Origin of the sequence: Acinetobacter sp. CWB-G5 (assembly GCF_019209785.1) — a bacterium.
Taxonomy (GTDB): domain Bacteria; phylum Pseudomonadota; class Gammaproteobacteria; order Pseudomonadales; family Moraxellaceae; genus Acinetobacter; species Acinetobacter johnsonii.
On record NZ_JAHUTF010000010.1, the window covers coordinates 1 to 85,132 of the forward strand.

Below are 85,132 nucleotides of genomic sequence, written 5' to 3' on the forward strand. Positions count from 1 at the left end.
CCGAATTTCTTCGCACATACAGTTGCAATTGCAGCTGTTAAAGTTGTTTTACCATGGTCAACGTGACCGATTGTGCCCACGTTAACGTGTGGCTTATTACGTTCAAACTTAGCCTTAGCCATGTTCATCTTCCTCGTTTACGTCGAACACAGGTATAAACAACTCAGTATCGACACATCGCCTAAAAAATCAAACACCAAATACTTGAAAAGCAGACTAATAAGCCTGCTTCTTTAAAAAATTTGTAGAAATTCTACTAAACTGTAATCTGGAGCTCTTATCGAGATTTGAACTCGAGACCTCTCCCTTACCAAGGGAGTGCTCTACCACTGAGCTATAAGAGCAAATATAAAACTTCAAATGGAGCGGGAGACGAGGGTCGAACTCGCGACATGTAGCTTGGAAGGCTACCGCTCTACCAACTGAGCTACTCCCGCACGATGTTGGTACAAAGACCACTTTCTTGAAGTCTTAAAATTGGTGGTGAGGGAAGGATTCGAACCTTCGAAACTTTCGTAGCGGAGTTACAGTCCGCCCCCTTTGACCGCTCGGGAACCTCACCATTTTACACTTACTTCAGTGTCGCTCTTTACTCAACCCACTCAACTTTCTAAGATGGTGCCGGCACACGGATTCGAACTGTGGACCTACTGATTACAAGTCAGTTGCTCTACCAACTGAGCTATGCCGGCGTTTCTTAGTGTTTCGTACGTTTCGTATCGGAACGGTGTGCAGTTTAGCAAAACTCAAAATCCTTGCAAGTGTTTTTTCAAAAAAAACGTCAAAAACTCACAAAATCAATCCGTTTGACGATAATTCAACCGCTTTGATCACTGCGCGAGCTTTTATTTGGGTTTCATTCCACTCAGATTCAGGATTTGAGTCATAAACAAGCCCCGCTCCTGCCTGAACATACACCTTATTTTCACGAATAACGCAGGTACGAATTGCAATCGACATGTCCATTTCGCCATGCCAGCCTAAATAACCAACAGCACCACCAAAAATTCCACGTTTTACGGGCTCAACTTGGTCAATAATTTCCATCGCACGGATTTTTGGCGCACCTGAAAGTGTGCCTGCAGGGAAAGTTGCTTTAAAAACATCCAAGGCATCCACATCATCACGAACTTCGCCTTGCACATTGGAAACAATATGCATGACATGCGAATAACGTTCGATCACCATTTGATCAGTCACTTGCACTTTGCCAATTTTCGAGACACGACCGACATCATTTCGACCCAAGTCAATCAGCATTAAATGTTCAGCAATCTCTTTTTCATCCGACAGCAAGTCTTGTTCAAGCGCTAAATCTTCTTCTTTGGTTTTACCACGTGGACGCGTTCCTGCCAGCGGACGTACGGTTGCAATCCCATTTTCAAGACGTGACAAAATTTCAGGGGACGAACCGACAATATGAAAAGGTTGATTATTTTCCAAAGTTTGTCCTTGCACCAAGAACAAGTAAGGCGATGGATTCAAATGACGTAGCGCGCGATAGACTTGTAAAGGTTCACCATCAAAGTCAGAGACCATACGATGCCCTGGCACCACCTGCATCACATCTCCAGCACGAATATACTCTTTCACCTTTTCAATCGATTCTAAGAATTTTACTTTGCCCGTGAGTGACTCAAAATGCGGTGCAGTATGCGGCGTAGCTTTTAGACTAATTGGCCTTGCGAGTAAATCTTCCAATGCATCCAATTGCTGCTGGGCTTGGTTATATGCATCCGCGTCAACCACATCGGCATGCACGATCAGGAATAAAGTATCTTTTAAGTTATCAAACACAATCACTGTTTTAGACAGCATCATCCAAATATCAGGCAAACCCACTGGATCTGCTTCTGGCGCGTTGTTTAAACGCGGTTCAATATAACGTACCGCATCATAACCAAAGTAGCCCACCAAGCCCCCTGTAAAGCTTGGCAGAGCAGGTAAATCAGCTTGAGTAGGTACTTTATACCGCGACTGAAAATCCCGGATGAATTGGAACGGATCTGTACAGGGTTGCTTTTCTATAGTGCCGTCGGCTTGTTGAATGGTTAGATCACCCGCGTTGCATGAGAACACGGTAGATTCACCTAAACCAATAATAGAATAGCGTGCCCAGTTCTCCCCACCTTCCACAGATTCAAACAAATAGGCTTGCTTATGCTCTTTTAGGCGCGCAAAGACGGACAATGGTGTCTCAGTATCGGCTAAGCGCTGACGATAGACAGGAATCAGGTTATAACCTGCTGTTTTGAGTTGATCGAATTGAGTTTGCGTTGTCATGAGTGTTCTCTATTTTTTCAATATGGCGTGATCAGTTTTTAAAATTAGTGCTTGGAGTTTCGCCATCGAAAAGTCATATGTTTACTCATGTTCATTCCTTCGTTTGCAAAGTTACCCGATCAGTTCACACAGATTATCCACCACATGCTGTGGCTGACAGTCTAAAATATTTTCACCATGATTATAGCCGTAGCTGACCACAACACAATCAATACCCGCACGGCGTGCAGCCTCAACATCATTGGATGAGTCCCCAATCATTAAGACCTGATCTTTGCTTTGCGCATATTGCTCAACACAGTGTAACAATTGGCGCGGATGTGGCTTCCGTTCTTCGAAACGATCGCCGCCGATGACATCAGCAAAATAATGGGTCATGCCTAAGTGATCGACAATAGCACGTGCAGGCAATTCAGGTTTATTGGTCACACAAATCATGGTTTTCTTTTGTGCCAAGCCCCATTCTAAAAACTCAAGAATGCCATCGAAAGGCTGAGTTTCCACACATGGGTCGGCATTATAAATTTTTAAAAACGTATCCAACAATTGTTGTTGCTGGGCAGGATCAACTTTACCTGTTAAATGTTGCAAGGTACTTTGACAAAACAGCGCTGTTCCCTTCCCAACCCAGACCCGCACCTGCGCTTCAGTAACGGTAGGCAGCTGCAAAGCATTCAGGCTCATATTCATGGCACGATGTAAATCTGTTGCTGAATCCACCAAGGTTCCATCTAGATCGAAAAGTAAAACCTCTCGCTGCGCCACATTTGCAATATTCATTCACCCTCACCCATTTTTATCATGTACTGCCCAAAAACAATCAAGGCATGCTTGTGCATGCCTTGATTGTAGTGTGATCTGCGTTTTATTTGAACATCAGCCAAGCAATAATCGCTAAAATAATCAAGACAATAATCGAGATTAACCCCAGCGAGGCATTTTTCTGAGTTTCAGCCTCTTGTTCAACCTGTACTTTTGGAGCCTCGTTGTTCTCAACCTGAGGCACGCTAGGCGCAGTCAAATCCACCCCTGCAGGAATAGGAGCGGGTTTCGGAATACCGACATTTTGCGGCATACCGTCACGCGTTAAACTCACATTACCATCGCGTTCTTTTAGCTCAGGCATGCCCTGATCGTTCATATGCTGTGCTGCCGTTTTCGGCAGTTCTGGCTCAACAACAGGCGCATCAGCACTCACTTCCGCTTGAGCCGTTTCTGAAGCAGCTACTGCTTCAGATGGCTGGCTAATCGGTGTTTCAACCACAGCTGCGCCCAAAGTTGCAGCCTCTACCGATTCCACCACATCTTCTAACGCTTTAGCAGGCTCAAAGACCGAAAACTTTAAGCTTGCAAACTGGACGATATCACCCTGCTTCAACAACGTTTCTGCCGCAATTTGCACATCATTCACATACGTGCCATTTGAAGAACCCAAGTCTTGTAGCCATAAAGCCTGTTCTTTCAGTAAAAAGGCCGCATGTTTACGCGAAATTTCAGATTGTTGTAATACAATATCCGCTGCTTGATGACGACCGACCAACATATCACGGTCAATGCTAATTTCCTGACCCGTTAATTCGCCAGTAATTGCTTGTATTTTCCAAGTCATGACTTATCTCTCTATGTGCTGATTTATGATAACACAGAGAATATTCTTTACCATTTCACCTTCCCTCACAGACGAATGGCAGGACAGCTAGGCTGAACCTATCGAGACATTCTCAGTATATCGCTCAGGGATGGAATAGCTTGTCGATACCGCCTGAGCCATGTGTGCCACGCGAGCACCTTGAACATTTTCCATCATCAAGTTCAAGCCAATCTGGGGATGAACCCTTGGGTATAGCTGACGCGAGGTGGTATTTTTAGGAACACTCGCAATCGGCTGTTTACGAATCGCAGGCTCAATAGCCACAGGTGTTGTTTCAACCATCGGTTGCGTTGTGGTTGGACTGCTTGGCACTTGTTGATACGATTGTGGCAAGGCCGGTTTGGTTGATGTCACAGGCAAACGCTGTTGGAAAACATCATCGACATTTTCAGGCAACTTGGCAAAGCTACCATCTTTATCCATGGCCAACTGCAAACTATAAAGCTGACTGTAGCGCTGCTGAGAAAGGCGACGTGCAGACTCTCCATCTCCCACAATCGTCGGATGAATGAAAACCAGCAAATTGCGTTTCTGATCTGACTTGCCATCTGAGCGGAACAAACGCCCCAATCCCGGTATTGCACCAAGGCCTGGGATCGATTGGCGTGAATAAGATGTGTTATCTGAAATCAAGCCACCTAAAACGATGGTATTGCCATGTTCCGCCAAGACTGAGGTTTTAATCGCACGCTTACTGGTGACCAAATCCTGCGCCTGACCTTTATTGGCTTTGACATCCGAGACTTCTTGTTCAATCTCTAAGCGGATGGTTCCACCTTCACCAATATGCGGCACCACTTTAAGCGTTACACCTACATCTTTACGCTCGATGGTGGTGTAAGGGTTGGCTGTACCTGAAGAGGTGGTAGAAACTGAGCCTGTTACAAAGGGTACATTTTCACCCACGACAATATAGGCCTCTTCATTGTCCATGGTGACAATCGATGGTGTAGACAGCAAATTCGACTTGGTATTACTTTTTAATGCTTGGATCATCGCGCCATATAACTGACGCGAGCCATCACTGCCTTCTTTATAATCCCCAAGGATTAACGAACCACCCGCGCCAATTGCACTTGCAGCCCCCGCACCACCCCCCGTTAAATAGTTTGCAGCAATACTCTTGAGACTCGAACCAATATTGTCAAAATTGATAATCCCAACACCACTGCTTAAATCACCCATCGCCCATTGCACGCCCAACTGGTCGGCATCATTGCCTTCCACCTCGAGAATAGTCGCCTCAATCAGGACTTGCTGACGGCGGGTATCCAACTGTTGAATAGCGGACTCAATTTCACGCATCAACTGAGGGTCAGCCTTGACCACCAACGCATTTTGCGAACTATCGGCAATAATACTGACCCCATTACTGTTAAAGCTGGTGATGTTGTTCTGATTGCGATTGGACTGGCTATTTAAGTTAATACTTGGGGTAGAAATCTGTGAAGATGAACCTTCACTCGAGCTATTACTTTGGTTATAGCTCGAATTACTATTGTTATTGCTGTCGTTAGACTGGCTAGAATTAACAGCCTGCCCTGAGACCAAACCTTGTAAAATTTCGGATAAACTTTTGGCGCTGGCATATTTTAAGCGGAACACTTTCAATCCGCCTAGACGCTCCGCAGCAGGTACATCCAGCATCTCGATCATTTGGCGAATACGTTTACGCGTCGCGGTATCTCCTTTTAGAATAATCCGATTGGTCCGATTATCTGCAATGATTCGTATTCTGGAACCCTTTAAATCTTTGATTGAGCCCGTTCCGCTCATACTTTCCAACAACCCAATCATTTCCTCAGCCTGACTCGACTGCAACGACACCGCTTCGATGTCATTTTGTCCCGTCCCATCCAAGTTACGGATAATGGTCTCAAGCTGATAAATGTTGCTGGCACGATCTGACACAATCAGTGCATTGGTGCCATTCACCGCAGATAAATGCGCAAACTGCGGCATCAATGGACGCAGTGCAGGAATCAAGTCATTGGCATTGGTGTTTTCCAGCCAAATCACCCGCGTCACAACCTGATCGCCTGTGGCACGATGACGAACATCATAGGGAATGCCTGAGCTTTTGACATTACTGTCAGGCACAATTTTAATGGTCCGTCCAGAAGGAATCGCGACCACACCATTGACATTCAAGACCCCTAAGAACAAGTCGTAGACTTCTTGCTTATTCAACGCTTTGTTTGAAATCACCGTGACATTGCCGCGTACCCGTGGATCAACTGCAAAGTTTTTCCCAGTGATATCCGCAACTTCATTAATAAATGCAGTTAAGTCCGCATCACGCAGATTAATTTTCCATGTTTGTGCATAGCTGGCTGTACTCACCATAGCAAGCAAAGGCGCTGCGATTGTCAGTGCCCAAACAGGGCGGTGATTCAATAAAGCCATAAATCCAAGTCATTCCTAACTAATATTGGTGATGTTCGATCACTGAAAATTCTGTTGTACCGTAATGATACGATCACCACGTTTCACTTCTATTTTTACTTGTCCTTCACGGCGCGCACGTTCTAACAACTGCGCGTCGTTTTGTCCCTGTCCGATCGTTTGACCATTTAAAGACATAATCTGATCCCCTGCCTGCAAGCCTAAACGGCTTCGCAGTGCAGCTGGTGTTTGCTCCGTGACTTGATAACCTTGCCCTGTATTATTTGTATTTACACCCAAATCTTTTAAATATTGCTCACGATCTTGTTGTAAGTTCTGTACTGCTTGGCCTAATGCTTGCTGCTCTTGACTCACAGCAGGCGCTACAACGGGTGCTGTTGCTGGGGGCACAATTTGCTGATCTAAATTATCAATCCCTTGAAAGAATAATTCTCGGGTTTGCCCACTGTTATTTTTGAGAATCGCGCGATCCCAATACACCTCTGACAAATAATAAGCGCTGCCTTCGATGTTTTCCCCCACTCGATAACGCTCTGCCACATTATTTGCCTTAATCACGGCAGATGAGAACTGACTGGGTTGTCCAACCACCACCCCTTGTAGCTGTAAATTGAGCTGATCATCTGCGGGATTCTTACTTTGCTCTGCAAATAACGCAAAATTGGTAATATTCGGAACTTGAGGTTGCTGCGAACCCAATTCAACGCGTGGCATTTGCATGACTTGTGGTGGCGCCACCCAAACCCAAAATAAGCCAGCCAACTTCCAGCATAGTGCCAAGATCAAAAGCATTAAGCACAGTGGTGCTACGCGTTCAAACTGTTTGAGATTCAGTTCTGGTAATTTTTGCAGATCAAAACCCATTAAAAGCCCCCACTAAGTAAAGGCTGACGTGAACTCACCACATAACTATCTAGGCCTGCTTTGCCTTGATATGACGGGACATTCAACATGAGTCGCTGGGTTAATTGCACATCTAACATCAGACTTGGGTCGATGGTCAGGTTCATCAGTTTTTGTTGTCGTTGATCGCGTAAATCGACCATCAGCTTATTTTGCTCCTGCGACAAACGACCCGCTAACGATGGAATCTGCATTTGTTGTGGGCGCTGCGCAAAGATATACATGAGTTCGCCGCCTGCCCATTGTATCCCCCCATCCACTTGGTCAAATCCCTGCTCTTTTTTATAATTAAAATCAATTTCTTGTAACTGAATCGCATTACTCGGCCATTGCCAATTGGCCAACGACTTTAACGTTTCGGGTGCAATTTGTCCGTTTAAATCACGCACCATTATTTTTTTCCCAAACCCATAGGCCAAAACGCCTTCAAGCTTGGTATTGGCACTATAAATTTCGAGATTCGCACCTGCACGAAGCAGCAGTAAATCTAAAGGTCGGGTGGTCCAAAGAACAGTTCCACGCAATTTTCCAGTTTGCCAATCGGCCTGTCCATGCCAAATATTACCGCTGACGTTATGTAAAACTTGGTTGTTTTTATAAAATTTTGCAATGAGCCATGCCGCAGGAATTTGCAGCAAAACAAAAATTAAAAAGGCAACGACTGCAAACATCCACCACGTGATGTATTTAGGTTTTGTGATTCTCCCACCACGAACTTTCAATTATTCTTCCTTGCTTCATTTCTTGTCTTTCTTTGATAGACATTATGCATAATTTTACAACAACACCAAACTTTAACTATAAAAAAAACCAAGCAGATGATGCTTGGTTTTTTGAGCTTATGTCACATCTGTGACAAGGTGATGACTTAGATTAGAAAATCTTCAAGCTTCGCACCTTTTTCTAACTGAGCCACTAACCAACGTGGTTGCTTACCACGGCCAGTCCATGTCTCAGCAGCATTGCCTTTGTTACGGTAACGCGGTTCAACCGACTTACGTGTGCCTTTTTTACGCTTAGTCGCGCCAAACTCTAAAATTTGCTCAATGCTTAAACCTACATTTTCCGCAATCGCGTTAATTTGGGTATAAGCATCTTCAATTGCTTGATCTTTTTTAGATGCAATTAAAGCTTCCGCTTCGATTTGTAGACGCTTTAACTCTTCTACGGATAAATTACTAATATCTGGCATTACATTAACTCCATTAACCAACATTTTATTTACTGAGTCTATTTAATAATATTTTGATTAGACCAAAGACTCAACTCATCCATGACTTAAACAACAATACTTAGACAGTATTTATATAGTCTAGCGACTTTTAAAATAAATAAAAAGATATTTATATTTGGTGACCGACGGTTAACTCAAATTCTTTGAGTTTTTGACGCACCAGTTCAGGAATTAATGTTTTCTGCATATTGGTTTTATCGACACAAACAATGACCGCTTCTGCTTCCGCAACGAATGCTTGTTGCTGTTCACTCCATAATAAATAGTGCATACGAAATGCACTATTTCTGAGTTCTTCAATACGCGCACTAATTTTTAATTGATCTGGATAAAATACTGGTTTTAAATACTTGCACTGATTTGATGCAACAACAGTCAGCACATCAGCAGATAAAATACCCGTATGTTCAATATAAGCCAAACGCGCACTTTCAACATAACGATAATACATTACATTATTAACATGACCAAAGGCATCCATATCCCCCCAAGCCACGTGTTGAGTATAAACCAATGGGTAATCTAAAACGCTCTGCATTATGCACCTATATTTTCATTTCTACAAAATTTGCATTATTTTCAAAAATTAAATTTAACTGTTTAATTAAATCTTCATCACCATTTAAGGTCGATTTGATTCTTAAATAGTTCATTAATACATTATCTGGATATAAACTTAATAACGCATCTGCCTGCTCTTGCATGCCTAAAGCAGTATAAATATGCCACTTGGCAAAACTTAAAACCGGCACACTCGTATACTTCGCTTCCCATACTTCAATGTGTTGCTGCAAGTCCACATAATCGGGTTGCTGTTTCAAAAGTTGCTGCTGGAACCACAAATAAAATACTTCCGAATTAAACTGCTGATTGAGTAAATAAATCGACAAGTGTTCATGCTGTTCACTCATGTCTGGCATACGTGCTAATAACTTAAGCCACAGCAGTTGAACATCATAACTGCGGCTGAAAATCTGATCAGATAAGTCCAAATAACGTTGTTTTAAATCCTCTAAATTTTCATAATTGGCTTGATCAAATTTTATCAACAAACGCTTCAGCCATGCTTTTTTCACATCTTGATCTAAATGACCATATTGGGTTGAGCGTAAATACAGCCACGGAAACTGAATCGCAAAACGCCCCCATAGCTCTTTTAAACACGCTTCATAAGCGGTTTGCACATCTTTAAGCCAAGGTGACAGTTCATGTTGATTGAGAAACTCAAGATGAGTTAAAGCCTGTTCTGCATCTTCTTGTGCCAAAAACAGCTCAATGCGCTGCAGTTCAGCCAACTCAAAGGCCATAGCATTGCTTTGGCTCAAGGCGCTTAAGGCTTCAGGGAACTGCTCCTGCATCAAATACAAACGTGCATCAATAATACTTTTGAGCAAGCCCGACTGCGCGAAGGCATTTTGAATAAAGGCTTGTTGATCTCGGCCTGCATCCAATAACCAAATCACAGCCAGTTGTTCATAAGGATGCAAACTTTTAAAATCAAAAACAGTTTCCGCTTTGCGTTTTTCTCGACTGAGATAACGCTTTAGCCCCAACCAAACCAAATGCAAGCTAAAACTGAGCAACGCTAGCGCAATAAATACGATCCAGAGATTGGTTTGTAACTGCCAGTCATGCCAAAACACGTAGACATAACCTGCACCATGCCCATAACTCAAGACACTCAACGCAGCAATTGCAATTAAACTCACCAAACCATAAGCAATCAGTATTTGTTTCATTCCATTACCCCAACAACGCACGCGTACTTAAAATAGGCGTTGGGACAACCACCAATGTTTTCAGCTTATTCAGTTGTTTCAACAGCTCTTTGGCTTTAGGGTCTGGAAGTTGTTGGATCAACAGCATCACTTCGGTTAAGTCTTTTTGATATTCGGTATATTGCCCTGAAGCTAAGGCTTGGCGTGCCAACAATAAGCGTAACTGGGCTTCTTTAAGCACAATTTGTCGTTGCATTAACGCTGTTGCAGGTGCTTGTGCAGGTTCGAGCCTCAACCATTGCTTCCAAAAAGGTTCAGACGCATCACGTGTGGCACTTAACTGAGGTTGTTGTATTTCCCGACTCAAAGCCAGATCAATCTGTTGCAGCTGACGGTTAATCAGCGCTTGCTGCTCATTGCGCTCAGCCACAAACTTCTGAATGGTTTGCATATCTCGCGCTATCACCTGATGCAAACTTTGTTTCAACGCCACAGCCAAGTTATATTTTTCTAGCTGCATATCTAAAAAGGCCAGCTTATCGGTGGCCACCACATACTGCTGTTGCTTTAAGGCAAACTCAACCAAGTCCAGCTGTTGCTTGATAAACAAAATTGGATCAATGCCCTCAACCACCAATTCGGCGGGTTGGCTACTCGTCACATTCGCTGCTGCTGGGTCTTGTTTCAAAGTTTCTTTTTGACGCTGCATAGCCACGACTTGATCGTTCAAATTGGCGCTGCGCTGTTCGATTTGGTGCATTTCATTGAGCAAAGTAACTTGCTGTGTACTCAGCCCCCATACGTCATAACTTAGCTTCGCAATCCACGCCAATGCAGCCATCAATACAATTATAAGAATCTTCTTCATGCGTTCCCTTGCTCACTTTGTAACAACTGTACAATCGTGGCTGTCTTTAAATCTTTCAGTACACTCATTTTAAACAGCACATGCATTTGCTGTTGATACTGCTTCAAAATCTGTGCCAAACGCTCACCCAACACCAAAAAGTGTCCTTGTTGCAGGAGCTGAATATTTGAGTCCAGCAGAGCTAACCAATTCAGCCAACTGGCCTCACTGCTGATCAGTGCGACGTAGTGATTATGTTCTGATAAACATTGAATTAATTCAGCCTGTTGCTGCATCGTTTCACTTGGACAGCGACGCTCATACAAAACAAAGTTCAGTATAAGACGCCCGTGTTGCATTAAGGTGTCCATCATAAACTGACGCCCACCTTCTCCTCGCCAAAATGCAATACTCGCATCACTGGCTAAGTTCTGCAAAACAGGCAGTTGTAACATCCCTTCAGAGGTTTCCACCTCAGGCACCACACTGTCCACACCATATTCAGCCAAAGCCTGCGCTGTTTTTTGTCCAACCGCAATCCATTGAATATGCTGTAAATCGGACACCGTTAAACCGTTTTGCAGCAAATGTGCCATACCAAACTGCACAGCACTGGGGCTGACCACCACAATCACTTGGGTGTGCGCTAACTGTCGATACAAGCGTGCCAGATCATGATCCCATGCTCTAGGCAACAACTCCAGTAACGGCAATGGATAGACCTCAACAGCCTGTTGCTCTAGTGCCATCGTGAGGCTTGCCGCGCGATCAACAGGGCGCGTATTAATAAACAGCATCGTTAAGACATATTAGTGATAAAAGGCTTTGAGTAAATCACCTGCACCTTGAGCCAATAACTCTTGTGCAAGGACAACCCCCAAATGTTCGGCTTCAGCGGCATCACCCGCCACTTGTGCTTTGAGTAGCGTTTGCCCATCGACACTCCCCACACGCCCTTCGAGCTGAATGCGGTTGTCTGCTAAAGTGGCATAGCCTGCAATGGGTACCTGACATCCACCTTCAAGATAAGCATTGAAAGCACGTTCAGCGCGAACACAGGTATCGGTTTCTACATGCAGTAAAGGATGGATCAAATCCAATACCGCTTGATCATTTGCACGGCACTCTAACCCTAAAGCGCCCTGACCCACGGCAGGTAAACTCAACTCAGGTCGAATGGTATGACGGATACGTTCTGCCAACCCCAAGCGTTTTAATCCCGCACTGGCCAAAATAATGGCATCGTACTGACCCGCATCCAATTTAGATAAACGCGTTCCCACGTTGCCACGTAAATCGATAATCTCTAGGTCGGGTCGTTGTTTTAAAATTTGGCATTTACGGCGCAAACTCGAAGTGCCGACCTTTGCTCCTTGTGGCAATGCATCAAAACTCGCGTAACTATTCGACACAAAAGCATCTAAAGGATCTTCCCGTTCACAAATGACGGCCAGCGACAAGCCTTCAGGCAAAGCCATTGGAACATCTTTCATCGAATGCACTGCCAAATCAGCACGGCCATCCAACAAAGCGGCTTCAAGCTCTTTGACAAATAAACCTTTGCCACCAATTTTTGCCAATGGCGTATCTAAAATTTTGTCCCCTTGAGTAACAAAGGTCACCAACTCTACTGTGAGCCCCGCATGCAATGCTTCTAAACGAGCACGAATATGTTCAGCTTGCCAAAGAGCAAGCGGGCTTTGTCGAGTAGCGATCTTTAGGGTTTTCATAAATTTTAGTATGTGCCAATAAGAATGAAACTATCTTAAACTGAATTTCCCCCATTGGAAATGTATTCAGTCCGAAGTGCCCCGTCTCATCAGCAGCAGAGTCATTAAATTGGTGTGCTAAAGCTTATGTAAGCGCTCACGCAAGCCCGGCAAATGTCGTCGACTCACCGCTAGACGCTCATCTAACTCACGGCAACGCACTTGATACTGCCCAGAGTTGACCACTTCAAGTCCTTCTAAAAAATGAACAGAAACCAAAGCATTACGGTGGATACGAATAAAGGCATCCCCAAACTCATGCTCTAAGTCTTTTAAGGTTTCATCAATTAAGACACTGCCATTTTTATGGCGTACCGTGACATATTTTTGATCCGCCAAAAAATAATAAATATTTTCAATGGGCACCAATTCCACACCACGATAGGTTTTCGCTGCGATTTGATGTCGCTTTACGTTAAATTCATCCATATTTTCTTTTTGTTTTATCTCGCTCATTTGAGCTTGGGTTAATTTAGTGAGGTGACCAAGCACCTGTTGCAATTCCTGTTGCATCACTGGTTTTAATAAATAACCTTCAGCATGTGACTTAAATGCATCGAGCGCATGTTCATCATAAGCCGTACAAAACACCAAAGCAGGCATCGGCTCAAGCTGACGCAAATAATGCGCACAAGTCAAACCATCCATTTCTGGCATTTGAATATCTAAAAGTACCACATCTGGTTCATATTGTTGAGTTAATTCAATTGCTTGTTGACCATGTGAGGCTGTTGCCACCACTTGATGTCCGAGCTGACTCACCAATCTAGACAAACGTTCGATTGCTAAAGGCTCATCATCACAAATTAGGATGTCCATTTATCTCCTCCCCAACAGTCACCTTGTTTATTTTTATAGGTTCACTGCGGCTTATTTATATTGATACTGCACAACAGTGGTATACATTCCCTCCCCTGCATATGTTTGAAAGCTCACAGTTCGCCCAAAATATGCCTCTAGGCGCTGCTTCACATTTTCAATGGCAATACCATGTCCTTGTCGTTTATGAATTGTTTCCTTTGTAAATGGGTTGGTTATGACGATATTAACTTGATTTTGCAATATTTCAATCAGTACACTTATCGTACTCTTAGTTAAAAATTTTTCAACACCATGAAAAATACTATTTTCAAGTAAAGGTTGTAAAGTTAAGAGTGGAATTTGTACCTGCTTACACAATTCGGCATGTTCGATTTTCCATTCAACCTGTAAACGATCTCCCAAACGAATTTGCTCAATCGCCAAATAACGCTGACACAACTCAATTTCATCACTGAGCTTGACCAGTTTGAGTTCTTGGAAACTGGCTCTAAACAGACGCGATAGATTGAGCAACATCTGTTCGGCTTTATCTGGATCAATCGCGATCAAGCTAATCACATTATTTAAACTATTAAACAAAAAATGCGGGTGGATACGGGCTTGCATCGCCTGTACCCGTGCATTCAGCTCACTGTTTTGCTGCCTAAACCATTGCTCTCTTAGGTACAAATAACGAAAACAAAAGCTGCCTAACAACAAGCCATAACCCAAATGCAAAGCCACATCATTCCATAAGATGGCTGAAGTCAAACCTTTGAAACTAAAATTAGCTCCAAAGAAGATCAGTATATTAAGGCTGAGCGTGGTCACCAACACAATGATCTGCAATAGAAAAAAGCCTGACAATAAAGTCATACCCAGACCCAAATTCTGCAACTTTTTTTGTCCATATTGCATCAGCGCAGCAAAAGACAGTAAAACCCAATTAATGTAAAGCATATAGCCCAGCACATGCTCAAACACCAAGTTTGACCAAGACTGTGCCTCGGCCAAAGCCAACAGCATGGCCAACAAATTTCCCCCAACAAATAATTCCAACAAATGCGGCCATTGCACGATTTTGCTAAATAAATAAGAGATATTTGGCTTAGCCATACTGGAAGTTAAACTTTGCGCATCTTGAACTTCGGCAAGTTGTCTTGAATTTGTTATACTCATGCGAGTTCTACCGCTTTTTATCTTATTGAGCCGACATGACCACATCTTCTAATTCCTCAAATCCGTCACAAGCCCAAACTTCGGGTATGTGGGGCGGTCGTTTCTCTGAAGCTACTGATGCCTTTGTTGCTGAATTTACAGCATCTGTACAATTTGACCAACGCTTTTATAAACAAGATATTGCAGGTTCTATTGCTCATGCGACCATGCTTGCAAAAGTTGGCGTTCTGACTGAACAAGAACGCGATGACATCATCAATGGCTTAAACACCATTCAAGCTGAAATCGAAGCGGGTCAGTTCGAATGGCGTATTGACCTAGAAGATGTGCACATGAACATTGAGTCGCGTTTGACTCAACGGATTGGCATCACAGGTAAAAAGCTCCACACCGGTCGTAGCCGTAATGACCAAGTGGCAACCGACATTCGCCTCTATGTCCGCGATGAAATCGATGCCATTTTAGAATTACTGAAAAAATTACAAAAAGGTATTTTGAGTATTGCTGCTCAAAACACGCATACCATTATGCCGGGCTTCACCCACTTACAAACGGCACAGCCCGTGACTTTTGGTCACCACCTGTTGGCATGGTTTGAAATGTTAGTCCGTGACTCTGAGCGTCTCATTGACTGCCGTAAACGTACTAACCGTATGCCTTTAGGTTCAGCAGCACTTGCAGGTACCACTTACCCAATCGACCGCGCATTTACAGCAGAGTTACTGGGTTTTGAAGCCGTTTCTGAAAACTCACTCGATGCAGTATCTGACCGTGACTTTGGTATTGAATTCAATGCTGCGGCGTCTCTGATCATGATGCACTTATCACGCATGTCAGAAGAACTGATTCTTTGGACATCTGCACAGTTTAAGTTTGTAAACATTCCAGACCGTTTCTGTACTGGCTCTTCAATCATGCCACAAAAGAAAAATCCAGATGTTCCAGAGTTAGTGCGCGGTAAAACAGGCCGTGTCTATGGCGACCTGATGAGCTTGTTAACACTGATGAAAGGTCAACCGTTGGCGTATAACAAAGACAACCAAGAAGACAAAGAACCGTTGTTTGATGCGATTGATACCGTGCGTGGATCGCTCATGGCTTTTGCAGACATGATTCCTGCTTTGGTGCCAAACATTGAAATCATGCGTGAAGCAGCGCTGCGTGGTTTCTCAACCGCAACGGACTTGGCTGATTACCTTGTAAAAAATGGCGTAGCTTTCCGTGATGCACATGAAATTGTGGGTAAAGCCGTTGCTTTAGGTGTTCAAGAGTCAAAAGATCTTTCTGAATTGACTCTTGAACAACTTCAACAGTTCTCTGACTTAATTCAAGCGGATGTATTTGAAAAAGCACTAACCCTTGAAGCGTCAGTCAATGCACGTAACCACATTGGTGGAACTGCACCTGCGCAAGTAGAAGCTGCAATTGAACGTGCCCATGCGCGTTTAGAAAAACTTTATGCTCAATAAGGACGTCTAGATATGACTCGACAAGTTTTTTGCCGTAAATATCAAACAGAAATGGAAGGTTTAGACTTTGCACCGTTTCCTGGTGCAAAAGGCCAAGAACTTTTTGAAAGCATCTCCAAGCAAGCTTGGGGAGAATGGTTAAAGCACCAAACCACTTTAATCAATGAAAAACGCCTAAATGTGTTTGAACCTGATGCGAAAAAGTTTCTTGAAGAACAACGTGAGAAGTTCTTTAATAATGATGAAAGCTTAGAAAAAGCAGAAGGCTTAAAGCCTGAGGCGTGATAAAGCGTTGCACATTTGAAAAGCTCCGACATCGGGGCTTTTCTTTTTATTCATACAATGTTCTATCTAAGCACAGGTCTAACCAAACCCAAGATAGGTGACATCTTGATGACTCAATCAGACTATAGAACAGCTATTTGTATCTAAATAATTAAGTGTAAACATAGCGCTACACAACCCTTGCAAAACTCAACATTACACTACAAGAACCTACATGACGCAGAAAAACATCTTTCCTATAATGGCATTCAAGGATAGAGGGAAACCTCTTATCTATAACGATAAATATCCCCGATTTTAGTCTCAGATTTCCCCCAAAGTCTGAGATTTTTTTTATCTAAAAATTAAGCAACCATTAAAAAGCACAACCGAAGTTGTGCTTGAAAAATAAGATACGCTTTTTTATTTTTGGATATGTTTTTCAACTTCTTCAAAACTGGTATGACGCACATCCAAACCTTTCACCATGTAAATCACTTGCTCAGAAATGTTACGCGCATGATCGCCAATCCGTTCTAATGAACGCAATACCCACATCACATTAATCACACGGGCAATATGACGCGGGTCTTCAATCATATAAGTCATCAAAGTACGCGTTGCAGATTGATATTCACGGTCAATATCAGCATCGGCCATCATCACACGTAGCGCTTGTTCTGCATCTAAGCGTGCAAAAGCGTCTAGGGCATCATGAATCATGACACGGACTTGGTTACCAATATGACGCGTTTCCATATAACCGCGAGGGGATTCGCCGTCTTCACATAAGCTTTGCGCAATACGAGCAATTTTCGCCGCTTCATCACCGATACGTTCTAGGTCGGTATTGGCTTTCGACATCGCAATCACCATACGCAAATCAATCGCAGCAGGATGACGACGCGCCAAAATTAAGGTCAAAGCTTCATCAATTTCACGTTCGAGCTGATTCACCGCATTGTCTTTAAACTGAACATCGACCGCTAAGTTGGCATCGGTGTCGAGTAGCGCATGAATTGCATTTGCCACTTGTTGCTCTACCAAACCACCCATGGTCATAAATTTAGTGTTCACATCCTGCAAATCTTCATTGAACTGCGAAGAAATGTGATGGTTTAAAACAGGACTATTTGGCAAAGGACGCACTCCACAGCAACATCATGAGGGACTAAAGATTGAGCGATATTAAAGCATAGCAATTGTGAAGATTTGATGACAAGACCCTTTTATAAGCGTGCTTTGTCCACCAACCATGCATTCATTTCTTGAATATCTTGTTCAGTCAACTTACCCACAGATGCCTTTAAATGCAAGACATTGATCAGATAGTCATACTTGGTATTGACATAATCTTGCTTGGCCGAAAAGGCATTGCGCTGTGCCAGTAAAACATCGACCATGGTTTTTAAGCCCTCTTGATACTGCGCTTGGGAGGCACGAGAGACGAGGCTGGATGACTCCATAGCAGCTTTACGTGCTTGCAACTTGGCTTGGTCTGTTTCCACTTGCAAATAAGACTTTTTCACCTCGGTGTTGGCTTTACGGATAGCGGCATCCAATTCGGCTTCAGATTTTTTGACGTTGACGGCAGCTTTTTGAATCGACTTCTTGGTTCGCCCCCCCGTATAGACATTCCAATTCATCTCAATACCAATCTGATCAAAGTTGCCTTTGGCCGACATAATATTCTCAGGAGTCTGCTCACTATAACCATAGCTTCCCACAGCTTCAATTTGCGGATACAACGCAGCTTGTTCAACCCGTTTTTGATCTTCAGCATAGCGCTGTTGCAAGCGTGCCTGCTGAATGCCTAAGTTCTGTGCGAGAGCCAAATTAGTCCATGCCGAAAGCTCTGCTGGATAAGGCTTTTGAAACTGAAAGTCTTCTCGCAACACTGCCAAGTTTTCTTGATAAGGCCCGATCATTTGCGCCAGTTGTTCCTGCGCCAAGACCAGTTGTACATGCGTCGCAATGCGGTTAGCTTGTGCGCTTTGGTACTGTGCATTAGCTTCACTCACATCACTTTTTGCTACCAAACCCTCTCTGAGTTTGGCATTCATCATATTCAGTTGTTCAAGTAAGGCTTGTTCTTCTTGTAAATTGGCTGCGGTTAAACTTTGTTGGCGCAGTACATTAAAATAGGCTTCCGTCACCGCTAAAATGTGCTGCTGACGCTGTAGCTGTAAATTGACTTCACTTAAACTGAGGGAGGTCTTGACTTGTTTCAATCCTTCCCACGCATCCCAACGAAAAAGGGGTTGGCGCGCCGTAATCGCCACTTGTTTGGTGGTGGTCGTATCGGGCATGGAAAGAACCGAACTCACCTGCCCAATGGGTTGATTTTTTCGAGTCACATTGCCAGACAGACTAATAGTAGGTAGTAAGTTACCTTGAGCAATGCCTAAATTGAGTTGATCTGCTTCATATTGGAGTAAATTGGCTTGCCAGTTAGGATCATTGACTTTGGCGCGTTGTAATGCGTCGACCAAATCCAAGGCATGACTCCACGGCGCGAAAAACAACACACAGCTGGCCAGAACACATTTAATCTTCATTGTTTTTGGTCCACCTTTCCGCCTCACTGGCCTCGTTCTAAGCAACGCTATACTAAAACGAGTTGTCATTATTTTCGTATATTTTTTATTGCACTGGTTACAATAGCGCGCACTAATCTGTTCATTATGAAGTAAATATTGAATAGTGTCATAGCCCGTTCAACAAACTCATTCACAATACTACACATTAAAAATTCCATTCCCCCTATAAAATGAGCCACGGAGAAAAGGAGTTTCTCTACTGTGTTGTCGCTGAACTGAGTTTTTTGATCGAGTCGCTGTGAATCATTCTTCTTTATTTTCGCTTAAACCTTACGCACTGATTTTTATGTGTGCGCTGTTGGCTGCCTGTCAGAAACCTGAACCTGTCAGCTTTCAAGAGCCCGCACAAATAGAAGCATATTCGACTCAAACCTTGGACTTAACCGACTTGTGCCAAAAAATTGATAAAAACATGTCGGAAATAGATGCACAACGTACGACTTTTGCTCTAGAGCAAATCAATCAAGATCTTAAGCTGTGTTTACCTTTACTCGGCTTTCAACAACAAAAGCATTTATTGGGTTTATCCAATAAAATGTACCATGACTTTTTATCGGTTGAACGTACGCCGCAACAGCAGCGCGCTTTTGAAAGCTATGCCCTAGAAATGGCTCAACATCCGACCATTCAACAAAGTCTTTTTGAGCAACTCACCATTCGCGACCAATACCTCATCAAACACCAAGGGCAGTCTTATGTCGAGCTGTTTGATGCAGGCGAAGGACAAGTGCATTACCGCCGTAGCCCTGAATATTTAGCCAAAATTTTTGCGCCTTATCTCCCTGTCGCAGAGCAAGAGTTTATTGAACATCTGGCAACACAAAATCAATACCCTGCCGTGATTGGTAGTCAGGTCAAAATTGACGCCAAAGAAATTGCGGATCGTGCGCTGTATTGGGAAAGCTATTTACAGCAATATCCGAAAAGTAGCTACCACCAAGATGCACGTCATCTATTGAATCTATACTGCACCCTCTTGTTTATCGGACTCGATACTCAACGCGTTTACGATGGCTATACCGTGCAAAGCAACTATTTGGAAGAAATTAAACGCCTCGCTGAACTGAAAAATTCAATTGTGACAGATCAAGCGCGCTTATTTTTAAAGTTCGTGGCGCTCAGCCCTGAACAAAGAGCGGCTCAAATCATCTTGCCTGCTTCCGCTCATGCGCAGCGCCTCGGTGCAGATCAACTCTTACAAAGACAATTGGCACATTTTATCCAACTGCGTATGATCCAACCCGATCAAGGCAAAGACTGCTTAAGCGATGCCATTTGCTTAGAACGTTGAACAAATCTCCTTTCACACTTTGAATAAAAAGGTCGCTGTTTTTAACAACAGTGCATGTTAAGATGATGTATCGCTTGACGGAGCGCGAGTAATTGCTCGCTGAGATCAGCTAATACTTTTCAATAAAGTTTTGAAGCTGAGTACCGTTGAACCTGATCAGGTTAAGACCTGCGTAGGAATCAAGCCATCTAAAAACTGAACGCCTTTCATTGAACTATTTCCAGTAGAAATACATCCGTTGCATTTGTACCCGCAAATCAACAACACACAGAAATAGCTTCAATTGCCATCGTTTTTGGTCGTGCTTGATTCGTTGATGTCATTCATAAGGATCATTGCAATGAACCAGTTAACGAATCTTTCCGCTGAAATTTCAGCACAACATGAACAAGATGCCAAAGATCTGACCCGTATCTTGCCTGCCTCTAAAAAAGTTTATATCCAAGGTTCACGCCCAGACATTCAAGTCCCCATGCGTGAGATTGAACTGACCGAAACCCCAACAGGCTTAGGCGGTGAATACAATCCACCGGTGATGGTGTATGACACCTCTGGTGTGTATACCGACACCAATGTCAGTATTGATCTAAACAAAGGTCTACCGAATGTCCGCGAAAATTGGATTGAAGAGCGCAACGATACCGAAATGTTAGACAGCCTCAGTTCAAGCTTTGGTCAAGAGCGTTTACGGGATATTCGTACCGCTGATATTCGTTTTGCCCATATTCAAAAACCACGTCGTGCCAAAGCAGGCCACAATGTCACGCAGATGCATTATGCCAAACAAGGCATCATTACTCCTGAAATGGAATACATCGCTATTCGTGAAAATCAGCGTCAACGTGAAGGGGTCGATGCACGTCAGCACGCGGGGCAAAACTTTGGTGCGCATAACTTGATGGAGATCACGCCTGAATTTGTGCGCAAAGAAGTGGCTGAAGGGCGTGCGATTATCCCTGCCAATATTAACCACCCTGAAATTGAACCAATGATCATTGGCCGAAACTTCTTGGTAAAAATCAATGCCAATATTGGTAACTCGGCTCTCGGCTCTTCAATTGATGAAGAAGTCGCAAAAATGACGTGGGCAACCCGTTGGGGTGCAGACACTATCATGGATCTCTCCACAGGGAAGAACATCCATGAAACCCGTGAATGGATTATCCGTAATTCACCTGTTCCAATTGGTACGGTACCGATCTATCAAGCTTTAGAAAAAGTCGATGGGGTGGCGGAAGACCTGACGTGGGAAATCTTCAAAGACACGCTGATTGAGCAAGCGGAGCAAGGCGTAGACTATTTCACCATCCATGCAGGCGTCTTACTACGTTATGTACCGATGACAGCAAATCGTCTCACTGGTATCGTCTCTCGTGGCGGTTCGATCATGGCGCAGTGGTGTTTGGCTCATCATCAAGAGAACTTCCTCTATACGCATTTCGATGAAATCTGCGAAATCATGAAAGCCTATGATGTGTCATTCAGCTTAGGTGATGGCCTACGTCCGGGGTGTATCCAAGATGCGAATGACGAAGCTCAATTCTCTGAATTACGCACTTTAGGCGAGCTGACCCATCGCGCATGGAAACATGATGTGCAAGTGATGATTGAAGGTCCAGGGCATGTGCCTATGCATATGATCAAAGAAAATATGGATCTACAACTTGAAGTCTGCCAAGAAGCGCCCTTCTACACTTTAGGGCCATTGACAACCGATATTGCCCCAGGTTATGACCATATTACTTCTGCGATTGGTGCAGCGATGATTGGTTGGTATGGGACTGCCATGTTGTGCTATGTCACGCCAAAAGAACACTTGGGCCTGCCGAACAAAAAAGACGTCAAAGATGGCATCATCACCTATAAAATTGCCGCACATGCGGCAGATTTGGCCAAAGGTCATCCGGGTGCGCAAGTTCGTGACAATGCCCTGTCTAAAGCACGTTTTGAATTCCGCTGGGAAGATCAGTTTAATCTCAGCCTTGATCCAGACACGGCGCGTAGCATGCATGATGAAACCATGCCGAAGGAGGCGCACAAATCTGCGCACTTCTGTTCGATGTGCGGTCCTAAGTTTTGCTCGATGAAAATCACCCAAAACGTGCGTGATTATGCACAAAACCAGCAAAACGCTACACTGAATAAAATTCAGCAAGAAGAGGTCGAAACTGGTCTCGATAGCATGAAAAAACAATTCCATGCAAGCGGACAAAACTTGTACCAAAAAGTGTAAGCTGATAAAAAACCTTTTGTAATCATGCGATTCTCAGTTAGGATGAAATGATAAATTTCATCCTGATTGCGCTTTATGAACATAATTAAGCAAGCTACATATCACCGTGAAGATGTCCAAATTGTAGACAGAGCCTTTGTTTTTCAGGGTTTTGTTCAAGTAGAAAAAGTAAATTTACGTCATCGCCTGTTTAATCAAGCTGAGTACACCGCTGTGATTTCACGTGAGCTTATTCAGCGCCCTGAAGCGGCGGGTGTCTTAATTTATGATGATGCACAACAAAAATTTGCCTTGATTGAACAGTTTCGTATTGGTGCTATGGATGATCAAGATTCAGCTTGGCAGCTGGAGATTATTGCGGGAGTACTCGATGGTGATGAATCACCTGAAAGCTGTATTCGCCGTGAAGCATTAGAAGAATCAGGCTGTCAGATTGAACACTTACAACATCTGTTTAGCTTTTATCCTTCAGCAGGTGCCTGTGCGGAACTGTTTCATCTGTATAGTGCTGCGGCCGATTTACCCGAACAAAGTGGCGTATTTGGTATGCCCGATGAAGGTGAAAATATTTTATTACACCTGATTGATTATGCGCAGATCGATACATTACTTTCCAATGGTCGGCTCAGAAATGCGCCTGTCATAATGGCCTTGCAATGGCTACAACAACAGATTAAAACGACAAGGAATGTCTAAGGGGTCAGGCATGACTTTAAATAATGAGAAAAATTGGACCATTATCCAAATTTCAGATACGCACTTGATGGATCAAGATCATCTGGAGTTTGTACGTATGAATCCAGAGCAAAGCTTTCATCATGTGATGCAACATATTGTTGAGCGTCACCCACAGCTGAATGCCATCGTCCATACAGGTGACTTGGCACAAGTACCTGTGCCTCGAACCTATCAACGCTATTTAGACTTTATGCAGAGTTTAAAGACGCCGTTTTATCAGGTTCCGGGCAATCATGACAATGCCGAACACTTCCCTTTTCATCAGCAGCAAAACAAAGTTCATGTGATTCACTTCGGCCCTTGGAGCGTGGTTTTACTTAATAGTGCTGTCAAAGGTAAAATCGATGGCTGGGTCGATGAAGCACAATTGAACCAACTGGAACAAATCCTACAAGAATTTGCCCTGCAACACATTGTGATTGCCTGTCATCATCATCCTTTTGAAATGCAGTCAAAATGGATTGATCAACATAAACTCAAGAACACCCAAGACCTCACTGCGGTTCTTGCGAAATACCACAATGTCAAAATTGTGCTGTCGGGACATGTCCATCAAGAATCATGGCGTGAATGGCATGGTATTCAGTTTTACTCGACGCCGTCTACCAGTGTCCAATTTAAGCCTTTAAGCGATCATTTCGCCTTAGATGAGCAAGCACCAGGTTATCGTATTTTACAATTAAACGCAGATGGCAGCCATGAAACCCACGTAGAACGTGTCTTACATGCACAGCAAAAAATAAATGTTGAAATTTCAGGTTATTAACTTTTCATTTTTATCGTTTTCAATTACCTTAGTTGCTCTTACGAAAAAGTGATCAATTTAATCCAAACATCAAAGACTATCAAAATACTTAAAAAGTCTATATGATGACGACCCCCGAGGGTGAATCTCCTCGAGGGTGGATAAAAACACTTGCATATCACCATATTTTTTGCGTATTAAAGATACGTATATGATGAGGATTGCCCTAAATGGCGAATGACAACCAAAATACTGTCTTAGACGAACAAACTGATGTTGTAGATGAAAAATCTACAAAACGTGTGCGCAAAACTAAGCCTAAAGCGACTGACGGTGGTTCTACTGCAAGCTTATTTGGTATTGAACCTTATCAGCCGAAAAAAAATGAAGAATACATGTCTGAAGGTCAGCTTGAGCACTTCCGCCAAATTTTGTTGGCATGGAAAGCAGAGTTGATGTCAGAAGTTGACCGCACACTCAACACCATGCAAGACGAAAACACCGCTTTGCCTGATGTGAATGACCGCGCGACACAAGAAGAAGAGTTTGCAATTGAACTACGTACACGTGACCGTGAACGTAAGCTCATCCGCAAAATCGAACAATCAATTGAAGCGATTAAAAACGATGACTATGGTTTCTGTGAAACCTGTGGTATCGAAATTGGTCTGCGCCGTTTAGAGGCTCGTCCAACTGCGACTTTATGTATTGACTGCAAAACACTGGCAGAAATCAAAGAGAAGCAAAATAACGGTTAATCATGTTATTCAATAATCCTCCCCCAACCCCTCCTTTACATAAGGAGGGGGACAACAGGATGGCTTATGTGGGTCGGTTTGCGCCATCGCCAACCGGCCCTTTGCATTTTGGTTCACTCATCACCGCCGTTGCCAGTTACTGTGAAGCAAAAGCACATCAAGGCTCATGGTTGGTTCGTATCGAAGATACCGACATCCCGCGTATTTACCCTGGCAGTGAAAGCCATATCTTGCGTTGTATCGAGGCTTTCGGCTTTCAGCCCGATGCGGAGATCATTTTCCAAAAAGATCGTCTCGACCTATATGAAGACGTGATTCAACAACTGCATCAACTCAAACTGGTCTATGCTTGTCAGTGCACCCGCAAAATGCTCGGTTCTAACCACATTTATGCAGGCACCTGCCGTGACCTTGCTCTGCCTTTTGAGCAACAAGCCATTCGCGTCAAAGTGGAAGATGTCGAGATTTGTTTTGATGATGCTCTGCAAGGCAGACACTGCTCACAACTGGCACATGAGCTCGGTGACTTTGTACTGAAACGCCGGGATGGCATTATCAACTATCAATTAGCGGTCGTGGTAGATGACTACCTACAAGGCATCACCCATGTGGTTCGTGGTGCAGATCTATTGGATAATACCGAGCGCCAAATTTATTTAGGTCAACTACTAGATTACCCACGTCTTAGCTATATGCACCTGCCTTTAGCCATGAATGATCAAGGGCAAAAGTTGTCTAAACAAAATATGGCACAGGCACTGGATCTTAACCAAGCCCCCACACTACTCGCTCAAGCAATACGCGCTTTAAATCAGCCAGTTGTCGAACTAGACCACCCTGAACGAATGTTACAACAAGCCATCGCACAATGGGATGTTTCACTGATTCCGCACCGTACTACCCTGCATGGTATCTATTTATAGCAAAACGATTGCGACAGAAACTCAACTCTAGATATAGCGCGCAACGTTTGTAATTGAAAGAAATTCAAAAATTTAGGAAGGGCTCAAACGCTATCCGCATAAAACGAAAAGTACGTTTAGTCTGCGGAAAGCGTCATGAAAGAACAACCCGCTTAGAAGCTGGATTCTTCTTTGGTTGGATTGGCACTTTGTGTTGTTGCATCAATTTTCAAAATCAAACTGATCATCACTGCGCACATAATCAGTGATGAACCGCCATAACTAATGAAAGGTAGCGTCAGACCTTTGGTTGGCAGCATCCCCATATTCATACCTGCGTTTACCAAAATTTGCAGTAAGAAAATAATCGATACCCCATAAGCCAAATAACCCGCACGCAAGTACTGATTTTTCAAGGCACGATGACCGACTTTGATACAGCACAGCAACATGGTAAAGGACAGAATTAAGACCGTAGTGATCCCGAAAAAGCCAAACTCTTCGCCTAAAATGGCCAACATGAAGTCGGTATGCGCTTCAGGCAAGTAGGCCATTTTCTGTACACTGTGGCCAAGTCCTACACCAAACCATTCACCACGCCCAAAGGCCATCAAGGCATTGGAAAGCTGGTAACCAGTGCCTAGCGGATCTTCCCAAGGGTTTGAGAAAGACATTAGACGTTCAAAACGGTAAGGCTCAAATACAATCAGAAAGACAAAGGCCGCAAAAATTGCACCAAAAGCCATACCAAACTGAATCAACGGCGCGCCAGCAAGGAAGAAGATACCGAGCATCATCAAACTAATCACCACGGTTGCACCCAAGTCGGGCTCCGCAATAATCAAACCCACCGTCAAAAGCATAATGATGCCGAGACGGATCAAACCTTTGATGTTATTTCTTACTTCTTCGGCACGGCGTACCACATAGTCCGCTGTGAAGATCGCCATCATTACTTTGGCGACCTCAGAAGCCTGTAACGTAAAGCCCGCAACACGAATCCAGCGGGTCGAACCATTGACCTCTGTCCCGACAACAAGCACGGCAGCCAGCAGTAAGATAGTCAAAATCCACAGCGGAAAGGTATTATTGAACCAAACATTGAGCGGAACTCGGTATACCGCATAGGCCAAAACGCCAGCCACGGCAATTGAAATGCCGTGACGAAGGACATAGTGAAATGAATTCTCATGAAGGCGTTCAGCATAAGGCATAGACGCAGATGCGACCATGATCGAACCTAAACACAACAACGCAATGACGCAGAAGATCAACACATTACGTGGTGTCACTTCGCTGGGTACACGCGGCGCCCAACGGCTATAAAACTGGTTAATTTTATTGATCGTTGTCTGAGCAAACTCAGCCATCTCAATTTCCTTATTATTTTTAGTGGAGTTCTTGCACACAAGCGACAAACTGATGTCCGCGCTGTGGGTAACCACTGAACATATCAAAACTTGCACATGCAGGTGACAATAACACGACATCATGGGCTTGGGTATGGGCTTGGCAAAGTGCAACCGCCTGCTCTAAAGTCTCAGCATGCAGCAAGGTCGTTGTTCCTGCCACAGCTTGTTCAATCAACGCCGCATCTTCACCAATCAATACCGCCACTTTCACGTATTTGCTCAAAGCCTCACGTAAAGCGCTAAAGTCTTGCCCTTTGCCTTGACCACCTAAAATGATCGCGACCTTACCACCTTTGGCTTCAATCGCAGCGCCTAGACCATCAATCGCAGCCAGTGTTGCGCCGACGTTGGTACCCTTAGAGTCATTATAGTAACGGACACCCTCAACTTCTTTCACAAACTCACAGCGATGTTCTAAGCCTTTAAAGCTTTTCAACGTTTCCAACATAGACTCCAGTGGCAAGTTGATTGCCTCACCCAAAGCCAAACAGGCCAAAGCATTGGCCACATTGTGTGTGCCTTGAATATACATCTCTGCACTGTTCAATAAACGTGTGCGACCACGAGCCAACCAGATCGTACCGTCGTCATCTCTTAATACACCGTACTGATTCATATCAGGCGCATTTAAACCAAAGCTTTGCATTGGCGTAGCATCAGGGACCAAAGGACGAGTAAGTGAGTCATCACGGTTATGAACGACTTTTTTCACGCCTTGGAAAATGCGATGCTTCGCGGTGTGATAGCCCATCATATCGCCATGACGGTCAAGATGGTCTTCACTCATATTCAGCACCACCGCAACTTCAGCTTGTAAATTTGAAGTGGTTTCTAACTGAAAGCTAGATAGTTCTAAAATGTATAAATCTGGCTGATCTTTGGTTAGGTCCAAGGCTGGGCGACCAAGGTTACCGCCTACCGCGACTTTCACGCCTGCATGTTCAGCCATCAGACCAATCAAGGTCGTCACAGTACTTTTTGCATTAGACCCAGTAATGGCCATGATTGGCTTGTCAGTTGCACGGCGTAAAATCTGAATTTCACTCACAACGGGAATGCCTTTGGCAATCGCAGCTTGAATTTCAGGTAGTTTCGGATCGAGCCCAGGGCTAATAACGATTTCTTCAGCAGACAACAACAGTTCTGCGTCAAACTGACCAAAACTGGTTTGTACCTCTGCTGGAATTTGGTCATGACCGGGCGGGGTCGATCGAGAGTCCGTTACTGCAACGCGGTAGCCTTGGTTATGTAAAAAATTGACCGCTGCAACACCAGAAATGCCGAGCCCTGCAACGACCTTAAGTCCACCACGTTGTATTAACATTTTCGCCCCATGCTTGGTCTGAGATTTATCTGCGGAAATGTTAGCACTTTGCTGTTTTGAATGCTTTTTCTGTTTTGACTTTCCTGCACTTTTTTTGTGTCAGTGCGTAAAAAAGCCGTCCCTCTTGGACGGCTTTTTTATTTGTGAACAAAAATTGTTTTATTTCCACTTCACCGCTTGAACTTCAGGCTTTTTCGCATTGCTGTCTTCTGTTGCTGGGCAGGCACAGTTTCCGCCACACCCGCCAGCCATTGACGGCCTTAACCACGTCGCCAAACGAGTCCAACCGCGAGCCTCACACAGCGTGGACAAGGACATGAAAACTGAACCCGATGTCTTAGGAAATACTTTCTTAAATACCACCACTGCACTCCAGATCACTAGAGCAGCAACAATTAGAATTTCAATCATCTCAATCTCCTCGCCTATTTACGCCGATTAGCCCAAATAGTGCGTTGCAATTTGATAGGTCAGGAATGACATTAAATAAGCCAAACCAAACAAGTAAATGGTCATAAAACTCACGGTTTTCCATGAACCTGTTTCACGTTTGACCGTCGCCAAAGTCGCCAAACAGTGCGGTGCATAAATAAACCACACCAATAAAGACAGACCAGTCGCCACCGACCAGCCGAGCTCACCGCCACTACTGATGAGCGAAGCCAAACCTTGTGACATGGCATCTTCATCAACAGCGGATAAGGCATATACCGTACCTAAAGCTGCCACCACCACTTCACGAGCAGCCATGGCTGGAATCAAGGCTATACAAATCTGCCAGTTGAAGCCCAGCGGTGCAAAAATTGGTTGCAGTAAATGACCGAGCATACCGGCAAATGAATAATCAATTTCAGGTAAAGTCGCGCCTTCAGGAGCTTGCGGGAAGGTACATAAGAACCACAGCAAAATAGACAACGCGAAAATGATGCCACCCACGCGACGCAAGAAGATCTTGGCACGGTCAAGTAAACCAATCCAAATATTCTTTAAGTCAGGGAAACGATAGCTTGGCAACTCCATCATCAACATATGCTGTGACTTGTCTTTATGGAAGAATTTCAGAACGAAAGATACACACAGTGCACTCACAATCCCGGCCATATATAAAGCAAACAACACCAAGCCTTGCAGATTGAAGATCCCCCAAACAGTTTGTTCAGGAATAAAAGCAGCAATTAACAAGGCATATACTGGTAAACGTGCCGAGCACGTCATGAGTGGCGCCACAAAAATCGTGGTCAAACGGTCACGCGGATCACTAATGGTACGCGATGCCATAATGCCCGGAATTGCACAGGCAAAGCTAGACAACAATGGAATAAAGGCACGCCCAGAAAGACCTGCCTTAAACATCAGCTTATCCAGTAAAAATGCGGCACGCGGTAAATAACCCGACTCTTCCAATACCAAGATAAAGAAGAACAGAATTAAAATCTGCGGCAAGAACACCACGACACCGCCCGCACCCGCAATAATCCCATCTACCACCAAACTGTTAAGTAAAGGGTGGCTAATAGACCCACCGATGGTTTCACCCAGCCAGCCAAAGAAGGTTTCAATCCCATCCATAAACGGTGCTGCCCAAGCAAAAACGGCTTGGAAGACAATAAACATCATGACTGCAAGGCTAACTAGACCCAAAACTGGATGTAGGAAAATCTTATCTAGAAAATCAGTTCGCTTGTCTTCTTCATCGACGTACTGCACAGCGTCATGTAATAAATTTTCTACTTTCTCATGTGCAGTGTCGCCTTTTAAACCCGTCAGCTCGGTATATGGCACGGCATATTTGCCCTGCTCTAAAGCGCTGAGCAGGCTTTCAATACCCGAGTTACGCACCGCAACAGTTTCAACGATCGGCACACCCAAGCGCTCAGAAAGCTTTTGGGTATTGATTTGCATGCCACGGCGACGTGCTTCATCCATCATGTTTAAAACGATTAACATTGGACGACCCAATGCAATCAGTTCAATCACTAAACCGAGGTGAAGTTTGAGGTTGGTTGCATCAACCACACATAAAAAAGCATCTTGCTGACCTTCGTCTGCAATTTTTCCCATCACCACGTCACGGGTAATCATTTCATCAGGACTGGTGGCGTCTAAGCTATACGTCCCTGGCAAATCCAGAACGCGAACCGCTTGACCGGAAGGAAGAGTAAATTGACCAACTTTACGCTCAACCGTTACACCCGCATAGTTACCTACTTTTTGGCGTGTTCCAGTGAGATGGTTAAATAACGAAGTTTTACCGCAGTTTGGATTACCTACAAGGGCAACACGCAAGGCATCACTCATCTAGGTGCTCCTTCGACTTGAATTTCAATTTTTTCAGCTTCAACTTTTCTTAAGGCGAAACGTGTAAAACCCACTTGGATTAAAATTGGATCGCCACCAAAAACACCTTTGGTAATCACCTGTACTTTTGTACCTGCGACAAAGCCTAATGTTTCAAGACGACTAGCCACCAAATCAGTCTGAGCTTCGCCATCCAAAGTATGATTCACTTTGTTAATGATGGCAGTTTGTTTGACTTTTAAATCAGATAAACGCACCGCATCCAACCCTTTAATATTTTGAACAGTATACAAACAAATGAGAATAATTACCAAATCAGATTCGATAATGATTCGCATCTGTTATAACACATCGACAAGCGAGAATGATTACACTACATTGAATAAAACCCCTATTCCTTGTTTTTGTCTTTCCGTGATGATGTGCTTGAGAGCTTTATGTTAAATAAAAAACCGCGTGTGCCTGCGCCTGTTCAAATCCCAACTCAGCTCAGTTTTTTACACGGCTTTAAAGATTATCTCATTGCACAAACCGTCAGCCCACACACCCGAAATGCTTATCTCTCTGACTTATTGCAGTGCAGCGAGTGTAGTCGGGTGAGCATGCCTGAATGGAGCAGTGATGATGTCGCCGATGTTCTGCTGACCCTCACCAAGCAAGGCAAAAGCCCGCGCTCCATTGCGCGCTGTCTGTCTGCTCTGCGTTCTTTTTTTAAATTTCTACGGGAACAAAAACTGCGTTCAGACAACCCTGTCGCGCTACATAAAACACCCAAAATTGGCCGCGCACTGCCTAAAGATTTGTCTGAGCAAGACGTGGATGCCTTAATTCAAGCTCCAGATATTGAAACCGCTCTCGGACTCCGTGATCGTGCCATGTTTGAAGTCTTATATGCCTGTGGACTGCGTGTATCTGAGCTACTAAACTTACGGTTAGACTTAATCAATTTAAAACAAGGCTATTTAAGAATTACGGGTAAAGGCAATAAAGAAAGACTGGTACCTTTGGGGCAAATCGCAGTGGAATGGGTCGAAAAATACTTAATTGAATCCCGTCCGCAATTATATAAATCTGCAACTGACTATCTATTTTTAACTCAACATGGCGGCATTATGAGTCGGCAAAACTTTTGGTACGCCATTAAACGCTATGCCTTACAAGCAGGAATTCAGGCTGAACTGTCTCCACATACCTTACGACACGCTTTTGCAACGCATTTACTCAATCACGGCGCCGACTTGCGTGTAGTACAAATGTTATTGGGACATAGTGATCTATCCACGACACAAATTTATACCCATGTCGCACAAGTGCGTATGCAACAGCTGCATGCCAGCCATCACCCAAGGGCTTAAGGTCTTGATCATCCATAACTTAAGGCTGTTTTTAGCACGAAGACTACGAAGTATTACCGAGTCCTGTAGTTTTTTTGCTATGCTTGGCGCTCTGTTTTTATAAAGTCAAAAGAAAAAGGGTTATCTATGTTATTTACCCGTAAACCATTGTTCATTGCCTGTGCCATTGCTTCAAGTGTTCTATTTACAGCATGTTCAAATAACACTGAAGAAAAAAAACAAGACTCTTTAACGGCAAGCGCGCCAGCCACAGGTGAAGCGTCGACTTTGACGGAACGCAATGCAAAGCAACGTTTAATTGACACCCTTCAAAAGCATTTCAAAACAGCCAATATCAATGCCAAAATCATCGATATCAAAACCACTGAAGTGCCAAATTTATTTTGGGTCAATCTTGAAGGGATGAGCTCGGTTTATACCACGGCAGATGGTAAATATATTATCCAAGGTGATGTGATTCGCTTGGGCGATAAAACACTCCACAACGTCAGCGATAACCTGCAAGCTGAAGCCAACAAAAAGCTTCTAGCAGGACTCAAAACTGAAGATCTACTGGTTTATAAAGCCAAAGGCAAGACCAAGCATGTGGTTTATATCTTTACCGATGCCAGCTGCCCTTACTGCCATAAACTGCACGAGCATATCCCTGAAATCACAGCCCAAGGTATTGAAGTACGTTACATTGCATGGCCGCGTGGCGAACAGTTCATGCCAGCCATGGAAAGTGTGTGGTGTAGCGCAGACCGTCAAGCTGCCTTTGATCAAGCGATTTCAGGTGCTCAACTTCCACCAGCGACCTGTAAAAATCCAGTGCGAGATCAATACCAGTTGGGTCTGAACATGGGCGTAAATGGGACACCTGCGATCTACAATGAAGATGGTGAATATCTCGGTGGCTATTTGGCCCCAAGTGAATTATTAAATCGCCTTAAATAACTAATTTTTATTTGTTATTTAACTAATATTTATAGTTGAACATAAAATGATTTCTTTCCTAGAGTCTCACAGTTTTTTTAGCTATGATCTAGGCTTGGTTCAATATATATAAGTAAATTGGAGTGTGACGTGAAACCAGTTCGTCTGGCAATCCTCGGTCTTGGTACTGTGGGTGGTGGTGCCCTTAAACTACTAAAAGAAAATGCTGCTGAGATTAAACGTCGCACCGGTCGTGAAATTCAAATTACCTATGTCGGCACACGCCGCCCTCGTCCAGACTTAGACTTAGGCGATGAGGTCAAGCAAAGTGCTGACTTACTCGACATTGTGCGTCAGCCTGATGTCGATGTTGTGGTTGAAGTAATGGGTGGCATCCACCCTGCATATGAAGTGATTAAAGAAGCCATTTTACATGGTAAACAAGTGGTCACCGCGAACAAAGCTTTACTTGCTGAACATGGTAATGAGCTGTTCAAACTGGCGGATGACAATGCCGTGCAAATCGCCTATGAAGCTGCGGTTGCAGGGGGTATTCCCATCATTAAAGTGATGCGTGAAGGCCTAGCGGCAAACAAGATTAATTGGTTGGCGGGTATCATCAATGGTACAGGCAACTTTATCTTGACTGAAATGCGTGAAAAAGGTCGTGCCTTTGCAGACGTATTAAAAGAAGCACAAGAACTCGGTTATGCCGAAGCTGATCCAACTTTTGATGTCGAAGGCATTGATGCTGCACATAAACTCACGATTTTAGCATCGTGTGCTTTTGGTATTCCGCTACAGTTTGACAAAGTCTACACCGAAGGCATCAGTAAAATCACAGCGCAAGACGTGAAGTATGCTGAAGAGCTGGGTTTCCGTATTAAGCACTTGGGGATTGCGCGTCGCGCAGCGAATGGCATCGAACTTCGTGTTCACCCAACCTTGATCCCTGCGGAAGAACTGATTGCCAATGTCAACGGCGTTAAAAATGCCGTCTTGGTACAAGCACATGCTGTCGGCCCAACTTTGTACTATGGCGCAGGCGCAGGTGCAGGTCCAACCGCGTCTGCAGTCGTTGCAGATGTGATTGATATCGTTCGTGATATCTCTTATACCGAAGATGGTGCTGGTACAATTCCACAATTGGCCTTCGAAGCACTAACCAATGTGCCCATTTTAAGCCGTGAAGAAATGACCACCGGTTATTACATCCGGATTAATGCAGAAGATCAAACGGGCGTCTTGGCAGATGTGACTACGATTCTCAGTCGTGCAGGCATCAGTATCGATGCCATCATGCAACAACCACGCTTAAAAGACCTTATTCCAATCGTGATTTTGACTGATCCAGTCGTTGAATCAAAAATGGACGAGGCACTTGCTCAAATTCAAGCCTTACCCGTCATTCATGGCGAAATCGTGCGAATTCGTTTAGAATCGCTTGATAATTAATCGGGTGGAGGAAAAGAACGCTCTTCTCTTCCTCACCAAGCTCTACACACAATTGGAACATCATCATGTCGAATGCCAATCGTTATACTGGTTTAGTTGACCGTTATCGCGACCGTTTACCAGTGTCTGCAACTACTCGCGCTATTTCTTTAGGTGAAGGTAATACGCCACTGATTAAACTCGAGAACATTCCACGTTTAATTGGCAAAAATGTTGAAATTTATGTGAAGTACGAGGGCTTAAACCCGACTGGTTCATTTAAAGACCGTGGTATGACCATGGCAGTCACTAAAGCCGTTGAAGAAGGCTCAAAAGCCATTATCTGTGCCTCTACAGGTAATACCTCAGCTGCGGCTGCGGCTTATGCAGCACGTGCAGGCATTAAAGCGTTTGTGTTAATCCCAGAAGGCAAAATTGCCATGGGTAAAATGGCGCAAGCAATGATGTATGGTGCCATCACCATGCAAATCCGCGGTAACTTCGATGACGGTATGCGTCTGGTCAAAGAAATTGCAGATAAAGCCCCTGTAACGATCGTAAACTCAATCAACCCATACCGTTTGCAAGGTCAAAAAACCATTGCTTACGAAATTGTAGATGAGTTAGGCCGTGCACCAGATTACCACTGCCTACCAGTAGGTAATGCAGGGAACATCACGGCACACTGGATGGGTTATACCGAAGCAGTTGCCAACCAACCGGCAGATCAATTTGAGCAAGTGATTTACGACGCTGAAACAGATCAATTCACAGGTCCTAAACCTGAAGGCTTACCAACCATGGTTGGTTACCAAGCAGCAGGTGCTGCGCCATTTTTACGTGGTGCACCCGTTGAGAACCCTGAAACAGTTGCAACAGCAATCCGTATTGGTAATCCACAAAGCTGGAACCATGCTAAAGCGGTGGTCCGTGACTCTCAAGGTTGGTTCGATGAACTGACTGATGCTGAAATCTTAGAAGCACAGCGTTTGCTTTCAATGTATGAAGGTGTCTTTGTAGAACCCGCTTCTGCAGCATCGATTGGCGGTGCAATCCGTGACATCAAAGCAGGTAAAATTGCGGAAGGTTCTGTGATTGTCTGTACCGTGACAGGTAATGGTCTGAAAGACCCAGATACTGCGATCAAACAGTGTTCTGATGCGGTCATGCTATCAATCGATGCAACTTTAGAACAAGTTCGCGATTCAATTCTTTCAAACATGTAATTGAGAGAAGACAAAAAAAGCCCTGCATATGCAGGGCTTTTTTATGACTCAATTTTCGTTGTTGAGTGAACAAAAACAAAGTCGGGTTAAATGCGTTTTGGTAATTGGCTTGCCCAGTTCATTAGGCGCGTTGCATCATTGGTACGTGCTGCAGATGAGTCCGCGCCCAATAACACCACCACTGCTGGACGGTTATTTAAAGTGGTATGCATCACCACACAGCGACCGGCTTCATTAATGAAACCTGTTTTTGAAATATTAATATTCCAACCACCATTACGAACCAAGGCATTGGTATTGTTTGATTTCAATACACGATAGCCCAAGTTAAAGTCATAGCTTGCTGTGGTTGAGAACTGACGAATCAGACCATACTGAGACGCAGCATTGACCAAAATACCCAAGTCACGTGCTGAAGCGACATTGCCTGGATGCAGACCAGTCGATTCCATATAATGGGTTGAATTCATACCCAAAGATTTTGCTTTGGCATTCATCGCCGAAACAAAGGCTGAGCGACCACCCGGATACGTCCGTGCAAGCGCTGATGCTGCTGGGTTTTCTGACTTCATTAATGCAAATAACAATGCCTCTGCACGGTTCATACTATCCCCTGCACGCAGTGACGAGCTTGAACTTTTACAACCCGAACACGAAAAGTCCGCTTGCTGTAAAGTAATGTTTTCAGACATATTTAAACGCGCATCTGAAATCACCACCGCCGTCATCAGTTTAGTAATCGAGGCAATCGGCAGCGCGGTATTACTGTTTTTACTGTACAGTACTTCACCTGTATTGCCATCCATCACCAGTGCTGCACGAGCATTGACACTAGGTTGGTTGGAATATTTCGAGGTATCGAAAATTTGTACTGTTTTCGAGGTACTGTTGTTCGTCACCACACCGTTGGAACTGCGAATACTGGTGGTGACTTTTGTTGAACCCTGAGGAGCGTACTCTTCAGGATCTTCCATGAGATCATCATTCAGAAGCTGTTCTGCATCTGCCGCAGACCAGCTCATGCTTGCTTGGCTAGGCCCCGAGCCCGGGTTCATCACCAAGTCTGCAAGGCTATGGGTACTGGCCGTCATTGCAATCGACCATCCCAATAGATGCATTAAAAATTTATTTGATTTTTTCACTTTTCTTCACTCAACTTCATAACCCATAAGATACATTTGCGTATTCACGCCAATATGCCTTACATTTGTACACAATGCGAACAGCATTGCCGTCGACAGCGTGCATATCTTTTCAAATAAGCCTAAGAATAGGATTGCTAATTTTGTCGTTTCATTGCAAGCTTATTTTGCTTTATGTAACAAAAAATATGGTTTTTATAGTGAGGAAGAGCTAGGTGATCACAGTTTTAGTGGTAGATGACCATGAGTTAGTACGTACAGGGATTTGTCGAATGCTCGAGGACCATGCTGATGTTCAAGTCATTGGCCAAGCTGAGTCTGGTGAAGAAGCAATTAACCTCGTCCGTCAATATCACCCGAATGTGGTTCTGTTAGATGTCAACATGCCAGGTATTGGTGGCGTTGAAACCACACGCCGCTTACTACAAACCGCACCCGAAACCAAAGTACTGGCAGTCAGTGGTCTAGCTGAAGAACCTTATCCTTCCCTGTTACTCAAAGCTGGCGCCAAAGGCTACATTACCAAAGGTGCGCCCGTGACCGAAATGGTACGTGCCATTAATAAAGTCATGCAAGGCGGCAAATATTTCAGTGCTGATATTGCTGAACAACTGGCCAGTTCTTATCTATCGGATACACAAACCTCACCTTTTGATGCTCTGTCTGAACGTGAAATGCAGGTGGCGATGATGGTTGTGAATTGCATCAGTGCACAGGAAATTTCTGACAAGCTTTTTGTCAGCGTAAAAACGGTCAATACTTACCGTTACCGAATTTTTGAAAAGCTCAACATTGACAGTGATGTGAAGCTGACTCACCTTGCTATTCGTTATGGTTTAATCAAACCCTGATGCAAGCTGACTAACACCCACATGCTGCAATACTCAACCAATATTCAGTTAAATCAATACCGTCTAGGTGTTTGGTATGCGTCTTATCGACTGTTTATTGGCTGTTGTTTGTTGTTGGTTTATCTACTGACTTATGAGCAGCTATTTTCAAATTATCAATATCCAGTATTGTATCGTTCTGTCCTGATTGGCTTTATTTTTATCAGTGCCTTTCAGCTATTGAGCCTCAAGAATGTGCGCAAGCGCATACCACTTCAGCTCACCTTGTTGTTTATCGTCGATGTCATTAGCCTCAGTTTACTCACTTTTGCCACCGATGGTCCGAACTTACAGTTAAGCTTATTGTTTGTGATCACGATCTTTGCCGCTTGTGTATTGGTCGATAAACAAAAAGCGCTCATCATTACCTTGATTGCTGTAATTACACTGGTTTATCAACACTTTATTGGAACGCTATTTTCAATTAGTTCATTGAATACCATTGGCAACAGTGCCGTGCTCGCCTTTTTGTTCTTTGTGGTTTATGGGTCTGGACAAATTGCAGTACGACGTTTTCAAGTCCTTGAAAATTTAAACTTCTATCAGTCCCAAGAACTGGACCAACTGCAAAACATTAACCGTTATATTTTAGAGCAAACAGAGCTCGGCTATTTGGTGCTCGATGAAAACTGCCACATGGTGCTGAGTAATCCTGCCGCATGTACATTATTGGGCATCTCCCCAATTTATGCCTATGACAAATACCCCTTATATAAGGCGCAACCTGATTTATTTGAACTCCTCAAATTCGACCAACTGAAAAATGGGGAAAAATTCCAATTTACATCGCAACTGAGTCGCTTTCAGATTCAGATCGAAATTCAAAAACTTCAAGTCCCGAATCAGACACTGACCTTATTCGTGCTGCAAGATGCACAAAAAATTAATCAACGTGTACAACAACTCAAGCTGGCCGCACTGGGTCAACTTTCTGCCAGCATTGCACATGAAATTCGCAACCCACTGGCAGCCATCACACAAGCTAATGAACTAATGCAAACCAATGATCCACAACAAGAACTGTTGCAGACCATGATTGCCAAACAAGCCTCAAGGATTGATAAAATTATTGGCGATACACTGAGCATGGCACGCAGTAAAGAAACCTATCCGACCTTAATTGATGTCGCCGCTTTTTTAGAACGTTTTATCGTTGAAGATTTGCCCGATGTCAAAGATCAAATTGATTACCGCATTTCCGATCAAGCTCAGATTCAGTTTGATGAACAACAACTGAGGCAAGTGCTGATCAACCTGATTCGAAACGCCATTCGGCATAATGCAGCTGAAGCCGAGCACATTCAAATTCGTGTCTATAGCTACAAAAACCTCGTCCATATTGAGGTCTGCGATTTTGGTGAAGGGGTCGCCACTCAGGATCAAACCGCCCTGTTTCAACCGTTTTTTAGTACCTCCATCAATGGAACTGGGTTAGGATTATATTTATCCCATAGTTTCTGCGAAGCCAACCAAGCTAAGCTATACTATGTAGAACAAAAAATAGGGGCATGCTTTCGGATTGAATGCCCCCGTATAAACAATGACGTGTAATTTTTGGGGTTAATCGTGGAAAAAAAACCACTTGTTTTATTGGTGGATGACGAACAAGACTTATGTACACTGATGCAAATGTCTTTAAGTCGGATGGGGATTGATACACATATTGCCTATCGCTTACAAGAGGCGGTTCAAGCCCTGAAAACGCATCAATATGATGCCTGTCTAACCGATCTTAATTTACCCGATGGTAATGGTCTGAGCTTGGTCGATTTTATTGCTCAAAATTATCCTAATTTGCCTGTTGCAGTGCTGACTGCTTACGGCAATATGGATATTGCGATTGCAGCACTTAAAGCTGGTGCTTTTGATTTTGTCAGTAAACCAATCAACCAAAAACATTTAGAGCAACTTTTACAAAAAGCCTTTAATCAGCCCATCAGTCAGCTGCATATCCAAGAAGATACGCTTGAACATCGTCTGCTGATTGGTCAGTCCCTTCCTATTCAACAGCTACGCATCACCTTAAAGAAAATTGCACGCTCGCAAGCCCCTGTCTTTATTACGGGTGAATCAGGCACTGGCAAAGAAGTGGTGGCGAATCTGGTACATCGCCTGAGCAATCGCAATGAAGGGCCATTTATTGCCATCAACTGCGGTGCCATTCCGACTGAACTGATGGAAAGTGAATTGTTTGGACACCGTAAGGGTAGCTTTACAGGAGCGACTCAAGACAAACAAGGATTGATTCTGTCTGCGCATGGCGGTAGTTTATTTTTAGATGAAATTGCTGAGTTACCGCTCACTATGCAGGTGAAACTGCTGCGTGCGGTACAAGAAAAACGCATTCGCCCAATTGGGAGTGACACCGAAATTGATGTCGATTTCCGTGTGATTAGTGCCAGCCATCAAGACTTAGAAGCACTGGTGCAACAAGGCAAGTTCCGTCAGGATTTGTACTTCCGCATCCATGTCATGGACATTGTGCTGCCTACTCTACGTGAGCGTGGCAATGACATTATTCTTTTGGCACAACATTTCATTCAAAAAATCTGCCAAGAATGGGACATCCCAGTCAAACCACTGAGTGAACGTGCACGTGAGTTTTTATTGGCCCAATATTATCCAGGCAATGTGCGTGAACTACGCAATATGATGGAACGTGCCATCACTTTAAGTGATGAAAGCAGTATCGACTTACCCCACTTACAAACAGCCCCATTGCGACCAATTGCTCAGACTAACTATGCCAATGCCACCCAACAAGTTCCTGTTGGCAATGATCAACTCGGTCATGTGCCTTCACGTAAATTGCCCGAAGAGGGTTTAGAGCTGTATTTAGAAAAAATTGAAAAAGAAATTTTGATGAATGCGCTCAACCTCACCCACTGGAACCGCACTCTGGCGGCTAAAAAGCTCGGCATGTCTTTCCGTTCTTTACGTTATCGCTTGAAAAAATTTGGGTTAGATGGCGAAGACGATTCCGTTTAAAGGCTTAACGACGATTCATTAAAATCTCTGCCACATGTTCAACATAGCTTTCGTCTTTGAGTTCATGTGGCATCGGATACACTTGATTCGGTGCAATCCCCACCCCCTCAATCATTTGCCCACTTGGGGTGTAATAGTGTGACACGGTCATTTGTAAGGCTGCACCATTGGAAAGCGGAAACAGTTTTTGCACCACGCCTTTACCATAACTTTTTTCACCCATCACCCACGCCCGTCCATGCTCCTTCAACGCAGCGGTAAACACTTCAGCGGCCGATGCAGAACGGTCATTAATCAAAATGCCCACTTTTAAATTTTGAAACTCGAGGCTAGGTAAGGCCTGAAACTGCTGATCGCCCTCGGAACGACTTTTAGTCGAAACAATCACGCCTTGGTTTAAAAATAAATCGGCAGATTCAACTGCAGCAGACAACAGTCCTCCGGGATTATTTCTAAGGTCAATCAAGACCGCTTTTAAACGCGAAGACTGATGCTCTTCTATCAATTGCTGAATTTCATTGGCCGTGTCCTGCTGAAACACACGCACCTTAAGCACCAAAACTTGGTTATTCAACAATTGCGCCTGAATATCGGTTTCAACTTTTCGAGTTCTGACCACATTGATTGGTGTGGCGTTGGTTTTTAATTGTAGACTGACGGTACTGCCAATCGCCCCACTGAGTAAATCGTTGACCTGTGACTGATTGAGCTTACGTAATTCTTGATCATCTATTTTAAAAACGGCATCAGCATTTCTTAAGCCCAGTTTGCTAGAATCTGAGTCAGGTTTTAATCCACGAATTTGCCATTGCTGTAAACGAGTATCAAAGCTTAAACCGAAATCGACTGAAGCCAAATCCCCTTCAGTATATTGCACCAGTTGCTTATATTCTTGAGGAGATAAATAGCGCGAATAGCGGTCTAAACCACTAACCAAGCCTTTAATGGCTTGTTGGAACAATGCCTCATCACTGCGTTCAGCCACATAATTGTCTTTGACTAAACCGTAGATTTGCACAAATTGTTGAATGGATTCAATCGGAACCTCAACATAACCTTGTTCCAATTCATCATCAAAAGCGGGTGCTGCCGCTGTTTTTGCAACAGCCCCCATCGGGTGGATCAGAGTCAGACCTAAAGCAATCACTACACCTATTGAAGTCCACGATGCTTTTGCCATTTACCCACCCAAATTGATTTATACGTCTAATGTAATTAAGTTACGACCTTGCATGTCTGCTGGAACAGGAAGATGCATCAAGCTTAACAAGGTTGGTGCGACATCGGCCAATACGCCCCCCTCAGCAATGGTTGCTTGGGTTGGGCCAACATAGATAAAAGGCACCAATTCTGTCGTATGCTGAGTATGCACCTGACCACTGTGATAATCCTGCATTTGTTCAACATTACCATGGTCAGCCGTAATTAACATATGGCCTTTTTGTGCCATCACCGCCTCATAGACACGGCCTAAGCATAAATCAACGGCTTCAACAGCTTTCACAGCAGCATTAAATACGCCCGTATGACCCACCATATCACCGTTGGCATAGTTCACCACCAACAGATCAAACTCGCCTGAGTTAATCGCAGCCACCAATTCATCGGTTACTTCATATGCGCTCATTTCTGGCTTGAGGTCATAAGTAGCCACATTCGGTGATGGAATCAAAATACGTTTTTCACCTGGGTATTCATCTTCACGACCACCACTGAAGAAGAATGTCACATGTGCATATTTCTCAGTTTCAGCAATACGTAATTGGGTTTTACCAAGGCCTGAAAGATATTCACCAATCGAGTTTTTTAATGCTTCAGGCATATACGCCACAGGTGCATCAATACTGGCTTGGTAGCGTGTCAACATCACAAACTTAGATAAGTTTGGTACAACTTTACGCTCAAAGCCTGCAAAATCTTTTTCAACAAACGCTTTGGTAATTTCACGCGCACGATCCGCACGGAAATTCATAAAGACGATGCTGTCACCATCTTGAACTTTCACGGCATCGCCAATGCGTGTTGCTTTGACAAATTCATCAGATTCGTCTGCGGCATAAGCCAATGCTAAACCTTCAACTGCTGTAGCTGCAGTACGTGTTGCTTCAGACTCTGTGAGTAAACGATAGGCTTGTTCCACACGGTCCCAACGGTTATCTCGATCCATCGCAAAATAACGACCAATCAGACTCACAATACGACCTTGATTTGGATATTGAGCAAACAATGCATCTAATTTTTCTAAAGAAGGCTGTGCACTGCGTGGCGGGGTATCACGACCATCTAAGAAAGCATGGAGATACACGGTTGCACCGCGTTTTAACGCAAGTTCAGCCATGGCAACAATATGATCTTCGTGTGAATGCACCCCACCTTCAGACAATAGCCCCATGATGTGCAACGCACCACCCGCTGCTTTGGCTTTTTCAACGGCATCAACCAAAACTTCATGTTCGAAAAAAGCACCCGTACGAATGTCTTTGGTGATTCGGGTAAAGTCTTGATAGAGCACACGCCCTGCACCCAAGTTCATGTGGCCCACTTCAGAGTTGCCCATTTGGCCATCTGGCAGACCCACGTCTTCACCAGAACCTGAAATTAAGCTATGCGGATGCTTTGCTTCAATCGCTGTTAAATTCGGTCGATTCGCTGCTAAAAAAGCATTGTCTTCAATCGCTTCACGGTGTCCCACACCATCCATAATGACCAGTACGTGAGGGATTTTGCCAGCAGTTGCATCCGCCATAATAAGCACTCTTTTTTTGTCTACAAATTCATCGCTCTATCTTACCGAATTTTCGGTCAAGACTCTATGCAGGCATGATGGTTTAACACCATCATCCGCATTGTTTTCTTCAATATCGTACAGTTATCGTGCACGTTGTAATAAATAACCACCTGCGACAAACATCAGTAAAATCGGCACAAAAACAAACCATGCGGGTGAAGGCGAATACACCAAACTTGCATAACCCAAGAAGTCTTGTAGGTAAAAGAAACCTAGGCCCGTAAACAGTGCAATCACCAAACGAAAGCCCATCGATTGTTGGCGCAGTGGGCCAAAAATAAAGGAACAAGCAATCAACACCAAAGCAATCAAGGCAAATGGAGATGCCACTTTCTGCCAAAAAGCCAACTGATAAGTTTTAGGCACTTGGCTATATTCATGCATATAGCTCATGAAACTGACCAATTGACTCGGTGAAAGGTCTTCAGGATCAATCGTCACCATGTGCACATATTTCGGTTGCAGTGCCAGTGCCAAAGGCGTTTTAGCGGCCTTTTGTGCCGTAGCGTTGCCTGTCGGCAGCAAATCAACTTGGGCCGTATTTTCTAAAATCCAATGACCATCTTGCACAAACTGACCTTGCTCAGCATTTAAAACGCCTTTCAAACGAGCATTATTATCAAAGTCGACCACTTGCACATTTTTCAGCTGACCTTGAGAGTTGGCATAATCGACATAAATAAAACGCTGCCCTTCTCGTGTCCAGTAACCACGTACTTCACCAAGTTCAGCCGCAGTTCGATGGCTTTTCACACCTTTGGCTTGCTCATTGGTATAAGGAATCACCCATTCACTTAAAGCGAATGACAGTACCACCAAAATTAAAGCCGAACGAATCACCCAACCAACAATCCGCCAAAGACTCACCCCCACCGAGCGCATCACAATCAGCTCACTGTTTGAAGCCAAAGTGCCGAGGCCCAATACTGAGCCAATTAACGCGGCAATCGGTAGAATCTCATAGAGATATTGCGGTGCTCCCCACAGTACATAACGTAAAGCATCCCAAGCACCATAACCTTCTTTAAGGGAGCCTAGCTCACCCAAATAGGTAAACAGAATTTGCAAGACCGATAAAATAGCGGTAGCACCCAGCATCGCCATCGCGGTGGTTTTGGTCACATGTTTTGCGACTATACGACGTGCGAACATGATTAAGACCCCGCTCGTTGTAATGTTTTCTTAATTTTCGGGGCAAGCTTTTGTTTACGCGAAAACAAAGCCGCTGCTATCGCATAAATCACCAAGATCATTGGATAAGCCCAAATCCCCATTTCTTCTTTACTGACTCGGGTTTTAATGGCCATCAGCGCCACGATTAAACTGGCAAAAATAAGCAATGCAGGGAACAGCTTTAAGTAACGTCCTTGGCGTGGACTCACTTCAGATAAAGCCACAGCGAGGAGCAACGCCACTACAATGGCAAACGGTACAAAAATACGCCAGCCCAACTCACTCGCCACGACAGGATCATTACGATTATCCCAAAGTTTCATGGTGGACAGTGCTTCAACATCGGCACTTTCAAACTTCGCTTCTTTATCATTTTCTAAACGTAGGCGATAAGACTGAAACTCGGCTTGGCTATAACGCGGCTGTCCCGGATAAATTTCATAACGGCGACCTTGCACCAAATCCACCACATTGGCGGGATCATTTTCAATTTCAACCCGCGTGGCTTCTTTGGCCAAAATCATCACATCAGGCTTACCTTCTGCTTCAGCGCGTTGATAGAAGAAGATGTCTTTGAGGTTCTTACGGTCTTCGGATAAGTCACCCGCATAAATGGTATAAGGCCCCGATGAAATAAACTCTTTGGGTCGAACCAAATCAAAACCAGTACGCACCGCCTGACTGGTGGTGAGCTGCTCAAACTGACGAACACCCCACGGCGCCATCCAAAGCATCAGCACGGCTTGAACAGCAAGAAACACCACGGTCATAGGAATCAGCAGTCGACCCAATTGGTTACGACTGACGCCACTGCCATTGAGTACTGCCATTTCATGATCGACATACAGACGACCAAAAACCAGCATCAGTCCAATAAAAAAGCCTAGAGGAAGAATCAGCGTTAAAAATTCAGGCAAACGATAGCCAATAATGCTAAATAAAATACCTGCATCTAAGCGACCCTGCGCGGCTACGCCAAAATACTTGATCAAACGACCGCCCATCATGATCAAGGTCAATAAGGCGATCACAACCAAGGATGTCGACACCACTTGTTTGACCAGATAACGCCGAATAATCAAATTAATTCTTCCAAAAATAGGTGAATAAAAACTAGCGCTAGTTTACCCGAATAGTGAAAATATAAAACCTGTACTCTTGTTGCACTTTGCAACTCTATTCATGTTAATGTTTCAGTGGTTTAATCATTTTCAAACTTTATAAGGCTTAAATAAAACTTATGAAACTCTCTATTAATACGTCATTCACAGAGAATACGTCTAGCCAATTTTTGTTGATATTAGTAGATTCTGAAAACACGCAACACCTTGCAAATGCTTATCAAATTAATGATTTAAACAACTTAATTGAAGCGACTCAGTTTAAAGCCGCATTCAATGAAACTTTGAGCCTCATTGGTCAAATTCCAGCAAGCCCCAATGCAGCCTTGATCGGGGTGGGTAAAGCCGCTGAATTACAAGCAGCAAAGCTGGTGAAAATTGCTCAAACCATTATCAAAGCTTCACAAAAAAAATTCAAACACATCAGTCTTGACCTTTCAGCTCTTCCAGCTGAACTCCATTATTTATTTGCCCTCAGTTTGACGCAAGCGGCATATGCTTTTGATGAATTCAAATCGAAAAAAGCCGACAACGCGCTTGAACAGATCAGCCTGATTGCCGCTGAGTCGCCGCTGAATGCTGCACAACTTAAACTGATTGAAGCTGTGCAGTCAGGTCAAAGCTTTGCACGTGACTTAGGCAACCGTCCGGGCAATATCTGCTTCCCTGAATATTTGGCAGAGCAAGCCTTAGAACTGGCAGCCCAATATCCTGACCTACTCCGTGTTAATGTCCTTGATGAGCAACAAATGGCTGATCTGGGCATGCATTCCTTCCTTGCGGTGAGCAAAGGTTCAGACCGCCCAGGCCGTATCATTACCCTTGAGTATCAAGCTGAACGTACTGAAGCCCCAGTGGTCTTGGTCGGTAAAGGAATCACCTTTGATACAGGTGGCATTTCATTGAAACCGGGCGCTAGTATGGATGAAATGAAATATGACATGTGTGGTGCAGCATCCGTTCTAGGGACACTCCGTGCTCTATGTGAATCACGTTTAGCCATTCATGTCGTAGGTACGATTGCGGCAGCTGAAAATATGCCTTCAGGCAAAGCTACACGTCCGGGTGACATCGTGAGCACCATGAGCGGTCAAACCGTTGAAATTTTAAATACCGATGCAGAAGGTCGTTTGGTGCTGTGCGACACATTGACCTATGTAAAACGCTTTAACCCTGAACTGGTCATTGATATTGCAACCTTAACGGGCGCCTGTGTCGTGGCACTCGGTTCAGTCTTAACAGGTATGTTTACCCCAGATGACAAACTTGCGGCCGAACTATCTGAAGCAGGTCAAAATAGCTTTGACCGCGTCTGGCGCATGCCTGTGATTGATGACTATCAAGAACAGCTAGACTCTCCATTTGCCGATATTGCCAATATTGGCGGGCCTAAAGCTGGTGCTGTAACTGCAGCGTGCTTCTTGCAACGTTTCACCCGTGATTACCGCTGGGCGCATTTGGACATCGCAGGTACAGCATGGAACTCGGGTGCCAATAAAGGGGCAACCGGTCGCCCAGTACCCTTATTGATGCAATTCTTAGCTCATCGTGCGCAGTCTAATGGCTAATATTAGCTTTTATCTATTTGAACAAAGTCCTGAACGACAAGTCGAAAGTGCTTGTCGTTTATGTCGTAAAATCTTGCGTCAGCCAGAGCGAATCTGGCTGTATGCAAGCGACCCTGAACTACAACAGCAATTGGATGAACGTTTGTGGAGTTTTGATGACACGAGCTTTATTCCGCATGGCATTGATCAAATCGATGCGCGCATTTGTATCTCAGCCCAACTGCCTGAGCAATCCGATTGGATTGTGTTCAATTTTAACGATCAAGCTCTTGAACAGTTCGAAAAATTTAGCCACATTATAGAAATTATTGAAAATAACGAATCGGCCAAACAACAAGGTCGTGAAAAATTTAAACAATATAGACGTCTCGGGGTTGAAGCTCGAACCTTCAAGCTTTAAATGATTCCCCGTCTAAATAAGGAGATGCTTAGTGGCATTGAATGTTGGTCCAGATTTTAAACAGCGCTGGTTAAATGTACCTGATGCTGTTCGTCAGGCCTTTATTGATGACCTGAGTCGCGTCTGCGATGTACTCAAACCTGAAACAGGTTTGCACAGTTGGATTGAACAAGACCAACGCGCTCAAGCCGTCTCGACCCAGAAAATTGAACAAGCGTATGCCGATCTGAAAGCACAGCTGATTGAAGAAGCGCGAATTCGTAAACAACAAGCGTTGGAAAAATCACTGGCAGACAAACGCGCAGCGCAGGAAGCTTATGCGGAAAGCCTCAAAAAAGACGAAATCCGTCAGTTCAATGAGCAAACCCAAGCTTTAAATGTGATGCGTCAAAGTGTCGATCAAGAAATTTTGAGCTACACCGCACGCTATGAGAAAACGCCTGAACAAGCTCTGGACTATGCCAAAGGTAAATTTGGCATTGATGACTCACAAATTTTGTCTGAGTTAGAAAGTGTTCGTTTACGTTTAGAGCTTGAAGCGGAAACCTTAATTGAAGAGTCCGTCGCCAGCTACCGCAGTAAGCTCCAAGCCGCGGCTCAAGAGGAAATTGACTATATTTTGAAAAATTCAAACTTTTCTGATGAAGTGGTATCCAACTCTGCCTAACTGGCCTTGGCTTCCGTTCAAACTCACTTCGGTGAGTTTTTTTATGCACTCTTGTTTTTCTCGGCTGATGTGATCTGTCTCGATCTCAAACCAACACATCAACCATAAACGATAAGGTATTGCCCACACCATAACCAATCGCCAACAAACTACCAATCCAAATCAGGCCACCGGTCACGTTATACCACATAAAAGTCGCCAAGCTCATATGCCCTGCGCCCGCAGCAAAAGGCGCGAAAGAACGCACAAAAGGAATAAAACGTGCCACTAAAATGGTTTTACCACCATGCTTTAAGAAATATTGATTGGTCTTCATCATATATTCGGGTTTCAGCCAACGCGAATGCTGATGGGCAAATTTAAAGCCCAGCTTCTGACCGGTATAATAATTGACGATATAACCCAATACCGCAGCAATCATCATCAAAATACCCATGGTATGGATATGGATTAAATCCGAGCTAGAACATAGGGCACCAATGGCAATCAGTAAACTGTCACCCGGCAAAAAGAACATAAAAACGAAACCGGTTTCTGCAAAAATAATCAGAAAAAGAATCGCATAAATCCAAAGGCCGTATTCTGCAAGCAGTACGGGCAATAATTGTTCTAGATGGAGAAAAAAATCAATCATTGTCACCGATCCGTGCAATGAACTGCGTACTATCTTTCATCATACTCAATTGCTTACCTATTCATTTCAAAAGAAAAACTCCCTCATTTTGGGCAAATAGGGAGCTCATCTTTTGTCTATTCTTGCTGCAATCTAAACGATTTTTCTATTTCAAGAAACCATTTTGTGCCAAAAAGTCTAAACTAATTTTAGATTGTGGGGTAGTTTCCGCAGCTTTATCACCCATCATCAGACGTTCAATGTAGCGTGCTAACACATCCACTTCAAGGTTCACTTGACTGCCTGCCTTCCACGTTCCAATGTTGGTTCGTTCAGCCGTATGTGGAATTAAATTGAGGCTTAAAATACGGCCACGCAAATGATTAATGGTTAAACTGATCCCATCAACCGTGATCGAGCCTTTTTCTGCCAAGTAACGTGCAATCTCGGCTGGCGCAGTTACTTCAAAATAAAGCGAGCGTGCATCTTCACGCACAACGGTGATTTCACCCACAGCATCGACATGACCTGACACAATGTGCCCACCAAAACGTGTGGTGGGCAACATCGCCTTTTCCACATTTACACGTTGGCCAACTTTCCAGTGGGTCAGTGTGGTTCGGTTCAAACTTTCACGTGAGACATCGGCAGCATACCAGTGCTCACCCCAGTCAATCACTGTGAGGCAAATGCCATTGGTGGCAATCGAGTCACCCAAATGTACATCTGACATATCCAGATCCGTACCAATGCGCAAACGCACATCGCCACCGACATTTTGTACGCTTTCAACTGTGCCTAGACTTTCGATGATCCCTGTAAACATTTCTGATTTCTACCTCTATATTTTTACCACAGCGCCAACTGTGTCGTGACCCCAGATGTATCGACTCCACCCAATTCGGCATAATGGTACAACTGCCCCAGTAGCTGACGAATTGGCGGACCTGACTTGGCATGGGTATCAGTGATCACAATAAACTCTAACACACGCGCACGCTCAGACTGACGCTGTTTACTCACGCGATAACGCGGTACATCCTGCGTTAATAAAGTCACGCGACCTCGCTCCAAATTGGCTTTGAGCAAGTCCCCTGCTTCAATATTACCATCGGTTGAATAACTGGTCAGAATGTAACGTGCATTGATGGTGGAAAGTAGTTTTTCATATGCCTCTTTGGCATACTTTGACGAGTTATAAGGACTCGGACGCTCTTTGCGCCACGCACGGTCAATTCCGCTTTTAAACCCTTTGGTGTCTGGTGTCGGTAAATCCACCTGATCCCATAGCGTTAAAGCATTTAAGACATGATAATTACTGCTGTAGGCATGCTGGTTATAGGGTGGATCTAGATAGGCTACATCGACCTCAAAACTACTCATTTGGTTCGCCAAATGCTGCGCATCGACACACCACATTTCAGCCATCGGGTTCTTTTGCTTATTATCACCCACTTCACTAAAGCGACTTGGGGTCAACCACAGCAAGGATTCAATCCGCTCTAGCGCTGTTTGGGTTTTACCGCCCCAACCGTGGTGGAAGCTTTTAAAGACGCCGGAAGTATTGCTGACAAAACTTGCAGAATACAGCAACGGTGCCAGTAAAGCAGACATCTCCACATCATCGATTGCCCCTTGTGCCTGCCATGTGGCAATTTGCTGACGAATCGCATCAATGCGCATGCCGTTGCGACGCTTAAAGAACAAACGATCTCGGCTTGGATCATAGATTTCATCATTTCGCGGGCACAGATTATGCGTTACCCAGCCCTTAACTTCAGGCAATCGGTTTAAATAATCAATGGCTTTTTGATAACCACCCAACTCTTTAAATGCAGGCGCTTCGGTACAAGCCAAAATGGCATGGTTCAGCGCATGGCTATACGGTTCCCAGTCGTTGGCAATCACGCGATAACCATTTTGACGCGCCAAACGCGAGACCACGCCCGAACCCGCAAAGAAGTCGGCAAAAATAGGCGCACGACCATCTGCACGGTTTAAAGTCCCTGTACTCTCAAGCGCCTCTAAAATCAGATGCAACAGACGGCGCTTATTCCCCAAATAAGGAACAAGTTGATGAAAGAGATATTCATCGGTGGTACGTGCCGCGTGACGACGTTTATGATAAACCGTAGACTCTGAACTCATAATGACTCTTGAGAAGGGATAAGCGTTAAGCGCACATCATCACCCAATTGTGTGACATCCATAAGCTTAAAGCGGAGTTGCTCTGCCATCTGAGAAAACTCAGCATTGAACATTGCACGTGCAGACTGACCCAATAAGGTCGGTGCTACATAACTAATCATTTCATCGACCAACTTCTCTTGTAAAAAAGCCGTCGATAACGTTGCACCTGCTTCAACCATGACATCGTAAATCTGATGCGATTGAACCAACTGCTTTAATAACTGATCTAAAGGCTGTACAGCAAACTGTAGCACGCCTAAATCAGCCAATGCTTGCCGATAAGGCCCCATCACCATCACGGTATCAGGCTGCTGTAAAATTTGGGCCGTCAGCGGCAAGCGGCCTTGACGGTCTAACACCAGACGTTTCGGTTGTACAACCGTTGTCAGATCCGCAACACCCTGAAGCTGTCTAACATTGAGCTGAGGATCATCGGCCAGTACTGTTTCAATGCCCGTGATCACGACACCAGAAATGGCACGAAAATGCTGAACATCTAAACGTGCGTCTGGGCCTGTAATCCATTTCGACTCGCCCGAAGCCATCGCCGTTCGACCATCTAAACTAGAGGCAACTTTTAAACGCACATAAGGCATGCCAGTAGCCATAGCTTTTAAAAAACCAGCATTCAACTGATGTGCTTCGGTTTGACAAATACCGACATCGACCTCAATGCCTGCTTCTTTTAAAATTTGTACCCCTTTACCACCCACCAAGGGGTTGGGGTCTGGACAGGCAATCACAACGCGCGCCACACCTGCCTCTACCAAACCTTTGGCACACGGCGGTGTACGCCCATAATGTGCACAAGGTTCTAAAGTGACATAAGCCGTTGCGCCTTGGGTCTGTTCGCCCGCTTCGCGCATCGCAAAAACTTCTGCATGTGGCTGACCCGCTTTAGGGTGATAGCCTGTGCCTAATAACTGTCCATCTTTGACAATAACACAGCCTACATTTGGATTTGGCTTGGTGCTGTATTGACCTTGCAGTGCTAAAGCAATCGCTTGTTTCATCCAAGCTTGGTCAGCGTGTAAAGCACTAGACTGTAATTCAGACATGGATGCCAACTCGCTTAATGTTCACGTTGTTGCATTTGTTCAATTTGATGGCGAAAGGCATCGACATCTTGAAAGTCTTGATAGACCGATGCAAAACGCACATATGCAACATGATCCAACGAAAATAAAGATTGCATAACAATTTCACCAATGGTGCGTGATTTCACATCACGCTCACCTAAACGGCGGATTTGCAGCTGAATATCGCTCAAGACGGTTTCAATTTGCTCTTGCGTCACGGGACGTTTTTGTAAAGCATGCATCAAGGAACGACGCAATTTTGCTTCATCAAAAGGTTCACTTTTGCCATCCGACTTGATCACACGAGGCATGACCACTTCATAACTTTCAAAGGTTGTGAATCGTTCACCACAACTAATACATTCACGACGACGACGAATTTGACAACCTTCAGCGGCCAAACGTGAGTCGATCACTTTACTGTCTTCAGCGTTGCAAAATGGACAATGCATAGTGGTTAAATTGAACAAATTTGAATGGTTTTAGAGTGTAGCAAAAATTCAGTGTTTTGTAGAGTTTTACGCTAGATATAGAAAAAAAACAGCCCTTTCGGGCTGTTTCACACAATATATTGATTATACTGTTTATTTATTATTCTATTGATTAGTCTACGCGTTCGCCATGTTGGCTCAAGTCTAGGCCCATACGTTCATCATCAGATTCAACGCGAATTCCAATCACCAGATCAATCACTTTTAAGATAATGAAGGTTAATACTGCTGAGTATGCGATCGTTGCCAATACCCCTTCAACTTGAACCCAAAGTTGATGCATCACATCACTTGGTGCTTTGTCGCCCATGATGAAGTCGCTTGCAAAGAATGCTGTTAAGATTGCACCGACAATACCACCCACACCGTGTAAACCAAACGCATCTAAAGAGTCATCGGCTTTTAAAGCACGTTTCAATGCACTGATACCCCAGAAGCACACCACACCACCGATTAAACCCATCGCCAGTGCACCACCGACAGTCACAAACCCTGCTGCTGGTGTAATCACTACCAGACCAGCAACCGCACCAGATGCAGCACCAAGTACTGAACCTTTACCACGTGCAACTTTTTCAGTAATTAACCAAGAGATTGCCGCTGCTGCTGCTGCTACTTGAGTCACGAGCAATGCATAACCTGCTGAGCCGTTTGCGCCCAATGCAGAACCACCGTTGAAACCAAACCAACCAACCCACAGTAAGCTTGCACCCACAACGGTTAATGCCAAGTTGTGTGGAGCCATTGATTCACGGCCTAAGCCCATACGTTTGCCCAGCATATATGCAGCAACCAAACCTGCCACACCTGAGTTGATGTGTACAACGGTACCGCCAGCAAAGTCGAGTGCACCATCATTTGCTAACCAGCCACCGCCCCATACCCAGTGAGTAATTGGTGCATAAACCACGACTACCCAAATCGAGATGAAAGCGATAAATGCGCCGAATTTCATCCGTTCTGCAATTGAACCACTAATAATGGCAACCGTAATGATGGCAAAGGTCATTTGGAAAATAACGAATAGAACTTCAGGAATCGTCCCTGTGAGTGCATCTGTGGTGATCCCAGTCAGCATGAACTTATCTAAGCCACCGATAAAGGCATTGCCCTCACCAAAGGCCAATGTATAACCAATGATGACCCATGCAATACTCACCACTGCCGCAGCAACAAAGCTATGTGCCATAGTGCTTAAGACGTTTTTCTTACGAACCATACCGCCGTAGAATAATGCTAAACCTGGAATGGTCATTAATAAAACCAGTGCTGTGGAGACTAAAATCCACGCCGTATCACCTGTATCTAATGTTGGTTCTTCTTCTGCAGGTGCGGGTGCTTCTACTGGAGCAGCAACGGCTTCAACCGCTTGTACCGCTGGAGCAGCCACATCCGTTGTTTCAACCACTGTGACTTGTTCTGATGGCGTTGGCGCTGTTGCTGCTTCTTCAGCCCAAGCAACAGAACCACCTAAAAGTGCGCCAGATAAGCTCAGCGCGAATAGCATCTTTTTCATTCGTATCCCCCAACCTAATTTGTGCGAGTTATGTGTTACTCAGCAAACTTCATGCCAAATTAAACGGCATCGGCACCTGTTTCACCTGTACGGATACGGATGACTTGCTCTAAATTTGTGACGAAAATTTTACCGTCGCCAATTTTTCCTGTGCTAGCAACACGTGTGATTGACTCAATCACCGCGTCGACCATTTCATCACTGATCGCGATTTCGATTTTTACTTTTGGTAAGAAATCAACAACATATTCAGCGCCACGATAAAGTTCAGTATGACCTTTTTGACGACCAAAGCCTTTGACTTCGGTTACCGTGATCCCTTGAACACCAATTTCAGACAGTGCTTCACGCACATCATCCAATTTAAACGGTTTTACAATTGCAGTTACGAGCTTCATGTTTGTTTTCCTTCGGCTTATTTCACCAGTAAGGTTTTATGTTCAAATTTCATGCCAAAAATTCTTAGGTTGGGGGGAAAAGAAAGTCTGACATGAGTTTTCTTTATACCCTATTCTATACATTTAAATGCGTTTTGAGCTTCAAAATTCAGGTTTTTTAGTCGAAGATTTATGATTTTTTTACAATCGATGAAATCATATTTCATCTGAAAGGCTATAGAGTCAGAAGCAGCAATGGTACACTGCTGTCACTTCTCCAACTGTTGGATATAGAAATGATTGAAACTTTATTACAAGCCATACTGGAACAAGTCGAACAACCTAAACAAGACTTAGAACATAATTTACGCGCACTGCTGAATGAAGCGGTGACCAAGATGGATTTGGTTTCCAAAGATGAAATTGAGCGTCAACGTACTGCACTGAATAATGCCAATTTGCGTTTAAATGACTTATTGAAACAAGTGGAAGCTTTAGAGTTACGCATTCAGAACAAAAAATGAGCACCTGTTTGGTGCAACAAAAGACGCATAACGAATTAAAATAATGCACTATAATGGAACAAAAGATGTCTTTTGCCAAAATTTACACTCGAGCTTTGCTCGGTTTACACGCACCTTCGGTTGAAGTTGAAGTTCATCTGAGCCAAGGACTACCCTCTTTAACCATTGTGGGGCTTCCTGAAGCAGCCGTTCGGGAAAGCAAAGATCGGGTGCGCTCCGCCATTATCAATAGTGGTTTTCAGTTTCCGACCAAACGCCTCACCATCAACCTTGCACCCGCAGACCTGCCCAAAGACAGCTCACGACTGGATTTGCCTATTGCACTGGGTATTTTAATTGCCTCTGGTCAGCTCCCTGAGCAAGGAACTGAAAATTTTGAATTTATAGGTGAGTTGGCACTTGATGGGCAACTGCGACCAATTTCAGGTACTTTAAGTATTGCAATTGCCTGCCAGCAAGCTGGGCATCAACTGATTTTACCAGAGGCCAATGCGCAAGAAGCCTCTCAACTGCCCAACTTTCAAGTGTTTGCAGCGCAACATTTAAAACAAGTCTGTGAGCATCTGTCGCAAAACCATCTCATCCAACAGTTTCAACCCACGGCGTTAAAAGCCTCTCAGCACTACAAATTTGATTTGGCCGATGTTAAAGGTCAACTGCGTCCGAGACGTGCCTTAGAGATTGCGGCGGCAGGTGGTCATTCTTTACTGTTTAAAGGACCGCCAGGGACAGGGAAAACCCTATTGGCTTCACGTTTAGCCAGTATTCTACCGCCCTTGAACACGCAAGAGAATTTGGAAGTGGCGAGTATTTACTCGGTGGCCAATCATCAACATCCTTTTGGGCAGCGGCCATTTCGTGCACCGCACCATACAGCTTCTGCAGTTGCCTTAGTCGGTGGCGGGTCACAACCCAAACCTGGTGAAATTACTTTGGCACATAAAGGTGTACTGTTTTTAGATGAACTACCAGAGTTTGACCGCAAGGTTTTAGAGGTTTTAAGACAGCCGATTGAAGCCAAAGAGATTGTGATTTCGCGTGCTTCACGGCAGATCACCTTTCCAGCCAATTTCCAACTGATTGCTGCAATGAATCCTTGTCCCTGTGGTTATGCTTTTAATCAAGATAGCCGTTGCCAGTGCTCAGCCGAGGCGATTAAACGCTACCAAAACCGTATTTCAGGGCCGTTACTGGATCGGATTGATTTACATATTGATGTACCACCCTTGCATGCTTCTGAATTGCAGGACACACAAGTCGTAGAAGACTCGGCAACTGTACGTGAGCGCGTGATTCAAGCTTATCAATGGCAAATGCAGCGCCAAGCTTGTCTCAATATGGCTTTATCACCCAAACAACTCGAACAATTCGCACCGCTAGATGGACAAGCTGCTTTAATCTTTGAAAAAGCACAACAGCGTTTAAATTTGTCTGCTCGGGGTTATCACCGCATTTTAAGAGTGGCCAGAACCATTGCGGATTTGGCCCAATCAGAGCACATCCAAACAGGACATTTGACTGAAGCTCTCTCCTACCGACAGCAAAATGCCTAAAAATCGCTAAATTCCACATAGAAAAACCCCTCCAGTCCTATGGACTAGAGGGGTTTTGGAGATGCTAAAACTTAGAAAGTTTTAGTTAAAGTAAACACGGCACCTGTTTCTACACCACGTGCTGTCGCATGATTCATATCATCAGTATCGATATTGGTTCCTACCGCTGCTAACTCTGCTGTTGCGCCAGGAATAGACTGGAATGCATAGGTCACACCCACTTTCCAATCGACATAATTGTCATCATCACCAAATGAATATTTATCTTCATCACTGACCACGGTATAACCCACATTCGCAACGCCACCAAAGCCCGTTGAACCAAATGGAATCGCATACCCAGCATTGATGTTCCAGCTGTCTGTATCTGCTGCAACATAGTCATTGGTATAGTTCACATTGGTCAGTAGACTGTCTCCTTCAGTAAAGACACTCGCAAAGGTTAATTTGCCATAAAATTCTAACCAGTTCAGATCATCTGCACTTGGATAGTTGTAGTACACCATACCCACATCAAGCACTGGCTTGCTGGCAAAGCTTTCTAATGTTGTTGCAAAACCAATCGATGGATCGAGCTCTAAGCTCGGTGAATCTTCACCAAAATCAACATTTGAACCCCAAAGACCCAAATACAAGCCTGAGTCATGTGCCAAAGTAAAGCCCGCTTGTACCGCTGGATCATTTTGGGTTTGAGTTAAACCACGGAAACGATAGTCAGTTGTTACAGCAGCACTTCCACTAAAAGAGAAACCAAACGGTAATGCTGGCTCGTCATCTGCGAAAGTGAATGTAGAAGCTGAAGCCACCACAGCTAAAGATAATGCTTTAAGTGCAAATTTCATTGTTTGATTCCCCCACATCGTATCCGACGTTTTTTGGTTATTTCGATAAACTCATGTAGGTAGTAGCAATAGCTATGCCACATTCAATTCAACATCAGACACACCTTTTACAAAATCATTATAAATAATTGTTTTTATTAAAATTATTTAAAATATAAAAAATTGAGCTCGCACTCAACTTGATCGTTAAACCTCTTCGCGGTGAATTGAAGCCAAGCCCATCAAGCAAACATAATTGTTTACAATATGCGCTATTTTGAGACTCATCTTTGGAAGGTACGTTTTTAAGTGCATAAAAAAAGTGCATCCCCAACCGATCTGGATGCACTTTTCATATCTACAACATTTAAAAGTTGTAAGTTAAACCCAGCACCAGATGGTCCTCTAAATCCTCGCCCATACGATTATGCACACCATAAATATAATCCGCAGACATCTCGATCCCTGTCTCTGCAAAGGGCCTACTCAGGCCTAAGCGAACTTCATTAACAGTAAAGTTCTTCTCTGTAGTGAGTATGGCATCATCATGCTGACGATAAATCGATGCACCAATTGAACTATTGAATTGAAAGTGTTGTGGAAGAGCATAATGATGTGCAAGGCTTAAATAAGTATCGCCCGCGTTGGCATAGCTCACATCCACTAAAGCCACCGTGACGCCTACATCAAAGTCTTTATAGCTCAGACTATTTACAAATTCCGCTCCAGTTGTACTTCGGCGTTCTGTGCGATCCTCACTATAGACCGAGCCGCCATCATTATATAAATAAGTCACAATATGTGAGCGATAGCTTACATCTGGACTGAGTGTGCCTGCATAACCCATATAAAAATCATGCTCAACACCGTGATCTTTGCTGATATCCGCTGCATCATAATTCAGTGTGGAAGCCCAATAACCGGCATATAAACCCGATGCATGTTCATATTCAAGCCCCGCTTGCAAGGTAGGTTGGTCATTTTCAACACCGCCACGATAGATATACTGACTGAGCACAGCAAGGCTTCCACTAAGTCTGCCATCTGAACTTTGTTGCTGGGGCTCGCTTGCATTGACCGATACACTGCCAGTGAAAAAAATTAAAAATAGTGCAATTTTATGTGAATTTTTATGCATTTAAGCTCTCAAAATTTCTTTAGACATGAATCACTTACTGATTTTATACCCATAAATTTTAAAGCTATTTTTTAACAATAGGTCAATTTTACTTAGGCAACTGCTGTGTAATTCATCGTTCGCCAATCTGGGTATGGGTTATTCTGAACCGATTCCAGACGACTAGAAATGACTGAACACTTTGATTCATAAGCTAAAATGACCTCACAGTCTATATATTATATTCTGCAATGCATAGCACAAAACAGAACGAGGGAAAGAAAAATAATTCAATGTTTTATAAAGATTTATTTTAGTAAACCGAATATTTTAACCAAAATTAAAATATTTCAAACATATCGCTTACAAAAAAATGCATTACTTTAGTTGAATATGTTAAATAAAAATGACAATTTTTCAGCGATTACTTATACAATTGCTGTTCTCTTTCCATCCAATTTGTATAAGGTTCGCTCCCCAATGCAAAACACAAAAAAATTAGCATTAGCAGTTTTAGTACAAACTGCACTTATATCAACAGCTTTTGCGAGTGAGCAAAGTGAATCTAAAGGTTTCGTTGAGGACGCTGAAGGATCAGTGTTATTCCGTACTGGTTATTTAACCCGTGACAAGAAAAATGGTGCAGCTGATACAAGTTCAGCAGCTCAAACCGCGATGGTCAAAATTGAGTCTGGTTATACTCAAGGTACTGTTGGCTTTGGTGTCGGCATTATTGGCGATACATCATTTAAATTGGGGAAAAATGGTCACACTGACAACCAAATGATCCCAACACATCCGCAAAACAATGCTGATGGCACAAAAGATGCGTATGACTACTGGACACGTGGTGGCGGTATCGTAAAAGCACGTATTTCAAATACTGAAGTACGTTACGGTACACACGTTCTAGACTTACCAGTACTAGCAAGTAACACAACACGTTTAGTGCCTGAATACTTTGAAGGTGTTTTGGCTACAAGTCGTGAGATTAATGGTCTTGAATTAACAGCTGGTAAATTTACTAAAGACCAAATGTCACACCAAATCAATACTGATGGTAACCATTTAGACCGTGCTGTGGTTTGGGGTGCAAAATATAAGTTTAATGATGCATTCAATGCATCTTACTTTGGCTTAGACAGCAAAGATACATTAGATCGTCACTATGTGAATGCCAACTATAAGCAAGCTTTGGCAAACAACAGCTCTTTGACCTATGACTTCAGTGGCTATCACACTGAGTGGGATAAAGGCGCAAGTGCATCTTCTTCTACTTTACCGAGCACTTCATCTGACCGCAGTAACAATATTTGGGCATTGTCTGGTACATATAACCAAGATGCACACAATGTTATGCTTGCTTACCAACAAAGCACTGGTAACACAGGCTATGCATACGGTGAAAATGCCGACGGTTTCCAAAGTATTTATCTACCAAACTCTTACCTTTCAGACTTTAACGGTCGTGGTGAGAAGTCTGTGCAAGTTCAATATAGCCTAGATTTTGCAGGTTACGGCGTTCCTGGTCTAAGCTGGACGACTGCATATGTTTATGGCTGGGATATTGATACAGCAACTGATGACAACGCGAAAGAAAGCGAACTCTTTAACCAAGTGAAATATACAGTTCAATCTGGTTTTGCTAAAGATGCAAGCTTACGTTTACGTTACTCTCACTATCGTAATGATGATGCTTACGCAAACGATTACTACATGCCAGACACCAACGAATGGCGTATTTGGTTAGACATTCCTGTGAAATTCTTCTAATTTCTACGGAAAAGCTAATCTAATAAAAAACCTGCACATTGTGCAGGTTTTTTATTGAAGCCTTCAATCAAACACAGTTCAATCGAGGCTTCATAGACAGGCTTATTTTGCTGCTTCAATTGCTTTAAGCACTTCTTGCTTAGCAACTTCAGAACCTTCCCAACCTGTTAATTTAACCCACTTCCCTGGCTCTAAGTCTTTATAGTGCGCGAAGAAGTGTTCAACTTGTTGAATGAGTAAAGGTGGAAGATCCGTGTACTCTTTAATATCTTTATAAATTGGCGTTAACTTGTCGTGTGGAACTGCGATTAATTTCGCATCGATACCACCGTCATCTTCCATGTTCAATTTACCCACAGGACGGCAACGAATTACTGAACCTGGTTCAACTGGATGTGGCGTTACAACAAGTACATCTAATGGATCACCATCTTCAGACAAGGTGTTTGGTACATAACCATAGTTCGCTGGGTAGAACATTGCTGTACCCATGAAACGATCTACAAAAAGTGCATCCGAATCTTTATCAATTTCATATTTGATTGGTGCTGCATTTGCAGGAATTTCGATGATCACGTAGATATCGTTCGGTGCATCTTTACCCGCAGGGATATTGCTGTAGCTCATAACATCACTCTTTAACAAGTTAAATCTTTTAAAAACCGCATCGATTATAACGGTTTTTGAGAAAAAAATATTTCTGCGATTATACATCCACTGGGTGAAAATATGTATGTTTCGCACTTAGCCCATCGTCAGTCGAATGACCAACAATAATAAACAAATTGGGCAAAGCAGTGACAACAGCCAAACGATCGATCGAAGCGTCGACCAATTGGCCAAATAGCAAATGCCATACACCACACGAAAGACAAGATAGGCAATACCAAACGTCATGGTGACCACTTGCGGAATCACCATATATTCAGCCATTAAGATAGCGGCAATAAATAACGGTAAACTCTCAAAACTATTTTGCTGTGCCGCATTGGCACGTGCAGCCAGACCAGTCGTTTTGGCGAGAAATTCACGCGGATGTTGATTATCTTTGGCGCGAAATCCTGCTGTTTTTTTAGCAATGATTGTAAATACGTAAGGCAGTAAACAAGCAATTAAAATGAGATAAATAATCCCGCTAATGCTTTGCATTGGTTTTTTCTCATCAAGATCATTTCAAAGGCTATCATAGCATGGCATTCCGAGGATAAATTTGGTTAAATTATAGTGTTTTTATAATTTCCCGATGAGACTCCTGCATGGCTAGCCCTGATCAAAAAGAAATGTTCGACGTGCTCGAAATTCAGCGCCGACATCAACGCCAAGTGGATCGTGTTTTAAAGATTGTGCTTCCCGTTACTGCATTTTTATTGGCAGTCATTTGTGCCAATATGAATATTGGTTCGACCCTTGGCACACTGGTCATGCTGATCATTGCATTTTGGATGGTCGGGATTAAACGTCAAAACCTATGGTCTTGGTTGCTTGCAGTGACCGTCTATTGTCTGATCGATAATATCCTGAGTTTTGGTAGTTTTGCTTTCCCAGCTTTTAGTCGTCAGTGCGGTACGATGCTGACCTTTGTTGGCATTTTGGGCATTGGCCGTCCCTATATCGACCGCTGGTTAATGAAGAATTAAATGTGAACATGAAAAAAAGCGCCTGACGGCGCTTTTTTTATTTGAACTTAAGCTGTTTTACGTAAATCTTTACGTAGGATTTTACCTACGTTTGATTTCGGTAACTCATCCAAGAATTCAACATAACGCGGACGTTTGTAGCCCGTTAAGTTCTCTTTCGCAAAGGCCAAGACTTCTTCTGTAGTTAAAGATGGATCTTTCTTCACCACAAACAGTTTTGGTACTTCACCTGATTTTTCATCAGGTACACCAATGGCAGCCACTTCCAATACTTTAGGATGCTTTGAAACCACTTCTTCAATTTCTGAAGGGTAAACGTTAAAACCAGACACTAAAATCATGTCTTTCTTACGGTCTACAATTTTCACATAGCCGCGAGCGTCCATGACACCAATGTCACCCGTACGGAAGAAACCATCTTCAGTCATCACTTTAGCTGTTTCATCTGCACGGTTCCAATAGCCACGCATTACTTGTGGACCACGGATTGAAATCTCACCTTGTTCACCCAGTGCAACTTCCTTACCGTCATCATCCAAAATTGCAACTTCAGTTAATGGCAATGGAATACCAATCGTGCCACTAAACTCTTCAGACGCTGGCGGATTTGCCGTTGCCACAGGTGAAGTTTCAGATAGGCCATAACCTTCAATGATGTTGGTTCCAGTAATTCGCTTCCACGCTTCTGCTGTAGAAGGAAGGACAGCCATACCACCGCCCATCGCCATTTTCAATTTACTGTGGTCGAGTTGCTTAAACTCTTCATTGTTCACTAAAGCATTGAATAGCGTATTCACTGCTGGGAAGAATGACGGTTGATATTTACGTAACTCTTTCATCACCGCAGGTAAGTCACGCGGGTTCGGAATCAAAACGTTGGCTTGGCCTTTGTACATGCCGTACATCGCACAAACCATGAACGCAAAAATATGATATAGCGGTAATGCACAGAAAATGCGGTCATCAGGCTGACCATCTTGTGCACCAAATTTACTTTGGAAAATACCGTCACACTGCAACATGTTCGCCACAAGGTTGCGATGCGTCAGTTCTGCACCTTTTGATACCCCTGTAGTGCCGCCAGTATACTGAAGCACTGCTGTGTCACTTAACGTTAAGTTCGGACGCTTATAATTGCTCGCGCTGACTTTCGACATTGCTGCGTTAAAGCGAATATGGCCAGGAATATTCCATGCTGGAATTTGCTTACGCACTGAACGTAATACAAAGTTCACCAGTGTGCCTTTTAATGCACCCAACATGTCACCTACAGAGGCAATCACGACATGTTTAACTGGCGTTTTACCATTAATTGCTTGATAAACAGAAGCAAAGTTTTCGATGATCACCAAAACTTCTGAACCCGAGTCATTTAACTGATGTTCAAGTTCGCGCGCGGTATACAGTGGATTGACGTTAACCAGTACTAAACCTGCACGGAATACACCCAAAGCAACGATAGGATACTGAAGAACGTTCGGCATCATCACAGCGACACGTGAGCCTTTTGCTAGACCCAAACTTTGTAAATACGTTGCAAATTTACGGCTTGCTTCCTCTAACTCATTAAAAGTGAGCACTTTATCCATAAAGATAAAAGCATCACGAGAGCCAAATTTTTGGAAATTTCGTTCAAAAACATCTACTAATGACGTGTTTTCTGGTGGCAATTCTACAGTCTCTGGAATCCCCGTTTTTTGGTATTCTGCGAACCAAATTTTTTCCATATCGCCCGATTCTCCTATCAGTAATCCTTAAATTTCAACTATTGTTCTCAATATTAAGCGCTCTTTATTTAACTTGTGTTGCTTAATACTGCATCCATTTCCCGCATACATACCATATATAACGTATTTTGATCGATGGATGCTAGTTTTATCTCTGAACTAACAGTTTATTTGCTTTTTGATAACCACGTGGTAATAACTGCCCTTTTGATGCTCTTTTGCCTATGTATTTTTGCAAGTCATCACCCTTCAATTTTAATTGCTGCTGTCCTGCAACGACTTGCAGTATTTCATCTAGCGTTAATCTTGTCATGAATACAATTTGATCTTTCTCTTCAAGTTGTATCAATTTATTACCTTTACCTTTATTCAAAACAGGCAACTCTGACAACTCTAAAATCAACAAACGACCCGTTGAGGTCAATAACGCCAAATGGGTGGCCTGATCAACACTGGTTAACGGCATAACTGTGGCTTTTTCAGGTAAAGTCAGGAAGGCTTTACCTGCTTTTGCATTGGTATCTAACTGTTTTGCCTGTGTTTTAAAACCATATCCTTTACTGCTCAGCGCCACGACTTCGGTTTCATCATCAGCAATAAAGACTTGTTTAAAACCGATACCACTGGCTGGGGACAATTTTGAACTCAACGGTTCTCCCAGACCACGTGCGGACGGTAGGCTATTAATGGCTAGTGCATAACTACGCCCTGACTCATCCAGCACATACACGCGCTGATTAGATTTGCCTTGCGCATGACTGAGGTATTGATCGCCTGCACGGAAGTTCAAGTTTTCAGCATCAACTTCATGACCTTTGGCTGAACGAATCCACCCCGCTTCAGACAAGACCACGGTCACAGGATCAGCAGGCATGAAATCTTGCTCACTCATCGCCGTCGCTTCTGCACGATGCACGATTGGTGAACGACGGTCATCGCCGTATTTTTTCGCATCATCTTTGAGTTCATTGATGATCAAAGCTTTTAAAGACTCTGGATTAGCCAACTGTTCACGAATCAGTGCAGCTTTGGCCTCTAACTCTTCTTGCTCACGGCGCATTTCCATTTCTTCAAGTCGGGCCAAATGACGCAACTTGAGTTCTAAAATGGCTTCGGCCTGAATATCATCAATATTAAAACGTGACATCAACTCCGCTTTGGGCTGTTCTTCTTCACGAATAATACGAATCACTTCATCAATATTTAAATAGGCAATAATCAAACCGCCCAAAATATGTAAACGTTTTTCAATTTTATTCAGGTGATATTGCAACCGACGGGTAACGGTTTCCTTTCGAATTTCAATCCACTCCAGCAAAATACGACGAATCGATTTCACTTGTGGACGACCATCCGCGCCAATCATGTTCATATTGACCCGATAACTCGACTCAAGGTCAGTGGTGGCAAAAAGATGACTCATTACCGCTTCAGCATCAATCCGATTTGAGCGCAGTACGATTACCAAACGGGTTGGGTTTTGATGATCCGATTCATCTCGTACATCGCTCACCAAAGGCAGTTTTTTCGCCTGCATTTGATCTGCAATTTGCGAAATAACTTTCGAGCCTGACACTTGATAAGGCAAGTCCGTGATCACAATTTCATTTTTTTCGATGCGATACACCGAACGCATACGATAACTACCACGCCCTGTACTTTGAATTTTTAACAGCTCTTCAGGTGGCGTAATAATTTCTGCTTTGGTCGGCAAATCGGGGGCAGGAATATATTCTGCAACTTTTTCATCGCTTAAATTTGGATTGCGAATTAAGGCAATGGTGCCTTTCACGACTTCACGCAGGTTGTGTGGTGGAATGTCCGTAGCCATACCAACCGCAATGCCCGTAGTGCCATTTAACAAAATATTCGGAATACGTGCAGGTAAAGTCACAGGCTCTTTCATCGAACCATCAAAGTTATCCTGCCAGTCACAAGTCCCCTGTCCCAGTTCAGACAAAAGCACTTCACTATATTGAGATAATTTGGCTTCGGTATAACGCATCGCAGCGAATGATTTCGGATCATCGGGAGAACCCCAGTTACCCTGACCTTCAATAAACGGATAACGATAACTAAAAGGCTGCGCCATCAGCACCATCGCTTCATAGCAGGCCGAATCACCATGCGGGTGATACTTACCGAGCACATCGCCGACGGTACGCGCAGATTTTTTGGGTTTACCGCTGTGTTTCAGCCCCAATTCGCTCATGGCATACACAATACGGCGTTGTACAGGTTTTAAACCATCGCTGATATGCGGTAAGGCACGATCCATGATCACGTACATGGCGTAGTTGAGATATGCTTGTTCAGTAAATTCTGCTACGGAACGGTTTTCTGTCGCTTGATGCGCAAGGTTCGTCATAACAACCTGTCATCCTAATTAATCGTTTTTTGTTTAAGTTCTTATGCTATGTCGCAGGCTCTGCCTATACAAGTGAAAGCGTACACCACTACGACAAATTGCGTCTTTAGATGTTCCTAGTGTCGTAAAATTATCCATTTTTTTTAAAATGAGCAACTAATTATTTTGAAGTTCAGTTCCTGTGTTCATCTCTGCTCATCAATGAAAATGGTTAAGCAACTTCAGTCTTCTCAACTTGATCGATACGATCGACAAAAAAATCGGGGCATCCGCGCCCAAAATGCGACACAACCAATTGGGTAGATCACATCAATCAAGTCACAGCTATTTTAAATAGCCTCATCATACACGGGGCTAACTTTTATCAAAATGCAACGTTGAGAAGCCACATTTTGGCCGAGCAGATTGAATTTTTTATTGCTGAGTTGGATCTTGTTATCGGCTATTTTCAGATCCATCATCTAGATTTTATGTTGAAGTGTATTGAAGACTGAGAGTCTCAGCACATCTTACGCTCAATCTTCAGCATGGACTAAATTACAGTCCAATTTCTTCCAATGTTTTGCCTTTGGTCTCTTCACCCAAAATCAAAATTACCGCTGCAACCGCAAGCAACACTGCGGTAAACATCATGAAAATCGCACTAAATCCATTACTCTGTACCATCATATGTGTCACCACCATCGGTGCGACAATGCCGCCCATACGACCAATGGCTGATGCCCAACCCGAACCAAAAGCCCGGATATTGGTTGGATATTGCTCTGGGGTATAGGTATACAAGACGCCCCATGCACCGAGGTTAAAGAATGACATCAGACAACCCCAGAACATGATCATGCTCACAGTATCAGCTTGACCAAAGAAATACGCGGAAACTGCACACATGCCAATAAAACCAGCCAAGGTTGCTTTACGTCCCAGCTTTTCGACCAGCCATGCTGCGGCCACATAGCCTGGCAGCTGTGCCAAAATCATCACCAAGACATACTCAAAAGACTGAACAATGCTATACCCCTGCTTCACCAGCAAACTCGGTAACCATGTAAAAATGCCATAATACGAGTAGACAATACCAAACCAAATCAACCACAACATCAAGGTTCTACGCGCAAATGCCCCTGACCAGAGCTGGGTAAAGGACACATTCTTTTTTTCTGCCACGGGTTTAACGATGATATGTTCAACGACTTCAACACCACATTGACGTTCAATCTGCTGCACCAAGGCATGCGCTTCCACAATACGACCACGGTTGATGAGATAAGGAATTGACTCAGGCACCTTGAACCAAATCACAATGGCGTACAGTGCAGGAATTCCACCGATTAAGAAGGCCATATGCCAGTCAAATTTTGGAATCACAAAATACGCCACCAATGCAGCGCAAAGCCAACCCAGGCCCCAAAAACTTTCTAGCAGCACGATAAAACGCCCACGCACCTGCGCAGGAATGTATTCACTGACCAAGGTCACCGCTACTGGCAACTGTCCACCTAAGCCTAAACCCACAATAAAACGAAACACCAACAACCACGTTAAGTTCGGGGCAAAGGCACAGGCCGCCGTCGCTAAACTGTAAATCACTAGGGTCGCGGCAAAAACTGTTTTACGTCCGATGCGGTCGGCCAAGCCCCCTGAACACACTGCACCAATCGCCATTCCGACAAAGCCAATGGAGACTACCCAACCTTTCTCAGTTGGACTCATATGCCAATCTTCGGCCATTTTTGCCAAAATAAAAGAAATCAGCCCCGTGTCCATGGCATCGAACATCCAGCCCAAGCCAATCACCCACAACAAGGTGTAGTGAAATTTACCGATCGGTAAGCGTTGTATGCGAGAAACTAAATCCATAGCTCGGCCTCTAAAGCGGGAAAAGATAGCAGGCTGCTTTCTCAACAGGCTTTATCATTATGTGCTTTTTTTATACAAATAAGGCAGTCAAATCACTGCTATTTTAGCTGGCATCTTTCGAGGAAGCAGATTGCTCATCATCGTCTTGATAAATGAATTTTGGCATTTCTAAGCCAAAGTAAATCGCGATTAGACGTAAGCTAAAACCAAAGATCAAAGTCGAAATCACAGTCAGCTCAAGTGATAAACCCAGCTGAATGCAGCCCCAATAGAAAATCACCGCGACAAAAGAAATACTGGCATACAGTTCACGGCGGAACACCAAAGGGACGTCATTACACAAAATATCACGCAAGATACCGCCTGAGACTCCTGTCAGAACCCCTGCAACTGCAGATACCACAAAGCCATGTCCCATTTCTAAGGCAATTTGACAGCCGATGATGGTAAAACCGATCAGGCCCAGAGCATCGAGCACCAAGAAGATATTACGTAAATGGCGCATCCACTTGGCAATCAAAATCGTCATAAAAGCGGCAAAACAGGTCAGCATCAAATATTCAGGATGCTTGACCCAAGTCAGCGGATAATGTCCTAATAACACATCGCGGACAGAACCGCCGCCCAGCGCTGTGACACAGGCAATAATCACCACACCAAACCAATCCATACTACGCCGACCCGCCGACAGTGCACCTGTCATTGCCTCTGCTGTGATCGCTATAATATAAATAATAGTGAGTAACATCGCCTGGATTCCATATAGGCTAATTGATGCGCGCTATTCTAAGCCAAATTTGCTTAAAATTATAAAAATTGTGCACAACATTGTTTAAATTTTTTCCCTGAACCGCAGATGCACGCTTGTTTCATGGTGATATGCATTTCAGTGGTTGGATCTAAAAAATACCATGCCTCTGCATGTTTCACAAAATGTGAAATTTCATGATGTATCTGTGGCGATGTACCATCATGATAATAGGCTTTGAACTCGACCATGGCATGGTTTTTATCGAGTTTTTCATTGGCCTGCACGACGTCTAACTTCAACCATTGATTGCTTCGACTCCACTCTGCAATTGCTGCAACATCTAGAGCCTGTTGCTGCCCCAACGCTGTGGTTTGTACAATGTAATCAATTTGTTGTTTAGCAAAAGCACTATAACGTGAGCGCATAAGTTGAGCCACGCTCTGCGCATGACTTTGTCCCAAGTGCAAAGGCTGACAGCACTGCTTATATTCGCCCTGTCCACACGGACACTCAACATTACTCATGACTTTTCCATAAAAAATAGCTCGACATTGCGAGCTATTTTAACCTGTTCAAACCAGATTACGGTTTGTTTTAAGATGATTCCTTGTGCAGATCCGACTTTGGAATCACATGCACCTTTTCAATTTTGTGCCCATCCATCGTCACCACTTCAAAAATACAACCATCTGCTTCAAGGCTAGAGCCATTTTCGGGTAAACGACCTAAATGAAAGAGGATATAGCCTGACAAGGTTGAGTACTGATCAGACTCGTCGACCAAATCACGATCCAACAATAACGACACATGGCGAATATCGGTTGAACCATCGAGCATCAAGCTACCATCTTCTAAACTTTCAGCCACATTATCTTCTGCATCTTCATCAGGGAACTCCCCTGCAATCGCCTCTAATACGTCAATCGGCGTGGCAATCCCTTCAATCGAGCCGTATTCGTTCAAGACCAAAGCCATTTGCAACGGTGCTTGACGCAATTGTTCCATCACCATCAGGACTTGCGCATTTTCATGCACAATCACAGGTTCACGTAAATGTTTATCAAAATCGAGGATACCGGTTTCGATATATTCGTTTAAAACTTTATGGGTCAGCACCACACCTGCAATGTTGTCTAACTCGCCCCGTGCCACGATTAAACGTGAATGCGTAATGCTAAGTAGTTGTGATTTGATTGAGGCTTCTTCATCCTCTAAATCAATCCACTCCAACTCTGGACGTGGTGTCATCACGGACTTCACAGGACGCTCGGACAAACCCAGCACCCCTTGCACCAAGACACTATGATAGACCCCATTTTCAGGATCAAATACTTCATCCGCATAGGCGCGAGTTGCCAGGACATCTTCAGGCTCAGAGGCATGATCACTATTTTTACCGCCCAACATTCGCAGCACCGCAGATGCAGTTTTATAGCGAAGGTCTGTGGTGGTGACCATTTTTTCTTGATTACGGCGCATGGTTTGGTTGATGAATTCAACAATCACTGAGAAACCAATCGCGGCATATAAGTAGCCTTTTGGAATATGGAAACCAAAGCCTTCTACAATCAAAGAGAAACCGATCATCATCAAGAAGCCGAGACACAAAATCACCACGGTCGGATGTTTGTTGACGAATTCCATCAAGGCTTTCGATGCCCACAGCATAATGCCCACGGCGATAATCACCGCAATCATCATCACAGACAGGTGTTTAACCATACCGACTGCGGTAATCACCGAGTCTAAGGAAAACACAGCATCCAAAACTACAATCTGAACGATTACCATCCAAAACACAGCATTGGCTGGACTTTCTTCTTTCTGAACCACTTTGGCGTCAATACGTTCATGCAGTTCCATGGTGCCTTTAAACAGCAAAAACACCCCACCAAACAGAAGAATCAAATCGCGTCCTGAGAAAGGATGATCGAAGATATGGAACAGCGGTTCGGTCAGTGTCACCACCCAAGCAATTGAGGCCAACAGCACCAAACGCATTAAGAGTGCAAGGATCAAACCAACAACACGGGCCGTATTACGTTGTTCTGGTGGAAGTTTCTCCGCCAAAATCGCAATAAAAACCAAGTTATCAATCCCGAGCACAATTTCCAGCACCACTAAGGTGAGTAATCCTACCCACGCAGAAGGATCAGACATCCATTCAAATATCATGTGATCTGCTCCTGTCGAGGGGAAATATATGGTGCATAACGCAACTTAAGCGGATGAAAAGGAAGATTCAGCACCAATGGCTGTAATTTTTTTTCGGAAAACTGAAGATGTCTTGAGCGACAACTACCACTACCCATGTTCGTTCTTGTGTTGTAAAACAGGAAATAAGTATAGGCAAGATCTACATGAAATTCATCTTTTTTTCAAAAGCGCACAGTTTTAAAAGATTTAACAAATTATTACCCGATTGTTAGATTAAATACAGCTTGCCGTCACATTTCTTGCTTAAACTAAGAAAGAAAAAGTAGATAAAGCAAAAGGTAAAAACATACGCCATGAATAGTGAATTAAAAATATCCTCTCTCAACACTGAAGTAAATGTTCAAACCACTCAACCTCTGATCGCACTTTACTGCGGTTCTCGTTCAGGCAATAAACCGATTTATCAAGAAAAAGCGATTGCACTGGCACAAGGTTTAGCTAAACAGGGTTTTGGTCTGGTTTATGGGGGTGCCAGTATTGGCCTCATGGGACAAGTGGCCGATGCCATGATTAGCCACGGCGGTGAAGCAGTCGGCGTCATTCCAGAATTTATGCTGGATTATGAAATTGCGCATCACCAACTGACCGAATTACATGTTGTACAAACCATGCATGAGCGCAAAGCCTTAATGGCCGAACGCGCAAGCGCCTTTGTCGCACTACCCGGCGGTTTAGGCACTTTTGAAGAAATTTTAGAAGTGGCAACCTGGGGACAACTGAACCAACATCAAAAACCGATGATGATTTATAACGTCAATGGTTTCTATGACGCACTGATTGCCCAGTTGGATCATGCAGTAGAAGAAGGTTTTCTACCGCCACAGCACCGCGCAAAACTGATTGTGTGCAACCATGCTGAACAGATTTATTCAGCCATTGCCAACCTCGGCAGTCCAGCGCACTTTGCCATTTAAACCCTGTTCTTAATGCCATAAAAAAGCGAGCCTAGAGCTCGCTTTTTTAACATATACGGTTATTGCCCATAATGAGTAACAAAGTTATAGAACCACGGCAGTGTGGTCGCCAAAATCACGGACATGGCTAAGCCAAACATCAATTTCATCGCATCTTTACTGACGTTACGCGAAGTGCGATGTTTGTTCACTTCATCAAAAATCATCGACATTGCAAACTCACGACCTGCAAGTAAACCTAAGAATACCCATGTGGTACTCATTGGAATATTACTCCACTCTTTGAAGACCAACAAAATGAGGGCATACATAAAGTCAATAATGGTTGCTGCACGAATATCAGTAACACCTGTTTTGGTATCGACAATCTTCTGAATCGCACCACCACGTTGGTACAAAATTACCGCCAACAACACCACAAAGACCGTGATGGCAAACAGTAAAAATGAAAACGGCACTTGACGGGGTACATAGACAAAAATATTAGCCAAATCTTGAATCAGCCACTGACTCCACAGAAAAGCCGTAGAAACCCACTGTAGCCCAATCCAAATATGCGACGGTTCTTGATTACGGGTTTTCGCAAAATACTTCGCGACTTGGCGCATTACAAAACGATAGACAATAATCGCAACCACAAAGGCCACCGCGTAGCCCATCATCGATTTCACCATCATCGAGCCTAAACTTGCAGGCGAGAAAATGGTTAAGACTAAGAAAGTGGTACTGACGGGAATTCCGTATTTGGTTAAAAATAACAGTAAAATCGGTGGCACAATATATAGCCACGTGACCCCACCCTCAGGAAAAGGGATCGTTTCTAAACGACCATATGATGCATCCCCCACACCGGATGCATACCAACCATAAATCAACACCACCACCAAAATGGTGCTGATAAAGAGCCAAAGCACCCACCATGGACGATGTGCATTGGATGAAATAAACGTACCTAATGTCTGTGGCACATCATTTCCGACGATAGAATAAGCGGCTAAACAGAAGCCTATCACCATCAAAATTTCGATTGTCATAAAACCAACCTTTTGAATAATTTATTCCAAGACAGTGCCCTTGGATGTTTGCCAAAGATTATGACTGTTTTATTTCATTTTCATGACATCCCTGTCATATATTTTTTGTAGCGCCATAAAAAAAGAGCACCGTAGTGCTCTTTTTTCAAATTCAAAACTCAGTTTTTTAATTGAGTTTGACTTCATAAACCGCTGTACTACCACTGACTTCATTTCCCACCACCAACAGCGGGTGACCATTTGGTGAATTCTTCGCCGCGATGAAAATCAAACCTTCTGGGCCTAAGTCACCTTGCTTCGTGACCTCTGTTTCCGTGGTGTTGCGATGGTTCAGATACTGAACAAATTTAGCCTGATTCGGGTTGCTAATGTCGTACACCATGATGCCACTGGCACGCTCAAGTCCAATAAAGGCAAAGGTCTTTTCACCAATTTTACCCAAAGTCACGCCTTCAGGTTCAGGACCTTTATTGTCACTACGGTCATCAAATTTAAATGCTTCATGATTGCTATTAAACTGCTCTGGGAACAACTCCGCAATTTTTCGCTCAAACTCACTCCCCGAGTCCCACACAATCTGTTTGGTTTCAGGGTCGACAATACTCACCGAACGACCACCATAGGCGTATAATTTGTCATAAGTCAGACGACCATTTTCATCCAACTTCGGCAGACCTGTTAGTGGATCTTGTTGATAACCTTGCGTCCAACTAATGGTCAAACGTCCAATTTGTGAATCTTTAATTAAATTATCCGCGCAGACTTCTGTTGCATCAGCCGTTTGACAAGGCTTAAACACCTCGGGGTTTAATTTTGCCCCTTTCACGCCCGGTGCAAGCTGACGTAAATGCGCGGCATAATCACCTTTGGCGTCAAAACCTGCTTTTTTAAACAAATGTTTGATGCGTATCTCTTCAGCATAACCAGCATTTAAGTCCCCGCCTTCAAAGTATTTGGCTTCATCCCTTAGCCATTCACGGGCATCCCCCTCATTGGCCGTGACCAAATAGGTTTTGCCGTTGGCTTGATATTGTGCAATGGCATCGGGCATATACATGCCATATAGACCCGGCCAAGAGCTTATATTAATCATGCCGGCATCTTTTGCACATTCTGTAATACTACGCCCCAAAGAGTCTTGACCAATAGCACAGTCACGGTCACTTCCATCCAAGGTATTTTCAGGCAAACTATGGTCCTTGTAGCCCATCGGGAAAAGATCAACAAATTGATTTTTTGCTAGGTCTAGAACCCCAATGGCATTATTTTCCTGCAAACTAACCCATGCTTTTTTACCATCAGCACTGACTGCGATATACTCAGGCTCTAGGTCTTGTGCAACTGTGGTCGTTTGAATACCTGCGGTCGCTACATTTGGGTATTGACTGATGTCTGGGCCAAAAATACGAATGCCTGCATTTAATAAGTCTTGTTTACGGTCATTCCATGCGTGGAAGCCCGCAATAGTTGCTGTTGGTTTTTGAATATCTGAAATATCAATAATACTGACCGAACCTTCGGGATCGACTTGATAACCTTCATTCGGTTCTGCTTCATTCGCTACCAGTACTTTTCGACCATCAGGCGTGAAGGTCAACATATCTGGCAAAGCTCCCACGTTGACTTGACTGATAAAAGAGAGATCCTGTGCTTTAAAAAAAGCCACAATACCGGTTTGGGTTTTATCCTCAGCCTGAACTGCCAACGCGACGATGCCATTATGCACCGCGACACTATTCACTTCGGAATTGGCTAAATAAGTTTTGGCATCCAAAGATTGGATATATGTCGGCTGCGCTGGTTGAGAGAAATCTAAAACATCGACCATGCCTTTTTGTGCATTCACCACGAACAGACGCTTACTCGCAGCATCATAGGCGGGGATTTCAGCTGCACTTTGTCCAAATATCCCCGATTCATAACTTGCAAGATGAACCAGTTCAATACTATTCGGCGTGGCTTCCTCTACCACAGGCGGTGATGTGATGGTTTGCGCATCATCACTGTCATTACATCCCGCTAAGCCCAACCCCATGCATGCTAAAAAGACAGCACTATATGTTTTATTCATCATGATCTAAATATCGGTTCAAATTTAACCAATGTATGACGTACGCGTTGCAAACACATGACGTAGAGATGTCAATTTGATGGCATGTGATAAATGCACATTCGCAACAACAGTCCAACTTAAATTAAGCTAAACTGTTTAAAAATTTCACTTTGTTGTATCTATGAACCAAACGCCGACCCATCAAGCACTCGCTCCTGAGTACCGTCTTTTGGTACTTCTGGTTTCGATTGGCTTTTTTATGCAAGGCTTAGATACCACCATTGTGAATACCGCTCTACCGGCTATGGCAGCCAGTTTGAATGAAGACCCGCTGCAAATGCATAGCGTGGTGGTGGCCTATGTGCTTGCCGTTGCTGCCTGTATCCCCTTGAGTGGCTGGCTCGCCGACCGTTTTGGAGTGCGCAATACCTATTTCAGTGCCATTATCATTTTTACTCTTGCCTCACTGGGCTGTGGCTTTTCTGAAAGCTTAAATGAGTTATTGTTCTATCGCGTATTGCAAGGCATCGGTGGTGCATTATTGCTCCCTGTTGGCCGTTTAGCTATGCTCAAGGTCATTCCGCGGACGCAGTTCTTATCGGCCATGAGTTTGATGAGTCTCGCGGGACTGATTGGCCCACTGATCGGTCCAACACTCGGGGGTTGGTTGGTCGAAGTCAGTACATGGCATTGGATTTTCCTGATTAACCTCCCCATGGGGCTGTTAGGGGTCCTGATTAGCTTTAAAGCCATGCCGAATGTCACCGAGCAGAATGTACCTCGTTTTGACTTTTGGGGTTTTATCCTGTTGGTGATCACCATGGCAGGACTATCTTTAGGGATTGAAAATTTTGCCAGTCCGCACCTAACTTTATGGTGGAGTATGGGGCTGATTGTACTGAGCTTGGTGACTGCGCTTTGGTATGCCTATCATGCACATACCCATCAAAATGCGCTATTTCGCAGTAAACTGTTTCGTAACCGCATTTATGCCGTGGGTATTTTAGGTAACTTCTTTGCTCGCCTCGGTGGCAATGCCATGCCTTTTTTGATGCCACTCATGTTACAAGTGGCTTTCGGTTTTGAACCCTTTGTGACAGGGCTATTGATGATTCCGACCGTGCTGGGTTCACTGGCCTCCAAACCCATCATTCGTCACTTGATTCAGCGCTTTGGTTATCGCCACGTACTTTTGGTTAACACCTTGTTGGTCGGTGCATGTATCGCCAGTTTTGCTCTCAATACCGCAGACACCCCAACCTGGCTGCGCGCGCTGCATTTCTTTGTTTTTGGTATGCTGAACTCCCTACAATTTGTATCTATGAATACCCTCACGCTGAAAGATTTACCGCAACAAGATGCCAGTAGTGGCAACAGTTTCTTGTCGATGATCATGATGGTTTCGATGAGTATTGGTGTGGCTTTGGCAGGTACTTTAGTCAATGTCTTTACGGCATATTGGGGCACAGATCACATCGTCATGGCATTCCATAACACCTTAATTGTTTTGGGCTGTATTAACCTGATTACCGCAGCTATTTTCTGGCACATCCCCAAAGATACCGTGGATGAATAACAGATACAAAGTACCGCCATTTACTGACCATAATCATCATAGTCAGTTCCACAAATTCGAGCTATGATGATGAGCTAAAAACCAATACCTACAAAAGCATGTCCGCAAGAAAAAAAGTTTCCACGCCGTCAAAAACCTCATATCCCTATTACATACTTGCCTGTGTAGTGATGCTATGTGTCGGACTGGGGATCACCTATTTTTTCTTGCAGAACAATATCGCATCTGCCCAAGAGTATCCGGTAAAAGGCTTTGATGTGTCTCATCATCAGGGCGACATCCAATGGCAATCCATTTCTCCCCAAGAGTTTAAATTCGTTTATTTAAAAGCCACCGAAGGGGGAGATTTCAAAGACCGTAAATTTCAGGACAATTGGCTCAAAGCTCGTGAACAAGGCTTTTTGGTCGGGGCTTATCATTTTTATCGCTTATGCCGTGATGGCCAGATTCAGGCGCAGAACTTTATCGAAACTGTACCGAAGAAAACCGATAGTTTACCGCCTGTGATTGATTTGGAATATGACAGCACCTGTATCAACACCTATACCAGAGAACAGCTGCTCAAAGAAATTCAGGTCATGCACGACCAACTGTATCAACACTATGGCTTGCAACCCATTTTTTATACCTCTAAAGCATTTTATAATATTGTTTTGGTCGATGAATTTAAAAAAACTCCCCTTTGGATTCGTGAATATCAGGGCCAGCCTGAACTCAAAGGCAATCCGAAATGGACCTTTTGGCAACACACCAGCCAAGGCCAAATTAAAGGCATACCAACCTTGGTGGATCTCAATGTATTTCAAGGCTCAGAGCAAGATTGGATCAGCTTTTTAGAGCGCCAAGGGCTTTATCAACTGCCACAAAACTTACCAATCAAGTAAGCAGTTCCAAGCTCAGCATTGAAATTCAAATACTAAAATACCAAGTCAAACTATGTCGCTTATGCCGCATGTAGAACTACGCAATCGATCTGAATAGTGCAATACTGGCTTAGGTTTCAATATTAAAATTCAGCATGCGAAAAATCATTCACATCGACATGGATGCCTTCTATGCCTCGGTGGAGTTACTTGATCGTCCCGACTTAAAGCATTTACCTGTGGTGATTTCTTCACACCATCCTCGTGCCGTCATTGCTGCCGCATCCTACCCTGCACGTCGCTACGGACTCCGCTCTGCCATGTCGATGACTCAGGCCAAAAAACGCTGCCCTCAAGTGATAGTGATTGAACCTAATTTCTCTAAATATCGTGCGGTCTCAGAGCAAATTCATACAATTTTTCAGCGTTATACCACACTCATTGAACCGCTTTCCTTAGATGAAGCTTATTTAGATGTGACGGAAAATTTACAACAACTGGCCAGCGCCACAGAAGTTGCTGAACGCATCCGTGCTGATATTTTTCAGAGCACAAGACTGACCGCCTCTGCGGGTGTTGCACCCAATAAGTTTCTAGCCAAAGTTGCTTCGGACTGGAATAAACCCAATGGTATCTGCGTAATTAAACCCTCACAAGTTCAGCAGTTTATTCAACACTTGCCGCTTAAAAAAATCCCTGGAGTGGGGAAAGTCATGCAAGAAAAATTATATGCGCTCAAACTCGAAACTTTAGGTGATTTACAGCATGTGGATGAAAATATCCTGATTCATCATTTTGGCAAGTATGGCAAACAGCTCTATCTCTATGCACAAGGGATTGATGAGCGTCCTGTACAAGCGGAACGAGAACGTCAGCAAATTTCAAAAGAAACCACTTTTGATGATGACTTAACCCTTGAACAATGTCTCCCATTTTGGCCCAAGTTGATTGCACAAGTCTGGCAAAGCTTAGAGAAAAAGCAACTGTATGCCCGCGGTGTCACCGTCAAACTGAAACTGAAAAACTTTCAAACCCTACAGCACAGTAAAAGCTTCAAAATGCCATTAAAGCATCAAACTGAACTGCAAATGACCTTAGACATCTTACTCAAAGAAATGCAAATCACACCAGATCAACAATTTCGTCTTATCGGTGTTGGGGTGTATGCACTTTCGACTCAAGAGCCTTTACCCCAGCTCTCTTTATGGTCTGACTGATTGCTCAATGAGTCACTTTTTAACCAAAAGAACAAAAATAATGCAATTTAGCATTCACAAACTGTGTTTTTAGAGTAATCTAATGACGCGCTGCATTTATCCATGTAACCGCTGAGATGCTAAAACTTACCTTTACTTTTAGCATACGTCCTGTGATTGGCGTGACGATCAAATCCGAAGATTACAGGACATCTCTGATATTTATCATGGTATTTCCCCTCTATATTACAGAGCAGCGCTCTAGCATCAGAATAATCCAATATTTAAAAATATACTGTTATAAAGTCCGCATAAGATTGACCTATTAATCGCGTTCCTTCATCTTTTGTAATTCCCACGTCGAAATATTGAATTCATCCTCTGTTCACATGTACTTACAGCAAGAGATAGAATCCTTCACGCTGTAAAATTCTGCACCTGATTGAAAGCCAAGATCACAGCCATCTGTCATACATCAGTTTGTGGTAGGCTATTGAGCTACATTATTATGTTCTATTTTTATACTCATCACACAGGATGCATACATCATGACGGTTCAACGTTTGCATGTCTCAAATCGTTTTTCTGAAGTTGCGATTGCTGGCAACCTCGTTCATTTGGCAGGTCAACTGGCGTCTGACTTTGATCTCGATATTAAAGGTCAAACCCAACAAACATTCGACATGATTGACCAATTTTTAGCTGATGCAGGCACAGATAAAAGCCATATCTTATCGGTAACGATTTATTTGAAGAATATTGAACAAGACTATGCCGCTTTCAATGAAGTTTGGGATGCTTGGGTTGCAGACATTGATGCCTTACCCCGTACCTGTGTTGAAGCTAAACTTTATGATCCACGAGTATTGGTAGAGTTAACCGTTGTTGCAGTGAAACTTGCATAAAAAATACACGTATCATAAAAACATGAGTTCTCATGTTTTTATGATACGCGCTGAGATTCAGTTAGCCGATCAGACGTAATTTTCGAGTTTGTGCTGCATTATAGTAATCATATTTTTTGGCTACACGCGTATCTTTAGTCAAACGCGACGAAGCATAGAGATCGCCATAAAAATCTTCACGTAACTGATGATAGTCAGGCACTTCTTCATAACGAATCACTTTATAGCCAGCCATATCGAGGATCGCATCCTGAAACTGTGCCTTTTGTGGACGTTTCAGTGAAAGCGGATCTTCTAAAGCAACCACTGCCAAAACTTGTTGTGCACTATCCACAATGACAAAATCGGCCACCAAATTGCGGTATTTGTTTCGCGTACGCGAAAATTTTGTAGTTAGTAAGGCATCATAAGACACATGTGCCAGCACAGTATGATGCGGTAAAATTTCTTTCAAACGAGTGTAAGTCAGTTGCTCATGCATACTAAAAATAGCACGTTGTCTTAATGCACTATCTTGCTGCTTGGTCTTAGGGATCAACGCTTTACTCGCTAAAATCATGACCAGTATCAACAACACGCTACCAATTACCATATAAGTTGTCATATTTGTATCCTTTTCATCTTTATTATAATTTTCGGTATCACACCGATTTTTATCCGATCAGTATAACCTACTGACCATTTACCCAAACCACGCAATAAAAAAACTAAAGCTAAAATCAAACAAACGCTGATAAAACTAAACAATTTTTTGCAATGTCATTCGTTGTAACACGTTTTGTTTTAATCCGAATGAAATTTTGGCTCTTTCGCCTATCTACACTGTAATAGAGTGATTCATTCACGTGCAATATGATTCTTCGGATTGACCCAATTTTCCCGACGGATGGCAGAAAAGCCAATCTTTGAGCTATTTTTCTAACGCAATAAAAAGATTGATCCTAAAAAAAGGATGCCGTAGCATCCTTTTTTATATTCAGTTGCGATTAAGCACGTGACTTAGACTTCGGTTTTGATTTTGAATGTCCAAATGGCTTCTTGGCATCACCTGTTTCACGCGGTGGTAAACCTGTATGTTGCGTTAAAATCTGACCGCGCTCAGGACGCTTTTTGGTATTCGATGGACGCGATTGATTTTTCGCTTGTTGGTTACGGCTATCACCATTACGTTTTTGCGAATCACCATCCACGGTTGAGTTTTTCTTCCGAGCAGACTGATACTGACCTTCTGTCCCTTGCGGTTGATAGGTTGGAATCAAATGCTGTTTCGAGTTACCAATCAAGTCTTGGCGGCCCATCTCTTTTAAAGCTTCACGTAATAATGGCCAGTTGTTTGGATCATGATAACGCAAGAAGGCTTTATGCAGACGACGACGCTTCTCACCTTTCACAATATCCACATCTTCAGTATATCGCGCCACTTTGGCTAATGGGTTTTTACCCGTGTGATACATGGTGGTCGCGGTTGCCATTGGCGATGGATAGAAAGTCTGTACCTGATCGGCACGGAAACCATTTTTCTTCAACCAAATCGCCAAATTCATCATGTCATATTCAGTCGTACCTGGATGTGCTGCGATAAAGTACGGAATTAAATACTGCTCTTTACCTGCCTCTTTACTGAAACGATCAAACATTTGCTTGAAACGATCATAGGTCCCGATGCCCGGTTTCATCATCTTAGACAATGGACCTTTTTCGGTATGTTCAGGCGCAATTTTTAAATAACCACCGACATGATGCTGTACCAATTCCTTGACATATTCAGGGTTTAACACCGCTAGATCATAACGCAGACCCGAACCAATCAGAATCTTTTTGATGCCTTTAATGGCGCGTGCTTTACGATATAGCTGCGTTAAAGGTGCATGATCGGTATGTAAATTTTGACAAACACCCGGATAAACACATGATGGTTTACGACAGTTCTTTTCAATTTCAGGGTCTTTACAGTGCAAACGATACATGTTTGCTGTAGGCCCACCCAAGTCAGAAATGATGCCAGTAAAGCCTGGTGCGGTATCACGAATCTTTTCAACTTCACGTAAAATTGATTCTTCTGAACGGTTTTGAATAATACGCCCTTCATGTTCTGTAATCGAACAAAAGGTACAGCCCCCAAAACAACCACGCATGATATTGACAGAGAACTTGATCATGTCAAATGCTGGGAAACGAGCATCCCCATACACAGGATGGGGTAGACGTGCATAAGGTAAATCAAACACATAGTCCATTTCTTCCGTGGTTAACGGAATTGGTGGTGCATTTAACCAAACATCACGTTCGCCATGCTTTTGTACCAAAGCACGTGCATTTCCCGGATTGGTTTCAAGGTGCAAAATACGGTTGGCATGTGCATATAAAACGGGATCATCTGCCACTGCTTCAAATGCAGGCAAACGAATCACAGCCAGTTCACGCGGCGGTAATTTATGTTTAATTGCCTTTGAAGACGGCTGTAATTGCACAATTTGTGTATCAGAATCGAGTTTATCCCCTTCACGAACAATTTGATTCGTCACAATTTCTTTTTGGAAATTTTGGTATTGGGTTAAAGAATTACCCTTATCTTTTTCAATTTCACAGCCATCTAAATCTTCAGTCATCACATAAGGATTGATGATCGGATCAACACGGCCAATGGCATCCACATCATTCGATGCGATTTCCACAAACTTGGCTTTAGATGGACGGTTTAACTTATTCACGATAAATGCCGTGCCACGCACATCGGTAATTTCGTGAATTTTTTCGCCTTTGGCTAAGCGATGCATCACTTCTGTAATTGAACGCTCGCCATTACCATACATCAAAAGATCGGCTTTTGAGTCCATCAACACCGAGCGACGGACTTTGTCTGACCAATAGTCATAATGTGCAATACGACGTAAAGACGCTTCTATTCCACCTAACAATACAGGTACATCTGGAAATGCTTCACGCACACGTTGGCAATATACGGTTGCTGCACGGTCAGGACGTTTATTAGGTAAATTATCTGGCGAATAGGCATCATCAGAACGAATTTTACGATCAGCCGTATAACGGTTGATCATCGAATCCATATTCCCAGCAGTCACACCCCAAGCAATATTTGGCTTACCCAAAACTCGAAATGCTTCAACATTAGTCCAATCAGGTTGTGCAATGATCCCGACACGGAAGCCTTGTGCTTCTAACGTACGGCCAATAATGCCCGAACAAAATGATGGATGGTCGATATAGGCATCACCACAGACCAAAATAAAGTCACAACTATCCCAACCGAGTTGGTCCATTTCCTCGCGCGACATCGGCAAAAATGGCGCAGGTTCAAAACATGACGCCCAATATTTGTCGTAATCAAACAACGCTTTAGGCGCGGTCTGCATAGTATAAGCAGTAGACATGGCTAGCAATTCTCGGCTGGCAGATGAAAGATCTCAAATAAAGATCAAAGATGAAAGCCGATCATTTTACCATGAATTACATTCAGCTTGCTTGGTTAAAAAATCATCATATACAGCACGTTATCATTTATTTTTTTGTGCAAACGTAATTTCGAAGTTTTCATTTAAAAAGAAACAATTTGACATCTAAGAGCGAAAAAGCTGGCCCTTCATTCCTTAAAGAATAAATACCAATGCCCAATCACTTGGGACAGCAAGCAATACACCGAAACCCAACAGTTTCAGCTGAATTATGCAGCAAAGAATGAAAAATTAACATCAACTATAACTATGCCAATCTCTCAGAATATCCCTCACTTTATGGCATTTTTTATTTAAGACCTCACCCATTTCCTTTTAAGATTCTAATATTTAGATTGATGAAAGATGCTGCTAAAAATAAACACCATCTTTCATGATGTAAAAACTCAAATCAGTTGAGTTCTTTCATACCAACTTTATTCTTTTTGAGCGGTCGATAAATCCATAATCAACTTTGTCGCTAAATATAAACGCGGCACAATACTTTCGACCAAAATATATTCAGCATTATTCGAATGTGCACCATCACCAGATAAGCCCATTCCTTCTAAAATCGCTGCTTTCGAATTTAAGCCAGCAAATGCGGCATCTGTACCACCACCTGTTGCTTCAGCTAAGACCTTCATTGGTAAGTTAAAATCAGTTTTGTAAATAAGCTGTGCTTGTTCAGCCAATTTTTTTGCCTGTGGGTTTGCTATTAAAGGTGGCCGACGCATTTCAAACTTTAACTTAACTTCACTCTCAGCTAACTTTTTACGTTTAATCCTTTCCTGTAATACACGTTCCACTTGCTGAAAATCTTTAACTTGCAAGGCACGAACATCTGCTTGTGCAGTCGCAAGGTCTGGAATCACGTTACGCACTTTACCTGCACTCGCTACAGTCCAGTTTAATTTCAACCCTGTTTTAGGATTCGATAAATCTTGTAACTGTAAGATTTGATGTGATAATTCTGTCAGTGCATTTATGCCTGCTTCAGGCTTAACCCCTGCATGTGCAGATTTCCCGTGAACCTCTAAATATGCTGCACCAATCCCACTGGTGGCTAATCGTAAACTGCCGTCTTTACCACCACCTTCAAATGACAGAACCACATCTTGGTCTTGTGCAGTTTCAGTAATCAGTTTGCGTGAACCTGGCGAACTGATCTCCTCATCGGAGTTAAGTAAGACTGTGATCGTGCCATAATCTTGATAATTCAACTTTTTTAAAAGATCAAGCGTATGAATAATCGCAGCAACCCCCTGTTTATCATCTAAGATTCCAAGACCAAAAACTTTATCTCCTTCCATTTTAAAAGGTTGGTCTTTCAACATTCCTGTTAAATACACCGTATCCATATGAGCAATTAGCATAATTTTACTGCTGCCTTTACCCTTTAAAACAGCTTTTACCATTGGACCAGTCTGTTGGGGCGTATCATCCATACGATATATATCTTTAGCTTCTACAATACTGACCTCAGCACCTGTCATTTTTAATTGTTCGGCGACATATTTAGCGATCTTATTCACGCCGACAAGATCTTTACTCCCCGACTCAATATTGACTAAAGCCTCTAGAGTATTTAAATAATTCTTTTTTTCTGACTCAACCAGATGTTTGACCTGATCATTAGATACAGCATGTACTTGCCCAAAAGCTAAACAGCTCAACAACGCACATGAGATTAAAGGAAGTTTTTTCAGTTGATATTGAATTTTATTAGACATACTCATTATTCCATTTAAAGATATTGCTAACAAACTATGAACATTTGATCGACTATTCAATATTTTTAAAAATCTAAAAATAAAAATGTTAGATAGATTAAATGTCATGATCGATAAATAAGTAAATCAGTATGTAGAAACCTATCCTAAACCTCAATTAGACGATTGATTCATTTATTATTTTAATATTTTCCGCATAAAAAAATCCCCCTATCTCATTTGAGTTAGGGGGATTTGAATTAATGAGCTGGCGATGACTTACTCTCACATGGATAACTCCACACTACCATCAGCGCTAAGAGG

General features: G+C 43.5%; 76 protein-coding genes, 4 tRNA genes and 1 riboswitch. Of the genes, 27 read left to right on the top strand and 53 right to left on the bottom strand.

The annotated features are described in order from the left end of the window. From KVY11_RS13685 to KVY11_RS13775, 19 genes are all read right to left on the bottom strand, one after another. A partial coding sequence (locus KVY11_RS13685; protein ID WP_228151030.1) for a GTP-binding protein occupies window positions 1-122 on the bottom strand: 122 nt, incomplete at its 3' end. 147 nt (window positions 123-269) lie between these two features. Beyond that, window positions 270-344: transfer RNA gene (locus KVY11_RS13690), tRNA-Thr, on the bottom strand. A 17-nt stretch (window positions 345-361) separates the two neighbouring features. Continuing rightward, window positions 362-437 (bottom strand) — tRNA-Gly (locus KVY11_RS13695). A gap of 41 nt (window positions 438-478) precedes the next feature. Further along, window positions 479-562 (bottom strand) — tRNA-Tyr (locus KVY11_RS13700). Between the two features lie 54 nt (window positions 563-616). Continuing rightward, a tRNA-Thr gene (locus tag KVY11_RS13705) sits at window positions 617-692 on the bottom strand. 97 nt (window positions 693-789) lie between these two features. Further along, window positions 790-2,283: an anthranilate synthase component I gene (gene trpE, locus KVY11_RS13710; RefSeq protein WP_218289269.1), complete on the bottom strand. Its 1,494-nt coding sequence runs from the start codon at window positions 2,281-2,283 to the stop codon at window positions 790-792. A 111-nt stretch (window positions 2,284-2,394) separates the two neighbouring features. Further along, a complete protein-coding gene (locus tag KVY11_RS13715) occupies window positions 2,395-3,063 on the bottom strand; it encodes an HAD-IA family hydrolase (protein WP_218289270.1) in 669 nt (222 codons plus the stop codon). 85 nt (window positions 3,064-3,148) lie between these two features. Next, on the bottom strand, window positions 3,149-3,892 hold the full coding sequence (locus KVY11_RS13720; RefSeq protein WP_218289271.1) for an FHA domain-containing protein: 744 nt from the start codon (window positions 3,890-3,892) through the stop codon (window positions 3,149-3,151). Between the two features lie 87 nt (window positions 3,893-3,979). Then, entirely contained in the window at window positions 3,980-6,340 is a 2,361-nt protein-coding gene (gene gspD, locus KVY11_RS13725) for a type II secretion system secretin GspD (protein WP_218289272.1), read from the bottom strand. 39 nt (window positions 6,341-6,379) lie between these two features. After that, window positions 6,380-7,204 (bottom strand): type II secretion system protein N, encoded by an 825-nt coding sequence (locus KVY11_RS13730; RefSeq protein WP_218289273.1) that lies wholly within the window; start codon window positions 7,202-7,204, stop codon window positions 6,380-6,382. Beyond that, entirely contained in the window at window positions 7,204-7,914 is a 711-nt protein-coding gene (gene gspN, locus KVY11_RS13735) for a type II secretion system protein N (protein ID WP_078425920.1), read from the bottom strand. Before gspN ends, KVY11_RS13730 begins: the two co-directional genes overlap by 1 nt. A gap of 197 nt (window positions 7,915-8,111) precedes the next feature. Then, window positions 8,112-8,435, bottom strand: a complete 324-nt coding sequence (locus KVY11_RS13740) for an H-NS family nucleoid-associated regulatory protein (RefSeq protein WP_004692786.1) — start codon at window positions 8,433-8,435, stop codon at window positions 8,112-8,114. Between the two features lie 151 nt (window positions 8,436-8,586). Next, on the bottom strand, window positions 8,587-9,015 hold the full coding sequence (locus tag KVY11_RS13745; RefSeq protein WP_004978627.1) for a thioesterase family protein: 429 nt from the start codon (window positions 9,013-9,015) through the stop codon (window positions 8,587-8,589). Window positions 9,016-9,022: 7 nt separating this feature from the next. Continuing rightward, window positions 9,023-10,216, bottom strand: coding sequence for a heme biosynthesis protein HemY (locus tag KVY11_RS13750; RefSeq protein ID WP_218289274.1), 1,194 nt, complete (start codon window positions 10,214-10,216; stop codon window positions 9,023-9,025). Window positions 10,217-10,220: 4 nt separating this feature from the next. Next, window positions 10,221-11,063, bottom strand: a complete 843-nt coding sequence (locus tag KVY11_RS13755) for a hypothetical protein (protein ID WP_218289275.1) — start codon at window positions 11,061-11,063, stop codon at window positions 10,221-10,223. After that, entirely contained in the window at window positions 11,060-11,839 is a 780-nt protein-coding gene (locus tag KVY11_RS13760; RefSeq protein ID WP_218289276.1) for a uroporphyrinogen-III synthase, read from the bottom strand. The genes KVY11_RS13755 and KVY11_RS13760 overlap by 4 nt, the downstream gene beginning before the upstream one ends. Window positions 11,840-11,851: 12 nt before the next feature. Next, window positions 11,852-12,772, bottom strand: coding sequence for a hydroxymethylbilane synthase (gene hemC / locus KVY11_RS13765; protein ID WP_218289277.1), 921 nt, complete (start codon window positions 12,770-12,772; stop codon window positions 11,852-11,854). 117 nt (window positions 12,773-12,889) lie between these two features. Next, window positions 12,890-13,630 (bottom strand): LytTR family DNA-binding domain-containing protein, encoded by a 741-nt coding sequence (locus KVY11_RS13770; protein ID WP_078390091.1) that lies wholly within the window; start codon window positions 13,628-13,630, stop codon window positions 12,890-12,892. Window positions 13,631-13,681: 51 nt separating this feature from the next. Then, entirely contained in the window at window positions 13,682-14,836 is a 1,155-nt protein-coding gene (locus KVY11_RS13775) for a sensor histidine kinase (RefSeq protein WP_171518781.1), read from the bottom strand. On the opposite strand from KVY11_RS13775, the gene argH reads away from it, so the two are divergent. Both argH and KVY11_RS13785 read left to right on the top strand, forming a co-directional pair. After that, window positions 14,827-16,260 carry an argininosuccinate lyase gene (gene argH, locus KVY11_RS13780; RefSeq protein ID WP_058868743.1) on the top strand — a complete coding sequence of 478 codons (1,434 nt, stop codon included), beginning with the start codon at window positions 14,827-14,829 and terminating at the stop codon, window positions 16,258-16,260. The two genes, KVY11_RS13775 and argH, sit on opposite strands and share 10 nt — an antisense overlap. 12 nt (window positions 16,261-16,272) lie before the next feature. After that, window positions 16,273-16,545, top strand: a complete 273-nt coding sequence (locus tag KVY11_RS13785) for an oxidative damage protection protein (RefSeq protein ID WP_004978611.1) — start codon at window positions 16,273-16,275, stop codon at window positions 16,543-16,545. A 402-nt stretch (window positions 16,546-16,947) separates the two neighbouring features. On the opposite strand, the gene phoU is transcribed toward KVY11_RS13785, so the two are convergent. Together phoU and KVY11_RS13795 are read right to left on the bottom strand one after the other, a co-directional pair. Further along, entirely contained in the window at window positions 16,948-17,664 is a 717-nt protein-coding gene (gene phoU, locus KVY11_RS13790) for a phosphate signaling complex protein PhoU (protein ID WP_004692799.1), read from the bottom strand. Window positions 17,665-17,753: 89 nt separating this feature from the next. Beyond that, a complete protein-coding gene (locus KVY11_RS13795) occupies window positions 17,754-19,082 on the bottom strand; it encodes a TolC family outer membrane protein (RefSeq protein ID WP_218289278.1) in 1,329 nt (442 codons plus the stop codon). A 280-nt stretch (window positions 19,083-19,362) separates the two neighbouring features. Here KVY11_RS13795 and KVY11_RS13800 point away from each other — a divergent pair, with 280 nt between their 5' ends. From KVY11_RS13800 to gluQRS, 6 genes are all read left to right on the top strand, one after another. After that, the gene (locus KVY11_RS13800; protein WP_218289279.1) at window positions 19,363-20,415 is read left to right on the top strand and encodes a hypothetical protein; all 1,053 of its coding nucleotides are present in this window, start codon (window positions 19,363-19,365) and stop codon (window positions 20,413-20,415) included. Between the two features lie 68 nt (window positions 20,416-20,483). Then, window positions 20,484-20,611, top strand: a riboswitch (TPP riboswitch). Between the two features lie 144 nt (window positions 20,612-20,755). Then, window positions 20,756-22,648, top strand: a complete 1,893-nt coding sequence (gene thiC, locus KVY11_RS13805) for a phosphomethylpyrimidine synthase ThiC (protein ID WP_178928105.1) — start codon at window positions 20,756-20,758, stop codon at window positions 22,646-22,648. Between the two features lie 75 nt (window positions 22,649-22,723). Further along, window positions 22,724-23,344 carry an NUDIX domain-containing protein gene (locus KVY11_RS13810; RefSeq protein WP_218289280.1) on the top strand — a complete coding sequence of 207 codons (621 nt, stop codon included), beginning with the start codon at window positions 22,724-22,726 and terminating at the stop codon, window positions 23,342-23,344. Between the two features lie 10 nt (window positions 23,345-23,354). Further along, window positions 23,355-24,152, top strand: a complete 798-nt coding sequence (cpdA, locus tag KVY11_RS13815) for a 3',5'-cyclic-AMP phosphodiesterase (RefSeq protein ID WP_218289281.1) — start codon at window positions 23,355-23,357, stop codon at window positions 24,150-24,152. A 209-nt stretch (window positions 24,153-24,361) separates the two neighbouring features. Further along, window positions 24,362-24,889 (top strand): RNA polymerase-binding protein DksA, encoded by a 528-nt coding sequence (dksA, locus tag KVY11_RS13820; protein ID WP_004692816.1) that lies wholly within the window; start codon window positions 24,362-24,364, stop codon window positions 24,887-24,889. Between the two features lie 2 nt (window positions 24,890-24,891). Next, window positions 24,892-25,812, top strand: a complete 921-nt coding sequence (gluQRS, locus tag KVY11_RS13825) for a tRNA glutamyl-Q(34) synthetase GluQRS (protein WP_256350782.1) — start codon at window positions 24,892-24,894, stop codon at window positions 25,810-25,812. A gap of 152 nt (window positions 25,813-25,964) precedes the next feature. Here the strand turns inward: gluQRS and ftsW are convergent, their stop codons facing one another. The 5 genes from ftsW to KVY11_RS13850 all read right to left on the bottom strand — a co-directional run bounded on the left by ftsW (window position 25,965) and on the right by KVY11_RS13850 (window position 31,082). Then, on the bottom strand, window positions 25,965-27,161 hold the full coding sequence (gene ftsW / locus KVY11_RS13830; RefSeq protein ID WP_010325707.1) for a putative lipid II flippase FtsW: 1,197 nt from the start codon (window positions 27,159-27,161) through the stop codon (window positions 25,965-25,967). Between the two features lie 19 nt (window positions 27,162-27,180). Continuing rightward, on the bottom strand, window positions 27,181-28,527 hold the full coding sequence (gene murD / locus KVY11_RS13835; RefSeq protein WP_078425932.1) for a UDP-N-acetylmuramoyl-L-alanine--D-glutamate ligase: 1,347 nt from the start codon (window positions 28,525-28,527) through the stop codon (window positions 27,181-27,183). Window positions 28,528-28,686: 159 nt separating this feature from the next. Beyond that, window positions 28,687-28,938: a DUF6587 family protein gene (locus tag KVY11_RS13840; protein WP_125273417.1), complete on the bottom strand. Its 252-nt coding sequence runs from the start codon at window positions 28,936-28,938 to the stop codon at window positions 28,687-28,689. 27 nt (window positions 28,939-28,965) lie between these two features. Continuing rightward, entirely contained in the window at window positions 28,966-30,825 is a 1,860-nt protein-coding gene (locus tag KVY11_RS13845; protein WP_062033278.1) for a ferrous iron transporter B, read from the bottom strand. Next, complete coding sequence (locus tag KVY11_RS13850; RefSeq protein ID WP_010325703.1) at window positions 30,822-31,082, bottom strand: FeoA family protein; 261 nt, start codon at window positions 31,080-31,082, stop codon at window positions 30,822-30,824. Before KVY11_RS13850 ends, KVY11_RS13845 begins: the two co-directional genes overlap by 4 nt. Before the next feature lie 180 nt (window positions 31,083-31,262). Here KVY11_RS13850 and xerD point away from each other — a divergent pair, with 180 nt between their 5' ends. The 4 genes from xerD to thrC all read left to right on the top strand — a co-directional run bounded on the left by xerD (window position 31,263) and on the right by thrC (window position 35,755). After that, window positions 31,263-32,180, top strand: a complete 918-nt coding sequence (xerD, locus tag KVY11_RS13855; protein WP_010325702.1) for a site-specific tyrosine recombinase XerD — start codon at window positions 31,263-31,265, stop codon at window positions 32,178-32,180. 126 nt (window positions 32,181-32,306) lie between these two features. Further along, complete coding sequence (locus KVY11_RS13860) at window positions 32,307-33,116, top strand: DsbC family protein (protein WP_148826904.1); 810 nt, start codon at window positions 32,307-32,309, stop codon at window positions 33,114-33,116. Window positions 33,117-33,245: 129 nt separating this feature from the next. Further along, window positions 33,246-34,550 (top strand): homoserine dehydrogenase, encoded by a 1,305-nt coding sequence (locus KVY11_RS13865; protein ID WP_010325700.1) that lies wholly within the window; start codon window positions 33,246-33,248, stop codon window positions 34,548-34,550. Between the two features lie 65 nt (window positions 34,551-34,615). After that, on the top strand, window positions 34,616-35,755 hold the full coding sequence (gene thrC / locus KVY11_RS13870; RefSeq protein WP_004692833.1) for a threonine synthase: 1,140 nt from the start codon (window positions 34,616-34,618) through the stop codon (window positions 35,753-35,755). A gap of 86 nt (window positions 35,756-35,841) precedes the next feature. Here thrC and KVY11_RS13875 read toward each other — a convergent pair whose 3' ends face one another. Then, window positions 35,842-36,897 carry a serine hydrolase gene (locus KVY11_RS13875; RefSeq protein ID WP_218289283.1) on the bottom strand — a complete coding sequence of 352 codons (1,056 nt, stop codon included), beginning with the start codon at window positions 36,895-36,897 and terminating at the stop codon, window positions 35,842-35,844. 215 nt (window positions 36,898-37,112) lie between these two features. Between KVY11_RS13875 and KVY11_RS13880 the strand changes: the two genes are divergently transcribed. From KVY11_RS13880 to KVY11_RS13890, 3 genes are read left to right on the top strand one after another with little or no spacing between them, the layout of a single operon-like run. Continuing rightward, window positions 37,113-37,748: a response regulator gene (locus KVY11_RS13880; RefSeq protein WP_010325697.1), complete on the top strand. Its 636-nt coding sequence runs from the start codon at window positions 37,113-37,115 to the stop codon at window positions 37,746-37,748. A 21-nt stretch (window positions 37,749-37,769) separates the two neighbouring features. Next, a complete protein-coding gene (locus KVY11_RS13885; RefSeq protein WP_218289284.1) occupies window positions 37,770-39,338 on the top strand; it encodes a PAS domain-containing sensor histidine kinase in 1,569 nt (522 codons plus the stop codon). Between the two features lie 12 nt (window positions 39,339-39,350). After that, window positions 39,351-40,775 (top strand): sigma-54-dependent transcriptional regulator, encoded by a 1,425-nt coding sequence (locus tag KVY11_RS13890; RefSeq protein WP_371315995.1) that lies wholly within the window; start codon window positions 39,351-39,353, stop codon window positions 40,773-40,775. Window positions 40,776-40,779: 4 nt separating this feature from the next. Here the strand turns inward: KVY11_RS13890 and KVY11_RS13895 are convergent, their stop codons facing one another. The 4 genes from KVY11_RS13895 to lptF all read right to left on the bottom strand — a co-directional run bounded on the left by KVY11_RS13895 (window position 40,780) and on the right by lptF (window position 45,818). Further along, on the bottom strand, window positions 40,780-41,955 hold the full coding sequence (locus KVY11_RS13895; RefSeq protein WP_218289286.1) for a S41 family peptidase: 1,176 nt from the start codon (window positions 41,953-41,955) through the stop codon (window positions 40,780-40,782). A gap of 18 nt (window positions 41,956-41,973) precedes the next feature. After that, window positions 41,974-43,521: a 2,3-bisphosphoglycerate-independent phosphoglycerate mutase gene (gene gpmI, locus KVY11_RS13900; protein WP_218289287.1), complete on the bottom strand. Its 1,548-nt coding sequence runs from the start codon at window positions 43,519-43,521 to the stop codon at window positions 41,974-41,976. Between the two features lie 123 nt (window positions 43,522-43,644). Then, a complete protein-coding gene (gene lptG / locus KVY11_RS13905; protein ID WP_218289288.1) occupies window positions 43,645-44,715 on the bottom strand; it encodes an LPS export ABC transporter permease LptG in 1,071 nt (356 codons plus the stop codon). Window positions 44,716-44,717: 2 nt separating this feature from the next. Further along, entirely contained in the window at window positions 44,718-45,818 is a 1,101-nt protein-coding gene (gene lptF / locus KVY11_RS13910) for an LPS export ABC transporter permease LptF (protein WP_010325691.1), read from the bottom strand. A gap of 158 nt (window positions 45,819-45,976) precedes the next feature. Between lptF and KVY11_RS13915 the strand changes: the two genes are divergently transcribed. The 3 genes from KVY11_RS13915 to KVY11_RS13925 are packed head-to-tail and all read left to right on the top strand — an operon-like array spanning window position 45,977 to window position 48,492. Further along, window positions 45,977-47,425: a leucyl aminopeptidase gene (locus KVY11_RS13915; protein ID WP_218289289.1), complete on the top strand. Its 1,449-nt coding sequence runs from the start codon at window positions 45,977-45,979 to the stop codon at window positions 47,423-47,425. Next, window positions 47,418-47,825, top strand: a complete 408-nt coding sequence (locus tag KVY11_RS13920) for a DNA polymerase III subunit chi (RefSeq protein ID WP_004692846.1) — start codon at window positions 47,418-47,420, stop codon at window positions 47,823-47,825. Before KVY11_RS13915 ends, KVY11_RS13920 begins: the two co-directional genes overlap by 8 nt. 31 nt (window positions 47,826-47,856) lie before the next feature. After that, window positions 47,857-48,492, top strand: a complete 636-nt coding sequence (locus tag KVY11_RS13925) for a hypothetical protein (RefSeq protein ID WP_168159864.1) — start codon at window positions 47,857-47,859, stop codon at window positions 48,490-48,492. A gap of 85 nt (window positions 48,493-48,577) precedes the next feature. Here the strand turns inward: KVY11_RS13925 and KVY11_RS13930 are convergent, their stop codons facing one another. From KVY11_RS13930 to glnK, 7 genes are all read right to left on the bottom strand, one after another. Continuing rightward, window positions 48,578-49,126, bottom strand: coding sequence for a VTT domain-containing protein (locus KVY11_RS13930; RefSeq protein WP_004692848.1), 549 nt, complete (start codon window positions 49,124-49,126; stop codon window positions 48,578-48,580). A 145-nt stretch (window positions 49,127-49,271) separates the two neighbouring features. Continuing rightward, entirely contained in the window at window positions 49,272-49,931 is a 660-nt protein-coding gene (locus KVY11_RS13935; protein WP_004978564.1) for a riboflavin synthase, read from the bottom strand. A gap of 23 nt (window positions 49,932-49,954) precedes the next feature. Then, complete coding sequence (locus tag KVY11_RS13940) at window positions 49,955-51,253, bottom strand: DNA adenine methylase (RefSeq protein WP_004692850.1); 1,299 nt, start codon at window positions 51,251-51,253, stop codon at window positions 49,955-49,957. After that, window positions 51,250-52,353, bottom strand: coding sequence for a bifunctional diaminohydroxyphosphoribosylaminopyrimidine deaminase/5-amino-6-(5-phosphoribosylamino)uracil reductase RibD (gene ribD / locus KVY11_RS13945; RefSeq protein WP_218289290.1), 1,104 nt, complete (start codon window positions 52,351-52,353; stop codon window positions 51,250-51,252). The genes KVY11_RS13940 and ribD overlap by 4 nt, the downstream gene beginning before the upstream one ends. A gap of 14 nt (window positions 52,354-52,367) precedes the next feature. After that, window positions 52,368-52,826, bottom strand: coding sequence for a transcriptional regulator NrdR (gene nrdR, locus KVY11_RS13950; protein WP_004692852.1), 459 nt, complete (start codon window positions 52,824-52,826; stop codon window positions 52,368-52,370). A gap of 151 nt (window positions 52,827-52,977) precedes the next feature. Further along, window positions 52,978-54,381: an ammonium transporter gene (locus KVY11_RS13955; protein WP_010325684.1), complete on the bottom strand. Its 1,404-nt coding sequence runs from the start codon at window positions 54,379-54,381 to the stop codon at window positions 52,978-52,980. 59 nt (window positions 54,382-54,440) lie between these two features. Beyond that, a complete protein-coding gene (glnK, locus tag KVY11_RS13960; protein WP_004281042.1) occupies window positions 54,441-54,779 on the bottom strand; it encodes a P-II family nitrogen regulator in 339 nt (112 codons plus the stop codon). A gap of 275 nt (window positions 54,780-55,054) precedes the next feature. On the opposite strand from glnK, the gene KVY11_RS13965 reads away from it, so the two are divergent. Both KVY11_RS13965 and KVY11_RS13970 read left to right on the top strand, forming a co-directional pair. After that, entirely contained in the window at window positions 55,055-55,282 is a 228-nt protein-coding gene (locus tag KVY11_RS13965; RefSeq protein WP_004692854.1) for an accessory factor UbiK family protein, read from the top strand. 65 nt (window positions 55,283-55,347) lie between these two features. Beyond that, window positions 55,348-56,835, top strand: coding sequence for a YifB family Mg chelatase-like AAA ATPase (locus KVY11_RS13970; protein ID WP_062033311.1), 1,488 nt, complete (start codon window positions 55,348-55,350; stop codon window positions 56,833-56,835). Between the two features lie 71 nt (window positions 56,836-56,906). On the opposite strand, the gene KVY11_RS13975 is transcribed toward KVY11_RS13970, so the two are convergent. Both KVY11_RS13975 and KVY11_RS13980 read right to left on the bottom strand, forming a co-directional pair. After that, window positions 56,907-57,677, bottom strand: coding sequence for a TorF family putative porin (locus KVY11_RS13975; RefSeq protein WP_218289291.1), 771 nt, complete (start codon window positions 57,675-57,677; stop codon window positions 56,907-56,909). Between the two features lie 346 nt (window positions 57,678-58,023). Beyond that, window positions 58,024-58,794 (bottom strand): TorF family putative porin, encoded by a 771-nt coding sequence (locus KVY11_RS13980; RefSeq protein WP_218289292.1) that lies wholly within the window; start codon window positions 58,792-58,794, stop codon window positions 58,024-58,026. A gap of 459 nt (window positions 58,795-59,253) precedes the next feature. Here KVY11_RS13980 and KVY11_RS13985 point away from each other — a divergent pair, with 459 nt between their 5' ends. Continuing rightward, window positions 59,254-60,546 (top strand): OprD family outer membrane porin, encoded by a 1,293-nt coding sequence (locus KVY11_RS13985; RefSeq protein ID WP_159153618.1) that lies wholly within the window; start codon window positions 59,254-59,256, stop codon window positions 60,544-60,546. A gap of 102 nt (window positions 60,547-60,648) precedes the next feature. On the opposite strand, the gene ppa is transcribed toward KVY11_RS13985, so the two are convergent. Further along, window positions 60,649-61,173 (bottom strand): inorganic diphosphatase, encoded by a 525-nt coding sequence (gene ppa, locus KVY11_RS13990; protein WP_114836634.1) that lies wholly within the window; start codon window positions 61,171-61,173, stop codon window positions 60,649-60,651. Window positions 61,174-61,290: 117 nt separating this feature from the next. After that, window positions 61,291-61,695, bottom strand: coding sequence for an MAPEG family protein (locus KVY11_RS13995; protein WP_005401007.1), 405 nt, complete (start codon window positions 61,693-61,695; stop codon window positions 61,291-61,293). Between the two features lie 107 nt (window positions 61,696-61,802). Between KVY11_RS13995 and KVY11_RS14000 the strand changes: the two genes are divergently transcribed. Then, on the top strand, window positions 61,803-62,183 hold the full coding sequence (locus KVY11_RS14000) for a hypothetical protein (RefSeq protein ID WP_218289293.1): 381 nt from the start codon (window positions 61,803-61,805) through the stop codon (window positions 62,181-62,183). A 47-nt stretch (window positions 62,184-62,230) separates the two neighbouring features. Here the strand turns inward: KVY11_RS14000 and KVY11_RS14005 are convergent, their stop codons facing one another. From KVY11_RS14005 to KVY11_RS14030, 6 genes are all read right to left on the bottom strand, one after another. Then, window positions 62,231-63,910 (bottom strand): AMP-binding protein, encoded by a 1,680-nt coding sequence (locus KVY11_RS14005; protein ID WP_168159868.1) that lies wholly within the window; start codon window positions 63,908-63,910, stop codon window positions 62,231-62,233. 148 nt (window positions 63,911-64,058) lie between these two features. Then, window positions 64,059-66,278: a DNA topoisomerase IV subunit A gene (gene parC / locus KVY11_RS14010; RefSeq protein WP_218289294.1), complete on the bottom strand. Its 2,220-nt coding sequence runs from the start codon at window positions 66,276-66,278 to the stop codon at window positions 64,059-64,061. A gap of 537 nt (window positions 66,279-66,815) precedes the next feature. Beyond that, the gene (locus KVY11_RS14015; RefSeq protein ID WP_183174241.1) at window positions 66,816-68,135 is read right to left on the bottom strand and encodes an MFS transporter; all 1,320 of its coding nucleotides are present in this window, start codon (window positions 68,133-68,135) and stop codon (window positions 66,816-66,818) included. 103 nt (window positions 68,136-68,238) lie between these two features. Continuing rightward, window positions 68,239-68,883: a trimeric intracellular cation channel family protein gene (locus KVY11_RS14020; RefSeq protein WP_004692884.1), complete on the bottom strand. Its 645-nt coding sequence runs from the start codon at window positions 68,881-68,883 to the stop codon at window positions 68,239-68,241. 59 nt (window positions 68,884-68,942) lie between these two features. Further along, window positions 68,943-69,410, bottom strand: a complete 468-nt coding sequence (locus KVY11_RS14025; protein ID WP_058868708.1) for a YchJ family protein — start codon at window positions 69,408-69,410, stop codon at window positions 68,943-68,945. Window positions 69,411-69,480: 70 nt separating this feature from the next. Continuing rightward, window positions 69,481-71,061 (bottom strand): TerC family protein, encoded by a 1,581-nt coding sequence (locus tag KVY11_RS14030; RefSeq protein ID WP_218289295.1) that lies wholly within the window; start codon window positions 71,059-71,061, stop codon window positions 69,481-69,483. A gap of 335 nt (window positions 71,062-71,396) precedes the next feature. On the opposite strand from KVY11_RS14030, the gene KVY11_RS14035 reads away from it, so the two are divergent. After that, window positions 71,397-72,017 carry a TIGR00730 family Rossman fold protein gene (locus KVY11_RS14035; protein WP_168159874.1) on the top strand — a complete coding sequence of 207 codons (621 nt, stop codon included), beginning with the start codon at window positions 71,397-71,399 and terminating at the stop codon, window positions 72,015-72,017. Between the two features lie 59 nt (window positions 72,018-72,076). Here KVY11_RS14035 and KVY11_RS14040 read toward each other — a convergent pair whose 3' ends face one another. Together KVY11_RS14040 and KVY11_RS14045 are read right to left on the bottom strand one after the other, a co-directional pair. Then, on the bottom strand, window positions 72,077-73,051 hold the full coding sequence (locus tag KVY11_RS14040; protein ID WP_004692891.1) for a hypothetical protein: 975 nt from the start codon (window positions 73,049-73,051) through the stop codon (window positions 72,077-72,079). Window positions 73,052-73,217: 166 nt separating this feature from the next. Next, a complete protein-coding gene (locus tag KVY11_RS14045; RefSeq protein ID WP_218289296.1) occupies window positions 73,218-75,125 on the bottom strand; it encodes a choice-of-anchor I family protein in 1,908 nt (635 codons plus the stop codon). 160 nt (window positions 75,126-75,285) lie between these two features. Between KVY11_RS14045 and mdtD the strand changes: the two genes are divergently transcribed. The 4 genes from mdtD (at window position 75,286) to KVY11_RS14065 (ending at window position 79,644) form a co-directional block, all read left to right on the top strand. After that, entirely contained in the window at window positions 75,286-76,680 is a 1,395-nt protein-coding gene (gene mdtD / locus KVY11_RS14050; protein ID WP_218289297.1) for a multidrug transporter subunit MdtD, read from the top strand. A gap of 98 nt (window positions 76,681-76,778) precedes the next feature. Then, window positions 76,779-77,564 carry a GH25 family lysozyme gene (locus tag KVY11_RS14055; protein WP_371315994.1) on the top strand — a complete coding sequence of 262 codons (786 nt, stop codon included), beginning with the start codon at window positions 76,779-76,781 and terminating at the stop codon, window positions 77,562-77,564. Between the two features lie 134 nt (window positions 77,565-77,698). After that, the gene (gene dinB, locus KVY11_RS14060) at window positions 77,699-78,760 is read left to right on the top strand and encodes a DNA polymerase IV (RefSeq protein WP_218289298.1); all 1,062 of its coding nucleotides are present in this window, start codon (window positions 77,699-77,701) and stop codon (window positions 78,758-78,760) included. A 527-nt stretch (window positions 78,761-79,287) separates the two neighbouring features. Beyond that, window positions 79,288-79,644 carry a RidA family protein gene (locus KVY11_RS14065; protein ID WP_218289299.1) on the top strand — a complete coding sequence of 119 codons (357 nt, stop codon included), beginning with the start codon at window positions 79,288-79,290 and terminating at the stop codon, window positions 79,642-79,644. 61 nt (window positions 79,645-79,705) lie between these two features. On the opposite strand, the gene KVY11_RS14070 is transcribed toward KVY11_RS14065, so the two are convergent. The 3 genes from KVY11_RS14070 to KVY11_RS14080 all read right to left on the bottom strand — a co-directional run bounded on the left by KVY11_RS14070 (window position 79,706) and on the right by KVY11_RS14080 (window position 84,829). Beyond that, entirely contained in the window at window positions 79,706-80,248 is a 543-nt protein-coding gene (locus KVY11_RS14070) for a DUF2726 domain-containing protein (RefSeq protein WP_010325668.1), read from the bottom strand. A gap of 382 nt (window positions 80,249-80,630) precedes the next feature. Next, window positions 80,631-83,036 (bottom strand): YgiQ family radical SAM protein, encoded by a 2,406-nt coding sequence (locus KVY11_RS14075; RefSeq protein ID WP_218289300.1) that lies wholly within the window; start codon window positions 83,034-83,036, stop codon window positions 80,631-80,633. A gap of 497 nt (window positions 83,037-83,533) precedes the next feature. Beyond that, complete coding sequence (locus KVY11_RS14080; RefSeq protein ID WP_218289301.1) at window positions 83,534-84,829, bottom strand: M20/M25/M40 family metallo-hydrolase; 1,296 nt, start codon at window positions 84,827-84,829, stop codon at window positions 83,534-83,536. Window positions 84,830-85,132: the final 303 nt, after the last annotated feature.

What these genes read in the sequence shown, in the direction of transcription:
- trpE (WP_218289269.1), bottom strand. Translation starts at nt 2,283, where the DNA reads ATGACAACGCAAACTCAATTCGATCAACTCAAAACAGCAGGTTATAAC.
- KVY11_RS13715 (WP_218289270.1), bottom strand. Translation starts at nt 3,063, where the DNA reads ATGAATATTGCAAATGTGGCGCAGCGAGAGGTTTTACTTTTCGATCTA.
- KVY11_RS13720 (WP_218289271.1), bottom strand. Translation starts at nt 3,892, where the DNA reads ATGACTTGGAAAATACAAGCAATTACTGGCGAATTAACGGGTCAGGAA.
- gspD (WP_218289272.1), bottom strand. Translation starts at nt 6,340, where the DNA reads ATGGCTTTATTGAATCACCGCCCTGTTTGGGCACTGACAATCGCAGCG.
- KVY11_RS13730 (WP_218289273.1), bottom strand. Translation starts at nt 7,204, where the DNA reads ATGGGTTTTGATCTGCAAAAATTACCAGAACTGAATCTCAAACAGTTT.
- gspN (WP_078425920.1), bottom strand. Translation starts at nt 7,914, where the DNA reads ATGTTTGCAGTCGTTGCCTTTTTAATTTTTGTTTTGCTGCAAATTCCT.
- KVY11_RS13740 (WP_004692786.1), bottom strand. Translation starts at nt 8,435, where the DNA reads ATGCCAGATATTAGTAATTTATCCGTAGAAGAGTTAAAGCGTCTACAA.
- KVY11_RS13745 (WP_004978627.1), bottom strand. Translation starts at nt 9,015, where the DNA reads ATGCAGAGCGTTTTAGATTACCCATTGGTTTATACTCAACACGTGGCT.
- KVY11_RS13750 (WP_218289274.1), bottom strand. Translation starts at nt 10,216, where the DNA reads ATGAAACAAATACTGATTGCTTATGGTTTGGTGAGTTTAATTGCAATT.
- KVY11_RS13755 (WP_218289275.1), bottom strand. Translation starts at nt 11,063, where the DNA reads ATGAAGAAGATTCTTATAATTGTATTGATGGCTGCATTGGCGTGGATT.
- KVY11_RS13760 (WP_218289276.1), bottom strand. Translation starts at nt 11,839, where the DNA reads ATGCTGTTTATTAATACGCGCCCTGTTGATCGCGCGGCAAGCCTCACG.
- hemC (WP_218289277.1), bottom strand. Translation starts at nt 12,772, where the DNA reads ATGAAAACCCTAAAGATCGCTACTCGACAAAGCCCGCTTGCTCTTTGG.
- KVY11_RS13770 (WP_078390091.1), bottom strand. Translation starts at nt 13,630, where the DNA reads ATGGACATCCTAATTTGTGATGATGAGCCTTTAGCAATCGAACGTTTG.
- argH (WP_058868743.1), top strand. Translation starts at nt 14,827, where the DNA reads ATGACCACATCTTCTAATTCCTCAAATCCGTCACAAGCCCAAACTTCG.
- KVY11_RS13775 (WP_171518781.1), bottom strand. Translation starts at nt 14,836, where the DNA reads ATGTGGTCATGTCGGCTCAATAAGATAAAAAGCGGTAGAACTCGCATG.
- KVY11_RS13785 (WP_004978611.1), top strand. Translation starts at nt 16,273, where the DNA reads ATGACTCGACAAGTTTTTTGCCGTAAATATCAAACAGAAATGGAAGGT.
- KVY11_RS13795 (WP_218289278.1), bottom strand. Translation starts at nt 19,082, where the DNA reads ATGAAGATTAAATGTGTTCTGGCCAGCTGTGTGTTGTTTTTCGCGCCG.
- thiC (WP_178928105.1), top strand. Translation starts at nt 20,756, where the DNA reads ATGAACCAGTTAACGAATCTTTCCGCTGAAATTTCAGCACAACATGAA.
- KVY11_RS13810 (WP_218289280.1), top strand. Translation starts at nt 22,724, where the DNA reads ATGAACATAATTAAGCAAGCTACATATCACCGTGAAGATGTCCAAATT.
- cpdA (WP_218289281.1), top strand. Translation starts at nt 23,355, where the DNA reads ATGACTTTAAATAATGAGAAAAATTGGACCATTATCCAAATTTCAGAT.
- dksA (WP_004692816.1), top strand. Translation starts at nt 24,362, where the DNA reads ATGGCGAATGACAACCAAAATACTGTCTTAGACGAACAAACTGATGTT.
- gluQRS (WP_256350782.1), top strand. Translation starts at nt 24,892, where the DNA reads ATGTTATTCAATAATCCTCCCCCAACCCCTCCTTTACATAAGGAGGGG.
- ftsW (WP_010325707.1), bottom strand. Translation starts at nt 27,161, where the DNA reads ATGGCTGAGTTTGCTCAGACAACGATCAATAAAATTAACCAGTTTTAT.
- murD (WP_078425932.1), bottom strand. Translation starts at nt 28,527, where the DNA reads ATGTTAATACAACGTGGTGGACTTAAGGTCGTTGCAGGGCTCGGCATT.
- KVY11_RS13840 (WP_125273417.1), bottom strand. Translation starts at nt 28,938, where the DNA reads ATGATTGAAATTCTAATTGTTGCTGCTCTAGTGATCTGGAGTGCAGTG.
- KVY11_RS13845 (WP_062033278.1), bottom strand. Translation starts at nt 30,825, where the DNA reads ATGAGTGATGCCTTGCGTGTTGCCCTTGTAGGTAATCCAAACTGCGGT.
- xerD (WP_010325702.1), top strand. Translation starts at nt 31,263, where the DNA reads ATGTTAAATAAAAAACCGCGTGTGCCTGCGCCTGTTCAAATCCCAACT.
- KVY11_RS13860 (WP_148826904.1), top strand. Translation starts at nt 32,307, where the DNA reads ATGTTATTTACCCGTAAACCATTGTTCATTGCCTGTGCCATTGCTTCA.
- thrC (WP_004692833.1), top strand. Translation starts at nt 34,616, where the DNA reads ATGTCGAATGCCAATCGTTATACTGGTTTAGTTGACCGTTATCGCGAC.
- KVY11_RS13885 (WP_218289284.1), top strand. Translation starts at nt 37,770, where the DNA reads ATGCTGCAATACTCAACCAATATTCAGTTAAATCAATACCGTCTAGGT.
- KVY11_RS13895 (WP_218289286.1), bottom strand. Translation starts at nt 41,955, where the DNA reads ATGGCAAAAGCATCGTGGACTTCAATAGGTGTAGTGATTGCTTTAGGT.
- gpmI (WP_218289287.1), bottom strand. Translation starts at nt 43,521, where the DNA reads ATGGCGGATGCAACTGCTGGCAAAATCCCTCACGTACTGGTCATTATG.
- lptG (WP_218289288.1), bottom strand. Translation starts at nt 44,715, where the DNA reads ATGTTCGCACGTCGTATAGTCGCAAAACATGTGACCAAAACCACCGCG.
- KVY11_RS13915 (WP_218289289.1), top strand. Translation starts at nt 45,977, where the DNA reads ATGAAACTCTCTATTAATACGTCATTCACAGAGAATACGTCTAGCCAA.
- KVY11_RS13920 (WP_004692846.1), top strand. Translation starts at nt 47,418, where the DNA reads ATGGCTAATATTAGCTTTTATCTATTTGAACAAAGTCCTGAACGACAA.
- KVY11_RS13930 (WP_004692848.1), bottom strand. Translation starts at nt 49,126, where the DNA reads ATGATTGATTTTTTTCTCCATCTAGAACAATTATTGCCCGTACTGCTT.
- KVY11_RS13935 (WP_004978564.1), bottom strand. Translation starts at nt 49,931, where the DNA reads ATGTTTACAGGGATCATCGAAAGTCTAGGCACAGTTGAAAGCGTACAA.
- KVY11_RS13940 (WP_004692850.1), bottom strand. Translation starts at nt 51,253, where the DNA reads ATGAGTTCAGAGTCTACGGTTTATCATAAACGTCGTCACGCGGCACGT.
- ribD (WP_218289290.1), bottom strand. Translation starts at nt 52,353, where the DNA reads ATGTCTGAATTACAGTCTAGTGCTTTACACGCTGACCAAGCTTGGATG.
- nrdR (WP_004692852.1), bottom strand. Translation starts at nt 52,826, where the DNA reads ATGCATTGTCCATTTTGCAACGCTGAAGACAGTAAAGTGATCGACTCA.
- KVY11_RS13955 (WP_010325684.1), bottom strand. Translation starts at nt 54,381, where the DNA reads ATGAAAAAGATGCTATTCGCGCTGAGCTTATCTGGCGCACTTTTAGGT.
- glnK (WP_004281042.1), bottom strand. Translation starts at nt 54,779, where the DNA reads ATGAAGCTCGTAACTGCAATTGTAAAACCGTTTAAATTGGATGATGTG.
- KVY11_RS13965 (WP_004692854.1), top strand. Translation starts at nt 55,055, where the DNA reads ATGATTGAAACTTTATTACAAGCCATACTGGAACAAGTCGAACAACCT.
- KVY11_RS13970 (WP_062033311.1), top strand. Translation starts at nt 55,348, where the DNA reads ATGTCTTTTGCCAAAATTTACACTCGAGCTTTGCTCGGTTTACACGCA.
- KVY11_RS13975 (WP_218289291.1), bottom strand. Translation starts at nt 57,677, where the DNA reads ATGAAATTTGCACTTAAAGCATTATCTTTAGCTGTGGTGGCTTCAGCT.
- KVY11_RS13980 (WP_218289292.1), bottom strand. Translation starts at nt 58,794, where the DNA reads ATGCATAAAAATTCACATAAAATTGCACTATTTTTAATTTTTTTCACT.
- KVY11_RS13985 (WP_159153618.1), top strand. Translation starts at nt 59,254, where the DNA reads ATGCAAAACACAAAAAAATTAGCATTAGCAGTTTTAGTACAAACTGCA.
- ppa (WP_114836634.1), bottom strand. Translation starts at nt 61,173, where the DNA reads ATGAGCTACAGCAATATCCCTGCGGGTAAAGATGCACCGAACGATATC.
- KVY11_RS13995 (WP_005401007.1), bottom strand. Translation starts at nt 61,695, where the DNA reads ATGCAAAGCATTAGCGGGATTATTTATCTCATTTTAATTGCTTGTTTA.
- KVY11_RS14000 (WP_218289293.1), top strand. Translation starts at nt 61,803, where the DNA reads ATGGCTAGCCCTGATCAAAAAGAAATGTTCGACGTGCTCGAAATTCAG.
- KVY11_RS14005 (WP_168159868.1), bottom strand. Translation starts at nt 63,910, where the DNA reads ATGGAAAAAATTTGGTTCGCAGAATACCAAAAAACGGGGATTCCAGAG.
- parC (WP_218289294.1), bottom strand. Translation starts at nt 66,278, where the DNA reads ATGACGAACCTTGCGCATCAAGCGACAGAAAACCGTTCCGTAGCAGAA.
- KVY11_RS14015 (WP_183174241.1), bottom strand. Translation starts at nt 68,135, where the DNA reads ATGGATTTAGTTTCTCGCATACAACGCTTACCGATCGGTAAATTTCAC.
- KVY11_RS14020 (WP_004692884.1), bottom strand. Translation starts at nt 68,883, where the DNA reads ATGTTACTCACTATTATTTATATTATAGCGATCACAGCAGAGGCAATG.
- KVY11_RS14025 (WP_058868708.1), bottom strand. Translation starts at nt 69,410, where the DNA reads ATGAGTAATGTTGAGTGTCCGTGTGGACAGGGCGAATATAAGCAGTGC.
- KVY11_RS14030 (WP_218289295.1), bottom strand. Translation starts at nt 71,061, where the DNA reads ATGATATTTGAATGGATGTCTGATCCTTCTGCGTGGGTAGGATTACTC.
- KVY11_RS14035 (WP_168159874.1), top strand. Translation starts at nt 71,397, where the DNA reads ATGAATAGTGAATTAAAAATATCCTCTCTCAACACTGAAGTAAATGTT.
- KVY11_RS14040 (WP_004692891.1), bottom strand. Translation starts at nt 73,051, where the DNA reads ATGACAATCGAAATTTTGATGGTGATAGGCTTCTGTTTAGCCGCTTAT.
- KVY11_RS14045 (WP_218289296.1), bottom strand. Translation starts at nt 75,125, where the DNA reads ATGATGAATAAAACATATAGTGCTGTCTTTTTAGCATGCATGGGGTTG.
- mdtD (WP_218289297.1), top strand. Translation starts at nt 75,286, where the DNA reads ATGAACCAAACGCCGACCCATCAAGCACTCGCTCCTGAGTACCGTCTT.
- KVY11_RS14055 (WP_371315994.1), top strand. Translation starts at nt 76,779, where the DNA reads ATGTCCGCAAGAAAAAAAGTTTCCACGCCGTCAAAAACCTCATATCCC.
- dinB (WP_218289298.1), top strand. Translation starts at nt 77,699, where the DNA reads ATGCGAAAAATCATTCACATCGACATGGATGCCTTCTATGCCTCGGTG.
- KVY11_RS14065 (WP_218289299.1), top strand. Translation starts at nt 79,288, where the DNA reads ATGACGGTTCAACGTTTGCATGTCTCAAATCGTTTTTCTGAAGTTGCG.
- KVY11_RS14070 (WP_010325668.1), bottom strand. Translation starts at nt 80,248, where the DNA reads ATGACAACTTATATGGTAATTGGTAGCGTGTTGTTGATACTGGTCATG.
- KVY11_RS14075 (WP_218289300.1), bottom strand. Translation starts at nt 83,036, where the DNA reads ATGTCTACTGCTTATACTATGCAGACCGCGCCTAAAGCGTTGTTTGAT.
- KVY11_RS14080 (WP_218289301.1), bottom strand. Translation starts at nt 84,829, where the DNA reads ATGTCTAATAAAATTCAATATCAACTGAAAAAACTTCCTTTAATCTCA.